Below are 113622 nucleotides of genomic sequence, written 5' to 3'. Positions count from 1 at the left end.
TTTGCTGGGCATCCTGCGCGCGCCCTTGTATGCTACGCCGCACATTCAGCCCCGACCGGCGCAAGCCGCGGTCCAGAGGGCTCGGCGATATCCCACACGGGCATCTGCCATCTCTTTCAGGCCCTTGATGGCCACACAGTTAAGGCGATTGCGGCTTACCATAAATTAGTCGGAAGCGTCCCCGAGAAGCCGGCCACAAGCCGGCTTTTTAATGCCCGCCATTCCCATCCTCTGAAACTTTCTGCAGCCTTCCCATGGCCAGGGAATCGCCGCTGCGTGAGCGAAAAAAATCTCATTCGCCATTTATCTGACACTATACTAACGCTCATCCGAAAATCGTCGGATAAATGACGTTTCGCGTGGAGCTTTCACCCTCCTGATCTAGGCTCAAGCCATATGGGAGGAGGTGTAGTCCATGCGCAAATTATTGATTGGCTCGTCGATCCTGGCTTGTCTCGTGGTGCTGGGCGGCTGGTTGAGCCGACCACAGCCATTGCCGGTCAGGCTGCTGGAAGTTGAGCGGGGGCCGGTTGAGACGGTGGTGGCCAACACGCGCGCGGGTACGCTGAAGTCCTGTCGACGCTCGCACCTGTCCTTCAATGTCGGCGGCCAGGTTGCCGAGTTGCTGGTCAGCGAGGGCCAGCGGGTCCAGCCGGGTCAGGTGCTCATGCGCCTGCGGCAGGACGAGCAACAGGCCAGGCTACAGGAAGCCGAGGCGCGGCTGGAGGCCCAGCGCAACAGCCGCGAACAGCGCTGCCAGCAAGCTCTGCTGGACCGGCGCGACCTTGATCGCCTCGGCCAGTTGGCCGACCGCAAGTTGATTGCCGCCGACCGCCTCGATCAGGCCACGACCAAGGCCAACCTGGCGAAGTTGATGTGCAGTGCCAGTGCCGTGCTGATCCGCGAGGCCGACGCCAGCCTGCAGTTGCAGCGTTCACTGCTGGAACAGACAACTCTGCGTGCACCATTCGCCGGCATCGTCGCAGAAATCAACGGCGAACTCGGCGAGTTCGTCACCCCGTCGCCGCCAGGTATTCCCACGCCGCCGGCAGTCGACCTGATCGACGACAGCTGCCTGTTTGTAGAGGCACCGATCGATGAGGTGGACGCTGCCCGGGTTCACCCCGGAACCGCCGTACGGATCAGCCTGGATGCCTTCCGTGGTCAGCATTTCACCGGCCGCGTCAGCCGCATCGCGCCCTATGTGCGCGAACTGGAGAAGCAGGCGCGCACCGTCGATGTCGAGGTGCGCTTCGACCAGCCGCCGGCAGACCTGGCCCTACTCACCGGCTATAGCGCCGATGTCGAGATCCTCCTGGAGCAGCACGCGGGTGCCTTGCGCATCCCCACCGAGACCCTGCTGGAGGGGCAACGCGTGCTGCGATACGACCCGAGCGCCCGGGTGTTGCGCGAGGTGCAGGTGCAAACCGGGCTGAGCAACTGGCGCTGGACCGAGGTGCTTGCAGGGCTGGACGAGGACGCACGCATAGTCGCCAGCCACGAGCAGGAAGGGCTCAAGGATACCGTGGCGGTGATCCCGGCGGATGCCGCGGAGACCGAGAAATGATCCGCCTGCGCGGCGGTAGCCGCAGCTTCCAGTTGGGCGAACAGCAGGTGATGGGACTGGATGGCCTGGACCTGGACATCGCCGCCGGTGACTACATGGCGGTGATGGGCCCGTCGGGCTCGGGCAAGTCGACCTTGCTGAACATCCTCGGCCTGCTCGACGCGCCGAGCGCCGGCGAATACTGGCTGCAGGGCGAGGCCACGGCGGCCCTGAGCGAGGCGCGCCGCGCCCAGTTGCGCAGCCGGCTGATAGGTTTCGTGTTCCAGTCCTACCACCTGATCGCACGGCTGACGGTGCTGGAAAACATCGAGCTGCCGATGGTCCTCGCCGGCATTGGTGCGGCACAACGGCGCAAGCGCAGCAGCCAATTGGTGGCACGCCTGGGGCTGGGCGAGCGCATTGCCCACCGCCCGGCCGAGCTGTCCGGTGGCCAGCGCCAGCGCGTGGCGATCGCCCGGGCGATGGTCATGCAACCGGCGCTGCTGTTGGCCGACGAACCCACCGGCAATCTCGATAGCCAAGCCGGCGCCGAGGTCTTCAGCCTGCTGGAGGAGCTCAACGGCGAGGGGCTGACCCTGATAGTGGTGACCCACGATGCCAACCTGGGCGCCCGCGCACAGCGCCAGCTGCACATGCGTGACGGGCGGATCCACAGTATTGCGACGCAGTGGGCGCTGGCCTGATGCGCGCTGCCGATGCCCTGGGCTTCTGGCTAGGTGCCTTGCGCGGGCATCGCTCACGCAGCCTGATGCTACTGCTGGCCATCGCTATCGGGGTGGTCGCGGTCAATCTGCTCACCGGTCTTGGCGCGGGGGCGCGGGCCTTCGTCCTGAACGAATTCTCGCTGCTCGGGCGCGACATCCTCATCGTTTTCCCGGGGCGCAAGGAAACCACCGGGCGAATGCCGCCGCTCACCGGCCTGACGCCACACGAGTTGACCTTGCAGGATGTCCAGGCCATCACCCGGTTGCCGGGCATCCGCCGGGTCGCGCCGCAGCAGGCCGGGCAGATGGAGGTGATAGTCGGCAACCGCAATCGTGAGGTGCTGACGCTGGGCACCACCCGGGACTTCTTCGCCATTCGCCAACTGACGGTCGTCCAGGGCCAACCCCTGCCGACGCTGGACCCTGAGCAGGCCGAAGCCGTCTGCGTGATCGGCGGCAAACTCCGGCGCGAGCTGTTCGGGGCTCGCCCGGCCCTGGGTGAATGGTTGCGCGCTGGCGACCGGCGCTTCCGGGTGGTTGGCATTCTCGGCGAGCGGGGCGAATCGCTGGGGATGGATTTCGCCGAGATGTTGATCATCCCGGTGGCCAGCGCCCAGGCCTTGTTCAATAGCGAGGGGTTGTCGCGGGTATTTGTCGAGGTGCATGGTCCGAGCTTTCTCGACCGTAGCAAGCAGCTGATACTCGCCGCGCTCAAGGAGCGCCACGAGGGTGAGGAGGACGTCACCCTCGTCAGCCAGGACAGCCTGCTCAGCGCCTTCGACCAGATACTCGCGGTGCTGACCCTGGCGGTGGCTGGCATTGCCGCGATCAGCCTGCTGGTGGCAGGCATCCTGATCATGAACGTGACCTGGATTGCAGTAAGCCAGCGCAGCGCCGAGATCGGCCTGCTCAAAGCCATAGGCGTGACGGCGGCGCAGCTGCGCCTGCTGTTCCTCGGCGAGGCGGCGCTGTTGGCCCTGACAGGGGCACTGGCAGGGCTGCTGCTGGCCGAAACCTTGCTCTGGCTGGGGCGCCTGGCGTTCGATCTGCCGCTCTATGCCCCTTGGTGGGCGCGGGCTGGCGCAGTGCTGCTGGCACTCGGCACGGCGCTGCTGTTCGCCTGGCTGCCGGCCGCTCGGGCCTCGGCGCTGGAGCCGGTGGCAGCGCTACGCCCGCCAGGGGCGCACTGATGCGCTGGCAAGATGGTTTCCGGCTGACCAGCTCGGCGCTGACCTGCCGCCCGCTGCGCAGCCTGCTGACCCTGCTCGGGGTAGCGATCGGCATAGCCGCCGTGGCGCTGCTCACGGCCATAGGCGAAGGCGTGCGCGGCTATGTGCTGGAGAACTTCTCGCAGTTTGGTACGCGGATCATCACCGTGCGCCCGGGCAAGACCCAGACCAGCGGCCTCGGCGGCCTGCTTGGCAGCGTGCGGCCACTGACCATCAGTGACACCGACGCCCTGCGGCGCTTGCCGCATGTCGAGGCGGCGGTGCCGATCATTCAGGGCAGCGGGAATATCCAGTTCGGTCAACTGAGCCGGCGCAGCGACATTCTCGGTGGCGGCCATCAGATGGCGCAGGCCTGGCGCATGCAACTGAGCCTGGGCGAGTTCCTGCCCCCGGCCCGTGACGGCCGTTCGCCGCCCTATGTGGTGCTCGGCCATCAGCTGCGTACCGAACTGTTCGGGACGCGCAACCCGCTGGGTGAGCTGATCCGCGTCGGCGGCGTACGTTTCCGGGTGATCGGCGTGATGGCGGAGAAAGGCCAGTTGCTCGGTTTCAACCTCGACGATATCGCCTACATCCCGGTGGACTGGGCGGAAAGCCTGTTCAACCGCACCGGGGTGGTCAAAGCCCATGTGGTGTTTGGTGCAGGTACCACTTCACGGGCGTTGAGCCGGCAGATTCGCGAGGTGCTCGGCGAACGACACGGTGCGGAGGACTTCAGCCTGACCACCCAGGACGACATGCTGCGCAGCTTCAACCGCGTTCTCGGCACCCTGAGCCTGGCCATTGGTGCCTTGGGGGGCATTTCGCTGTTGGTCGGCGCCGTCGGCATTCTCACCATCATGACGACCACTGTGGGCGAGCGCACGGCAGAAATCGGCCTGTTGCGGGCGATTGGCGCCAGTCCGCGGCAGGTACTTGGGTTGTTTCTGGCCGAAGCGACGCTGCTGTCCCTGGCCGGTGGCCTGCTTGGCCTGCTGTTGATGGGCCTGCTGCTGGGGCTACTGCACCTGGCCATGCCGAGCCTGCCCTTGGCGCTGCAACCGCTGTTTCTGCTGCTGGCGCTGCTGCTGGCGGCGGTGCTCGGCATTCTCGCCGGCCTGGCCCCGGCCGTGCGGGCGGCCCGCTTGCATCCGGTCGCGGCGCTGCGCATCGAGTAGCGGCCAGGCCAAAGACCCCCTTGATGGGGCTGCTTTGCAGCCCTTCGCGGGCACGCCCGCTCCCACAGAATACATAACCCAAAGATTTCGCAGGGCCTTGTGGGAGCGGGTTTACCCGCGAACACCGGCAAAGCCGGTGCCATACACCGTGTCGCATTCTTCGCGGGTGAACCCGCTCCCACAGGGCGGCGGCGCGCTTACTGAATTTGATCCACCACAAGCTGACAGAAAAGTAATCTGAAGCTCAGCCAGCTGACAGCGCAGGTCCGCTAGCGTTAAGGAAGATTGTGGGGGGCTTCTAGCCCCACGGGCTGGGGCGTTCAACCGCCTGAACACCAGCAACTTTTCGACTGACTGGACGCAACGGCATGCAAAGCAAAACCACCAGACGCTCCTTCGTCAAAGGCCTTGCCGCTACCGGACTGCTTGGCGGGCTGGGCATGTGGCGCGCGCCGGTCTGGGCCGTGACCAGCCCGGGCCAACCGAGTGTGCTGAGCGGCACCGACTTCGACCTCTACATCGGTGAGCTGCCGGTCAACATTACCGGCGCTTCGCGTACAGCGATGGCCATCAACGGCTCCATTCCCGGGCCCATCCTGCGCTGGCGCGAAGGCGATACCGTCACGCTGCGTGTGCGCAACCGCTTGCAGCAGGACACCTCCATCCACTGGCACGGCATCATCCTGCCGGCGAACATGGACGGCGTGCCGGGCCTGAGCTTCCATGGCATCGCCCCCGACGGCATGTATGAGTACAAGTTCAAGGTCCAGCAGAACGGCACCTACTGGTACCACAGCCACTCCGGTTTCCAGGAGCAGGTCGGGGTGTATGGCGCCCTGGTCATCGACGCGAAAGAGCCTGAGCCGTTCACCTATGACCGGGACTACGTGGTCATGCTCAGCGACTGGACGGATGAAGACCCTGCACGGGTGCTGTCCAAGCTCAAGAAGCAGTCCGACTACTACAACTACCACAAGCGCACGGTGGGCGATTTCGTCAACGATGTGAGCGAAATGGGCTGGTCCGCCGCGGTAGCCGACCGCAGGATGTGGGCCGAGATGAAAATGAGCCCCACCGATCTCGCTGACGTGAGCGGCTACACCTACACCTACCTGATGAACGGCCAGGCCCCCGACGGTAACTGGACGGGCGTGTTCAAGCCGGGCGAGAAAATCCGCCTGCGCTTCATCAACGGCTCGGCCATGACGTATTTCGATGTGCGAATTCCCGGCCTGAAGATGACGGTTGTCGCGGCGGATGGGCAGCATGTCAAACCCGTTGCGGTCGACGAGTTCCGCATTGCCGTTGCCGAAACCTACGATGTCATCGTCGAACCCGAAAGCGAGCAGGCTTACACCATTTTCGCCCAATCCATGGACCGTACCGGGTATTCCAGGGGCACCCTGGCGGTTCGCGAGGGCTTGCAGGCCCCTGTTCCCGCTGTCGATCCACGGCCGACCATTTCCATGAGCGATATGGGCATGGACCATGGCGGCATGGACGACGGTGACATGGCTGGCATGGACCACGGCAGCATGGCCGGCATGGACCATGGCGAAATGGCTGGCACCAGCGCGCCCATGCAGAGCCACCCAGAGTCCGAGACCAACAACCCCCTGGTCGACATGCAAACGATGACCCCGACGCCAAAACTGGGCGATCCGGGCATCGGCCTGCGTGACAACGGACGCCGTGTGCTGACCTATGCCGACCTGCGCAGCACCTTCCCGGACCCGGACGGCCGCGCGCCTGGTCGCACAATCGAGTTGCACCTAACCGGCCACATGGAAAAGTTCGCCTGGTCCTTCGACGGCATCAAGTTTTCCGATGCCGAGCCACTGCGCCTCAAGTATGGAGAGCGCCTGCGCATCACCCTGGTCAACGACACCATGATGACTCACCCCATCCACCTGCATGGCATGTGGAGCGACCTGGAGGATGAGAACGGCAACTTCATGGTGCGCAAACACACGATCGACATGCCGCCTGGCTCAAAACGAAGCTATCGCGTCACGGCAGATGCCTTGGGGCGTTGGGCCTATCACTGTCACCTGCTGTTCCACATGAAAATGGGCATGTTCCGCGAAGTCCGTGTGGACGAATGAACTGGAGATCCGAGATGAGCAAACCAATGAAACGAAGCGCGTTTTTTCTCTCTGCTGCGATAGCCGGCCTGTTTGCAGTTTATGCCCCGTCATCCTGGTCCGACGGCAACGATCAGCAGTCTGCCGATGCCAAGGAAGCCAGGAGTGCTCAAGGCATGGACCATGGTGCGATGAAGGGCATGGACCATGGCGCCATGAAAGGGATGGATCACAGCTCGATGAAAGGTATGAACCATGACGCCATGAAGGGTATGGACCATGGTTCGATGCAGGGCATGGACCACGGCAAGATGATGGAATCCCATGGCAGTAACAAAGCCAAGGCAGGGAAAGATGCTCAATAGCCTGGCACGACCATCGCTGCTGGCACTGACCGTTACGCTGGGGGCGCTGGGCGCTGCGCCCAGCTTCGCCGCTGAAGAAATGGACCATTCGATGATGGACCACGGCGAGATGGATCATGGCAGCATGCAGGGCATGGACCATGGCGCGATGAATCATGGAGCTATGAATCATGAGGCTATGGACCATTCGACAATGAACCAAGGCTCGGCGGATACATCGACAACAAGCCGTACCCCGATCCCGGTCCTGACCGACGCCGACCGCCAGGCAGCCTTCCCCCCATTGGGTGGGCATCAGATGCACGACAGTGCTATCAACAGCTTCTTCCTGCTGGATCAGCTCGAGTACCAAGATGCGGATGAAGGCAGCACGCTGGCCTGGGATGCTTCTGGCTGGGTAGGCGGCGATATCAACCGGCTGTGGATCCGCTCCGAAGGTGAACGTACCAACGGTGTCACCGAGGATGCCGAATTGCAGCTGCTGTACGGCCGCTCGATCAGCCCATGGTGGGATGTGGTTGCCGGGGTGCGCCAGGACTTCAAGCCTGAATCTCCCCAGACCTGGGCGGCGTTCGGTATCCAGGGCATGGCGCTTTACGACTTCGAAGCCGAAGCCACCGCGTTCATTGGCGAGAACGGCCAGACTGCCGCTCGCCTGGAAGGCGACTATGACATTCTGCTGACCAACCGCCTGATCCTGCAGCCGACCGCTGAAGCCAATTTCTATGGCAAGAACGACCCTGGGCGCGGTGTGGGTTCCGGCCTGGCCAATACCGAAGTCGGGCTGCGCCTGCGCTATGAAATTGTCCGCCAGTTCGCCCCCTACATCGGCATCACCTGGAGCCGCTCCTACGGCAAAACCGCCGATTTCGTCCGCGACGACGGTGGTGATGTGGATGAAGCGCGTTTCGTGGCCGGTATCCGCATGTGGTTTTGAGAACCAGACATGAAAAGAACAATAACAACGCTTGTTGCAGCAGGCGCAGTGGCCAGCGTGGCCGTGCTGGGTGCTGCGTACTCCGGCCTGGTCAACGTGGGGGCCGATGATCCCCATTTCCCCGCCGTGCATGCGTTTCTGGCCATGGCCCGGGACCGCTCGATCGCAGTACGGGCCAGGGACATCGAGGTGCCAGACCTGAAAGATGAAGCGCTGATTCGTACCGGCGCCGGTAACTACAATGCCATGTGCATCGGTTGCCACCTTGCCCCTGGCGTCGAGAATACCGAGCTCAGCCAGGCTCTGTATCCATCGCCTCCCGACCTGACCAAAAGCGGTATCGGTGGCGACCCTGCTGCGGCGTTCTGGATCATCAAGCACGGCATCAAGGCCTCCGGCATGCCGGCCTGGGGCAAGAGCATGGGCGATGAATACATCTGGGGCATCGTCGCCTTCCTGGATCAGCTACCCCAGTTAAACGCCCAGCAGTACAAAACGATGGTCGCGGCCAGTGGCGGCCACCAGCATGGTGGTGGCGAAAGTGAAATGCACAACCATGAAGGCCAGCACCGCGGCAACGTGCCTGGCCACCATGGTGAGCAGGCCTCGGGCGCAAGCCAGCATGATGAGGGGCATTCAAAGGCCCATACTCATCGCGATGGCAAGCAGCACATGCATAAAGACTGAAGGCAGCTTGGCACTGCCCTCACTTGTCACGCAGGGTATGCAGCACGCGATCCGCCAATGCCAGGCAACTGGTCAACCCCGGTGACTCGATGCCAAACAGGTTCACCAACCCTGGCACACCATGCTCGGCGGGCGTACTGATGACGAAGTCTGCCGCCGGGTCCTGCGGGCCGCTGATCTTCGGGCGGATGCCGCTGTAGGCCGGTTGCAGGCTGGCGTCTGGCAGGTCGGGCCAATAGCGCCGTACTGCAGCGTAGAAGCTGTCGCCGCGTCGGGGGTCTACCGGGTAGTCGATATTTTCCACCCACTCCACATCCGGGCCGAAGCGCGCCTGGCCGCCCAGGTCGAGGGTCATGTGCACGCCCAGGCCGGCGTGCTCCGGTGCGGGGTACACCAGGTGCCGAAATGGCGCACGACCGCTCAGGCTGAAATAGCTGCCTTTGCATAGATAGGCCTTGGGCACATGAGCCGGATCGAGGCCGGTGATGTGCCCAGCGACTTCAACTGCCGATAACCCAGCGCAGTTGACCAGCCGCTGGCAGGTCAGGCTCATCGGCTCGGCACCGCCCATGTCCAGGCTGAAACCGGCCTCGATCACCCGCGCGGCAAGCAGTGGGGTATGCAGTACCAAGGTGGCGCCTGCGGCCTCGGCGTCACCCAGCAGGGCGAGCATCAAACCGTGGGAGTCGATGATGCCGGTGGACGGCGACCACAGCGCGGCGACACATGACAGCGCCGGCTCCAACTCACGCGCTTGGTCGGCGTCGAGCCATTGCAGGTCATCGACACCATTGCGCCGGCCCTGCTCCAGCAGGCGCTGCAAGCCTTCGACCTGGGCCGCATCGGTGGCGACGATCAGTTTGCCGAGGCGTTGGTATTCAACGCCCCGACTGTCGCAATAGGCATACAGGCGTTGCTTGCCCTCGACACACAACTGCGCCTTCAGGCTGCCATCGGGGTAATACAGGCCGGCGTGGATCACCTCGGAGTTGCGCGAGCTGACCCCGACGCCAATGCCCTCGCCCGCCTCCACCACCAGCACTTCATGGCCAGCCTGGGCCAGGGCGCGCGCCACCGCCAGGCCGACCACGCCGGCCCCGACCACCACACACTCGATATCAACGCTCACCTGCACCTCGCTTGTCGAAAGGCTTGACTGGCCTGTATCACCCCAGGCGCCACTCTAATCAAGCGGGCCATCAGGTGTATACCGACAGGTTTGCAGCGCCTGTGAGACCGAGCGCCGCCCGCGCGGCGCTTCGTAGCACAAGGCTGCTCCTACATTTGTTTCGGGCCAATATCGCCTGTGCCAGGGGCGTGCGGTCGCCTTGTTTGTGCGACGCGATATCACGGCATGCGCCAAGGCGTTCGCGCGCGAATTACACAGGAAGGACTGGCCCGAAACAGATGTAGGAGCAGCCTTGTGCTGCGAAGCGCCGCGCGGGCGGCGCTCGGTCTGACAGGCGCTGAAACTGCCGCGGCGAACACCTTGCGGCCCTCATGCGACCTAAAGGCAAACGCTCACTGCCCCATGCCCAATTCAGCATCATCCATCAGCGCCTTGGCCATCGCACTCAGGTAGTGCGCAGCCCAGATCATCATCGGCTTCTCATCCATCAGGCCGGTGATGGTCAGTTCGCGGACATAGCCCATCAACTCTGAGGACTGCTCGCGGGCATCGCGGCAGGGGATGCCGGGCTCGATGCGGAACAGTGGATGGGTGCCGTGTTCGCCTTGGTAGAAGGTGGTTTTGCCGACGGTGAACTGGGTGTCTTCTGTGGTCATTGTTGAATCCCCCTGAAATTTCTCGACTGCTTGCTCTGGCCCATTCGCGGGTGAACCCGCTCCTACATGGACCACCGATCGTTGTAGGAGCGGGTTTACCCGCGAAAAGGCCGGCCCAGACAACACATCACTCAAGCCTCAGTGCAAAGTCCGAGGCTGAGCGGGCAGCAGCATGGCCTGATGCACAACGGTCGCCGCGCACAGAGCGTAGTCCGTGGCCCGGATCAGGGTGTCTTCAAGGGAATGAATATCGTGGGGTGGATCGGGGACAATCTTAAGCATGGTGAGGTTCTCAGTTGATTGGCTAGAACCGCCACTCATTACTTGCAGTGTGATGGGTGGCGGCCACGTACAGGTCTGCAAGACCGGCAGAGAACGAAACCGGCAGGTTCGAAAACCTCCCGTACGCAGCCACCAACAAGCGCGCGCAATGGCATGCCATTGGCTATTGGTGATCGGTAATCGTTCTCTGAGCGGGCTTGCAGGCCCGGTCGCTGATTTGGCAACGACAGGCCCACACTAGGCCGCCAGGAACACCACCGCAATGGCTCAAGGGCGCTAGGAAGCTATTTCAGAAATGGCCTACGCGCAACGGGAAAAATCTGATTATCAGAAGTCATACCGCGGCTCGAATGAAGGGATATCTCGGTAAACCCGTCAGCCCTTCACACACACCACCTGCTGCAAGGTGTGCACCACCTCCACCAAGTCCTGCTGCGCGCGCATCACCGCATCGATGTCCTTGTAGGCCATGGGGATCTCGTCGATCACCTCCTTGTCCTTGCGGCATTCCACATGCGCCGTGGCCCGCCGCTGGTCTTCCACGGTGAAGCGGCTCTTGGCCTTGGTCCGGCTCATCACCCGGCCGGCACCATGGCTGCAGGAACAGAAAGACTCCTCGTTGCCCAGCCCTTGCACGATGAAGCTCTTGGCCCCCATCGAGCCGGGAATGATGCCCAACTGCCCTTTCTGCGCCGACACCGCCCCCTTGCGCGTCACCAGCACCTCTCGGCCAAAATGCTGCTCGCGCTGCACATAGTTGTGGTGGCAGTTCACCGCTTCCAGGCTGGCCTCGAACGGTTTGCCGAGCGCCTTGCGAGCCGCACCGACCACCGCCAGCATCATCAGCTCGCGGTTCTGCCTGGCGTAGTCCTGCGCCCACTCCACCGCTTCCACGTAGTCGGCGAAATGGCGGCTGCCTTCCTCGAAATACGCCAGGTCCTTGTCCGGCAGGTTGGCCAGGTGCTGGCGCATGTCGGCCTGGGCCAGTTCGATGAACAGGTTGCCGATGGCATTGCCCACGCCCCGGGAGCCGCTGTGCAGCATGAACCAGACGCGGTCGGCCTCGTCCAGGCACACCTCGATGAAGTGGTTGCCGCCGCCCAGCGTCCCCAGGTGATGGCGGTTATTGGTCTTCTCCAGCCGCGGGTACTTGTCGGTGATGGCCTTGAAGCGCCCGGCCAACCGCCCCCAAGCCTTGTCAGCCTGGGCCGGCACATCGGCCCAGGCGCCCTGGTCGCGTTTGCCGAAGGTCTTGCCATGCGGCACGGCGTGCTCGATGGCATTGCGCAGGCCATGCAAGTTGTCCGGCAAGTCGCGGGCGTGCAGCGACGTGCGCGCGGCGATCATTCCGCAGCCGATATCCACACCCACCGCGGCGGGAATGATCGCGCCAACCGTGGGGATCACACTGCCGATGGTCGAGCCCTTGCCCAGATGCACGTCCGGCATCACAGCCAGGTGCTTGAAGATGAACGGCATCCTCGCCGTGTTGAGCAGTTGCTTGCGGGCGTCGTCTTCCACCGGTACGCCGTCGGTCCACAACTTGACCGGCTTGCCGCCGGCGACCTGAAGAATGTCCATGGGGCTGTTCCTCGAATGCATAGCCGAATGATACCGCCAAAGGTCGTAGAGCCGTCGGTTGCCAGCGAGGTGGCAATGTGCTGTATGCTTGGCGGGTCTTCAGGGCGGGGTGAAAGTCCCCACCGGCGGTAAATCGAAAGATGAGCCCGCGAGCGCCCCGGCCATGTCGGGGGTCAGCAGATCTGGTGAGACTCCAGAGCCGACGGTCATAGTCCGGATGAAAGAAGGCGTCAGGCAGGGGCCATCCGGGCGCCCCTGCGCGCGCATTTTGTTCGCCCCGAGACGTTCATCGATCATTCACGAGGAGCGTTTCATGTCCACCACGCACCACCCGCAATTCCCCAATGTCAGCGCCGCCATCGCCGCCTTCCGGGCCGGGCGCCCTGTGCTGCTGCTCGACGACGACGACCGCGAGGACGAAGCGGACATCATCGCCGCCGCCGAGAACATCTCGCTGCAGACCATGGCCATGATGATTCGCGATTGCAGCGGCATCGTCTGCCTGTGCCTGGACGAGGCCACCGTCGACGAACTGCAACTGGCACCCATGGTGCAGAACAACCAGGCACGCCATGGCACCGGCTTCACCGTCACCATCGAGGCGGCGGAAGGCATCACCACCGGGGTGTCCGCCCAGGACCGCATCACCACCATTGGCGCGGCATTGCGCTCTACTGCGGACCAGCGCCATATCGTCAGCCCGGGGCATGTATTCCCGCTGCGCGCCCGCAATGGCGGGGTGCTGACCCGCCGTGGCCACACCGAAGGCTCGGTAGACCTGGCACGCCTGGCCGGGTTGCGCCCGGCGGCAGTGCTGTGCGAACTGATGAACCCCGATGGCACGATGGCCCGTGGCGAGCAGGTGGCGGTGTATGCGCGGCAATACAATCTGCCGGTGCTGACCATCGAGGAACTGGCGCGGTACCGTGAGGCCATGCTGGAGCTCGAGGCAGAGCCAGCCTGATCCACCGCACGGGGCCGCTTTGCGGCCCATTCGCGGGTAAACCCGCTCCCACAGGGACCGCGCAGACTCGGAACCGGTGCAGTACCTGTGGGAGCGGGTTTACCCGCGAAGAGGCCGGCAAGTGCAACCTCAGGCTGCCGGAAGTTTGCTCCCCCCGCCCCGCTCTGCTAGTGTCGCGCCGTTCTGAATGCCACCGAGACAGTCGCCATGGCCCGCAAAAAAGCCTCCCTCGATTTCGAGCAATCCCTCGCAGACCTGCAAGCACTGGTCGAGCGCCTGGAGAACGGCGAGTTGTCGCTGGAAGAGTCGCTGGCCGCCTTCGAGCAAGGCATCGCCCTGACCCGCGATTGCCAGGGTGCCCTGGCCCAGGCCGAACAGAAGGTGCAGATCCTGCTGGAACGCGATGGCGAACTGGCTGCCCAGCCCTTCGACGCGGAGCCGGAAGCATGATCGGCACCTACCAGGCCAGCTGCCAGGCGCGAGTCGACGCCGCCCTCGAACCGTTGTTCGTCGCCCCGACCAAGGAACTCGAACGCCTTTACGCCGCCATGCGCTACAGCGTGATGAACGGTGGCAAACGCGTTCGTCCGCTGCTGGCCTACGCGGCCTGCGAAGCCTTGGGCGCCCCGGCCGAACAGGCCAACGGCGCAGCCTGTGCGGTGGAACTGATCCACGCGTACTCGCTGGTGCATGACGACCTGCCGGCCATGGATGACGACGACCTGCGCCGCGGCCAGCCGACCACCCACAAAGCCTTCGATGAAGCCTGCGCGATCCTCGCCGGCGACGGTTTGCAGAGCCTGGCCTTCAGCGCTCTGCTCGACCCGCGCCTGAGCCCGCAAGACGACAGCATTCGCCTGGCCATGGTCCAGGCCCTGGCCAAGGCTGCCGGCCCGGCAGGCATGGTCGGTGGCCAGGCCATCGACCTGGGCTCGGTTGGCCTGAAGCTGGACCAGCAGGCGCTGGAGTTCATGCACCGGCACAAGACCGGCGCGCTGATCGAAGCCAGCGTGCGCCTCGGCGCCCTGGCCAGCGCCCGCGCCGAACAGGCGCAACTGGATGCCTTGCAGACCTATGCACAGGCCATCGGCCTGGCGTTCCAGGTGCAGGACGACATCCTCGACGTGGAAAGCGACACCGCCACCCTGGGCAAACGCCAGGGGGCCGATATCGCCCGTGACAAACCGACCTACCCGGCGCTGCTGGGCCTGGAAGCGGCCAAGGCCTATGCGATCGAACTGCGCGACCAGGCGCTGGTCGCACTGCAAGGGTTCGGCGAAAAGGCCGAACCGCTGCGGGCGTTGGCGCGTTACATCGTCGAACGCCGCAATTAAGCAACGACACCAATCCCTGTGGGAGCGGGTTTACCCGCGAATGCGATGTTGAGTTTACCGCCGCATTCGCGGGTGAACTCGCTCCCACAGGGGCCGCGTAACCCGTGGTTGAATGGGCAGTATTTCCTACAATGGGGTAAACTGCCGCGTCTTCACACACCTATAACGACTCGCCTGATGCCCACGACGTTTCAAGAGATCCCCCGCGAACGCCCGGTCACGCCGTTGCTCGACCGCGCTGACACGCCTGCCGGCCTGCGCCGGCTGGCCGAAGCCGACCTGGAGACCCTGGCCGACGAACTGCGCCAGGAACTGCTCTACACCGTGGGTCAGACCGGTGGGCATTTTGGTGCCGGCCTGGGCGTCATCGAGCTGACCATCGCCCTGCACTATGTCTTCGACACCCCCGACGACCGGCTGGTGTGGGACGTGGGGCACCAGGCCTACCCGCACAAGATCCTCACCGGGCGCCGTAACCGCATGCTCAGCCTGCGCCAGAAGGACGGCATCGCCGCCTTCCCGCGCCGCAGCGAGAGCGAGTACGACACCTTCGGCGTCGGCCACTCCAGCACCTCGATCAGCGCCGCACTGGGCATGGCCATTGCCGCCCGCCTGCAGAACAGCGACCGCAAGTCGATCGCGGTGATCGGTGACGGCGCGCTGACCGCCGGCATGGCCTTCGAGGCGTTGAACCACGCCCAGGAAGTCAACGCCGACATGCTGGTGATCCTCAACGACAACGACATGTCGATTTCGCGCAATGTCGGCGGCCTGTCCAACTACCTGGCCAAGATCCTCTCCAGCCGCACCTACGCGAGCATGCGCGAAGGCAGCAAGAAAGTGCTGTCGCGCCTGCCAGGCGCCTGGGAGATCGCCCGCCGCACCGAGGAGTACGCCAAGGGCATGCTGGTGCCGGGCACGCTGTTCGAAGAACTGGGCTGGAACTACATCGGCCCGATCGACGGCCACGACCTGCCGACCATGATCGCCACCTTGCGGAATATGCGTGACCTCAAGGGCCCGCAGTTCCTGCACGTGGTGACCAAGAAGGGCAAGGGCTTCGCCCCGGCCGAGATCGACCCTATCGGCTACCACGCCATCACCAAGCTGGAGCCGGCCGACAAACCCGCCGCACCGAAGAAAGCCAGCGGCCCGAAATACTCCGCGGTGTTCGGCCAGTGGCTGTGCGACATGGCTGCCGCCGACAACCGCCTGGTGGGCATCACCCCGGCGATGAAGGAAGGCTCCGACCTGGTCGAGTTCAGCGAGCGCTACCCGGAGCGTTACTTCGACGTGGCAATCGCCGAGCAACATGCCGTGACCCTGGCGGCCGGCATGGCCTGCGAGGGCAGCAAGCCGGTGGTGGCGATCTACTCCACCTTCCTGCAGCGCGCCTACGACCAGCTGATCCACGACGTGGCGGTACAGAATCTTGACGTGCTGTTCGCCATCGACCGCGCCGGCCTGGTCGGCGAAGACGGCCCGACCCACGCGGGCAGCTACGACCTGTCGTACCTGCGCTGCATCCCGGGCATGCTGGTGATGACCCCAAGCGACGAAAACGAACTGCGCAAGATGCTCAGCACCGGCCACCTGTACAACGGCCCGGCGGCTGTGCGCTACCCGCGTGGCACCGGCCCGAACGCGCCGATCAGCGGTGACCTGGAGCCGCTGGAAATCGGCAAGGGCGTGGTCCGTCGCCAGGGCGAGAAAGTCGCTTTGCTGGTGTTCGGCGTGCAACTGGCCGAGGCCATGCAGGTTGCCGAGCAGATCAACGCTACCGTTGTGGACATGCGTTTCGTCAAACCGCTGGACGAGGCGCTGGTGCTGGAGCTGGCTGCAAGCCATGAGCTGCTGGTAACCATCGAAGAAAACGCCATCATGGGCGGTGCCGGTGCGGCTGTGGGTGAGTTCCTGGCCAGCCAGGCGATCGTGAAACCGCTGCTGCACCTGGGGTTGCCGGACATCTATGTCGAGCATGCCAAGCCGGCGCAGATGCTGGCTGAGTGCGGGCTGGATGCGGCTGGGATCGAGGCTTCGGTGAAAGCTCGGATGGCCAGGCTCGGGTTGTAATCCCTTGGGGGCCGCTTTGCGGCCCTTTCGCCGGCAAGCCAGCTCCTACCTCGACCGCGCCAGCCTCAAGCCATGCGCTATCCCTGTAGGAGCCTGGCTTGCCAGCGATGGAGGGCGCAGCCCTAGCAGAACCTCACCTGGGCGTTGGTGCTTTAGCCTCGAGCAACGCACACAAACGCGCCGTAGCTTCGATCATCTGCCCACTAGGCCGCTCCAGGCCCTTGTCTGGCACCACCAGTAAACGATCATCGGCAACTGCACGCAGTTGTGGCCAGGCCTTCCAACCCGCCAGCTGCGCCTGATCTCCCGCCAGAATGACCTGCGGGTTGCGCAGCAGCACAGACTCCACATTTACCTGCGGCGCCGCCTGGGTGAGATCGGCGAAGACATTACGCGCGCCGCAAACGGCCAGGGCATCGCTGACCACCTGCCGGCCACCGAGCGTATACAGCGGTCGGTCCCAGACCTGGTAGAACACCTGCAAGGGCTCGTCCCGTCGATACTGCTGGCGCAGCTGACGCAGTCGTTCACGCAGGGCCTGGGCATACCGATGGCCCTGTTCGGCACGGCCGATTCGTTCGGCGATGGCTTCGATCTGCTCGATCAGCTGGTCGATATCATGGGGTTCTGCGCTGTACGTTGCGATACCCAGGCGCTTGAGCTGGTCGCGTTGGGCCGGCGGCACGCTGCCCGGCCACAGCAGCAACAGGTCGGGGCGCAGGCTGAGCAGGCGTTCGAGGTCCAGTTGCCCCTGGCGCCCCACCGAGGGCAACTCGCGCAGCGCCGCCGGCCGTTCGCCACCGTCGAGCACACCGACCAGCAGGTCATCGGCCTGCAGTTCGAGCATGATCTCGCTCATCGACGGGGCCAGGCTGACCACCCGCAGGGGTTCGGCGGCCAGTGTGGAGCAGACGAGCAGCGCCAACAGGCCGGGCAGCAGGCGCATCAGCCGAGCTGGCGTGGAATGCAATAGAGGTACAGCACCACTGCGGTGGACAACGCCAGCAGGATCTGCGGCACCGCCTCGAGGCCGACCAGCACCGACAAGGCGGCGACCCAGGCCGGCAAGCAGGCATACAGCATGGCCACGCGCCGCACCCGCGCCAGTTCGATCCAGGCGGCGGGCTCTTCACCAGTGCCGAGCACCTTGGATGTGGCGATGAGGGCGCGCTTGTAGGCACCGAAGCGCGGCAGGCTGAGGAACATGGTCGCCGCGCCGGCAATGAACAGTGGCATGGCCAACACCGAGGCCAGCGCATCACCGCCACCGAAGGCCCAGGCCATCACTGGCAGCGGCACCAGGCCCACCGCCAGGTACTGCCACCAGGCCAGCGCCAGGCGCCGCTTGACCTCGGCGCGGGTCACGCCTGAGGCACCTCGCCCTGGTGCTCGTTACCCAGCATGTGGCCCAGCTTGCCGGCCTTGGTTGCCAGGTAGTAGCGGTTGTGCGGGTTGTGCCCGGTGTGCAGCGGTACGCGCTCGGCGACGACGATGTTCATGTCGGTCAGGGCTTTGACCTTGCGCGGGTTGTTGGTCATCAGGCGCAGCGACTTCACGCCCAGGTGCTCCAGCATCGGCAGGCAGATGGCGTAGTCGCGCTGGTCGGCGGCGAAGCCCAGGCGCTCGTTGGCCTCGACGGTATCGGCGCCACCGTCCTGCAGCTCGTAGGCGCGAATCTTGTTAAGCAGGCCGATGCCACGGCCTTCCTGGCGCAGGTACAGCAGCACGCCACGGCCTTCACGGGCGATGGCCTGCAGCGCGGCTTCCAGCTGCGAGCCGCAGTCGCAGCGCTGGCTGAACAGGGCATCGCCGGTCAGGCACTCGGAGTGCAGGCGCCCCAGCACCGGCTGGCCGTCCGCGATGTCACCCAGGCTGAGCACCACGTGCTCACGGCCAGTGGCTTCGTCGAGGAAGCCATGCATGGTGAAGGTCGCGAAGGGAGTCGGGAGTTTAGAGGCGGCAACAAAGACGACGGGCACGTTGTGCTCCTGGAATAAGTTTAAATTTCTCGTGGGCCGATTGTATCAGCAGGTTGGGGGATGTGGGCTGGCTGAATACCGTGGGGTAAGATCGAAAAGTTCGATGCTTATTAGGCCATCGATCAACCCTGCCCCCTACGCGGGCTTCTGTGGGAGCGGGTTTACCCGCGAAGAAGGTAACGCGGTGCCTGGCACCGGCTTCGCCGGTGTTCGCGGGTAAACCCGCTCCCACAGGGACCGCACAGGCCTTGGTGCTCTGCGCCTCAATGCGGTTTGCTATCCGGGCTGAACGGATACGGCTGTTGCCAGTGCTCGAAGATCGGCTTCAGCTCACCACTGCGCACCAGCTCGGCCATGCGCTTGTCGAACAGGTCGCGCAGGGCCTTGGCCTGGTCGCTGCGGGCAAAGGCCAGGTACAGAGGCAGTTCGGCCACATGGGTGCGGCGGAAGCGCTCGGGCTGGGAGGTCTGGCCGAGCACGTAGTCGATCTCGGTCAGCGCATCGATGTAGAAGTCCACGCGGTCATGCTCAAGCATCGGCAGGATGCCTTCGCGGCGCTGGACTTCGCGGAAGTCATGCACATCGGGCAGATAGCTACCGAAGTCGTAGCCACGCACCCAGGCCAAGCGGTAGCGGCCTATGGTCTGCCGAGTAGGCACTGGCTTGCTGACCAACCCTAGCGCATAGATGTGGTCCATGTCGAAGTGCCAGCGCGGGTACAGGTTGTCGTCGTTCTCTTCCTTGTACGAGCCTACCCAGGCGTCAGCCTCGCCACGCTTCACCAGCCCGACCGCACGGCTGTAGGGCGCGCTCTGGGTCACTACCTTGAACCCGGCCGGCTCGAACACCTTGCGCAGCACGTCCCAGGCTACCCCGGTACCGTCGGCGTTGGTGTAGTCGAGCCACTCTTCACTGACCAGGTGGATCTGTTTCGGCACACCCTCGGCAGCCGCCGCCCACGGGGCAAGGCTCAGCAGCATTGCCAGCAGCACGGTCCTCATGGCCATTCACACGCTCCCTGTATCAGGCAACCGCCCAAACCAGAACCTGCATCCCCAGCCAGGCAAACACGCCAGCCAGGATATCGTCGAGCATGATGCCAACGCCCCCATGCACATGGCGGTCGACCCAGCGGATCGGCCACGGCTTGAGAATGTCGAAGAAGCGGAACATCAGGAACCCCGCCAGCAGCCACTGCCAGCCTTCCGGCACCAGCCAGAGGGTTATCCACATGCCGACGATCTCGTCCCAGACAATGCCTTCATGATCGTGCACGCGCAAGTCATTGGCGACCTTGCCGCATAGCCAGAAGCCGAACAGCATGCTCACGCCCAGCAACAGCCAGTAGCCCCAGTCGGGCAGCATCTGCCACAGCGGGATGAACGGTATGGCCACCAGCGAGCCCCAGGTGCCCGGCGCCTTTGGCAAGGTGCCAGAACCGAAACCGAAGGCGATGAAGTGCCACGGGTTGCGCCAGACCGAAGGCGGAACAAACTCCGCAGGCACCTGGTTGGGGTGATCGGTCACGGTGTCTCCCTAAAATGTTGATAGCCGCGTTGCCGCGGGGTGATGTCCTGGCCCTGCCGGTCGCGCAGGCTCACACCCTGCCCTTCGAGCACCCGCCCGATGACATGGAATGCCGCCAGGCCTTGTGCCTGCAGGGATGAAAGCTCGGCTGGCGGCAAGGTGAACGCCAGCACATAGTCGTCGCCACCGGTCAGCGCCGCGTGTACGGCCGCCTCGGCGCCGAGCAAGCCCTGCAAAGCGGATGACACTGGCACCTGCTCCAGGTTCACTTCGAGCGCCACGCGGGAGCCCTTGGCGATATGCCCGCAGTCGGCCAGCAGGCCGTCGGAAATATCCAGTGCCGAAGTTGCACGCCCGCGCAGCAACTGGCCCAGGGCGAACTGCGGCGACGGCGACCAGTAATGGTCGAGCAACGGTTGCGCCAGCGCGGCATCGGCCTGGCGCTGGCCCAGCACCAGCGGCAAAGCCCCTGCCGCGTTACCCAACTCGCCCCCGACGCAAAGCAGGTCGCCCGGGCGAGCGCCATCACGGCGCAACGCCTGCCCCACCGGAACCCGGCCGAACACGGTCATGGTGATACTCAGGGGGCCGCGAGTGGTGTCGCCACCGATAAGGCTTAGCTGGCAGTGGCCGGCCATGCGGTTGAGGCCGCTGGCGTAGGCTTGCAGCCAGTCGGCGCTGACCTCGGGCAAGGTCAGGGCAAGGGTGAAGCCGATGGGGGTGGCGCCCATGGCAGCCAGGTCGCTGGCCGCCACGGCCAGCGAGCGCTGGCCGAGCAACCAAGGGTCACACAGAGCCGGAAAATGCACCCCGGCAACCAGGGTGTCGGTGGACACCGCCAGTTGCTCGCCGACAGGAAGGCCCAGCAAGGCGCAGTCGTCACCAATGCCAAGGGCCACGCCTTCACCGCCTTGCGCACAGGGCGCGGCGGCGAAGTAATGGCTGATCAGCTCGAACTCACCCATGGTCCGCAAGCGCCAGGATCAGCGCTTGTTCGCCTTGACTTCTGCTTCGCGCAGGTTCGGGGCCAGCTTGTCCAGCACACCGTTGACGAACTTGTGGCCGTCGGTGGCACCGAAGACCTTGGCCAGCTCGACACCTTCGTTGATCACCACGCGGTACGGTACGTCGACGCGTTTGATGAACTCCCAGGTAGACAGACGCAGCACGGCCAGCTCTACCGGGTCGAGCTCTTCCAGTGCCAGGTCCAGGCATGGCTTCAGGGCGCTGTCGATTTCGCTCTTGATCGCCGGGACCCCATGCAGGATCTCGCGGAAATAAGCGCCGTCGACATCGGAGAAATCGTTATCGACCCGGAACTGCGCTTCGATCTCGTTCAGCGAATGCTGCGCCATGTGCCACTGGTACAGCGCCTGGGTCGCGAGCTTGCGGGCTTCGCGGCGCTTGGCACTCTTCGATGGCTTGCCGGCATCCGCAGGTTTTGGATCGCGCGGGTTGAAACGATCGCTTTCGTCGCTAATCACTTGGCCTCCAACTGCGCCAGCAGGCTGACCATTTCCAGAGCGGACAGGGCAGCTTCAGCACCTTTGTTGCCGGCCTTGGTGCCGGAACGCTCGATGGCCTGCTCGATGGAATCGACGGTCAGTACGCCGAAGGCCACCGGAACACCGAACTCCATGGACACCTGGGCCAGGCCCTTGGTGCATTCGCCCGCCACGTATTCGAAGTGCGGGGTACCACCACGGATCACTGCGCCCAGGGCGATGATCGCGTCGTAGGCGCCTTGCTGGGCGACCTTCTGTGCCACCAGCGGGATTTCGAATGCACCCGGGGCACGGATGATGGTGATGTCGCTTTCGCTGACACCGTGGCGTACCAGGGCGTCAACGGCACCGCTTACCAGGCTTTCGACGACGAAGCTGTTGAAGCGGCCAACCACCAAAGCATAGCGACCTTTGGGGGCGATGAAGGTACCTTCGATGGTCTTCAGGGTCATTCCGATATTCTCATCTTCAAGAGCGAGGCCGCATGCTGGCGGCCTCGACAGGGGTATGGACTCGAGCTGGAGGGCGTCACTGCCGCCTCAAGTCACTCGGAGGGCACGTATTCTACAACTTCCAGATCGAATCCGGATATCGCGTTGAACTTCATCGGCGAACTCATCAGGCGCATCTTGCGCACACCGAGGTCGCGCAGGATCTGCGAACCTGCACCCACGGTGCTGTAGGTAGTCGGTGCCTTGACTGGTGCATCGCCAGCGCTTTCGCGGATGTGCGCCAGCAACACGTCGCCGTCCAGCGGGTGCCCCAGCAGCAATACCACGCCGCTGCCGGCCTCGGCCACGGCAGCCATGGCGGCGCGCAGGCTCCAGCGGCCCGGTTGCTTGACCAGCAGCAGGTCGCGCAGCGGGTCCATGTTGTGTACGCGGACCAGGGTCGGCTCTTCGGCGCAGATCTTGCCCAGGGTCAAGGCCATGTGCACGTCGCCTTCCACCGCGTCGCGGTAGGTGACCAGGTTGAACTCACCAAGCTCGCTCTCGACCGGTTGCTCGGAGACGCGCTGCACGGTGCGCTCGTGGATCATGCGGTAGTGAATCAGGTCGGCGATGGTGCCGATCTTCAGGCCGTGCTCGGCGGCAAACACTTCCAGCTCGGCGCGGCGCGACATGGTGCCGTCGTCGTTCATCACTTCGCAGATCACGCCACTCGGCTCGAAACCGGCCATGCGTGCCAGGTCGCATGCGGCCTCGGTGTGGCCGGCACGGGCCAAGGTACCGCCAGGCTGGGCCATCAGCGGGAAGATGTGGCCGGGGCTGACGATGTCTTCGGCCTTGGCGTCCTTGGCGGCTGCCGCCTGCACGGTGCGTGCGCGGTCAGCGGCGGAGATGCCGGTGGTGACACCTTCGGCGGCTTCGATCGACACGGTGAACTTGGTGCCGAAGCCCGAGCCGTTGCGCGGTGCCATCAGCGGCAGCTTCAGCGTTTCGCAACGCTCGCGGGTCATCGGCATGCAGATCAGACCACGGGCGTGCTTGGCCATGAAGTTGATGTGCTCGGGCAGGCAGCACTCGGCTGCCATGATGATGTCGCCCTCGTTTTCGCGGTCTTCGTCATCCATGAGGATGACCATTTTGCCCTGGCGGATGTCTTCGACCAGTTCTTCGATGCTGTTGAGCGCCACGCGGCACCCCCTTCTCAATCAGGATTTCAAGAAGCCGTTGGCGGCCAGGAAGCTTTCGGTAATGCCACTGCCCTTGCTCGGTTCGGCGGCCTTGTCACCCAGCAGCAGACGCTCCAGGTAACGGGCCAGCAGGTCGACCTCAAGGTTTACCCGACGCCCTGCACGGTAGTCGGCCATGATGGTTTCGGACAGGGTGTGCGGGACAATGGTCAGCTCGAACTCGGCGCCATTGACCTCGTTGACCGTCAGGCTGGTGCCGTCGACGGTGATCGAACCCTTGTGGGCGATGTACTTGGCCAGTTCCTTCGGTGCACGCACGCGGAACTGGATGGCGCGGGCGTTATCGCTGCGCGAGATGATTTCGCCGACCCCGTCGACGTGGCCGCTGACCAGATGCCCGCCCAGCCGGGTAGTGGGAGTCAGGGCTTTTTCCAGGTTGACCTTGCTGCCGCTCTTGAGGTCGATGAAGGCGGTGCGCTTGAGGGTTTCGACGCTGACGTCGGCCCAGAAGCCGTCGCCCGGCAGTTCGACGGCGGTCAGGCACACGCCGTTGACGGCGATGCTGTCGCCGAGCTTGACGTCACCCAGGTCGAGCTTGCCGGTTTCGACGTAGACGCGCACGTCGCCACCCTTGGGAGTCAGGCTGCGGATGGTGCCGATGGATTCGATGATGCCGGTGAACATTGGGTCTTCCTCAAAAACGTTTTGCGCAGGGCAAGCCAGGCATTATACGCGGGGTGCCGGCAGGGGGATGGCCGTGACCCGCCAGTCATCGCCCACTGCGCGCATTTCGGTAATTTTCAGCCGCGGCGCTTCGCTCATCTTGTCCAGTGGCCAGTCCAACAGCGGACGGGCCTGGGAACCAAGGAACGTGCCGGCGACGAAAAGCTGGTACTCGTCGATCAGGCCTAGCCGAGCGAAGGCGCCGACCAGGCCGGCACCGGCTTCCAGCAGGACTTCGTTGATGCCGCGGGCCGCCAGGGCCTGCAGCAACGCCGACAGGTCTACCTGGCCATTGTCACCCGGCAAGCTGAGCAGTTCGTGGCCGGCAGCGGCATAGCGCGGGTCATCTGCGACAGCGGTCACCACCAGCGCCGGGCCAGCCTGGAAGAACGGCGCATCCAGCGGCAGGCGCAGGTGGCCATCGATCAGCACGCGCAGCGGTGTGCGGCTGAGAGCCAGGGCAGTGGTTTCGGCATCCAGGCCCAGCTCGGCGCCGCGCACGGTCATCCGCGCGTTGTCGGCCAACACGCTGGTGGCGCTGGTCAGTACCACGCTGGAGCGGGCGCGCAGGCGCTGCACCGCCGAGCGGGCGGCCGGGCCGGTGATCCACTGGCTTTCGCCACTGGCCATGGCGGTGCGGCCATCCAGGCTCATGGCCAGCTTGGCGCGAACGAACGGCAAGCCGTGCTCCATGCGTTTGAGGAAACCGGGGTTGAGTGCGCGGGCCTCGGCCTCGAGCACGCCGCTGGCCACTTCGATACCGGCTTCGGCCAGGCGCCGCAGGCCCTGCCCCGCCACTTGCGGGTTGGGGTCCTGCATGGCGGCTACCACCCGTGCCACGCCTGCCTTGACCAGCGCTTCGGCGCACGGCGGCGTGCGGCCATGGTGGCTGCACGGCTCGAGGGTGACATAGGCACAGGCGCCACGGGCACGCTCACCGGCCTGTCGCAGGGCATGCACTTCGGCATGCGGCTCGCCGGCGCGTACATGCCAGCCTTCGCCGACCACCTCGCCATCGCGCACGATCACGCAGCCTACGCGCGGGTTCGGGTGGGTGGTGTACAGGCCCTTGCGCGCCAGCTCCAGCGCGCGGGCCATGTAGTGGGCGTCGAGGATGGCAGCTTGGCTGGGCATGATCACTCTTTAGCCGGCTCGCGAGCCAGGCGGTCGATTTCTTCGCGGAACTCGTCGAGGTCCTGGAAGCGCCGGTAAACCGAGGCAAAACGGATATAGGCCACTTCGTCGAGCTTGCGCAGCTCGGCCATGACCATCTCACCCACTACCAGCGATTTGACTTCACGCTCGCCGGTGGCACGCAGGCGGCTCTTGATATGCGCCAGCGCAGCTTCCAGGCGCTCGACGCTGACCGGGCGCTTTTCCAGTGCCCGTTGCATGCCGGCGCGCAGTTTTTCTTCGTCGAAGGGTTGGCGCGTGCCGTCCTGCTTGATCAGCCGGGGCAGCACCAGCTCCGCGGTTTCGAAGGTGGTGAAGCGCTCGCCGCAGGCGACGCATTCACGGCGGCGGCGCACCTGCTCGCCCTCGGCGACGAGACGAGAGTCGATTACCTTGGTGTCGTTGGCACCGCAAAAGGGACAGTGCATGGTGGCAGGCAACAAAAAAAGGGAGGGCCATGGTAGCGCATCCCACTGGCAAGACAAGCCAAAGGGGTTAACATCCATGGGAAATCTGCCCGTGAAGGACTACCCCATGCACTACCGAGCGCTCGTCGTGCTGTGCTGCGCCGCCCTGCTCGCCGCCTGCGGCAGCGACAGGCCGAAGCCCGACACCCCTCCGGCACCCACGCCAGCCCGCACGGCCAAGCCGGCCGCAGTACTGGGCCCGCTGCCGGCCTACCAGCGCGAGCTGAGCGGCACCTTGCTGGAAATCCCCGCCGGTGCCGACGTGGAGCTGGCCTTGCTGGTCATCGACGAACGCGACCGCCCACAACGCTTGCTGGCCAGCAGCAACCTGACTGGCACCGGCCAGGCCCTGCCCTACCAACTGCGCTTCAACCCCGAGGCCTTCCCCGCTGGTGCCCGGGTCGAGCTGCGCGGCCGCGCCAGCAGCTCTGGCCAGCTGATCATGCACCTGCCGCCGGTGCGCATTACCCAGGCCCAGACCCAGGCCACCGGCCCGCTGCGTTTCGAGAAGGCGCCGTAAGTGGCGCCAGTCTCCCTACAACAGCCCCTGCAACAGGCCCTCAGCGGCCTGATCGGCGAAGCGCGTCTTGTCGTCAGCGAGCTGCCCGGCTGCGACCTCAAGCTGTGGCTGATCGACGACCAGAACATGGACCGCGCCTTCAGTAGCGAGGAGACTCGGCGCATTCTTGAAGATCCGCCCTACTGGAGCTTCTGTTGGGCCAGCGGCCTGGCCATGGCCCGTTATCTGGCCGAGCACCCGGAATGGGTAGCCGGCAAGCGCGTGCTGGATTTTGGCGCCGGCTCCGGTATCGCCGGTATTGCCGCCGCCCGCGCCGGTGCGCTGGAAGTGGTGGCCTGCGACCTCGACCCGCTGGCACTCGATGCCTGCCGCGCGAATGCCGCGCTGAACGGGGTGGAACTGGGTTACAGCAGCGATTTCTTCGCCGAAGACGACCGCTTCGATCTGATCCTGGTTGCCGACGTGCTGTACGACCGCGCCAACCTGCCGCTGCTGGATGCCTTCCTCGGCCGCGGGCGCCAGGCGCTGGTGGCCGACTCGCGGGTACGCGACTTCAGCCACCCGCTGTATCAGCAGCTGGGCGTGCTGGAAGCGCTTACCCTGCCAGACCTGGCCGAGCCGCACGAATTCCGCCGGGTCAGCCTGTACCACGCCAGCCGCGACACCTTATAGTGGTGTTATCCACGAGTTTGCGAGAGTCGCGATGACCCAAGACACGCCTTACATTTTCGACGCTACCGATGCCACCTTCCAGCAACTGGTTATCGAGAACTCCTTCCACAAACCGGTGCTGGTGGATTTCTGGGCCGAGTGGTGCGCGCCGTGCAAGGCACTGATGCCACTGCTGGCGAAGATCACCGAGAGTTACCAGGGCGAGTTGCTGCTGGCCAAGATCAACTGCGACGTGGAGCAACAGGTAGTTGCCCAGTTCGGCATCCGCAGCCTGCCGACCGTGGTGCTGTTCAAGGACGGCCAGCCGGTGGACGGTTTTGCCGGTGCGCAGCCGGAATCGGCGATTCGCGCCATGCTCGAGCCGCACGTGCAACTGCCTGCCGCGCCCACCGCCTCGCCGCTGGAGCAGGCCAAGACGCTGTTTGCCGAAAGCCGTTTTGCCGAGGCCGAAGCGCTGTTGCAGGCGCTGCTGGGTGAGGACAACAGCAATGCCGAGGCGCTGATCCTGTATGCCCGTTGCCTGGCCGAGCGCGGGGAGTTGGGTGAAGCCCAAGTGGTACTGGATGCGGTCAAGACCGACGAGCACAAGGCCGCCCTGGCCGGCGCCAAGGCCCAGCTGACCTTCCTGCGCCAGGCCGCCAGCCTGCCGGAAGTGGCCGACCTGAAAAGCCGCCTGGCACAGAACCCGCAGGATGACGAGGCGGCCTATCAGCTGAGCATCCAGCAGCTGGCGCGCCAGCAATATGAAGCGGCGCTGGAAGGGTTGCTGAAGCTGTTCCAGCGTAACCGTGGTTATGAGAGCGGGCTGCCGCAGAAGGCGTTGCTGCAGGTGTTCGAGCTGCTGGGCGGTGATCACCCGCTGGTCGGCGTGTATCGTCGAAAGTTGTCGGCGGCGATGTTCTGACAATGCCGGGGCCGCTTTGCGGCCCATTCGCAGCACGAGGCTGCTCCTACACCACGTGTTGCGCAGTCCCTGTAGGAGCAGCCTTGTGCTGCGAATGGGCTGCAAAGCAGCCCCCAAAGTCCTGAAAGCCTTCACCCAACCCAGTGATACACCGGCGCGTCCACGCCACTTTCCACCTTGACTTCACTGCTATGCCGCAAGCGCACCAGCAGCCGCTTACCCGCCGCCGTACTTCCCGCCAGCCCTTCGAGCCGGTCCAGCAATTCCGGCCCGCTCATCTGCCCCGCCAGGCGCAACACCTCACACGCCGCAATCCATTGCCCGTCATCCTGACGCGTCGTCGTCACGGTTTCGGTTGCTGCGGTCTGCGCCACCGCGGGCAATTCGATCTGCCGCCCTAGTTGTGCCCACTCTTCAGGCGCCAGCTCGATGGTCAGGTCCACAGGCCAATCACCAATCTGTCCACGAATTCTCATGCTGCATTCCCTGAACCCAAGTCAATGCCGCCATCCTACCCCAACATGAAACCTGCGCCACGCAGGCTGGCAGCACGGGGAAAAGCTGTTATAACATAACCCAATCTTCTTGCCCGCTCCGGAGTCGTCCATGCGTCGCCTGTTGCTTGCCCTGCCCTTCGCCTTGCTGCCTCTGGCCGTGGCCCATGCCCACGATGATGATCACGATCACGACCACGCCCACGGCACCCTCGGCGCCCACGAGCATGGCGTGGCCAAGCTCAATGCCGTGCTCGATGGCAACACCCTGGAGCTGGAGCTGGACAGCCCGGCAATGAACCTGGTCGGCTTCGAACACGCCGCCAACAGCGACGCCGACAAGGCCAAGGTCGCGGCGGTGCGCCAGCAGCTGGAGCAACCACTGAAGCTGTTCGGCCTGCCCGCCGCTGCCGGTTGCAAGGAAGACCAGCAGGAACTGGAAAGCCCGCTGTTCGGTGATGCCCCGAAAGCCGACGACGATGGTGACGACCACGAGCACAGCCACCAGCACAGCGACATCGGCGCCCATTACCAGCTGACTTGCGCCAACCCCGACAAACTGGCGCAGGTGGACCTCGCTCCGCTGTTCAAGGCGTTCCCGGCTACCCAGAAAATCACCGTTCAACTGATCGGCCCCAATGGCCAGAAAGGCGCGGAAGCCACGCCAGCCAAGGCTGCGGTCGCGTTCTGAATGCGCCAGCCGTTGATCGAACTGCATGACCTGGTCTTCGCCTGGCCCGGCCAGCCGGCGCTGCTGGATATTCCGGCATTCCGCCTGGAGGCTGGCGAAGCCCTGTTTCTCAAGGGCCCCAGCGGCAGTGGCAAGACCACATTGCTGGGCCTGCTGGGCGGCGTAAACGTACCGGGCCAAGGCCGCATCCAGTTGCTCGGCCAGGACCTCGGCCGCCTGGGCCAAGGCGCCCGTGACCGCTTCCGAGTCGACCACACCGGTTATATCTTCCAGCAGTTCAACCTGCTGCCGTTCCTTTCGGTGCGCGAAAATGTCGAGCTGCCCTGCCGCTTCTCGCGCAGCCGCAAGGCCCGCGCCGAGCAACGCCATGACAGTGTCGACCAGGCAGCCAGCACCTTGCTGGCCCACCTGGGCCTGGACGACCCCGCCCTGCTCGCCCGCCGCGCCGACAGCCTGTCGATCGGCCAGCAGCAACGGGTCGCTGCCGCCCGCGCACTGATCGGCCAACCCGAACTGGTAATCGCCGACGAACCCACCTCGGCGCTGGATGCCGACACCCGCGAAGCGTTCATCCGCCTGCTGTTCGATGAATGCCGCGCCGCCGGTGCCAGCCTGCTGTTCGTCAGCCACGACCAGAGCCTGGCGCCGCTGTTCGACCGCCACCTGTCGCTAGCCGAACTCAACCGCGCCGCCAAGCCCCGGGAGGCCTGATGTACCTGCTCCGCCTTGCCTTGGCCAGCCTGGCCAACCGCCGCTTCACCGCATTCCTCACCGCCTTCGCCATCGCCCTGTCGGTGTGCCTGCTGCTTGCCGTGGAGCGGGTCCGTACCGAGGCCCGGGCCAGCTTCGCCAGCACCATAAGCGGTACCGACCTGATCGTCGGCGCCCGCTCCGGCTCGGTGAACCTGCTGTTGTACTCGGTGTTCCGCATCGGCAACGCCACCAACAACATCCGTTGGGACAGCTATGAGCACTACGCCAAGGACCCGCGGGTGAAATGGGCCATCCCCATCTCGCTGGGCGACTCGCACCGTGGTTATCGAGTGATGGGCACTACCGGCGACTACTTCAGCCATTACCAGTACGGCCGCCGCCAGCACCTGGAATTGAGCCATGGCCGCGCGTTTGCCGATGATCCGTTCGAGGTGGTGCTGGGTGCCGAAGTGGCCGAGGCATTGCACTACAAGCTGGGCGACAAGCTGGTGCTTGCCCACGGCGTGGCCGCGATCAGCCTGGTCAAGCACGACGACAAGCCGTTCACCGTAGTCGGAGTGCTCAAGCGCACCGGCACACCGGTCGACCGCACGCTGCATATCAGCCTGGGCGGCATGGAAGCCATCCACATCGACTGGCACAACGGGGTGCCGGCCCGTGGCGCCGGGCGTATCAGCGCCGAGCAGGCACGGACCATGGACCTGCAGCCTGCCGCCATCACTGCGTTCATGCTCGGCCTGAACAGCAAGATCGCGACATTCAGCCTGCAGCGGGAGATCAATGAATACCGCAGCGAGCCGTTGCTGGCGATCCTGCCCGGGGTAGCCCTGCAGGAGCTGTGGAGCCTGATGGGCACCGCGGAGCAGGCGTTGTTCGTGGTGTCGCTGTTCGTGGTGCTGACCGGCCTGATCGGCATGCTTACGGCGATTCTCACCAGCCTCAATGAACGCCGCAGGGAGATGGCGATATTGCGCTCGGTTGGTGCCAGGCCGTGGCATATCGCAGGGCTGCTGGTGCTGGAGGCACTGTCGCTGGCGGCGGTCGGGATTGCTGCAGGGCTTGGCTTGCTGTATGCGGGAATCGCCCTGGCACAAGGGTATGTGCAGGCCAACTATGGTTTGTACTTGCCGCTGGCCATGCCCAGTGCTCATGAATGGACGTTGCTGGCTATCATCCTGGGAGCTGCGCTGTTGATGGGCAGCGTGCCGGCGTGGCGGGCCTATCGGCAGTCGCTGGCCGACGGCTTGTCCATTCACCTCTGAGGGCGTGCAATGATCCAATACCTCACTGCCTTCTTCGCGGGCACGCCCGCTCCCACAAGGTCCACCACAAGCTTCAAAGCCTATGCAGGACCTGTGGGAGCGGGTTCACCCGCGAAGAGGCCAGTACAGGCAGTACAACTGCTACTGGTCATGCTGCTTTCGCTGGCATCGCCCACCTGGGCCTCGGAACCCCGCGAACTTGACTGGCCCGCCCTCATCCCCGAAGGCGCCCCGGTCATCCCGCCCCAACTCGCGCCGTTGCACGACATGTCGCAGCTCAGCAACGCCCTGTCCGCCGAGTCCGCCCCGCCGGCGCGCCAGCAGGCGCCCGATGCACCAGTGGTAAAAAGCCTCGACGGCCAGCAGATCAAACTGCCCGGCTACATCGTACCGCTGGAGGTGAGCGAAGAAGGCCGCACCACCGAATTCCTGCTGGTCCCCTACTACGGCGCGTGCATCCACGTGCCACCGCCACCGTCGAACCAGATTGTGCACATCTTCAGTGAAATGGGCGTTCGCATAGAAGACCTCTACCAGCCCTACTGGATCGAGGGAAAGCTGCAAGTTAGAGGCTCCAGCAGCGAACTGGCCGATGCCGGCTACCAGATGGAAGCCGAGAAAATATATGCTTATGAGCTGCGATGAGAACTGTTTCGAATTCGTGACGACGCTTCGTTGAGCTGGGTCAAGCTTTCCGTTCAGACGCATCCGTACCATTGGACTACTCGATTACTCACGTCCTCTGGGAGCTTCCATGAACAAGTCCTTGCTCAGCGCCGCCCTCGCGGCCCTGGCGCTCGCTACCCCTGTTGCCAACGCCCACCAGGCAGGCGATGTCATCGTCCGTGCCGGCGCGATCACCACCGCGCCCAACGAGAGCAGCGGCGACCTGAAATTCGACGGCAACAAAGTCTCGGGCACCAAGGCAACCCTGGACAGCGACACCCAGCTGGGCCTGACCTTCGCCTATATGCTCACCGACCATGTCGGCCTGGAGCTGCTGGCGGCCACCCCGTTCAAGCATACCGTTGGCGTCAAGGGCCTGGGCGGCGGCCTGGACGGCAAGCTGGCCGACATCAAGCAGCTGCCACCGACCCTGTCGCTGCAGTACTACCCGATGGAACCGACCTCCAAGTTCCAGCCGTACGCCGGTGTCGGCATCAACTACACCCTGTTCTTCGATGAAGACCTCAGCAGCGCCCGCAAGCAGCAAGGCTTCAGCAACCTGAAGCTGCAGGACTCGGTCGGTTTCGCCGGCCAGCTGGGCATGGACTACATGATCACCGACAACCTGCTGGTCAACGCCGCGGTCTGGTACGTCGACATCGACACCAAGGCCAGCGTCGACGGCCCGTCCGCACTGGGCTACAGCAAGACCAAAGTCGACGTCGATGTCGACCCATGGGTGTACATGGTCGGCCTTGGCTACAAGTTCTGACCTGAACACTGCAGGGCGGCTTCGGCCGCCCTCGCGCGTTGCAGCCATAACCAGTACCCCAGCGCGACCGCGCTGATGCCCATCCCGAGCCCACACACCGCTGCCCAACCCCAATGGGCATACACCCAGCTCGCCAGCACTGCCCCCACTCCACTGCCAAGCGAATAGCAGCACATGTAGGCGCCGATCAAACGGCTGGCCATTGCGCCACGCCCGGCCAGCAGCAGGCTCTGGTTGGTGACATGCACCGCCTGCACGGCAAAGTCCAGCATCAGCACACCCAACCCGAAGGCCATCAGTGAATGCCCGACGAAGGCCGTGGGCAGCCATGACAGCACAAGCAGAATCAGCGCTACCCCGGTGGTGCGCTCCCCCAGCCCCTGGTCGGCCAGGCGACCGGCGCGCGCTGCCGCCAATGTGCCGGCAACACCCGCCAGGCCGAATAGACCGATCGCGGTATGGCTCAGCTCCAGTGGCTCGGCACTCAGGGGCATGACCATGGCACTCCAGAGCACGCTGAACGCAGCGAAGATCAACACGCCGAACAACCCGCGCTGACGCAGCAGCCGGTCGTGCCGGTACAGCCTGAACTGGGCAACGATCAGCGCCCGGTAGCCAGACTGCAGCGACACCGGTTGCCCCACGGGCAGGCTGCGCCACAGCACCAGGGCCAGCAGCATCAACAACCCGGCGGTAATCAGGTACACGCTGCGCCAGCCAGCCAGGTCGGCAAGCCCGCCCGAGACCAGCCGCGCCAGCAAAATGCCCAGCACTATGCCGCTGGTGACGGTGCCCACGGCCTGCCCTTGCTGGCCGGGGGCGGCAAGGCTCGCTGCATGCGCCACCATCAACTGCACCATGACCGCCATCAGCCCGGTGATAGCCAGGGCCAGCAGCAATAGCGCCCAGTTGGGCGCCATGCCTACCCCAACCAGCGCCAGGGCCGAGAACAGCAACTGCCCGAGCAGCAGGCGCTTGCGGTCGATCAGGTCACCCAGCGGCACGATCAGCAACAACCCCAGGGCGTAGCCCGCCTGGGTCGCGCCAACTACCCACCCGATCTGCTGCTGCGCCACGCCAAGGTCAGCGGCCATCGACTCGAGCAGAGGCTGGGCGAAATACACTGTCGCCACAGCCATGGCACTGGTAATGGCCAGCAGCAGGGTTATCCAGCGTGTCAGTGCAGGGTTCATCGGGCTGTTCTCGTCAATCTGGTTTCGAATTGAAACCACATGCTGGCTATTTAGCAAATGTGGTTTTAATCTGCAACCAGATGATCACGAAAGGCCCCGTCCATGCTCGATGAAAACAATGCGCAATGCCCCGTAGCCCGGGCGCTGGAGGTACTGGGAGACCGCTGGGCGCTGATGATCCTGCGCGACGCATTCGATGGGCTGCGGCGCTTCAGTGAATTCCAGAAGAACCTGGGGCTGGCGAAGAACATCCTCGCCTCACGGCTGAAGTGGCTGGTGGAGAGTGGGCTGCTGACGCTGCAGCCGGCGTCGGATGGCAGTGCCTACAAGGAGTATGTGCTGACCGAGAAAGGGCGATCGGTGTTCCCGGTGGTGGTTGGCTTGAGGCAGTGGGGGGAGCGGTTTCTGTTCGAGGCGGGCGAGGTGCGTTCGGAGTTGGTGGATAGTGATACGGGGCAGGCGCTGGAAACACTGCAGGTGCGGGCCCGGGATGGGCGGGTGCTGGCGGCAGGGGATTGCCTGCGAAAAGTGGTGCGGCATGAGTGATTCTGGGGCTGCTGCGCAGCCCATCGCGACACAAGGCCGCTCCTACAGCGATCGCGCCAGGCCGAGGTTGCGCGATCGCTGTAGGAGCGGCCTTGTGTCGCGATAGGGGCGCAAAGCGCCCCCAAGAATTTCAGCCCTTGCCCAGAAGCCGCGACAAGCCCTCGACCATCGGCGTCGCCTGCGGAAACTCGAACCGCGCCAACAAGCGCTGGTTATCCGCCCGCGAATGGCGAATGTCACCCGAACGTGCCGCCACATAGCTGACCGCCGGCAAGCTACCCACCACCTTCTCAAGCGCTGCCAGCAACTGGTTGAGCGAAGTGGCCTGGTTGAGGCCGATATTCACCGCGCCCTCCTCGACCTGCGGCTGCTCCAGCGCCTGCACCATCACCTGCACCAGGTCGCCCACGTAAAGGAAGTCCCGGGTCTGCTCACCATCACCGAACACGGTAATCGGCAAACCCTGCACAGCACGTTGGGAGAAGATGCTGATCACCCCGGAATACGGCGAGGACGGGTCCTGGCGCGGCCCGAAGATATTGAAGAAGCGGAACACCACCGGCTCCAGGCCATGCTGGCGACGGTAGAAGTCCAGGTACTGCTCACTGGCCAGCTTGTCCACGGCATACGGGGTCAGCGGCGCCTTGGGGGTGTCTTCGGCAATCGACTCGCCTTCACCATTGTTGCCATACACCGCCGCACTGGAGGCGAACAGCACCCGGCGCAGCCCATGCACGCGCATGGCTTCGCACACGTTGAGGGTACCGATGAAATTGCTCTGGTGGGTCCGCACCGGGTCCTCGACCGAGGCCTGCACCGAGGCCACCGCTGCCAGGTGCACCACGGCACTGCAGCCAGCCGTAACCTGCGTGACCAGCTTGGCATCGGCGACATCACCTTCAACCAGTTCCAGCCGAGGGTGGTCAACCTGCAGGTTGCCCCGCTGGCCAGTGGAGAAATCGTCGAGAATGCGTACGGCGTAGCCTTTCTCCAACAACGCATCGCACAGGTGGGAGCCAATAAAGCCGGCACCGCCGGTGATCAGGATGGGGGCGTCAGCCATGGCGGTAGAACCGGTCCAGTAGAGGCGGCAAGCCGGCGCGCCAGGCGCGCGGCTTGATGCCGAAGGTATGAAGGATTTTCTTGCAGGCCAGTACCGCGTGCTGCGGCTCTTCGCTGGCATCCGGCCGTGCGGCATGTGCCTGCGGCGTCGGCGCCTGCACGGCCAGCTGCCGGTACTGGCCTGCCTCGGCGAGGATCGCCTGGCCCAGCGCCAGCGGCGTGGTCGCTTCGTTGCCGGCGTAATGGTAGGTGCCCCACAGCGGCGCACTGCAATCGAGTTGTTTGAGCACCGACAGGATCACCCGGGCGGCGTCGTCGACTGGCGTAGGGTTGCCACGCCGGTCATCGGCCAGCAGCAGCTCCTGGGGTTGCTCGGCGCGGGTCAGGAAGCGGCCCAACGCCCCGTCGATGCTTTCGTCGAGCAGCCAACCAAAGCGCAACAGCACGTGTTGCGGGCAAGCCGCGCGAACGCTCTGCTCGATGCGCCACAGGGCCTGGCCACGCAGGCCCAGCGGTACCGGCTCGTCCTTTTCGCTGTAGGCCGTGGCCCGAGAACCATCGAACACCCGGTAGCTGGATGGCTGAACCAGGGTGATCTGGTGGTGCTGGCACAGCTCTGCCAACCGCTCCACAGCCCGCTCCTGCTGGGCCAGGCGCTGCTCACTGACCGACTCGGCCTGGAACCAGTCGAAGTAATAGGCCAGGTTGACCAGTGCATCGGGACGATGATCGTCGAGCAGCTGGGTGAGGCTGGCCGGCGTCCAGCCGTTCTCGGGCGGGCGCGGAGCCAGGAATGCGATGTCCTCCTCGGCCCCAAGACGAATCAGCGCTTGCCCGAGGGCATTGCCACCACCCAACAGCATTAGGCGCATACGCATAGAGTCAGCAGATCCGGAGAGGTTGATTGAAGGAAAGGGGTCATTTTGCGGTTTCCGGGCGGGGAAGTCCAACACCGGACCCGTTCGATGCCACAGGCGGTACTGAATTCAAAGTTCCACCGTTCAATACCGCAACACGCAGAAATCTCCTACGACATACCAGGAACGAGCTGACTTCCGCGCAACAGCACAACCGCATTGAATAGTTGACTCCCCCACTTGCCAACCGGGGAGCTTCACAAAAACAAGTACAAGGAACGTTCAATGCCTCACTCGGAAGCTGCATACCTGGATTTCAGCCCGGAGCAAAGCAAAGCCATAGCCTTTGCAAGCCAGACAATTGCTGACCTGGGTGGCCCAGAGGCCAAAGGAGTAGCACTTCAGGCTCGTATATTCGCCGATCAACTCGAGCAAGCCTTGAGCGTGGAACAGCGTGGGTTGCTACAACGCTTCAGTGAAGGCAAGCTATCTGCCTTGATGTACAGGCATATGCCTTGTGCCGACGAGCCAATACCAGAATATCTGCCCCACATTTCCGCCCTGGCGCAAAACCCACACTGCCAATACCTTGCCTCACGCAATCAACTACTGCTGGAGCTCGTGCGCCACCGCAGTTTCGCCTTCGATATAGATAACGAGGGTAAGCAGGTTCGCCTGGTAGGCAACTTCAAGGGCGGTGGCCGCATTCCGCGACTCGACGAAGATCCCTGCCTGAAAGTTGAAACCAGCTCGCATGCGGGCTTGCGCTTGGGGCCGCACACTGAAGCGCCCTACAACTGCTCGACAATTTCCAGCAACGCTCACTCCCCTGCTCCCTCTGCACTGATTCTGACTGCGCGCTGGAACCCCGCCAATGAACCTACGCATGTCTTCCCGCTCCGGGGAATCATTGAACGCTTGGGTAGCATGGGCACACTTGCACTGACTTCAGCGTCTTTCGACTTCACCCGCAGTGACTGCTTCGGTCACGGACAAGGCAATGCAGGCAAAGCAGTTTCAATACTGCAATTCGAGCCAAATGGTGGTTTCTCTGTTCGTTACAATAGCTATCGCTTCAGTCTGAATGAACGCGCCTGCAGCGCTGCTGCGCGCGCTTTCGACTCCTTTCAAAAAATACTGGATACCACACAACCGTTGGCGTTTGTCCTGCAGCCTGACACCGCACTACTGATCAACAACAGCCGAGCCTTGCACGGCCGCGACATGGTTCAGGACAACCGGCGCCTGCTTATCCGTCAATTCGGATATTCCCCCTTCGCCGAACCGCTGGTGCTCGCTGAAGACCCGCTGCTGGTGCGTGGCTGATCATAGGAAAACACGCAATGATCGAATTAGATTTAACGCTTGTTCTGACCCTCGCACTGGTGGCACTGATGGCCGGCTTTTTCGATGCTATCGCCGGTGGCGGGGGCCTGATCACGCTCCCGGTGTTGTTCATTGCCGGTATCGAACCCTTGGCGGCAATTGCCACCAACAAGTTCCAGGCGGCTTCGGCTACGGTTTCGGCTACGTGCGCCTTCGCCCGCAAAGGCATGATCGACTGGAGACAAGGCAGTCCAATGGCTGTCATGTCGTTTATCGGAGGGGCGTTGGGTGCCTTGTCGATAACTTACGTGCCCAAAAGCGTTCTGCAGGCGTGCGTTCCACCTCTGCTGATCCTGATAGCCGCCTACTTTGCCTTCAGTCCAAAGCCGAATGAACAAGCGCGCAAGGCAAAGATATCGACCAGCCTGTTCTGCATTACGGTTGCACCAATCATTGGCTTTTATGACGGGATCTTCGGCCCTGGCGTCGGCTCGTTCTTCATGCTGGCCTGCGTGATCCTCTTGGGCCAGCACTTGATACAAGCCGTGTGCACCAGCAAGCTATTGAACGCAGCCTGTAATCTGGGCGCGTTGTCAGTCTTTTCACTGAGCGGGGCGATCATCTGGCCGCTGGCACTGGCAATGGCATTCGCTGCTTTTGTGGGGGCTCAACTGGGCGCACGCTGCGCAGTACACTTTGGCCCCCGTCTGATCAAGCCGTTGCTGGTCTGTGTCTGCTGCATCATGGCAATCAAGTTGCTGCTCGACCCAGGCAACCCTGTTGGCGAGTGGTTACATCAACTTGTTCTCTGAAAAAAGCATCACTCGATTTCGAACAGACTGTTACGCAACGGCCCCACGCTAAGGCGCTCACGCACATCGTCATCTATGCGTGGATCATCCGGCTGGTACAGTTTTACCTGCCGGTAGACATTGATGCGATTGATCTCCTCTCCCAGGTAGTCCCACACAACCCGAGTGCAGGCCGGGTTTCGCCGGTCTCCGCTGGATACGCCGGCCTTCAGGCCGTTGAGCCGGGTAATGCGGCTTTTGAAACTGGGGATGAGGATAGTCTGGCTCATCTCGTTGAACGTCAGCGACTCGTAATCGACCAGGAACATCCGGTCCTGCAGCTGGAACGCCGCTCCCAGATAGCGACAACGCACCTCGGCATGGGGGTTGGTGGCGCTGGAACGCTCCTGGCGTTCCTGGCGTTCGAAAAGGAACTGCCCGCGCTCCTCCCACAGGTGCACCAATGACACCAGGACCGTACCCGGAACCGACATGCAGTTGGAATATTCCAGGTAGTAACCGCAATAGCGCGACAGGTTCCCCGCATGGGCGTGCAACGGGCGGAACAGATCACTGATCGGGTCGCCAGGCTGCTCGGCCGGGGTCGACACGCGGGCACCTATCAGGCGGCTGAACTGCTCGGGTGGCAAATTCAATTCGTAATCTTCGACCCCGAAGAAATCGCCGATGCGCTTGAGGTTGTAGGCCGTCGGGCGGCTTTGCCCACTCAGGTACTTGTTGAACTGCGCGCGGTTGATCGACAGCTGGCGGCAAACTTCGGAGATAGAGCGGTAGTGGCTGCAGGCCAGTTTAAGGTTGGTAGCGAAATGATCGCTCATGACTCGGGACTCAGGTGACGCGAATGGCGCAATTGTAGCATCAAGTTGCACCAAATCAGAGCAACCCGCGAAATTGTAACCGCTCTTGTCATAGCCAACCATGCGCCCCACGAATAGCGGTGCGCCTGCCGTCCGCTGATCTTTCCACACGAACAATAAGAATCGAGGTCATTTTCCAATGCTCGAAGTACTCAACGATTTCCTCTCGGGGAAACTTCTCATTGTGCTGATCGTAGGGCTGGGTAGCTACTTCACTATCCGCTCCCGGTTCGTCCAGTTCCGCCACTTCGGCCACATGTTCGGTGTGTTCAAGGAATCGCTGCGTGGCCAGGCAGGCCAGCTGAGCTCCTTCCAGGCCCTGATGCTGAGCCTGGCTGGCCGCGTTGGTGCCGGTAACATCGCCGGTGTCGGCATTGCCGTGACCCTGGGTGGCCCAGGCGCCGTGTTCTGGATGTGGGTCACCGCACTGGTGGGTATGTCCAGCAGCTTCTTCGAATGCACCCTGGCCCAGGTCTACAAGCGCGCCGATGGCGACGGCCTGTACCGTGGTGGCCCGGCGTACTACATCCAGCACGGCCTGAAGCTGAAAAGCATGGCCATCGTGTTCTCGGTCCTGCTGCTGGTCACCTACGGCTTCGCCTTCATCGGCCTGCAGTCGTACACCGTGACTCACTCGCTGCAGAACGCCTTCGCCTTCGACCCCAAGCACACCGGCATCGTCCTCGCCGTGCTGCTGGCCATCACCTTCATCGGCGGCATCAAGCGCATCGCCGCGGTGTCGGACCTGCTGGTACCGGTCAAGACCCTGGCGTACATCGGCGTGACCCTGTACGTGATCGGCACCCAGATCGAGCACGTGCCAGCCATGCTGGAAACCATCTTCAAGAGTGCCTTCGGCCTCGACCCGGCGTTCGGCGGCCTGCTCGGCAGCGCCATCGTCATGGGCGTGAAGCGTGGCGTGTTCGCCAACGAAGCGGGCCTGGGCAGTGCGCCAAACGTCGCAGCCGTGGCCGCCGTGAAACACCCGGGTGCGCAGGGCGTTGTCCAGGCATTCAGCGTGTTCCTCGACACCTTCGTGATCTGCACCTGCACCGCGCTGCTGATCCTGCTGTCGGGCTTCTACACCCCGGGCTTCGAAGGTGACGGCATCGTCCTGACCCAGAACTCGCTGGCCGCCGTGGTTGGTGACTGGGGCCGCGTGTTCGTCAGCGTGGCACTGTCGCTGTTCGTGTTCACCTGCATCCTCTACAACTACTACCTGGGCGAGAACAGCCTGCAGTTCCTCAGCCGCAATCGTGTGGTACTGATGGTATTCCGTGGCCTGGTACTGGCGCTGGTTGTATGGGGCTCGTTGCAGGACCTGTCGACTGTGTTCGCCTTTGCCGATATCACCATGACCTGCCTGGCCTTCGTCAACCTGGTGGCCCTGGCCCTGCTGTTCAAGGTCGGCCTGCGGGTGATGCGCGACTACGACGACCAGCGCAAGGCGGGCGTCGACCAACCGGTGTTCGACTCGGCCAAGTTTGCCGACCTGGACCTGGATCGCAATGCCTGGCCTGCCAATCCGCAGGTGGAAACAGCCACTGACAAAGCAGTCGGCGAAGTCCAGACTCAACGCTGATATTCTCCCCTGCCAGCCGCCCCGTCCGTGGGCGGCTTACCTTCTTCCGCTCACCGCTACGGATACTTCCCATGCGAGCAGTAAAGAATCTCCTCGTGCTCTATACCGGGGGCACCATCGGCATGCTCGAAACCCCCGAAGGCCTGGCGCCCGCCGGTGGCTTCGAAGCACGCATGCGCGAACACTTTGCCCAGTTGGCCGATGCCCCCCACGTGCAATGGACCTTGCAGGAACTGAACCCGCTGCTCGACAGCGCCAACATGCAACAGCACAACTGGCTGGCGATGCGCGATGCAATCGTCGCAGCGGTAGAGGTGGCTGGCCATGATGGCGTGCTCGTGCTGCATGGCACCGACAGCCTGGCCTACAGCGCCGCGGCGTTGTCGTTCCTGCTGCTGGGCCTGCCGGTGCCAGTGCTGCTGACCGGCTCGATGCTGCCGGCAGGTAGCGCGGACAGCGACGCCTGGGGCAACTTGTGCGGCGCACTGCGCCAGTTCGAACAAGGGCTGGAAGATGGCGTGCAACTGTACTTCCATGGGCAGCTGCTGCATGGCTGCCGGGCGTCGAAGCTGCGCAGCGAGGCGTTCGATGCCTTTGCCGCGCTGCCGCGCCATCGTGACAGTGAGCGCGCAACGGCGATCCCTGCCGAGCTTGGCTACAAGCACCCGCGCCAGCCGGTCAACCTGGCGGTAGTGCCGGTGTTCCCGGGCCTGCAGGCCGGGCATTTGCAGGCACTGCTGGGCAGCGGCGTGCAGGGTTTGCTGCTGGAATGCTACGGCAGCGGAACCGGGCCGTCGGATGACCAGGCGTTACTGGATGTGCTGAGCGCCGCACGCCAGCGGGGTGTGATGCTGGCAGCTATCAGCCAGTGCCCTGAGGGGTCGGTGGTGTTCGATACCTATGCGGCGGGTAACCGCTTGCGCGGGGCCGGGCTGGTCAGTGGCGGGGGCATGACCCGGGAGGCGGCGCTGGCCAAGATGGTTGCGTTGCTGGGGGCCGGGCTGGATGTCGAAACGGCAGAGCGGTGGTTTGCCCTGGACCTGTGTGGGGAACGGGCCTGAGTGTTGCCGGCGATAGGGCCCTGACAGGCAAAAGAAAATGGCGGAAGGCAGCGGGAGTCGAACCTGCCCGGGAACGGCTGCCGTCCCCAACCGGGTTTGAAGCCCGGCCGCGCCACCGGGCGCGATTGCCTTCCTTGAACTCAGTGCCTGGCCTGCTGCTGGGCCAGGGCGCTGTCGGCGCGAATGTGACGCTGATCGGCCACCCTCCGGGTCAGGCCGATGCGGTCGAAGTACTCCAGAATCTGCACGCTGCGCTTGCGACCGATGCCCAACATATCGCGAAACGCGGCAACCTGCACTATCGGCGTTTCACTGGCCTGCCCCAGCAGCAGCTCTGCCATGCGCTGTAGCGTCGCCTCGGGGTAGAACAGGTCGCGCACCACCTGGTGCACCAGGCCCAACCGGGCCAGCTTGCGCAGCAACAGGCGCACATCGGCTTCGGCACAATTTTCCTCGCTCGCCAGCGTCCGGACCCAGGGCGGATCGTATTGCCCCGCCAGCAACTTCGGTTGCAGACTCGCCCATAATGCACTGTCGGCTTCGCTCAACTGCACCTTGTGATCGGGCAGGTGCAGCCAAGGCCCGCTGCTGGCAATGGCGCCGTCTTCGAGCAACTCATCCAGCAGGCTGACAAAAGCGGGCCGCTCCAGCGGCAAGGCAGCAAAGCGGCGCAGGCGGTCGCGGTCCGGGCCGAGCTGGTCGGGCTCCTGTTCATGGAACCGCGCCAGCTGCTCCAGCACCTGGCGCTTGAGCGACTGCCACCGGGCACTGGCAAACAGCAGTTGGCCCTGCCGCGTGGCCACCACCAGCACATCTTCCGGCAACTGCCAGGTTTCGCGCAGGCGATTGAACTGCCGTTCCAGACGTTGCGGGTCGATACCCCCGGGTGCGCTGGCAAGCAGTGCCGGCAAGGCCTGCTCCAGGTCCTCGGCATCACGCAGCACCTGCAATTGGCGCAGGCGCTCATCACTGCGACGCTGACGGCTTGGCGCGAACGGATCGAGTACCTTGCCGCCCCCCAGTGTGCGCTGGGCACGCTGATCGCGCAGCACCAAGCGGTCGCCGTGTACCGCCTGCAGCGGCGCATTGAGCAGCAACTGGGCGAACATGCGCTGGCCTGCCACCAAGGTTTCACCCTCAAGCAAGGCTACCCGGGCCGTTACATCCTGGGTGCCCAGGTGCACGTGCACAGCGCTGAAATGCTCGAAGGTACGGGTCTCGCCAGGCAACAGGTTCAACTCGATATCCACCCGCACGCTAGGCGCATGCAGCCACTCGGGCACCAGCCAGTCTCCCCGGCGCACCTGCTCCACCGCCAGGCGTTCGGCAGCAATGTTCAGTGCCACCCGCTGGCCCGCTTCGGCCACCAGTGCGGCCTGGTTCTGCGCATGCAGGCCACGCACCCGCACCGGTTTGCCGGCCTTGCCCAGTAACAAGGTGTCACCGGCACTGACCCGCCCGGCCAGCGCCGTGCCCGTGACCACCACACCCGCACCGGTAACGGCAAAGGCGCGGTCGACGGCCAGGCGGAAACCGCCGCGCACGCTGCGCTGGCACACGCGCTGTTGCGCGGCCAGCAAGGCCTGGCGCAAGGCATCGATACCTTCACCGGTCACACTGGACAACGGAAACTGCCGCGCACCGGCATATGGGCCCGGCGTCAGAAGTTCGCTGACCTGTGCCTGCACTTCGGCCAGGCGGGCCGGCTCTACACGGTCGCATTTGCTGATCGCCACCAGGGCTTGTGGGATGCCCAGCAACTCGACGATCGCCAGGTGCTCACGGGTTTGAGGCATCACCCCGTCGTCGGCCGCGACTACCAGCAGCACCAGATCGATGCCATGGGCGCCGGCCAGCATGTTGTGGATAAAGCGCTCGTGACCGGGCACGTCGATGAAGCCGGTCAGCGCTGCGCCCTCGGTCAACGCCGCATAGCGATAGCCAAGGTCGATGGTCATGCCACGGGCGCGCTCCTCCTGGCGCTGGTCACCGGCCTGGCCGGTCAGGGCCTGGAGCAGTGCGGTCTTGCCGTGGTCGATGTGGCCGGCGGTACCAACGATCACTGTACCGGCCCCAATTGCAGGGCGGGCAACTGAGCCAGCCACTGGGCCTCGTCATCCAGTTGGCGCAGGTCCAGCCACAGGGCGTCATCGTCGATTCGGCCGAGCACTGGCACGGGCAGCCCGCGCAAGGCACGCTCCAGTACATGCAGGCTGCGCCCGCGCAACTTCTTCGACACCTGCGGGCGCAGGCACAATGCCGCGCTTGGCAGGCGGGCCACCGGTTGGCTGCCACTGCCAATCATGCCCAACGCCGGCTCCACACTGACCGCCCATTGCTCGCCGAGGCGGGCTTTGATTTCAGGGGCCAGGCGCTCGGCCTGGGCCTGGATTTCTGCCTGGCTGCGGGTCAGCAGGCGCAGGCTGGGCAGGCGCTCGGCCAGGCGGTCGGGGTTGCGGTACAACGCCAGCACCGCTTCGAGTGCGGCAAGGGTGATCTTGTCGACCCGCAGCGCGCGCTTGAGCGGGTTCTTCTTGATTCTGGCGATCAGCTCCTTGCGCCCGACGATGATTCCGGCTTGCGGCCCGCCCAGCAGTTTGTCGCCGCTGAAGGTGACGATATCGGCGCCGTCAGCCAGGGCTTGGCGCACGGTCGGCTCGGAGGGCAGGCCCCAGCGGGTAAGGTCAAGCAGGCTGCCGCTGCCAAGGTCTTCAAGCAACGGCAAGTCATGTTGGTGGGCGATACGCGCCAGCTCGGCGGTGGGCACCTGGGTAGTGAAGCCCTGAATGCTGTAGTTGCTGCAATGCACCCGCATCAGCAGGCCCGTACGCGGGCTGATGGCGGCCTCGTAGTCACGGGCGTGGGTGCGGTTGGTGGTGCCGACTTCGTGCAGCTTCACGCCGGCGCGGGCCATGATGTCGGGGATGCGGAAGGCACCGCCGATCTCGATCAGTTCACCGCGGGAGATGATCCCCTCCTTGCGCGCACCCAGGCTGTTGAGCGCCAGCAGCACGGCGGCGGCGTTGTTGTTGACCACGGTGACGGCTTCGGCGCCTGTCAGCTCACGGATCAGGCCCTCGATCAGGTCGTCACGGTCGCCGCGCTTGCCGGTGGCCAGGTCGAACTCCAGGTTGAGCGGGTAGCGGGCGGCGGTCTGCATGGCTTCGATGGCCTCCTCTGGCAACAGGGCGCGGCCGAGGTTGGTGTGCAACACGGTGCCGGTGAGGTTGAACACTCGGCGGACCTGGCTGCGTTGCTGGGTGGCCAAGCGTTCGCCAGTGCGGCCCAACAGGACTTCAGCGGCCAGTTCGGCGGCGCTGAGCTGGCCGGTGCGGGCGGGGTCGCGCAGGTCGTCGAGCAGTTGCCGCAGGGTGGCGAGGACCGCGTCGCGACCGTGGCGGTCGATCAGCGGGAGGCAGGCTGGGTGGCGCAAAAGGGTGTCGATGGAGGGCAGGCGTGGGGTGTCGCTGGCTAGGCTGGAGGACATGCGGTACTACCTTGGACTGATCCGTTGTCTGTACTGGCCTCTTCGCGGGTAAACCCGCTCCTACAAGGGCCGCGCAAGCCTAAAAAGCTGCGCGGGCCCTGTGGGAGCGGGTTTACCCGCGAAGAAGCGACTCGGTCTTACAGTGTAGACACTCTCCATTACCCGGGTGCGAGCATCAGGTTCGGTGCCAACCGATGGAAGCCCTCCTCGTCCAGGCGGATGTCCAGTGCCAGGCTGGCCAGGTCATCGGCCAGCGGCTCGGCCGCCGCATCGTTTTCCAGGTAGTTCTGCTTCAGGTAGCTCTCGCACTCCGGGCAGCACTCCGCCCGTAGCGGCGCCTTGCCCGGCGCATGGCGGTCATCGTCAAGGCTGGTATAGCGCAGGTCCTTGCTCGACTCGCAGTACACGCATTTGACCCGCACCACATGCCATTCGCAGGCACACAGCGAACAAGCCAGGTAGCGCAGGCCATTGTGCTTGCCGCGGTTGCGCACCACCCCGGCCATCGCCGGCGAACCGCAGGCCGGGCACTGGGCCAGGCTGTCGGCGGGCTTGAGCTCTGGTGCGGGCAGCGCCAGCAACCAGCTGGACCAGGCCGCCTGCAAGGCCGCACCAATGAACGGCACCAGCGCCGCAGGCACGGCATCGTACTGACCGGCAAGCAAGGCGATGCCCCAACCCTTGCGTTGACAGTCGTCACTGCTGCGCAGAACTTGCAGCGCCTCCCCTAATGGACCGCTGGCCTGCGGATTGAAGTGCTCGAGCAAGGCCTGCAACCAGACCAGCCACGGCCCTTCACGCACCAGGCTGTCCGCCGCCAGTGGCGGCAAACCATGACTTATGCACAGGCGCTGACGCTCCTCTGCCACCGGCATGCCAGCGGGCGGGTTATCCACAAGCTGCTGCTGGATACGGCACAAACGAGCCACCAGCTTCAGGTATTCGCCAAGGGCATTGCCCTCGGCCAGCTGCTCCAGGCGCGCGGCGCGCAGTTCGAACAGGTTGGCAGGGGGCAGGTGCAGAAACGGCGGCATCACTGCCGACGCTTCGATCTGCCCAGGTTCGAGTATCGTGCTCAAGCGCTCATCCTTCTTTTCGTCCGTGATTGCCCGGCGTCTTGTCACCAGTCACTTCGCGGTACCACAACTCATGGTGCTTGCGCGCCCAGGCGCGGCTGACCCAGCCATGCAGCATGGCGCCGATCGAGCCCTTGATCCAGATACCGGCGTAGATGTGCACGATGATGCTGAGGATCAGCACGAACGCCGCCAGGGCGTGGAGCAGCGCAGACAGGCGAATGACCTCGATGCCGAACAAATGGCTGAAGTATGCGCGCCAGATCACCACGCCGCTGACCAGCAGAACCAGCATGCACACCAGCAGGGTCCAGAACAACAGCTTCTGCCCGGCGTTGTACTTGCCGATCGGTGGCACACCCTCCTCCTTGTTGAGCATCACCCGGTCCACCCGGCGCAGCCACAGTCGGTCATTGGCAGTGATGAAATTGGCGCGCCAGAAACGCAGCACCAGGCCGAGGAAGAACACGAACATCGCCACCCCGAGGAAGGGGTGCAGGATGCGTGTCCACGGGCCACCGCCGAATAGGTTGCTGAGCCAGAACAGCGCCGGATGGAACAGCGCCAGCCCCGACAGGCCAGCCAGGATGAACAGGATCGCGACGACCCAGTGGTTACTGCGCTCGTTGGCGTTGTAGCGCAGGATGGGTTTGTTGTCGTTCATGGTCGCTGCTCCCCTTGCCCACCGGGCTTGGTCGGATCATAGACATGGACCGACGGGTCCACCTGGTGCACGCTTTCATCCGCGGGTGTCGGGTGTTCGTCCTCCTCCACCCGCTGTGGCCCCACCCGCACATAGTGGAAGAACCCGGCCAGCACCGCAGCCCCCATGGCCAGCAGCGCCAGCGGCTTGGTAAAGCCCTTCCACAGCCCCACCAGCGGGCTGATCACCGGCTGGTCCGGCAGGCCGGCGTACAGCTTCGGCGTGTCGGCATGGTGCAGCACATACATCACGTGGGTGCCACCGACGCCGTCCGGGTCGTACAGCCCCGCCTTGTCGTAACCTCGCGACTTGAGATCGACGATGCGCTCGGCAGCATGCACCTTCATCTCATCCTTGGTGCCGAACACGATCGCCCCGGTCGGGCAGGTTTTCACGCAGGCCGGCTCCAGGCCCACGGTCACGCGGTCGGAACACAGGGTGCACTTGTACGCCTTGTGGTCCTTCTGCGAAATACGCGGGATATTGAACGGGCAACCGGTGATGCAGTACCCACAACCGATGCAGTGGTCCTGGTTGAAGTCGACGATGCCGTTGGCGTGCTTGATGATCGCTCCCGGGCTCGGGCACGCCTTCAGGCAACCTGGCTCGGCGCAGTGCATGCAGCCATCCTTGCGAATCAGCCACTCCAGGTTGCCGTCGTCGCGCTCGTGCTCGGTGAAGCGCATCAGGGTCCAGGTCTCGGCGGTGAGGTCCTGGGGGTTGTCGTAGGTGCCGTAGTTGTGGCCGACCTCGTCACGCAGTTCGTTCCACTCCGAACACGCCACCTGGCAAGCCTTGCAGCCGATGCACTTGGTGGTGTCGATCAGCTTGGCGACTTCCTGCTGCTGGCGTACCGAAGGCGGTACGGTGGTGGTGGCCGAGCGGGCGATGATGTCTTGGCTGGCCATCAGAGTTTCTCCACTTTGACGAGGAACGACTTGGACTCTGGCGTCTGGGTATTGCCGTCACCCAGGAAAGGCACCAGGGTGTTGGTCAGGTAGCCATGCCGCGTAGCCCCGGTGAAGCCCCAGTGCAGCGGGATGCCGATCTGGTGCACGGTCTGGTTGTTGACCTGGAGCGGGCGAATCCGCTTGGTCACTACCGCCACCGCATCGATATGCCCGCGCTTGCTCGATACCCGCACCCGGTCACCGGCCTTGATACCTTTCTCGTTGGCCAGCACCTCGCCGATTTCGACGAACTGCTCGGGCTGGGCAATGGCGTTGAGCCGGCAATGCTTGCTCCAGAAGTGGAAGTGCTCGGTCAGCCTGTACGTGGTCGCCGCGTACGGGAACTCGTCGTGCTTGCCGAGGGTGTCCCACACCGAGTCGAACACCCGCCCGGCCGGGTTGCTGGTGGCCTTCTTGTTCTGCGGGTGCAGCGGGTTGATGCCAATCGGCGTCTCGAACGGCTCGTAGTGCTCGGGGAACGGGCCTTCGGCCATCTTGTCGATGGCAAAGAACCGCGCCACGCCTTCGGGGTTCATGATGAACGGGTTCATCCCCGCCTCGGGCGGCGAGTCGACCTTGAAGTCGGGCACGTCGGTGCCGGTCCAGGCCTTGCCGTTCCACCACACCAGGCGCTTCTTCTCCGGGTCCCACGGCTTGCCTTGCGGGTCGCTGGAGGCACGGTTGTAGAGGATGCGGCGGTTGGCCGGCCAGGCCCAGGCCCAGTTCTGCACCTGGTGCATGCCGTACGGGTCGCTGTTGTCACGGCGAGCCATCTGGTTACCCTGCTCGGTCCAGCTGCCGGCGAAGATCCAGCAACCGGACGCAGTGCTGCCGTCGTCCTTGAGCTGGCCAAAGCCCGCCAGTTGCTGGCCGGCCTTGAGCACTGCGCCAGTCGGATCGGTGACGTCCGTCACCGCCCAGCCGTTCATTTCCTTGGCCAGCTCCTCCGGGGATGGCTCTTCAGGGACCTTGTATGGCCAGTTGATGTTCATCAGCGCGTCAGGATAGGCGCCGCCTTCGGCCTGGTAGCGTCGGCGCAGGCGCAGGAACAGCTCGCTCATGATGTGAACGTCGGTGCGGGTCTCGCCCGGGCCGTCGGCGCCCTTCCAGTGCCACTGCAGCCAGCGGCTGCTGTTGACCAGCGAGCCGTCTTCCTCGGCGAAGCAGGTGGTGGGCAGGCGGATCACTTCGGTCTGGATGTTGGCCGTGTCGACATCGTTGAACGGCCCGGCGTTGCGCCAGAACTCCGAGGTCTCGGTGGCCAGCGGGTCCATGATCACCAGCCACTTGAGTTTGCTCAGGGCGGCAGTGACACGGTTCTTGTCCGGCAGCGCGGCAATCGGGTTGAAACCTTGGCACATGTAGCCGTTTACCTTGCCCTGGCTCATCATCTCGAACATGCGCAGCACGTCGTAGGCCGGCACATCAAGCTTGGGCAGCCAGTCGTAGCCCCAGTTGTTCTCCGCCGTGGCATTGGCGCCGTACCACGCCTTCATCAGGCTGACATGGAACTTGCCGTAGTTCTGCCAGTACGACAGTTGGCCAGGACGCAGTGGCTTGGAGGCGCGCTTGTCGATATAGGCGGCATAGTCCTGCTCGGCATCGCCGGCAAGGGTCAAGTAACCCGGCAACGAGTTGGACAGCAGGCCGAGGTCGGTCAGGCCCTGGATGTTGGAGTGCCCGCGCAAGGCGTTGACCCCGCCACCCGGCATGCCGACGTTGCCCAGCAGCAACTGCACCATGGCCGCACTGCGGATGATCTGCGCACCGATCGAGTGCTGCGTCCAGCCCAGCGCGTAGAGGATCGTCATGGTCTTGCCCGGTACCGAGCAGGTGGCGATCTCTTCCCAGATCTTCAACATGGCGTCCTGCGGCATGCCACAGGTCATGCTTGCCAGTTCCGGTGTATAGCGGCTGTAGTGCTGCTTCATCAGCTGGAACACGCAGCGCGGGTGCTGCAGCGTCGGGTCAACCTTGGCAAAGCCGTCTGCACCCAGCTCGTAACCCCAGCCGGACTTGTCGGCATACACGCGCTTGGCCTCGTCGTAGCCGCTGAACAGGCCATCCTCGAAGCCATAGTTCTCTTTGACGATGAACGACACGTCGGTGTAGTTGCGCACGTACTCGTGCTGGATCTTGTCGTTGCTCAGCAGGTAATTGATCAGCCCGCCCATGAAGGCGATGTCGGTACCGGTACGGATCGGTGCGTAGTAGTCCGCCACCGAAGCGGTACGGGTAAACCGCGGGTCGACCACGATCAGCCGCGCCTTGTTGTGCGCCTTGGCCTCGGTCACCCACTTGAAGCCGCACGGATGCGCTTCTGCTGCGTTGCCACCCATCACCAGGACCAGATTCGCATTGGCGATATCGGACCAGTGGTTGGTCATGGCGCCACGGCCGTACGTCGGGGCAAGACTTGCCACCGTCGGGCCATGTCAGACACGAGCCTGGTTATCGAACCCCAGCATGCCTGTTGCGCGGATGACCTTGTGGGTCAGGTAGCCGGCCTCGCTGGAGGCGGCGGAAGCAGCAAGAAAACCGGTGGTAAGCCAGCGGTTGACCGTTTGCCCCTGGGCGTTCTTTTCGATGAAGTTGGCGTCGCGGTCCTGCTTCATCAGGTCGGCGACGCGATCGAGCGCCTCGTCCCAGCTGACCCGCACCCACTCCTTGCTGCCCGGCTTGCGTACCTCGGGGTATTGCAGGCGGCTCGGGCTGTGGATGAAGTCCAGCAGGCCGGCACCTTTCGGGCAGAGGGTGCCGCGGTTGACCGGGTGGTCGGCATCACCTTCGATATGGATGATGTTCTGTTTGACGTTCTTGCCCGCATCGCCCTGGCTGTACATGATCAGGCCGCAGCCGACCGAGCAGTAAGGGCAGGTGTTACGGGTTTCTTTGGTATGCGCCAGCTTGAAGTGACGCACCTGCTCGGCAAATGCTGGTGTCGGGGCCATGCCCAACGCCGCAAGGCTCGAGCCTCCAAGGCCGACGGCGGCGACCTTGAAGAACTGCCGACGGTTCAGGTCCATCGTGCACTCCTGATCAGGTGGTGGACGCACGGAACATGGCCGGCGCCTCTTGGTAGTCACGGTGGCGGCCAATTGATGGCCGCCAACAGTTAAGACTAGCCAAGAATCGAGAAGGTGCGATGACATGGGTCAGCTGAAGGCGCTGTGCTGCCTGATTCGCGGGTGAACCCGCTCCCGCAGTTACTGCACATGCCCGAAGCAGGGCGCTATTCCTGTGGGAGCGAGCGTGCCCGCGAACACCGGCAACGCCGGTGCCATCCACCACCGGCCGATCAGCAAAGCGGCAGGTTGCGCACCACGTTCAGCGCCGCACTGCTCTGGGCCACCGGCATGATCTCGATGGTATTGATGTTCACATGCGCCGGCTGCTCGGCAATCCAGGCCACCGTGGCCGCGATGTCCTCGGGCAGGATGGCCTCCACGTCCCGATACAGCGCCTGCACGGCATCCAGATCACCGTTCAGGCGCACCACCGAGAAATCGGTCCCCGAGCACAGCCCAGGCTCGATGTTGCTCACTCGAACGCGGGTGCCCGCCAGATCGGCGCGCAGGTTGAGGCTGAACTGGCGAACGAAGGCCTTGCTGGCGCCATACACGTTACCGCCCGGGTATGGATAGGTGCCGGCGATCGAGCCGATATTGATGATCATGCCGCTGTCAGCTTCCACCATCTGCGGCAGGATCTTGTGGGTGACCATGGCCAGGCCAGTGATGTTGGTGTCGATCATCCGCTGCCAGTTTCCCGCACTACTGGCCTGGGCACGGTCCACGCCCAGCGCCAGCCCGGCATTATTGACCAGCAGGTCGATCTGCAGTGACGCATCAGTAATCTGCTCGACCGCCTTCTCGAGCGACACCGGGTCGGTGACATCCAGCGCCAGCGGAATGAAATTGACGCCCAGCTCGGCAGCCAGCGCTTGCAGCTTGTCCATGCGCCGGGCGCCACCGATCACGCGGTAGCCTTTGCCGATCAAGGTACGGCAGATGGCGCGGCCAAAGCCCGAGGAGGCGCCGGTTACGAATGCGGTTTTCATCAGTTGTCTCCTATGGAAGGGTCAGGCCAGGTACTTCACGCCCAGGCTGGTGAACAGGCAGAGCATCGAGAACACCAGCGCCTTGCGCACCACTTCGTTGCCCTTGCGCAGGGCCAGTGCGCTGCCCAGGTGGTTACCGAGGATGTTGCAGGCCACCAGCGGCAACGCCAGCAGGTAGACGACCTTGCCGGCAATGACGAAGGCCACCAAAGCGCCGATGTTGGATGCGAAGTTGAAGGTTTTTGAATTGGCCGAGCTGGAAACCAGGTCCATGCGCAGCAGGTAGTGGAACGCGATGATGAACATGCTGCCGGTACCCGGGCCGAAGAAGCCGTCGTAGAAGCCGATGGCCAGGCAGGTCAGCGGCACCAAGGTGAAGAGCATGCGCGATGACAGTTCGCGCTCCTCGACCAAGCGGTCCTTGGGGGTGAGGAAGATGAGGATGCCGAAGGGGATCAGCGCCAGGATGATCTTGCCCACAGCTTCCTGGGAGATCGAGACGATCAGGTGCGCTCCCAGGTAGGCACCGAGCAACGAGAATGGCACGCCGACCAGCGCCACCTGCCAGACCATCTTGCTATTGGCCAGGAAGTTGCGAATGGCTGCCAGTGTGCCAAGGGTACTGACCAGTTTTTCCTGGCCGAGGGCAACCTGCGGCGGCATACCGACCAGCAGAAAGCCCGGCACCAGGAACAACCCGCCGCCACCGGCAATGCTGTCTACGAAGCCGGCAACGAAAGCGATAGCCCCAAGCATGAGCACCGCCAGCAACCAGTGTTCCGCCCAGAAAGCGCCCAGAATTTCCATAGCGAAGTCCATCCAGTGGAGTGTCCTGCCAAGCACAACGCAAGTGTGCATGTCCCAATCAGCGCGATGATTGTAATTACAAAAATTGAATCGATACAATATCGAATTAAATCGACTCAATGGCGAAGATTGCCATCATTACCCGCATCTTGGCTTTCATGTTAGGCTGCGCGCAATTGCAGAATCTGGTGCCATTTCCATGTGGGTCCCTCAATACGGCGATCAAACCCAGCCGGTTTACCTGATGATCGCTAATGCCCTTGAACAGGACATCGAAAGTGGTCGGCTTGCAGCAGGCGATCGTTTGCCCACCCTCAAAGACCTTGCCGAGGCACTGAATGTAACCCCCGGCACCGTTGGAAGAGCCTACGACGAAGCCGCCAAGCGCGGCCTGGTGGTTGGAGAGGTAGGCCGTGGCACATTTGTCAGGCAGTTGCGACAGCGGTTATCCGCCCCGTCGGTGCCTACACCAGTTACTGGCGAAAGCAGCCAGATCGATCTCTCGATCATCAAACCCAACGACGCCCACATGAGTGAGTGGCTGGGTACGGCGATCAGCGAGCTGGCCACCTCTGCGGACCTGCGACAGGTACTCGACTATGTGACAGAAGGTGGTCACACCTCCCACAAACAAGCAGGTGCAGACTGGATTCGGCGCTGGCTGCCTGATGCGCGCTGGCAACAGGTTGTACTGACCTCTGGCGCGCAGCATGGACTATTGGTGGCCATCAGCAGCCTGTCGAAGAGCGACGATGTGGTGCTGTGCGAATCGTTCTGCTACCCAGGCATCATCTCCCTGGCCCACAGCATGGGCCGCCGCCTGCGTGGCGTGGCCATGGACGAGCATGGCCTTATTCCCGAGGCATTGCGCGCGGCCTGCCTGGAGCATCGCCCTTCCCTGCTGGTGTGTGTCACCACCCACCAGAACCCCACCAACTCGATCATGCCCCACGCACGGCGCCAGGCCATCGCAGAGATCGCCCGCGAGTTCGACCTGTTCATCGTCGATGACGATATCTACGGCTTCCTTGAACCCGCACCGGATTACCAGCCACTGGCGGCGTATGCGCCAGAACGTTCGGTGTATCTCACCAGCCTGTCCAAAAGTGTGCTGCCGGCGCTGCGTATCGGTTACCTGTACGCCCCACCGCAAACTCTCTCGCGGCTATCGTCGATGGTACGCAGCAGCGTCTGGATGCCATCGCCGTTGATGGCACAACTGGCCAGCAACCTGATCAACAGCGGCATGGCCGACCAGTTGGTTCGAGAACAACAGGAAGAGGCGGCCGCGCGCCAGCAAATGGCCCAGGAGATCCTTGGCAAGTACAAGATCCGCAGCCAGCCCAACAGCTTCCACATCTGGCTGGAGTTGCCCGAGCCGTGGACCAGCGACGAATTCGCCAACCTGGCGCGTAACAACGGCGTCACTGTAGTCAGTGGCAGCCAGTTCCTGCCAGAGCGCAGCCACGCCAGCTGCGGCGTGCGCATCGCCTTGATGGCCCCCAGCCGTCAGGAGTTGGGCTTTGCCCTGACCAAGCTGGTCAGCTTGCTGGACTCGCCGGAGCCGCGGTTGTTCTATTGATCAGGCTCGCTACTGGAGTGGCAGTCGGTACCAATTCATTCTCGGGCAAACCCGCCCACAAAAAGGTACGCGGCACCGCCCATAAAAAAACCCAAGACATCTGCCTTGGGTTTTTGGTTTTTTGCCAGCTGCTTAACGGCTTGGATCAGAACGGTAATGCCGACCTCTTTTCAGTTACCAGCCACTGAGTGAGTGAGTGAATCGACGGACTGACGGGGCCTGGATGGCCATTTAACATGAAGAGATAGATAGAAACGTAAAGAATTTCGTAAGGTTTTTACGTATCAGCGGGGCAAAACCTTACATTTACCCCTTTCAACTGCCGTAGGCACTCATCCGCCCAACGCTTGGTTAGGCAGCCCGTGGAAGGGTCTCAAGAGCGTCTTGAAGCATGGCCTTGAGGCCCACCTGGCGAGAGAACGCACGTGGAGGGAGAGTAATCGCTTCCCTCACTGCTTCGGCATCGCCGATAAATATGACCTGAACCTGGGCCCTGGTCAGCGCGGTGTAGACGAACGTGCGATCCAGCACCTTGGATTTCACGACGGGGATGATTACTCGTCGGAACTGAGAACCTTGGCTCTTGTGAACAGTGATCGCATACGCGTGCTGGATGAGATCTATGTCCGACTCAAACAGGTAATGCCGAGCCCCTTCGAAGTCCGCTTGGGCCAGCGCTAAACGCCAAACGGGCTTTTCCTCGGTACCTGTGTTGACCTTGATCGGCTCATTGAAGACTGTCAACAGCCGGCCTAGCCGACCATTTTGCAAATTCCGCCCCCAATCATTTGCCGTGTAGATGAGCAAGTCCCCTTCACAGAACCCTGTCTGCTCCACTGCGCCCGTATCCTCGCTTGTCGCCAGGAGCGGGCGCGCACTTGCCACATAGCGAAGGTGGCACAGCCGGTTGATAGTCTCGACCCCCGCATAAGGGCTTGAACGAGTAGCAGCCAAGATCTGGGTGTTGTCTTTGTCCATTTCGTAGAGACGCATCGTTTCAGAGATGATTTCGGTCTCTGGGCACGGTAAGAACACCACCTCCGCCCCCTCTGCAGAACTGAAGCCAGGCCACTCTCCCTCTCTGATCGCGCTTGCTGCGGCTGGGATCTCAGAGCCCTTTGCTTGACGCTTCACTTCTGTCAGGCGAGTTACAGGGATGGCCGCGAGCTGGCAAAGCACGTGGAAGACCAAGCCCGCACCAATCGGCGGGAGCTGGAATGGGTCACCAACGAGCACTAGGTGGGTTCCGCTTGGTAGCTTCTGCGTGAGCTTGTAGAACGTCACGACATCCAGCATCGAAGCTTCGTCAATGATGACGACCGGGGACTCGCCCATGTCATCTTCTGTCGCGTTTCGAAGGAAGCCAGCAATGGTTGTCGCTGACTCTTGTGTCGCCTCGGTCATACGAGCAGCCGCACGCCCCGACAGAGCCATTTGAAACCTAGGTTTGCCAAGCCTATCCAACGCCTTATACAGAGCTTTGAGGACAGTTGTTTTGCCAACGCCGGCACCACCAGTGATGATGCTGAACCGATTGGTGAATGATGTATTCACGGCTACACGCTGAGCGTCGTTCAGTGCAAAAGTGTTGAGCTTCAGATGATCGCGCTCTGACCGCTCAAAGTCAGCGATTACGCTGGCTACATCAGTCGGGAACAGGGGCTGCTGTAATACCGGCTCTCGCAGTAACGACAAGATGAATTCAGCACAGCTTCGCTCCATGATGTACGTACCCGGCGCATGGAGCATCACGTCGCCGCTTGCGGTATTACGTACGATGAACTGACCAGTCGACTTGCCTTGCAGCAAAGCCTTAGCTAATGCAGCGGTAGGTGCAGGATGTGGTGCCAGCAGCCTGCTGACTGTCTGATGGAGATCAGAGATGGTCGCGCAGGTGTGCCCCTTCTCGGCAGCACGATAGAGTGCTTCCTCCATGGCCGCTCTCAAGCGTCGAGGGTCATCAAGTCGAACGGAGAAACGCTCGCGCGCGATCCTGTCGACCTCCCCCCAACTACCGCAAAAACTCAGCAAACGGTATGGGTCGTCTTGCAAAGCGGAGATGGTGTTGCCCTTGTGGAACTTGATGGCCTTGCGGGCCAGATCAAGGGGAATGCCCTTGTCCTGAACAAAGCGCAGTGTCTTGGCATCGCCATTCTCGAGCCAGGCAGCAAACAGGTCAGTACGAACGCTATCAGATGGGATGATCTTGCTGATTGCATCATGGTTCGAGTTATCCAGGATGTCGTACAAAGCTTCCTGGAGGGCGTCCCAAAGCTTGGTCGCTTTGACTTCACCAACACCTGGCGCATTGTCCGCGAGCCATTGGATTAGCTGGCTACCACTCGGCCGAACCAGTCGAATGTCTTGAGCGTCGACCTGAATTTCCGAAACTTTGAAGCCGGAGTGTTCACGGTGCACAACACTACTTTCACCGTAGACTTCGTAGATCCCCCCAACCTCGACCAGCGAGCTTGGGGCCGTGCTAGCAGGAACCGCAATGACGATGGCTGTCGACCTATCGTTGAGGCCTGACTCAACATCTACCCGGTGCCCAAAGGCGATGCAGCCCTTACGATTTGCAGAACGAATACGGGTTACCCGCACAGTGATGCTGAGCAACGAAGGGGGCTGAATATTCATCTCGGCATCCGTCCTGTCTCGTCGAGAAATGCGGCCATTAGCTTGCAGCTCTCCAGCATCGATTTGGCCTTGCCAAGTTCGGCTCGTAGGGCAGCGTTTTCTTGCTCGAGGCTATTGAGACGTTGGCCGTCCTGCCTTCGCTGCTTTGATTGGGTATCTCTTGTGGCCAGTTTTTCTGCCCCGGTACCGGCCCCTACGCCAGCGGCTGGAAGAACGCCACGCTTACGCAAAGCGTCCTCCAACTCTTCCAACTCGGCTCTGATAGCCGGATTCTGGGCCAAAGCACTGCGACCAAATCCGCATTCCGCAAATATCTCAGCGCGCTTAAGCTGACCTCGATACACGTACTCTCGAAAATCATCATCTGACTTCGACTGGGCCCATGCCCTGAACGCCACGAGGTTTTCCCCTGCCCTCTGCTGCCCATTCGCCATCAGCGCTTCTTCTCCGAGGAGTCACGGTCGATTACAGGAAGGTGTTCGTCGAGCATGGCCTTCGATACACCCCGTTTTTGAGCGTTGTACTGCCAGCGAATGAACTGTTCGATCAGTTGTTCATTCTCAAATTTGTAGCGTTCAACCTCTCCTTCAAGCTTCCGAATTCTTTGCTCAGCCATGGAAAGACTGACCGGGCGCTTGGAAGGCAACACTCCGGTTTTCAAGTGCTTCTTTTTCGCGAGAAACGCCGACTTAATCGCCTGGTGAGTGTTCAGCGTCTGCCTCGTCGGGCGAAAACCAAATACTTCACGCGCTGCGTCGCATAGCCCATCCCATGTGAGCTTTCCTTCCCAGGCATCGATGAAGTCAATCAGTACGCGAGTGTCGTGTTCCGTAAGGTGTCTGGCCATCGTTAGAAATCATCCATCACAAAGTCCAGAAGAGGCATTTCAGGAGGAGGCTCTGGCAGCTGAATCGTCGATTGGCGAGCTGCGAGCTCGCGCTTTAATGGGCTGTACTCCTGGTCATTGTTGAGCATGATGACGCTCCCATCTCGCACGTCTGGGTTTTCCATAATGTCGATGAGTTGCTCAAGACGCTCCAAGGTTTTGAGTTGATGCTGGCTCCACCGATCAGCACCGAAATATCCAGCGTCATCTGCAGCCTTCGCCTTCTCCAGTTGCGTTCGGGTCAAGCGGCGCTCCTCCTTGAGTCGCCCCAGCTTTTCCGCATCTCCCTTGATGCAGGCATGCTCGGTGCAGTTCAAGCAATCCCGATGCTTTTGGCATGGCAGCATCGTGTAATCGTGAACGCAGAAGCCGTAGATAGTGACGTGAGCGATGGCATCACCCTCAGCGTCCAGGTCTGCCAAAGTAACCGGGGCGTTTGTCTTCACTTTGTCCAAAACGCCGTCAGGCAGAGCATTCTCGGAAAGCTTGACGTACTCCTCCTCAGACATGTGGTTGTAGACAGCATTCTGATGGATGTTCGCCCGCCCAGACCATTTAGCAATATCAAGCTGGCCTAAGTTTCCTCGCTGTGCCGCCGTGTTCAGCAGGTGCCGCACCTGGTGGGATGTCATGGTTATTTCCGACCCATCTGGATTTTTGTAACCATGACGCGTCCAGATGCTTCGCTCCTGACCATCGATGTAATTCAGGTCGGTTGTGAAAAGGCTCTTGCCCGGAGCCCAGAGCCTCACACGGCTGGTATGCAGATCCGATCTAAATTCATGCGCTCGATAGCAACACAATGCTTCCGAAAACTTAAGCCCCCTTTCGTTATCAATGTAGGGGAAGTCATCTGGCAACACCGAGTGACAGTATGCGTTCAGGAATGCCAGAGTGAGCGGCTTCTTGGATTTTTTGTACTCTTCGTAAGGAGAGTAATTTTTGAAATATTGATGGATAAGGCTCTTATTACCATTCCACCCCAACCCTAGCGCCAAGCATACCTGTTCGTCTGATAGCGGCGCATGCTCTCCAACGCTTGGACATTCTTCATGACGATAGAACTTGGATGGGTTCTCTTCGTACCACCGTGCCAATCTCCGTCCTTCAGCAGATAGATCGGTAAGCCGACGAACCGCTTCCTTTGCGACGTCCACAAAACAGGTGGGAATATACTTGATATCCCAGCCACCGTTTTTACCAGCGAAGAAACGAAGCCCCAGACGGTCAATCCCTTGGGAGTCTACATCATCATGGAAAACAGCTAGAGGCAGCTTTTGAACTTCACTGATCCTTGACGGAGCCGACATCAGCAATCCAAAAATCGATGTCGTGAACCGGTCACGAGCAAATTGGAGATCATTCGCGAACATCTCGGCCATGAAATCAAGGTGCAGGTCTTCCGGAAGCTTGTCGGCGCGCTTACCCTGAGTCTCTTGATCCGTACGATTGATCTCTTTCGGTTTAGAGATAGGATTTCGCCACTCTATACGTTTAGGAACTAACTTAGCTTCATTCAGAAACTTGACCATTATCGCTAGGGCCGAGCCCGCTTGGTAGGCCGTAGCGCCATACTCCCTAGCGAACTGAGCAGCAATATCCATCACCGTCGTGTCAGTCAACGTGATGTCCGCTTTGCCTTTCACGGAGATAAGCGCGGGTTCAATGCAGCGGATGGCCTTGAATTCATTTATTAGCTTAGCAGGCTTAAGCCCTTGCTGATAACGGACATACGCTTTTGCAAATGGCAAGATATCAGCATTCAGGATTTGATCTTCAAGATACCCTCTAGATGGGGCTCCCTTGACGGTGAAGTTACCCACCTTCGGCCAGGCATTAGAGTACCAGTCTAGATGTTCACCAAAAACAGTGAGCCTGTCCCGACACATCTCAATGAAGTCCTCGAGATTACCTCTCGCGTCACGCTCTGCTTTGGGAGTAAATAGCAAGACCTCAGCCATTATTCGAGGCCTCCTTTCGCCACTCGGCAACGATGAATGACATCGCTTACTGCGTAGATCAGCCGATCATTGGCAGAGGCGACCTTTAGATCTCCAGTAAGCTCGACTACCCGATCACGCTCTTGGATCAAACCATCCAAGACCTCTTCATGTGGCCCATCTAACCAAGGTTGGAAGTGTGCGCAGGTGTAGCACGCAAGCGGCGCGAGAGCACCACAGAAGCCATGGCTTCCGCAGCTACCAACATTGCCGTTTCCATTGGAGATACGACTCGCCGGGTCATTGCCACGTCGTGCCTGTTTCTCAGACGGTATCAAAACGCCCCTGAAGGCCTGGGCATAAGGGGCTAGCTCCAGAGCCACAGCCTTGTCGATCCGACTCACGATGTCTGGGATGTTCTTGACGTACACACCGGCGTTCTGGGTATCGGAGTGGTCAAGTGCTTCTGCGATGACGTAAACGCCTTTGCCTTCAGACGCCAAATTCGTGCCAAGCGTATATCGGAAGCGATTTGGGTTTAGGTGAATTGGCCGTCCAGAGCGTTCACTTATTATGTTCATCGTGATACCGGCAGCTTTAACGATGACGTAAACCTCATACGAGGGAATATGAAGACGATCAGACTCAAGTACCGACCGATCCTTCAACAGCGATATGTCAAACGGGGTACTTGGGAACAGAGGGAGCTCACCTACCCACTCCGCCGAGTCGAGGCAACCTGAGAACTGCATCCTCACATAGTCCGCCTGCTGTTTCAGCAGCAACCATAGATCTTCAACTATCGCAAACTTCTTGAACGAAGAGCGCCATCCCATATGGCGCTGCTTAGCTCGAGGAAAATTGATAAAGTACTTACCCCCTCTAGGAATCAGGTCTTTGAGCTTTAAAGCCGACACTTGGCCTGGTCTACGCCCAGTCATGGCAAGGATCATGATCAGAGAGGTCTCGGTGAGACTCAAAATATTTGTTGCAAAACAGTGAATCGTAGACTCGACGATCCCCTGCATTTCAACATCAGTTAATGGCCCTTCTTCAGGACATTGGGACTGAACAGCACGCCCCTTCTCGTTACCCTTGATTCGGAGATTATCAAGCAGCGTGAGAGTTTCATCAGGTATGCCAGGATAACCTAGCCGAGCCCATTGACGAATGAGCACACGAACAGACGACAGATACCATTTCTGCAGCTTATCCAAACTGGCGTGATAAGAAAGAATAGACTCAACGGAAAACAGTTTCGCGCCATTTAGAGCTCTGACGTAATGAGCAAGCCGCTCATACATATTTTTTACATGGGAAGGCGAGCTGTGCCTGGCATAAAATGCCAAAACCTGACGGAAGACATAGGTATCCCCCGGAAAAAGGGTGCAGAGAACGCCAATCGGTATCTCAACGTCTTTGCTCAGCTTCCAACGTTCCCCGAGAAGGTTAACTAGGTATCCGTCGCGAGACAGGAATTCCTCATCGCTTGGCTGCCGTAGACCATATGCCCCTGTCAGCTCTACTGCATCCATTCTCATTTACTCTCCCGACCAGATTGGTAATAACGCTCTTGAAGCTCAAGACCTGCTTGTTGAGCTTGTTCCTTCGTGCGCCTACGATTGTAGGTACCGGCTGTGCCGGAAGTTTCATCCCAACCCATCCAGTAAGATCGAGTCTTTTCTTCTTCTTCAGGGCTAAACCCCTTCTCCTCAGCCATTTTTGAGAAAATGTAGTTCCAGTTATGGCGAAGAGCATGGGCATGAAAGCCAGCCCCCTCTACAATTTCCGAGATTTGCCCCATCCACTTGCTGAAAGCTCCAATAGACATTGGAGCTCCTTGAGTTGGGCCTGCTTTATGAGTTACGAAGAGGTAGTCATGTCTCTTAGCGCCCGGAACCTTGCTCCGTACGTCTTTGACGTATTGCCTAATTTTATCTAATAGTGCCGGGGTGATCCGCAGACGCCGAGGGCGTGTCTTGGCCGTAGGCTGATACCTCCGGACATCAAAATCGGAGTCTGGCCGACGCACCACGGCCATCGTGCCTTTACCGAAGTCAAAATCCCCGACTCTCAGATTAAGCAGCTCTCCACGACGGATGCCTGTGAGCTTCAGAATGAAATACATCAGGGCGTTGCGAAGCTGAACGCCGCTGTCTTTAGCTGGATTGTTAGCCGCGTCTGGCCTCAGAGCAGCCTCAATTGCCTGCACCACTTCGTCCGTGAGGTGTATCTCATCTCTATCCGGATCAGATTTTTTAGGTTTGCCTGGTCGATGCGCTTTGATCGTACTGACCATCTTGCTGACCACAGCATCCTCCAAGTGAGGGGCTACCCGGTGTGCCAGGAACTTAAGGTACTGAGCTGCGGTGCTGATCCGAAAGTAGTGGGTACTGGAGTCAACCACTTTGGGTTTCTGCCGAATCGGGGTGATCTTCGTGACCGGAACGACATCCAGAGAACGCTGAAGAAAATCGCACAGATCTCTTATCTGGTTGTTATCCAGTAGCTCGCCTTGCGAGAAGGTCGACTCCAGCCGTATGCCCACATGGGCTTCCCAGGCCGAGAGTGCTTTCAATGCATTCAGAGCGTTGGTGATCGAATTGGCCGCCTGGGACTGCGCCCGAAGCACCCAAGTGGAGAACAAGGTCTGATAGAACAGAGGCATCCCCTGCTCATCCACCAGGACGGAAAAACGCTCTCCGTCTGACCCCCTGAACCTGCGTAGTGAAATGTCCATGCGATCACCAAAACCTTACGTTTTTGCATGGTTGCAGAACACCAAAAAACTGTCAAACGAAATTTTACACTTCCAAAAACGCGAAACCCCCGCAGTGCGGGGGCTCCAGACGTAAACTTTACAAAAAAGTCTAAGGTAGACTCTAGAACGGAATATCGTCATCGAAGCTGTCGAAGTCAGCTGCCGGCTGCGGGGCTGGCTGCTGCGGGGCCGGGCGCTGAGGAGCCTGTTGCGGGCGCGGGGCCTGCTGGCGTGGGGCCTGGTTGTACTGCTGCGGCTGGCCGCCACCGTAGTTGCCGCCACCCTGGTTGTACGGATCACCGCCCTGCTGCTGGTTCTGCGGACGACCGCCGAGCAGCTGCATGGTGCCGTTGATGTCGACGATGATCTCGGTGGTGTAGCGCTTGATGCCGTCTTTTTCCCACTCGCGGGTCTGCAGCTTCCCTTCGATGTAGCACTGCGAACCTTTGCGCAGATATTCGCCGGCGATTTCGGCAACCTTGCCGAACAGCGACACACGGTGCCACTCGGTACGCTCGACCTTCTGGCCCGACTGCTTGTCGGTCCACTGCTCGCTGGTAGCCAGGCTCAGGTTGGTCACGGCGTTACCGTTGGGCAGGTAGCGGACTTCGGGATCCTGGCCACAGGTGCCGACCAGAATGACTTTGTTAACCCCACGGGCCATAACGTTCTCCTAGGCTTCGCACGCCGAAGAGGCCGGGTTCACCAGGCGCTCGAGGGTCGTACGGTCCAAAATTTTCGTATCCAGTTTGATATAGATGGCGGCTTCTTCCGCCACCACGACGGCGTCGGTCACACCCGGTACAGCCATCAGGCGCTCGGTCAGGCCGGCTTCCCGGACTGCCTCTGGCGTCAGCGGCATGCGCAGGCTGGTCACATAGGGCGGCTCGTTCATGCGCAAGGCGACGACCAACCAGATGGCACACAGTACCGCACAACCGAGGAACACCATGTTCAGCCCGCCGTGCTGGAACAACCAGCCACCGAGGATTCCTCCCAGGGCAGCGCCGAGGAACTGGCTGGTGGAGTAGACCCCCATTGCCGTCCCCTTGCCACCTGCAGGCGACACCTTGCTCACCAGTGAAGGCAGCGATGCCTCCAGCAGGTTGAATGCAGTAAAGAATACCACGGTGCCGATCACCAGTCCGCGCAAACCGTCAGCCCACTGCCAGAAGAACACCTCCACCAGCAGCAACACACTGACCGCCCCGGCCAGCACGCGTTTCATCTTGCGCTTTTTTTCGCCATAGATGATGAACGGGACCATTGCAAAAAATGAGATGAACAACGCGGTCAGGTATACCCACCAGTGCTGCTCCTTCGGCAGGCCGCCGCGCTCGACAAAGGCCAGTGGCAATGCGACGAAGCTGGCCATGAGGATGGCGTGGAGGATGAAGATGCCCACATCCAGGCGCAGAAGGTCCGGATGGCGCAGGGTCGGGCCGATGGCCTGGCGCGCCACACCCGACTCACGGTGCTGCAGGATGCTGTGGGTATTGGGCACCACAACGGCGATCAGCAGGATGCCGACCAGGGCAAGTCCTGCCGTGGCGAGGAACAATCCTGACAAGCCAAAGGCACGAGTCAGCAATGGGCCGACGACCATGGCGACAGCAAACGAAAGGCCGATGCTCATGCCGATCATGGCCATGGCCTTGGTCCGATGCTGCTCGCGGGTGAGGTCGGACAGCAGCGCCATGACCGCAGCGGAAATCGCCCCGGCACCCTGCAGGATACGCCCGGCAATCACACCCCAGATGGAGTCGGCCTGGGCCGCCAATAAACTGCCCAGGGCAAAGATGACCAGCCCCAGGTAAATCACAGGCCGGCGGCCGATGCGATCGGAAATCATCCCGAACGGGATCTGCAATACGGCCTGGGTCAGGCCATAGGCACCAATGGCCAGGCCGATCAGCGCAGGCGTGGCACCGGCCAGGTCCATGCCGTAGGTGGCCAGCACCGGCAAGACCATGAACATGCCCAGCATACGAAAGGCAAAGACCAGGGCCAGGCCGCCAGCGGCGCGGGTTTCGCCGCCACTCATACGCTCGTTGTGGGTGTCGTGCATGGATTAACCTCGTGTGAACCGGCGGCGATTCTATCAGTCCGACAGCTTGACGGCATCTACGCGACGCTTTGCCGCGTACTGGCAGCGCGCCGTATACTTCCTTGTTTATGCCCGCCGAGCGAGGCCGCAGTGGACAAGATCCTGATTCGTGGGGCACGTACCCACAACCTGAAGAACATCGACCTGACCCTGCCCCGGGACAAGCTGATCGTGATCACCGGCCTATCCGGTTCCGGCAAGTCGTCCCTGGCGTTCGACACTCTGTACGCCGAAGGCCAGCGCCGCTATGTGGAATCGCTGTCGGCCTACGCCCGGCAGTTCCTGTCGATGATGGAAAAGCCCGACGTCGACACCATCGAAGGCCTGTCGCCGGCCATTTCCATCGAGCAGAAGTCGACCTCGCACAACCCCCGCTCCACGGTCGGCACCATCACCGAAATCTACGACTATCTGCGCCTGCTGTACGCTCGCGTGGGTACCCCACGCTGCCCGGATCACGATATCCCGCTGGAAGCGCAAACGATCAGCCAGATGGTCGACCTGGTGCTGGAGCGACCGGAAGGCAGCAAGCTGATGCTGCTGGCGCCGGTGGTGCGCGAGCGCAAGGGCGAGCACCTGGCGGTGTTCGACGAGCTGCGCGCCCAGGGCTTCGTGCGCGCCCGGGTAAACGGCAAGCTCTACGAACTCGACGAACTGCCCAAGCTGGACAAGCAGAAAAAACACAGCATCGATGTGGTGGTGGACCGTTTCAAGGTCCGCGCCGACCTGCAACAGCGCCTGGCCGAGTCGTTCGAGACCGCGCTCAAGCTGGCCGACGGCATAGCCCTGGTCGCGCCGATGGATGACGAGCCCGGCGAAGAGACGATCTTCTCCGCGCGTTTCGCCTGCCCGGTCTGTGGTCATGCCATCAGCGAGCTGGAGCCGAAGCTGTTCTCCTTCAACAACCCCGCCGGCGCCTGCCCGACCTGCGATGGCCTGGGGGTGAAGCAGTTCTTCGACACCAAGCGCCTGGTCAATGCCGAGCTCACCTTGGCCGAAGGCGCGATCCGCGGCTGGGACCGGCGCAACGTGTACTACTTCCAGATGCTCGGCTCGCTGGCCGCGCATTACGGCTTCAGCCTGGAGGAACCATTCGGCCAGCTTTCGGCCGAGCACCAGAAGGTGATCCTGCAGGGCAGCGGCAAGCAGAGCGTCGACTTCAAGTACCTCAACGACCGTGGCGACATCGTCAAGCGCTCGCACCCGTTCGAAGGCATCGTGCCGAACCTGGAGCGTCGCTACCGCGAAACCGAGTCGGCCACCGTGCGCGAAGAACTGGCCAAGTTCCTCGGCACCCAGCCGTGCCCCGATTGCCGCGGCACCCGCCTGCGCCGTGAGGCAAGGCATGTGTGGGTGGGCGAAAAAACGCTACCGGCAGTGACCAACCTGCCGATCGGTGAAGCCAGCAACTACTTCGGCGAGCTGACTCTGACCGGACGCCGTGGCGAGATTGCGGCGAAGATCCTCAAGGAAATCTGCGAGCGCCTGCAGTTCCTGGTGAACGTCGGTCTCGACTATCTCACCCTGGACCGCAGCGCCGATACCCTGTCCGGTGGCGAAGCGCAGCGTATCCGCCTGGCCAGCCAGATCGGTGCTGGCCTGGTGGGAGTGATGTACATCCTCGATGAGCCGTCCATCGGCCTTCATCAGCGTGACAATGACCGCCTGCTGGCCACCCTCAACCACCTGCGCGACCTGGGCAACACGGTGATCGTGGTGGAACACGACGAGGACGCCATCCGCCTGGCCGACTACGTTGTGGACATCGGCCCTGGGGCGGGCGTGCACGGCGGTCAGATCGTCGCCGAGGGGTCGCCGCAGGAGGTCATGGAGCACCCCGACTCGCTGACCGGCAAGTACCTGTCAGGGCGCAAGAAGATCGTAGTGCCGGCCAAGCGCACGCCGCGCAACAAGAAGCTGCAACTCAAGCTCAAGGGCGCGCGTGGCAACAACCTGCAAAACGTCGACCTTGAAATCCCGATCGGCCTGCTGACCTGCGTGACCGGGGTGTCGGGTTCGGGCAAGTCGACACTGATCAACAACACCCTGTTCCCACTGGCCGCGACCGCCCTGAATGGCTCAAGCAGCCTGGAAGCGGCGCCGCATGCCAGCATGGATGGCCTGCAGCACCTGGACAAGGTAGTGGACATCGACCAGAGCCCGATCGGCCGCACCCCTCGCTCGAACCCGGCGACCTACACCGGCATCTTCACGCCGATCCGCGAGCTGTTCTCCGGTGTGCCGGAATCGCGTTCGCGCGGCTATGGTCCGGGGCGTTTCTCGTTCAACGTCAAGGGAGGCCGTTGCGAGGCCTGCCAGGGCGATGGCCTGATCAAGGTGGAGATGCACTTCCTGCCGGATATCTACGTGCCGTGCGACGTGTGCAAGAGCAAGCGCTACAACCGCGAAACCCTGGAGATCAAGTACAAGGGCAAGAACATCCACGAGGTGCTGGAAATGACCATCGAGGATGCCCGCGAGTTCTTCGACGCAGTGCCGGCGCTGGCGCGCAAGCTGCAGACGTTGATGGATGTGGGGCTGTCGTACATCAAGCTGGGCCAGTCGGCGACCACGCTGTCGGGCGGTGAGGCACAGCGAGTGAAGCTGTCGCGCGAACTGTCCAAGCGTGACACCGGCAAGACACTGTACATCCTCGACGAGCCGACCACGGGCCTGCACTTTGCCGATATCCAGCAGTTGCTGGACGTGCTGCATCGCCTGCGCGACCACGGTAATACCGTGGTGGTGATCGAACACAACCTGGATGTGATCAAGACCGCGGATTGGCTGGTGGATCTGGGGCCGGAGGGTGGTTCGAAAGGCGGGCAGATCATTGCCTGCGGTACGCCGGAAGAACTGAGTACGATGAAGCAGTCGTATACCGGGCACTACCTGAAACCGTTGCTGGAGCGGGATCGGGCGTAAGGCCTCGGGGGGCGCTTTGCGCCCATTTCGCGACAAAAGGCCGCTCCACAGGAGGAATGCATTTCCCTGTGGGAGCGGCCTTGTGTCGCGATATGGCTGCAGAGCAGCCCCAGCCTTTTACATCTGCGACTGCAGGTAATTCTCGAGGCCAATGGCCTTGATCAGCCCTTGCTGCTTCTCAAGCCAGTAGGTGTGATCTTCTTCGGTATCAGCCAACTGAGCGCGCAGGATGTCGCGGCTGATGTAGTCCTTGTGCAATTCGCACAGTTCGATGCCTTTGCACAGCGCGCCGCGTACCTTGTACTCGAGCTTGAGGTCGGCCTCGATCATTTCCGGCACGGTACTGCCCACTTCCAGGTCATCCGCGCGCATGTCAGGGGTGCCTTCGAGCATGAGGATGCGACGCATCAGGGCATCGGCGTGCTGCGTCTCTTCTTCCATTTCGTGGTTGATGCGCTCGTAGAGCTTGGACAGGCCCCAGTCTTCGTACATACGCGAATGAATGAAGTACTGGTCGCGAGCCGCCAGTTCGCCCTTCAGCAGCGTAACGAGGTAGTTGATTACGTCCGGGTGACCTTGCATCGCCCTGCTTCTCCATGTGAAAACGTCTATGCCATATAGTGTGAACCAGCTTTTGCCTGCGGTCACTGAAAACCGCGCAATTAGAAGCAAAAAATCGGTTAAACAGTAGTGATATTCATTGAAAAACCGCCCAAATGAGGGCGGTTCTTCTTATCACTTCGACTTAGGCGAGATTGATGCCCAAGGCCTTGGCAACCCCTTCGCCATAGGCCGGATCGGCCTTGAAGAAGTATTGCAGCTGACGCTGGATCACGTCTTCGCTGACGCCTGCCATGGTGCCGGCAATGTTGTTTATCAGCAGGGCTTTCTGCTCATCGTTCATCAGGCGGAACAGCGCGCCGGCGTGGCTGTAGTAGTCGGTGTCCTCGCGGTGGTCGTAGCGGTCTGCCGAACCATTCAGGGCAAGTGCAGGCTCGGCGTGGGCTGGTGACTGCTTCGGTGCATCGCTGTAGCTGTTGGGCTCATAGTTCGGCGCGCTGCCATAAGTGGCAGTGGCCATGGAACCATCACGCTGGTAGCTGTGAACAGGGCAACGTGGTGCGTTCACCGGCAGTTGCTGATGGTTGGTGCCCACCCGGTAGCGGTGCGCGTCGGCGTAGGCGAATACCCGCCCTTGCAGCATGCGGTCCGGCGACAGGCCAACACCCGGCACCATGTTGCTCGGGCCAAACGCAGCCTGCTCGACCTCGGCAAAGTAGTTGAGCGGGTTACGGTTGAGCTCCAGCACGCCCACTTCAATCAGCGGGTAGTCCTTCTGCGACCAGGTCTTGGTCACGTCGAAGGGGTTTTCGTCGCGGCTGGCAGCCTCGGCTTCGCTCATCACCTGGATGCATACGGTCCAGCGTGGGTAATCGCCCCGCTCGATGGCTTCGAACAGGTCGCGCTGGGCGTAGTCCGGGTCAGTACCTGCCAGGCGCGCGGCATCTGCCGGTGCGAGGTTCTTGATGCCTTGCTGGGTCTTGAAGTGCCATTTGACCCAGGTGCGTTCACCCTTGGCATTGATCAGGCTATAGGTATGGCTACCGAAGCCGTGCATGTGGCGGTAGCCGTCCGGAATGCCGCGATCGGAGAACAGAATGGTGACCTGATGCAGCGCCTCGGGAGAGTGTGACCAGAAGTCCCACATCATCTGAGCGTTCTTCAGGTTGGATTGTGGGTGACGCTTCTGGGTGTGGATAAAGTCCGGGAACTTCAGTGGGTCGCGGATGAAGAACACCGGCGTGTTGTTGCCGACGATGTCCCAGTTGCCTTCCTCGGTGTAGAACTTGACGGCAAAACCACGGGGATCGCGCTCGGTATCAGCGGAGCCACGCTCACCACCAACGGTCGAGAAGCGCAGGAAGGTTTCGGTCTGCTTGCCAACCTGTTCAAACAACTTGGCACTGGTGTAATCGGTGATATCGCGGGTGACGGTAAAGGTGCCGTAAGCTCCCGAGCCTTTTGCGTGTACGCGGCGCTCAGGAATGTTCTCGCGGTTGAAGTGAGCGAGCTTCTCGATCAGGTGGAAGTCGTCGAGCAGCAGCGGGCCGCGCGGGCCGGCGGAACGGGAATTCTGGTTGTCTGCTACAGGTGCACCGCTGGCGGTGGTGAGAATCTTGCTCATGGGCTCTCCTTATCGGTCTTCAAGCGCCGGCTAATCGGCTCTGGAGAGAGTATTGACGAGCAAGGTTACAAGAACAAATGCATTACATGACTTGAATCAATAGAAATAAACAATACATGTTGAAACAAAAAACCGGGCACTAGGCCCGGTTCTTTGTAGCAGACAGAACGTCTTACTCAGCAGCTTCTACAGCACCGCCGACCGGACGATCAACCAGCTCGACGTACGCCATAGGAGCGTTGTCGCCAGCGCGGAAACCGCACTTCAGGATGCGCAGGTAGCCGCCCTGACGGGTGGCGTAACGCTTGCCCAGGTCGTTGAACAGCTTGCCAACAGCGGACTTCGAACGGGTACGATCGAAGGCCAGACGGCGGTTAGCTACGCTGTCTTCCTTGGCCAGGGTGATCAGCGGCTCGGCAACGCGGCGCAGTTCCTTGGCTTTCGGCAGGGTGGTTTTGATCAGCTCGTGCTCGATCAGCGACACTGCCATGTTCTGGAACATAGCCTTGCGGTGAGAGCTGGTACGGCTCAGGTGACGTCCACTTTTACGATGACGCATGATTCATTCCTTACCAAACACTACGTTCGGTGATTACGACGATCAGGCGGTCGCCTTGTCGTCTTTCTTAAGACTTGCAGGCGGCCAGTTGTCGAGGCGCATGCCGAGAGACAGACCACGAGAGGCCAGGACGTCCTTGATTTCAGTCAGGGACTTCTTGCCCAGGTTAGGAGTCTTCAACAGCTCTACTTCGGTACGCTGAATCAGGTCGCCGATGTAGTAGATGTTCTCCGCCTTGAGGCAGTTGGCCGAACGTACAGTCAGTTCCAGGTCGTCAACCGGACGCAGCAGGATCGGATCGATCTCGTCTTCCTGCTCGACTACGACAGGCTCGCTGTCACCTTTGAGGTCGACGAACGCGGCCAGCTGCTGTTGCAGGATGGTCGCAGCGCGGCGGATAGCCTCTTCAGGATCCAGGGTGCCGTTGGTTTCCAGATCAATGACCAGCTTGTCCAGGTTGGTACGCTGTTCAACACGGGCGTTCTCGACCACATAGGCGATACGACGCACCGGGCTGAACGAAGCGTCCAACTGCAGACGGCCAATGCTACGGCTTTCGTCTTCGTCGGTTTGACGGGAGTCGGCCGGCTCGTAACCACGACCACGAGCTACAGTGAGCTTCATGTTCAGGGCGCCGTTCGACGCCAGGTTCGCGATTACGTGATCGGGGTTGACGATCTCGACATCGTGATCCAGCTGAATATCGGCAGCGGTAACCACCCCCGAACCCTTTTTCGACAAGGTCAGCGTAACTTCGTCACGACCGTGCAGTTTGATAGCCAGGCCTTTCAGGTTCAACAGGATTTCAATGACGTCTTCCTGAACACCTTCGATCGCGGAGTACTCGTGGAGTACGCCGTCGATCTCGGCCTCGACTACTGCACAGCCAGGCATGGAGGACAACAGGATGCGGCGCAGCGCGTTGCCCAGGGTATGGCCGAAACCACGCTCGAGAGGTTCGAGCGTAATCTTGGCGCGGGTCGGACTGACTACCTGCACATCAATGTGGCGGGGAGTCAGGAACTCATTTACCGAAATCTGCATGGATGCACCTATTTTCTAGCCCTTACTTGGAGTAGAGCTCGACAATCAGGTTCTCGTTGATGTCGGCAGACAGGTCACTGCGAGCAGGAACGTTCTTGAAAACGCCCGACTTTTTAGCAGCATCCACGTCAACCCACTCAACGCGGCCACGCTGGGCGCACAGTTCAAGGGCTTGAACAATGCGCAGCTGGTTCAGCGACTTCTCGCGAACCGCGACCACGTCACCCGGACGAACTTGGTAGGATGGAATGTTTACAGTCTTACCGTTGACGCTGATCGCTTTGTGCGAAACCAGCTGACGGGACTCGGAACGAGTCGAGCCGAAGCCCATACGGTAGACGACGTTATCCAGACGGCACTCGAGCAGTTGCAGCAGGTTCTCACCGGTTGCGCCTTTTTTCGAGGCTGCAGCCTGGTAGTAACCGCGGAACTGACGCTCCAGAACACCGTAGATACGACGAACTTTTTGCTTCTCGCGCAGCTGGGTACCGTAGTCGGACTGACGGCCACGGCGCTGGCCGTGGATACCTGGGGCTGCTTCGATGTTGCACTTCGATTCCAGAGCGCGAACGCCGCTCTTCAGGAACAGGTCAGTGCCTTCACGACGAGACAGTTTGCATTTTGGACCAATGTAACGTGCCATTTATCTGTCTCCTGATTACACGCGACGCTTCTTCGGCGGACGGCACCCGTTGTGCGGGATTGGCGTCACGTCGGTGATGCTGGCGATCTTGTAGCCGCAGCTGTTCAGTGCACGAACGGCGGACTCACGACCTGGACCTGGACCCTTGACGTTTACGTCGAGGTTCTTCAGACCGTATTCCAGCGCAGCTTGACCAGCACGCTCAGCAGCGATCTGGGCTGCGAACGGGGTGGATTTGCGCGAACCACGGAAACCCGAACCACCGGAGGTCGCCCAGGACAAAGCGTTGCCCTGACGGTCGGTGATGGTCACGATGGTGTTGTTGAAAGAGGCATGGATGTGGGCGATGCCATCAACCACTGTCTTTTTGACTTTCTTACGAGGACGAGCAGCAGGTTTTGCCATGTCTATATTCCTGGGCGATTACTTGCGGATCGGCTTACGCGGGCCCTTACGGGTGCGTGCGTTGGTCTTGGTGCGCTGACCGCGAACCGGCAGACCTTTACGATGACGCAGGCCGCGGTAGCAACCCAGGTCCATCAAGCGCTTGATCTTCATGTTGATGTCACGACGCAGGTCACCTTCGGTGGTGAACTTCGCGACTTCGCCACGCAGGGTTTCGATTTGCTCGTCGCTCAGATCCTTGATCTTAGCGGCTGGGTTTACACCAGCGTCTGCACAGATCTTCTGTGCAGTAGTGCGACCGACACCATAGATGTAGGTCAGCGAGATAACAGCATGCTTGTTATCTGGAATGTTGACGCCTGCAATACGGGCCATTCAGTGGGACTCCAATTGACAGCTACCTACGCCCCGGAAGCCAAGAAATAGGGCGCGAGATAATATCGCTGTAGAAACGAATAATCAACCCAGCAGCACACTAGCTGCTGGGTTTGAAGCGCAGATCACACTCAGCCTTGGCGCTGTTTGTGACGCGGTTCCGCGCTGCAGATCACTCGTACGACGCCTTCGCGACGGATGATCTTGCAGTTACGGCACAGCTTTTTCACCGATGCACGAACTTTCATTACCGACTCCTCGAACCTTAGGGGCGTATCAGCGCAGCAGACCGCTGCCACCGTAGCCTTTCAGGTTGGCTTTCTTCATCAGGGATTCGTACTGGTGCGAAACGAGGTGCGATTGTACTTGGGACATGAAGTCCATCACAACCACTACCACAATCAGCAACGAGGTCCCGCCAAGGTAGAACGGCACATTTGCTGCCACCACCAGGAACTGGGGCAGAAGGCAGACGGCCATCATGTAAAGAGCACCGAACATGGTCAGACGGGTCAGAACGCCATCAATGTAGCGTGCCGACTGCTCACCAGGACGGATACCCGGAATAAAGGCACCGGACTTCTTCAGGTTTTCCGCTACGTCTTTCGGGTTGAACATCAGCGCTGTGTAGAAGAAGCAGAAGAAAATGATCCCTGCACTAAACAGCAGAATGTTCAACGGCTGACCAGGAGCGATCGACTGCGAGATGTCCTGCAGCCAGCCCATACCTTCGGACTGACCGAACCAGGCACCCAGCGAAGCCGGGAACAGCAGAATGCTGCTCGCGAAAATGGCCGGGATAACCCCCGCCATGTTCACCTTCAGCGGCAAGTGGCTGGTCTGCGCAGCGAAGACCTTGCGGCCCTGCTGACGCTTGGCGTAGTGAACGGCGATACGACGCTGACCACGCTCAATGAACACCACAAAACCGATAATCGCTACTGCCAGCAAACCGATAGCGACCAGGGCGAAAATGTTGATATCGCCTGTGCGCGCAGACTCGAAAGACTGCCCGATTGCTCTCGGAAGACCGGCAACGATACCCGCGAAGATCAACATCGAGATACCGTTGCCCACACCGCGCTCGGTGATCTGCTCGCCCAGCCACATCATGAACATCGCGCCTGCCACGAAGGTGGAGACGGCAACGACATGGAAGCCCAGGCCTACAGAAAACGCCACGCCCTGGTTGGCCAGGCCAATGGACATGCCAATGGCTTGAACCAGTGCCAGGATAACGGTGCCGTAGCGGGTGTACTGGCTGATCTTGCGACGGCCAGCTTCACCTTCCTTCTTCAACTGTTCCAGTTGCGGGCTGACCGCCGTCATCAGTTGCATGATGATCGATGCCGAGATGTACGGCATGATCCCCAGTGCAAAGATGCTCATGCGCTCAAGCGCGCCACCGGAAAACATGTTGAACAAGCTAAGAATGGTCCCCTCATTCTGCCGAAACAGATCCGCCAGACGGTCTGGATTGATGCCAGGAACCGGGATATGCGCACCTATCCGATAGACGATGATCGCCATGAACAGAAAGCGCAGACGAGCCCAGAGTTCCGACATCCCGCCCTTACCGAGCGAAGAGAGAGCACCTTGCTTAGCCATTTATTCCTCGAACTTGCCGCCAGCTGCTTCGATAGCCGCACGCGCACCCTTGGTGGCTGCGATACCCTTGATGGTGACTGCGCGAGTGACTTCGCCAGACAGCATGATTTTCACGCGCTGTACGTTCTGGCCGATCACGTTGGCATCCTTCAGGGATTGCACGGAGATCACGTCGCCTTCCACCTTGGCCAGCTCGGACAGACGCACTTCGGCGCGGTCCATGGCTTTCAGGGAAACGAAGCCGAACTTCGGCAGACGACGGTGCAGCGGCTGTTGACCGCCTTCGAAGCCAGGAGCGATCGAACCACCCGAACGGGAAGTCTGACCTTTGTGGCCACGGCCGCCGGTCTTACCCAGACCGCTACCGATACCACGACCTGGACGATGCTTCTCGCGACGGGAACCCGGCGCTGGACTCAGATCATTGAGTTTCATCGATTAACCCTCGACCTTCAGCATGTAGTAAGCCTTGTTGATCATCCCGCGGTTTTCGGGAGTATCCTGGACTTCTACAGTGTGACCGATGCGACGCAGACCCAGGCCCTTAACGCACAGCTTGTGGTTAGGCAGACGGCCCGAGACGCTCTTGATCAGCGTTACTTTTACGGTTGCCATGATCAGAAGATCTCCTCGACGCTCTTGCCGCGCTTGGCAGCAATGGATTCAGGAGATTGCATGGCTTTCAGACCCTTGAAGGTGGCGTAAACCACGTTCACTGGGTTGGTCGAACCGTAGCACTTGGCCAGAACGTTCTGAACACCAGCAACTTCCAGGACAGCACGCATTGCGCCACCGGCGATGATACCGGTACCTTCCGAGGCAGGCTGCATGTAAACCTTCGAGGCGCCGTGGGCAGCCTTGGTGGCGTACTGCAGGGTGGTGCCCTTCAGGTCAACCTGGATCATGTTGCGGCGAGCAGCTTCCATGGCTTTCTGGATCGCGGCAGGTACTTCGCGCGACTTGCCACGGCCGAAGCCAACACGGCCTTTACCATCACCTACCACGGTCAGCGCGGTGAAGGTGAAGATACGGCCGCCTTTTACGGTTTTGGCAACGCGGTTAACTTGAACCAGCTTCTCGATGTAGCCTTCGTCGCGCTTTTGATCGTTATTTGCCATAACTTAGAACTCCAGCCCGCCTTCACGAGCAGCATCAGCCAGCGCTTTGACGCGGCCGTGGTACTTGAAGCCGGAACGGTCAAAGGCAACTTGAGATACACCGGCGGCTTTCGCACGCTCAGCTACCAGCTTGCCAACCTTAGTGGCCGCGTCGATGTTGCCAGTGGCGCCATCACGCAGTTCTTTGTCCAAGGTCGAGGCGCTTGCCAGAACCTTGCTGCCGTCGGCCGAAATGACCTGGGCGTAGATGTGCTGCGAGGAGCGGAACACGCACAGGCGCACGACTTCGAGTTCGTGCATCTTGAGACGTGCTTTGCGAGCGCGACGCAGTCGAGTAACTTTTTTGTCGGTCATTTGCTAGGCCCTACTTCTTCTTGGCTTCTTTACGACGGACTACTTCGTCCGCGTAACGCACACCCTTGCCTTTGTAAGGCTCTGGCGGACGGAAGTCGCGGATTTCAGCGGCCACCTGACCCACCAGCTGCTTGTCGATACCCTTGATCAGGATGTCGGTCTGGCTTGGGGTTTCAGCGGTGATACCGGCTGGCAGTTCGTAGTCCACTGGGTGCGAGAAGCCCAGGGCCAGGTTCAGGACGGTGCCCTTGGCCTGTGCCTTGTAACCAACACCGACCAGCTGGAGCTTGCGCTCGAAGCCTTGGCTTACGCCCTGGACCATGTTGTTCACCAGAGCGCGGGTGGTACCGGCCATGGCGCGAGCTTGCTGGTCACCGTTACGAGCGACGAAACGCAGCTCGCCAGACTCTTCGGTAACTTCAACAGACGAGTGAACGTTCAGTTCGAGAGTGCCTTTGGCACCCTTCACCGAAAGCTGCTGGCCGGCGAATTTGACTTCGACGCCTGCTGGCAGCTTAACGGGGTTCTTAGCGACGCGAGACATGCCTATCTCCCCTTAGAACACTGTGCACAGAACTTCGCCGCCGACACCGGCAGCGCGCGCAGCGCGATCAGTCATCACACCTTTGTTGGTGGAGACGATAGACACGCCCAGACCGCCACGTACTTTCGGCAGTTCTGCGACGGACTTGTACTGGCGCAGGCCTGGACGGCTGGAGCGCTTCAGCTCCTCGATGACCGGACGGCCTTCGAAGTACTTCAGTTCGATCGACAGGGAAGGCTTGGCCTCACCAGTTACCTGGTAGCCGGCGATGTAACCTTCGTCTTTCAGAACTTTGGCAACCGCGACCTTCAGGGTGGAGGAAGGCATGCTTACGACGGACTTTTCAGCCATCTGGGCATTACGGATGCGAGTTAGCATGTCCGCTAACGGGTCCTGCATACTCATGGGCTAGATGCTCCTGATACAAGAATTATTAGCCTTGCGGCTATCACAACCACCCGAGCGGACAGGGCAAAAAACCCAGGCTCAGGTGAGCCGGTCATTCTAGACACAAGGTAGAAACGAAACAAGCCCCATATAGGGGCTTGTTTGTTGGCGAGGTCACCGGCGGTCGGAAGATTGCTCCCCTTCCGCCGGGATCCAGCCTGCAGCGATTACCAGGAGGCCTTGACCAGACCTGGTACGTCACCGCGCATTGCAGCTTGACGCAGCATGTTACGGCCCAGGCCGAACTTACGGTATACACCGTGAGGACGACCGGTCAGGCGGCAACGGTTGCGCAGACGCGAAGCGCTGGCATCACGTGGCTGCTTCTGCAGGGCGACAACGGCAGCGAAACGCTCTTCAGGAGAGGCGTTCAGGTTGACGATGGTCGCTTTCAGCTCGGCACGCTTTTTGGCGTACTTGGCTACCGTGAGCTGACGCTTCAGCTCGCGGTTTTTCATGCTCTTCTTGGCCATTTTCCTACTCCAATCAGTTGCGGAACGGGAACTTGAAAGCACGCAGCAGAGCGCGGCCTTCGTCGTCCGAACGAGCAGTGGTGGTCAGGGTGATGTCCAAACCGCGCAGAGCATCGATCTTGTCGTAGTCGATTTCCGGGAAGATGATCTGCTCTTTCACGCCCATGCTGTAGTTGCCACGGCCGTCGAAGGACTTGGCATTCAGGCCGCGGAAGTCGCGAACCCGAGGCAGGGAGATCGCCAGCAGGCGGTCCAGGAATTCGTACATCTTGTCGCGACGCAGGGTCACCTTGACACCGATCGGCCAGCCTTCACGGACTTTGAAGCCCGCGATGGATTTACGAGCGAAAGTCACAACCGGCTTTTGACCAGTGATCTTTTCCAGGTCGGCAACAGCGTGCTCGATGACTTTCTTGTCGCCGATCGCTTCGCCCAGACCCATGTTCAGGGTGATCTTGGTAACGCGCGGAACTTCCATCACGTTCGACAGCTTAAGTTCTTCCTTAAGCTTAGGAGCGATTTCGTTCCGGTAAATCTCTTTCAGTCGTGCCATGGTCTTCTACCTAGCAGTGTTCAAGCATCAACCGCTTTTTGGGTCGACTTGAAGACACGAATTTTTTTACCGTCTTCTACTTTGAAACCAACGCGGTCAGCCTTGTTGGTTTCGCCGTTGAAGATGGCAACGTTGGAAGCGTGCAGAGGCGCTTCTTTTTCGACGATACCGCCCTGTACGCCCGCCATCGGGTTAGGCTTGGTATGACGCTTGACCAGGTTCACACCACCAACAACCAGACGGTTGTCAGCCAGAACCTTCAGCACCTTACCGCGCTTACCTTTGTCTTTGCCGGCGATCACGATGATCTCGTCGTCACGACGAATCTTTTGCATGTCGGATCTCCTTACAGCACTTCAGGGGCGAGCGAGACGATCTTCATGAACTTCTCAGTACGAAGTTCACGGGTCACTGGCCCGAAGATGCGAGTGCCGATCGGCTCTTGCTTGTTGTTCAGCAGAACAGCAGCGTTGCCGTCGAAACGAATGATGGAACCGTCAGCGCGACGAACACCGTGACGGGTGCGCACGACAACAGCAGTCATCACTTGGCCTTTCTTGACCTTACCGCGCGGAATTGCTTCCTTGACGGTTACCTTGATGATGTCACCGATGCCGGCGTAACGGCGGTGCGAACCGCCGAGCACCTTGATGCACATGACGCGACGAGCGCCGCTGTTATCGGCCACATCGAGCATGGATTGAGTCTGAATCATAAAATTTCTCCGACCCCTAGCCCTTAGACTTCAACAGCGCGTTCGAGGACTTCAACCAGTGCCCAGGACTTGGTCTTGGCCAGCGGACGGGTTTCACGGATGGAAACCTTGTCGCCGATCTTGCACTGGTTGGCTTCGTCGTGCGCGTGCAGCTTAGTCGAACGCTTAACGTATTTACCGTAGATCGGGTGCTTTACGCGACGCTCGATCAGAACGGTGATGGTCTTGTCCATTTTGTCGCTGACGACACGGCCAGTCAGCGTACGGACGGTTTTTTCAGCTTCAGCCATGATCACTTACCTGCCTGCTGGTTGAGCACAGTTTTCACGCGAGCGATGTCACGCTTAACTTGCGAGAGCAGGTGCGACTGCCCCAACTGGCCAGTTGCTTTCTGCATACGCAGATTGAACTGGTCGCGCAGCAAGCCGAGCAGTTGCTCATTCAGTTGCTGTGCCGATTTTTCACGAAGTTCATTCGCTTTCATCACATCACCGTCCGCTTAACAAAGGAGGTGGCGAGAGGCAGCTTTGCAGCAGCCAGGGCGAAAGCTTCGCGCGCCAGCTCTTCAGAAACACCCTCGATTTCATACAGGACTTTGCCTGGCTGAATCTGGGCAACCCAGTATTCCACGGAACCCTTACCTTTACCCATACGAACCTCGAGAGGCTTCTTGGAGATCGGCTTGTCCGGGAACACACGGATCCAGATCTTACCGCCACGTTTTACGTGACGGGTCAGCGCACGACGTGCGGACTCGATCTGGCGAGCGGTGAGGCGACCGCGAGCAACAGCTTTCAGGGCGAATTCGCCGAAGCTGACTTTGCTACCGCGCAGTGCCAGACCACGGTTGTGGCCAGTCATCTGCTTGCGGAATTTTGTACGCTTTGGTTGCAACATTTGGCGTACCCCTTACTTAGCAGCTTTTTTACGAGGCGCTGGTGCTTGTGGTTTCAGTTCTTCTTGGCGACCACCAATAACTTCGCCTTTGAAGATCCAAACCTTCACACCGATCACACCGTAAGTGGTGTGAGCTTCGTAGGTGTTGTAGTCGATATCGGCACGCAGGGTGTGCAGAGGCACACGACCTTCGCGATACCACTCGGTACGAGCAATCTCAGCACCGCCGAGACGACCGCTCACCTGGATCTTGATGCCCTTGGCACCAATACGCATGGCGTTCTGTACGGCGCGCTTCATGGCGCGACGGAACATTACGCGGCGTTCCAGCTGCTGAGCTACGCTCTGCGCAACCAGCATAGCGTCGAGTTCCGGCTTGCGGATCTCTTCGATGTTGATGTGCACAGGCACACCCATCTGCTTGGTCAGGTCCTGACGCAGCTTCTCGACATCTTCACCTTTCTTACCGATAACGATACCGGGACGAGCGGTGTGGATGGTGATGCGTGCAGTTTGAGCCGGACGATGAATATCGATACGGCTTACGGACGCGCTTTTTAGTTTGTCTTGGAGGTACTCACGCGTTTTCAGATCCTTCAACAGGTAATCTGCGTAAGTAGCACCGTCTGCGTACCAGACGGAGGTGTGCTCCTTGACGATTCCCAGGCGAATGCCAGTGGGATGTACTTTCTGACCCATCTGATCGACTCCGTTACTTGTCCGCAACCTTGACAGTGATATGGCAAGACCGCTTGACGATGCGATCAGCACGGCCTTTGGCACGTGGCATGATGCGCTTCAGCGAACGCCCTTCGTTGACGAAGACGGTGGAGACCTTCAGGTCATCAACGTCTGCGCCTTCGTTGTGTTCGGCGTTGGCAACGGCCGACTCGAGGACTTTCTTCATGATTTCAGCGGCTTTTTTGCTGCTGAAGGCCAACAGGTTGAGCGCTTCGCCCACCTTCTTCCCGCGGATCTGGTCGGCGACCAAGCGGGCTTTCTGGGCGGAGATGCGAGCGCCCGACAACTTAGCGGCTACTTCCATTTCCTTACCCCTTAACGCTTGGCTTTCTTGTCAGCCACGTGCCCGCGATAGGTGCGGGTACCGGCGAACTCGCCCAGTTTGTGGCCGACCATGTCTTCGTTCACCAGAACTGGGACATGTTGACGACCGTTGTGTACCGCGATGGTCAGACCGACCATTTGTGGCAGGATCATCGAACGGCGCGACCAGGTTTTAACTGGCTTGCGATCGTTCTTCTCCACCGCCACTTCGACCTTCTTCAGCAGGTGAAGATCGATAAAAGGACCTTTTTTCAGAGAACGTGGCACTGTCGTATCCCTCTAGTTACTTGCGACGACGGACGATCATGTTGTCGGTACGCTTATTACCACGGGTCTTCGCACCCTTGGTTGGGAAGCCCCATGGCGATACCGGATGACGACCACCGGAGGTACGACCTTCACCACCACCATGTGGGTGGTCAACCGGGTTCATGGCAACACCACGAACGGTTGGGCGAACGCCGCGCCAGCGTTTGGCACCAGCTTTACCCAGCGAACGCAGGCTGTGCTCGGAGTTCGAGACTTCGCCCAGGGTCGCACGGCACTCAGCCAGTACTTTACGCATCTCACCGGAACGCAGACGCAGAGTCACGTAGACGCCTTCACGAGCGATCAGCTGAGCCGAAGCACCAGCGGAACGAGCGATCTGAGCACCTTTACCCGGCTTCAGTTCGATGCCGTGAATGGTGCTACCTACTGGGATATTGCGCAGCTGCAGGGAGTTACCGGCCTTGATTGGGGCCAGGGCACCTGCGATCAGCTGGTCACCAGCGCTCACGCCTTTAGGGGCGATGATGTAGCGACGCTCACCGTCTGCGTAGCACAGCAGGGCGATGTGAGCAGTACGGTTCGGGTCGTATTCGATACGCTCGACAGTGGCTGGGATGCCATCTTTGTCGTTGCGACGGAAGTCGACCAGACGGTAATGCTGCTTATGACCACCACCAACGTGACGAGTGGTGATGCGGCCATTGTTGTTACGACCACCAGACTTCGATTTTTTCTCGATCAGCGGTGCGTGAGGAGCGCCTTTGTGCAGCTCCTGGTTGACCACCTTGACCACGAAACGGCGGCCAGGGGAAGTCGGTTTGCATTTAACGATTGCCATGATGCACCCCTTCCTTACTCAGCACTGCTGCTGAAATCGAGATCTTGGCCTGGCTGAAGGGAGACGATCGCCTTCTTCCAGTCATTACGCTTGCCCAGACCACGTGCGGTACGCTTGGTTTTACCCAGAACGTTAACAGTCGACACGTTTTCAACTTTTACGTTGAACAGGCCTTCGACAGCTTTCTTGATTTCCAGCTTGGTTGCATCGGTAGCAACCTTGAATACGAACTGGCCTTTTTTCTCAGCCAGAACGGTAGCCTTCTCGGAAACGTGCGGGCCAAGGAGGACTTTGAATACGCGTTCCTGGTTCATCCCAGCAGCTCCTCGAATTTCTTCACGGCCGAGACAGTGATCAACACTTTCTCGTATGCGATCAGACTGACCGGGTCGGAACCTTGTACGTCACGTACATCGACGTGCGGCAGGTTGCGAGCAGCCAGGTACAGGTTCTGATCAACAGCGTCGGAAACGATCAGTACGTCGTTCAGACCCATGCCGTTCAGCTTGTTCAGCAGATCTTTGGTTTTCGGTGCTTCAACAGCGAAGTCCTGAACCACGACCAGACGGTCGCTACGCACCAGCTCAGCGAGGATGGAGCGCAGGGCTGCGCGGTACATCTTCTTGTTGAGCTTCTGCGAGTGATCTTGAGGGCGAGCTGCGAAGGTTACACCACCGCCACGCCAGATCGGACCACGAGTGGTACCAGCACGAGCACGGCCAGTACCCTTCTGACGCCATGGGCGCTTACCGCCACCAGCCACGTCGGAACGGGTCTTCTGCTGCTTGGTGCCCTGACGGCCGCCGGCCATGTAGGCCACGACTGCTTGGTGTACCAGCGTCTCGTTGAATTCGCCACCGAAAGTCAGTTCGGAAACTTCGATCGCCTGAGCGTCATTTACATTGAGTTGCATGTCAGTTTCCCCTTAACCGCGAGCCTTGACAGCTGGACGTACAACCACGTCGCCGCCAGTAGCGCCTGGAACGGCACCCTTGACCAGCAGCAGGTTGCGTTCAGCGTCTACGCGAACTACTTCCAGGGACTGAACAGTCACGCGCTCGGCGCCCATGTGACCGGACATTTTCTTGCCCTTGAACACACGACCAGGAGTCTGGCACTGGCCGATGGAACCTGGGACACGGTGCGACACGGAGTTACCGTGGGTGTTGTCCTGGCCACGGAAGTTCCAGCGCTTGATGGTACCGGCGAAGCCTTTACCTTTGGACTGACCAGTAACGTCTACCAGCTGGCCTGCAGTGAAGAGTTCAGCTTTGATCAGATCGCCAGCCTGGAAATCGCCTTCTTCAAGACGGAACTCCCAGACACCGCGACCAGCGGCAACGTTGGCCTTGGCGAAGTGGCCTGCCTGAGCGGCAGTCACGCGCGAAGCACGACGCTCGCCGACAGTGACTTGCACTGCACGGTAGCCATCGGTTTCTTCAGTTTTGAACTGGGTGACGCGATTCGGCTCGATCTCGATGACCGTGACCGGAATGGAGACACCTTCTTCGGTGAAAATGCGGGTCATACCGCACTTGCGACCGATTACACCAATAGTCATGTTGTAAACCTCATGAGTGTACGGGGCTTTCACCCGCTATGGCCGCCCATTTCAGAGCGTTACACGACCAGACCGAAGTCTTAGCCGAGGCTGATCTGTACTTCCACACCTGCCGCCAGATCAAGCTTCATCAGCGCATCAACGGTTTTATCCGTTGGCTGGACGATGTCCAGAACACGCTTATGAGTGCGGATCTCGTACTGGTCACGCGCGTCTTTGTTGACGTGCGGGGAAACCAGAACGGTGAAACGCTCTTTGCGGGTAGGCAGTGGAATTGGACCACGCACTTGTGCACCAGTACGTTTCGCGGTTTCCACGATTTCCTGGGTGGATTGGTCGATCAGGCGATGGTCGAAAGCCTTCAACCTGATACGGATTTGCTGATTTTGCATTGGATTTCAGACTCCAGGCTGTTCCCAACGGACGCACTACGCCCGCTAAAAGGAGGCGTGATTCTATAGACGCCCCCATTTAGTGTCAACCCAATAAAAAAAACCCCCGCTGAGCGGGGGTTTTTTCAATCGGTCGAGTGATTACTCGATGATTTTTGCCACAACGCCGGCGCCGACGGTACGACCGCCTTCACGGATAGCGAAGCGCAGACCGTCTTCCATTGCGATGGTCTTGATCAGGGTAACAGTCATCTGAATGTTGTCACCTGGCATTACCATTTCAACGCCTTCCGGCAGTTCGCAGTTACCGGTCACGTCAGTGGTACGGAAGTAGAACTGAGGACGGTAGCCTTTGAAGAACGGAGTGTGACGACCGCCTTCTTCCTTCGACAGAACGTAGACTTCTGCGGTGAACTTGGTGTGCGGCTTGACCGAACCTGGCTTGACCAGAACCTGGCCACGCTCAACGTCGTCACGCTTGGTACCACGCAGCAGAACGCCGCAGTTCTCGCCAGCACGGCCTTCGTCCAGCAGCTTGCGGAACATCTCAACACCGGTGCAGGTGGTGGTGGTGGTGTCACGCAGACCAACGATTTCCAGCGGATCCTGAACGCGGACGATACCACGCTCGATACGACCGGTAACAACGGTACCACGACCCGAGATCGAGAATACGTCTTCGATCGGCATCAGGAACGGCTGGTCAACGGCACGAACTGGCTCAGGGATGTAGGCATCCAGAGTTTCTACCAGCTTCTTGACAGCGGTAGTACCCATTTCGTTGTCGTCTTTGCCTTCCAGGGCCATACGAGCCGAACCGATGATGATCGGGGTGTCGTCGCCTGGGAAGTCGTAGGTGGACAGCAGGTCGCGAACTTCCATCTCGACCAGTTCCAGCAGCTCGGCGTCGTCTACCAGGTCAGCCTTGTTCAGGAAGACCACGATGTAAGGTACGCCTACCTGACGGGACAGCAGGATGTGCTCACGGGTTTGTGGCATCGGACCATCGGCGGCCGAGCAAACCAGGATCGCGCCGTCCATCTGGGCAGCACCGGTGATCATGTTCTTCACGTAGTCAGCGTGACCTGGGCAGTCAACGTGAGCGTAGTGACGAATGTTCGAGTTGTACTCGACGTGAGCGGTGTTGATGGTGATACCGCGCGCTTTTTCTTCCGGAGCCGAGTCGATCTTGTCGAACTCAACGACTGCCGAACCGAAAACTTCGGAGCAGACGCGAGTCAGAGCTGCGGTCAGAGTGGTCTTACCGTGGTCAACGTGGCCGATGGTGCCGACGTTAACGTGGGGAAGGGAACGATCAAATTTTTCTTTAGCCACGACAGTGAACCTCTTGCCTAAAGGGGATTAGCCTTGTTTTTTAACGAGTGCTTCGACGATGTTCGACGGAGCTTCGGCGTATTTGGAGAATTCCATGGAGTAGCTTGCGCGACCCTGAGACATGGAACGAACGTCGGTTGCGTAACCGAACATCTCTCCGAGCGGAACTTCAGCGCGGACGACACGGCCAGAGACCGATTCATCCATACCCTGGACCAGACCACGACGACGGTTCAGGTCACCCATCACGTCACCCAGGTAGTCTTCCGGGGTTACAACTTCGACCTTCATGATCGGCTCGAGAACCACGCCACCGCCCTTCTGGGCCAGTTGCTTGGTTGCCATCGAAGCGGCGATCTTGAACGCCATTTCGTTGGAGTCGACGTCGTGGTACGAACCGTCGAATACCGCGGCCTTCAGGCCGATCAGAGGATAGCCGGCAACAACGCCGTTCTTCATCTGCTCTTCGATACCCTTCTGGATCGCAGGGATGTATTCCTTAGGAATCACACCACCAACGACTTCGTTGGCAAACACCAGACCTTCGGTGATGTTGCCCTTGTCGTCCTGATCCGGCTCCGAGAAACGGATCCAGCAGTGACCGAACTGACCACGACCGCCCGACTGACGAACGAACTTGCCTTCGATCTCGACGTTGGACTTGGTGATCTTCTCGCGGTACGAAACCTGCGGCTTGCCGATGTTGGCTTCGACGTTGAACTCGCGCTTCATGCGGTCAACGAGGATGTCCAGGTGCAGCTCACCCATACCGGAGATGATGGTCTGACCAGTTTCTTCGTCGGTCTTGACGCGGAACGACGGGTCTTCCTGGGCCAGCTTGCCCAGTGCGATACCCATCTTCTCCTGGTCAGCCTTGGTTTTCGGCTCTACGGAGAGCGAAATCACAGGCTCCGGGAAGTCCATACGCTCGAGGATGATCGGCTTGTCGGCGTTGCACAGGGTGTCACCAGTGGTGACGTCCTTCATGCCGATCAGAGCGGCGATATCGCCCGCACGCACTTCCTTGATCTCTTCACGCTGGTTGGCGTGCATCTGCACCATACGACCAACGCGCTCTTTCTTGCCCTTGACCGAGTTGATGACGGAGTCACCGGAGGTCAGGAAGCCCGAGTAAACGCGAACGAAGGTCAGAGTACCAACGAACGGGTCGGTGGCAATCTTGAACGCCAGAGCCGAGAACGGCTCATCGTCGTCAGCATGACGCTCGTCGTACTGCTCTGGGGTAACTTCATCCTTCGGCACTTCGGCCAGATCAGGGTGGATACCCTTGATCGCAGGAATTTCGGTCGGAGCAGGCAGGAAGTCGATAACGGCGTCGAGAACCAGGGGAACGCCCTTGTTCTTGAACGACGAACCGCAGACAGCCGGAACGATCTCGCTGGCCAGGGTGCGCGCGCGCAGGCCTGCCTTGATTTCTTCGACGGTCAGCTCACCTTCTTCAAGGTACTTGTTCATCAGCTCTTCGCTGGCTTCGGCGGCGGCTTCAACCATGTTGTTGCGCCATTCGTTAGCCAGTTCGACCATGTCCGCTGGAATTTCTTCTTCGCGGTAGGTGGTGCCCTTGTCGTCTTCGTTCCAGTAGATGGCTTTCATCTTGATCAGGTCGACCTGACCCTGGAAGTCATCTTCTGCACCGATAGCCAGCTGAACCGGAACCGGGGTGTGACCCAGGCGGTTCTTGATCTGACCGACAACGCGCAGGAAGTTGGCACCAGCACGGTCCATCTTGTTCACGTAGACAACACGTGGAACGCCGTACTTGTTGGCCTGACGCCATACGGTTTCGGACTGCGGCTCAACGCCGGAGGTACCGCAGAACACAACAACCGCGCCGTCGAGTACGCGCAGCGAACGCTCTACTTCAATGGTGAAGTCAACGTGGCCGGGGGTATCGATGACGTTTACGCGGTAGTTGTCGTACTGACCACGGGAACCTTTCCAGAAGGTGGTAACGGCAGCGGAGGTAATGGTGATACCGCGCTCCTGCTCCTGCACCATCCAGTCGGTGGTCGCGGCGCCGTCGTGCACCTCGCCCATTTTGTGGCTCAGACCTGTGTAGAACAGGATCCGCTCGGTAGTGGTAGTCTTGCCCGCGTCAACGTGGGCGCAGATACCGATGTTACGGTAGCGGTTAATTGCTGTAGTACGAGCCATAAAGCCCTCGCAAAATGATTGATGCTTGAATTAGAAGCGGTAGTGCGAGAACGCTTTGTTGGCCTCGGCCATACGGTGCACGTCTTCACGCTTCTTGACTGCAGCACCCTTGCCTTCAGCAGCATCCAGCAGTTCGCCGGCCAGGCGCAGGGCCATCGACTTCTCGCCGCGCTTGCGGGCGTAGTCTACGAGCCAGCGCATTGCCAGAGCGTTACGACGGGACGGACGAACTTCAACCGGAACCTGGTAAGTGGCACCGCCAACACGGCGGGACTTAACTTCGACCAGCGGAGCGATGGCGTCGAGAGCTTTCTCGAAGATTTCCAGGGGGTCGCTGTTCTTGCGTGCTTTGACGGTATCCAGGGCACCGTAAACGATGCGCTCGGCTACGGCCTTCTTGCCGCTTTCCATCACGTGGTTCATGAACTTGGCGAGAATCTGGGATCCGTACTTCGGATCGTCAAGGATCTCACGTTTTGCTGCTACACGACGTCTTGGCATGATAAGCCCTCAAACGGTCTTCAGGTTAGCCCGGGACCAGGTCTTTCGACCCCTGCCCGACCTTACTCTTATCGACTCAAATAAATGGATGTCTGCAAACGGCCGATTACTTCGGACGCTTGGTACCGTACTTCGAACGACCCTGGTTACGGCCTTTAACGCCCGAAGTATCCAGAGAGCCGCGAACGGTGTGGTAACGAACACCTGGCAAGTCTTTTACACGGCCGCCACGGATCAGGACGACGCTGTGCTCTTGCAGGTTGTGGCCTTCACCACCGATGTACGAGGAAACCTCGAAACCGTTGGTCAGACGCACACGGCATACTTTACGCAGTGCCGAGTTTGGTTTTTTCGGCGTGGTGGTGTACACGCGGGTGCACACGCCACGACGCTGCGGGCAGTTCTGCAGCGCAGGTACGTCGGATTTCTCGACGGTACGCTTACGCGGCTGACGTACCAGCTGGTTGATAGTTGCCATCTACTAGCTCCACTGATTGTCTTGCGACGCTATTGTCTTGCAAGAAAGCCAAAAATTGGCGAGACGGAGCCTCACCAAATTTAAGGGTACAAAAGTCTAAAGAGGATCTTGCACCCAGTCAAGACGAGGCCCCGGCCCTCCCCGCCCGGTCATCGGCAACAATTGATGTCACCGATTCCCTTGCGAGGCTTGCCGGGGCCCTGCCCTGTACTTAGTTACCGCTGGAGTTCAGCGCTTCGGTCAGTGCGGCTTCCACCTCACTGGCGCTCACACGCAGCGGCTTGTCGGCATCACGGCGACGCTTGCGCTCGCTGTGGTAGGCCAGACCGGTACCAGCCGGGATCAGACGACCCACGACCACGTTCTCTTTCAGGCCGCGCAGGTAGTCGCGCTTGCCGGTTACCGCCGCTTCGGTCAGTACGCGGGTGGTTTCCTGGAAGGAAGCCGCGGAGATGAACGACTCGGTCGACAGCGAGGCCTTGGTGATACCCAGCAGCACGCGGGAGAACTTGGAGATGAACTTGTCCTCGCTGGCGAGACGCTCGTTCTCTACCAGTACCTGGGTCAGTTCCATCTGGTCGCCCTTGATGAAGCTGGAGTCACCCGACTCGGTGATCTCGACCTTGCGCAGCATCTGACGCAGGATGGTCTCGATGTGCTTGTCGTTGATCTTAACGCCTTGCAGACGGTAAACGTCCTGGATCTCGTTGACGATGTACTTAGCCAGCGCGCTTACACCCAGCAGACGCAGAATGTCGTGCGGATCGCTCGGGCCGTCGGAGATAACTTCGCCGCGGTTTACCTGTTCGCCTTCGAAGACGTTCAGGTGGCGCCACTTCGGAATCAGCTCTTCGTACGGATCGCTACCGTCGGTCGGGGTGATGACCAGACGACGCTTGCCCTTGGTCTCCTTGCCGAACGCGATGGTGCCGCTGACTTCAGCCAGAATCGAGGCCTCTTTCGGACGGCGCGCTTCGAACAGGTCGGCAACGCGCGGCAGACCACCGGTGATGTCACGGGTCTTCGACGTTTCTTGCGGGATACGCGCGATAACGTCACCAACACCGATCTGAGCACCGTCAGCCACGCCGACGAGGGCGTTGGCCGGCAGGAAGTACTGGGCAGGTACGTCGGTACCTGGCAGGTACAGGTCCTTGCCAGCGGCGTCGACCATCTTGATTGCCGGACGGATTTCCTTGCCTGCGGCAGGGCGATCCTTGACGTCCAGTACTTCAATGTTGGTCAAGCCGGTCAGCTCATCGGTCTGACGCTTGATGGTGATGTTTTCTTCCATGCCCACGAAGGTCACGGTACCTTTCAGCTCGGTAACGATCGGGTGGGTGTGCGGGTCCCACTTGGCGACGATGGCGCCAGCTTCGACCTTGTCACCTTCCTTGACCGAAATCACCGCACCGTAAGGCAGCTTGTAACGCTCACGCTCACGACCGAACTCGTCGGCAATGGCCAACTCGCCCGAACGCGATACGGCAACCAGGTTGCCATCGGCACGTTCTACCTGCTTCAGGTTGTGCAGACGCACCATACCGCCGTTCTTCACCTGGACGCTGTCGGCAGCCGAGGTACGGCTTGCAGCACCACCGATGTGGAACGTACGCATGGTCAGCTGGGTACCCGGTTCACCGATCGACTGCGCAGCGATAACGCCGACAGCTTCACCGATGTTCACCTGGTGACCGCGAGCCAGGTCACGACCGTAGCACTTGGCGCAGATGCCGTAGCGGGTTTCGCAGTTGATCGGCGAACGCACGACCACTTCGTCGATGCTGTTCAGCTCGATGAATTCGACCCACTTCTCGTCGACCAGGGTACCGGCCGGAACGATGACGTCCTCGGTGCCTGGCTTGAACACGTCACGGGCGATAACACGACCCAGTACACGCTCACCCAGCGGCTCTACAACGTCGCCGCCTTCGATGTGCGGAGTCATCAGCAGACCCTGGTCGGTACCGCAGTCGATCTCGGTAACCACCAGATCCTGGGCAACGTCCACCAGACGACGAGTCAGGTAACCCGAGTTCGCAGTCTTCAGTGCGGTATCCGCCAGACCCTTTCGAGCACCGTGGGTCGAAATGAAGTACTGCAGAACGCTCAGACCTTCACGGAAGTTCGCAGTGATCGGCGTCTCGATGATGGAGCCATCCGGCTTGGCCATCAGGCCACGCATACCGGCCAGCTGACGGATCTGGGCTGCGGAACCCCGCGCACCGGAGTCAGCCATCATGTACATCGAGTTGAAGGACTCTTGCTCGACTTCCTTGCCTTCGCGGTCGATGACCTTCTCTTTCGAGAGGTTGGCCATCATCGCCTTGGACACTTCGTCGTTCGCCTTCGACCAAAGGTCGATGACCTTGTTGTACTTCTCGCCCTGGGTTACCAGGCCGGAGGCGTACTGGCTCTCGATTTCCTTCACTTCGTCGGTAGCAGTACCGATGATGCGTGCTTTTTCGTCCGGGATAACGAAGTCGTTAACACCGATCGAAACGCCGGAAATGGTCGAGTAAGCGAAACCGGTGTACATCAGCTGGTCAGCGAAGATTACGGTCTCTTTCAGACCAACCACGCGGTAGCACTGGTTGATCAGCTTGGAGATCGCCTTCTTCTTCATCGGCTGGTTGACCACGTCGTACGGCAGGCCTGCCGGTACAACCTGGAACAGCAGCGCACGGCCGACGGTGGTGTCGACGATGCGGGTGTTCTTGACCACGGAACCGTCACGCTCTTTCACGGTTTCGTTGATACGAACCTTGATTTTCGCGTGCAGGGCAGCTTCGCCGGCGCGGAATACGCGGTCGACTTCCTGCAGGTCGGCGAACACGCGACCTTCGCCCTTGGCGTTGATGGCCTCACGGGTCATGTAGTACAGACCCAGTACCACGTCCTGCGACGGAACGATGATTGGCTCACCGTTGGCTGGCGACAGGATGTTGTTGGTCGACATCATCAGCGCGCGCGCTTCGAGCTGGGCTTCCAGGGTCAGCGGCACGTGAACGGCCATCTGGTCACCGTCGAAGTCGGCGTTGTACGCGGCACAGACCAGCGGGTGCAGCTGGATAGCCTTACCTTCGATCAGAACCGGTTCAAATGCCTGGATACCCAGACGGTGCAGGGTCGGTGCACGGTTGAGCAGCACGGGGTGTTCGCGGATCACCTCGGCGAGTACGTCCCACACCTCTGGCAGCTCACGCTCGACCATCTTCTTGGCAGCCTTGATGGTGGTCGCCAGACCACGCATTTCCAGCTTGCCGAAAATGAACGGCTTGAACAGCTCGAGGGCCATCTTCTTCGGCAGACCGCACTGGTGCAGACGCAGGGTCGGGCCTACGGTAATTACCGAACGGCCGGAGTAGTCCACACGCTTACCGAGCAGGTTCTGACGGAAGCGACCTTGCTTACCTTTGATCATGTCGGCCAGGGACTTCAGCGGACGCTTGTTCGAGCCAGTGATGGCGCGACCGCGACGGCCGTTGTCCAGCAGGGCGTCGACCGCCTCCTGCAGCATACGCTTTTCGTTGCGCACGATGATGTCGGGCGCCGACAGATCCAGCAGGCGCTTCAGACGGTTGTTACGGTTGATCACCCGACGATACAGGTCGTTCAGGTCGGAGGTCGCGAAGCGGCCGCCATCCAGCGGTACCAGCGGACGCAGGTCCGGCGGCAGCACAGGCAGGACGGTCAGGACCATCCACTCAGGCAGGTTGCCCGAACCCTGGAACGCTTCCATCAGCTTCAGGCGCTTGGACAGCTTCTTGATCTTGGTTTCCGAGTTGGTCTGCGGAATCTCTTCGCGCAGGCGACCGATCTCGTGTTCCAGGTCGATAGCGTGCAGCAGTTCGCGGACAGCCTCGGCACCCATGCGGGCGTCGAAGTCATCACCGAACTCTTCCAGCGCTTCGAAGTACTGCTCGTCGTTCAGCAGCTGGCCTTTTTCCAGGGTGGTCATGCCCGGGTCGATAACGACGTAGCTCTCGAAGTAGAGCACGCGCTCGATGTCACGCAGGGTCATGTCCATCAGCAGGCCGATACGGGACGGCAGCGACTTCAGGAACCAGATGTGGGCAACCGGCGAGGCCAGTTCGATGTGCGCCATGCGCTCACGACGAACTTTTGCCAGGGCAACTTCAACGCCGCACTTCTCGCAGATCACGCCGCGGTGCTTGAGGCGCTTGTACTTGCCGCACAGGCACTCGTAGTCCTTGACTGGGCCAAAGATCTTGGCGCAGAACAGGCCGTCACGCTCAGGCTTGAACGTACGGTAGTTGATGGTTTCCGGCTTCTTAACTTCACCGAACGACCACGAACGGATCATTTCAGGCGACGCCAGACCGATGCGGATGGCGTCGAACTCTTCGACTTGACCCTGGTTTTTCAGCAAATTCAGTAGGTCTTTCAAGGCCTTTCCTCCTGGCGGAGCAGGGAGCGGGCATTACCTGCCCCACTCCCCTTCGCGTCACGTGTTATTCGGTTTCCAGATCGATATCGATACCGAGCGAACGGATCTCTTTGATCAACACGTTGAAGGACTCGGGCATGCCCGGCTCCATACGGTGATCGCCATCCACGATGTTCTTGTACATCTTGGTACGGCCGTTCACGTCGTCCGACTTCACTGTGAGCATTTCTTGCAGGGTGTATGCCGCGCCGTATGCTTCCAGCGCCCACACTTCCATCTCCCCGAAACGCTGACCACCGAACTGCGCCTTACCACCCAGCGGCTGCTGGGTAACCAGGCTGTAGGAACCAGTGGAACGCGCGTGCATCTTGTCGTCCACCAAGTGGTTCAGCTTGAGCATGTACATGTAACCAACGGTCACAGGACGCTCGAACTTGTTGCCGGTACGGCCATCGAACAGCACCATCTGGCCGCTCTCTGGCAGGTCGGCCAGCTTCAGCATGGCCTTGATCTCGCGCTCCTTGGCACCGTCGAAGACCGGGGTAGCCATCGGCACGCCCTTCTTCAGGTTGTGGGCCAGGGCCAGGATCTCTTCGTCGGTGAACTCGTCCAGGTTTTCCTGACGACCGCCGATCTCGTTGTAGACCTCGGTCAGGAACACGCGCAGTTCAGCGGCCTTGCGCTGCTCTTCGATCATGCGGTCGATCTTCTCGCCCAGACCCTTGGCCGCCAGGCCCAGGTGGGTTTCGAGGATCTGACCGACGTTCATACGCGAAGGTACACCCAGCGGGTTCAGTACGACATCGACCGGAGTACCGTTGGCGTCGTGCGGCATGTCTTCGACCGGCATGATTACCGAGACGACACCCTTGTTACCGTGACGACCGGCCATCTTGTCACCCGGCTGGATGCGACGGCGGATTGCCAGGTAAACCTTGACGATCTTCAGTACGCCCGGTGCCAGGTCATCACCCTGCTGCAGCTTGCGCTTCTTGTCTTCGAACTTGTCGTCCAGCAGACGGCGACGATCGACGATGTACTGCTGAGCCTTTTCCAGCTGCTCGTTCAGTGCATCTTCGGCCATGCGCAGTTTGAACCACTGCCCGTGCTCCAGACCATCCAGCACTTCGTCAGTGATCACGGTGCCTTTCTTCAGGCCCGCGCCACCGTCGACCACCTGGCCGTTCAGAGCAGAACGCAGACGCTCGAAGGTTGCACCTTCGACGATGCGGAACTCTTCGTTGAGGTCCTTGCGGATCTCGTCCAGCTGCATCTTCTCGATGGCCAGGGCGCGGCTGTCGCGCTCGACGCCATCACGGGTGAAGACCTGTACGTCGATGACGGTACCCTTGGTGCCGGTTGGCACGCGCAGGGAGGTGTCCTTAACGTCGCTGGCCTTCTCACCGAAGATTGCGCGCAGCAGCTTTTCTTCCGGAGTCAGCTGGGTTTCGCCTTTTGGCGTTACCTTGCCGACCAGGATGTCGCCAGCGCCGACTTCGGCACCCACGTAGACGATACCGGCTTCGTCCAGCTTGTTCAGTGCGGCTTCACCCACGTTCGGGATGTCCGCAGTGATTTCCTCTGGGCCAAGCTTGGTGTCACGCGCCACACAGGTCAGTTCCTGGATGTGGATGGTGGTGAAGCGGTCTTCCTGAACCACACGCTCGGAAAGGCAGATGGAGTCTTCGAAGTTGAAGCCGTTCCACGCCATGAACGCGATGCGCATGTTCTGACCCAGTGCCAGTTCACCCATGTCGGTGGACGGGCCGTCGGCCATGATGTCGCCACGCTGAACCTTGTCACCCTTGCTCACCAGCGGACGCTGGTTGATGCAGGTGTTCTGGTTCGAACGGGTGTACTTGGTCAGGTTGTAGATATCCACACCTGCTTCGCCGGTTTCCACTTCGTCGTCGGCAACGCGAACAACGATACGGCTGGCGTCGACCGAGTCGATCACACCACCGCGGCGAGCAACCACGCATACACCGGAGTCACGGGCAACGTTGCGCTCCATGCCGGTACCTACCAGCGGCTTGTCGGCGCGCAGGGTCGGTACAGCCTGACGCTGCATGTTGGAACCCATCAATGCACGGTTGGCGTCGTCGTGCTCGAGGAACGGAATCAGCGACGCAGCGACGGAAACAACCTGCTTCGGCGAAACGTCCATCAGGGTGACGTCTTCCGGCGCCTTGACGGTGAATTCGTTCAGGTGACGAACAGCTACCAGCTCATCGATCAGCTGCTTCTTCTCGTTCATCGCGGCCGAAGCCTGGGCGATGACGTGATCCGCTTCTTCAATGGCCGACAGGAACACGATCTCGTCGCTGACCACGCCTTCCTTCACCACGCGGTACGGGCTTTCCAGGAAGCCGTACTGGTTGGTGCGGGCATAGGCTGCCAGGGAGTTGATCAGACCGATGTTCGGACCTTCTGGGGTCTCGATCGGGCACACACGGCCGTAGTGGGTCGGGTGTACGTCACGGACTTCGAAGCCGGCACGCTCACGGGTCAGACCGCCTGGGCCGAGTGCGGAGACGCGGCGCTTGTGGGTGATCTCGGAGAGCGGGTTGTTCTGGTCCATGAACTGGGACAGCTGGCTGGAACCGAAGAACTCTTTCACCGCCGCCGCAACCGGCTTGGCGTTGATCAGGTCTTGCGGCATCAGGCCTTCGCTTTCCGCCATCGACAGGCGTTCCTTGACCGCGCGCTCGACACGCACCAGGCCAACGCGGAACTGGTTCTCGGCCATCTCGCCGACGCAACGTACACGACGGTTACCCAGGTGGTCGATGTCGTCGACGATGCCTTTGCCGTTACGGATGTCGACCAAGGTCTTCAGAACCTCGACGATATCTTCCTTGCTCAGCACGCCCGAACCTTCGATCTCGGTACGACCGATACGACGGTTGAACTTCATGCGGCCAACGGCGGACAGGTCGTAACGCTCGGCGCTGAAGAACAGGTTGTTGAACAGGGTCTCGGCAGCATCCTTGGTTGGCGGCTCGCCAGGACGCATCATGCGGTAGATCTCGACCAGGGCTTCCAGCTGGTTGCTGGTGGTGTCGATCTTCAGGGTGTCGGAGATGAACGGACCGCAATCGATGTCGTTGGTGTACAGGGTCTCGATACGGACAACCTGTGCCTTGGCGACCTTGATCAGCAGTTCGGTGGTCATCTCGGTGTTGCATTCGGCCAGGATCTCGCCGGTAGCCGGATGCACGATGGCCTTGGCGGTAGTGCGGCCCAGGACGTATTCCATAGGAACGTCCAGCTGCTTGACGCCGGCCTTCTCGAGCTGGTTGATGTGGCGCGCGGTAATACGGCGACCCTGCTCGACGATGACTTTGCCGGTTTCGTCATGGATATCCATGACTGCAACCTCACCACGCAGACGCTGCGGTACCAGCTCCAGGCTGAGTTTCTCGCCGGAAATATGGAACACGTTGGTGGTGTAGAAGGTATTCAGCACTTCTTCAGTGCTGTAACCCAGGGCACGCAGCAGCACCGAGGCCGGCAGCTTGCGGCGACGGTCGATACGTACGAACACGCAGTCCTTCGGGTCGAACTCGAAGTCCAGCCAGGAGCCGCGGTAAGGGATGATGCGAGCGGAGTACAGCAGCTTGCCGGAGCTGTGAGTCTTGCCACGGTCGTGGTCGAAGAACACACCAGGCGAACGGTGCAGCTGGGAAACGATCACACGCTCGGTACCGTTGATAACGAAGGTACCGTTCTCAGTCATCAGGGGGATTTCACCCATGTAGACTTCTTGCTCTTTGATGTCCTTGATCGCTTTGTTCGACGATTCCTTGTCGAAGATGATCAGGCGCACCTTGACCCGCAGTGGGACCGCGAAGGTCACGCCACGCAGGACACATTCCTTCACATCGAAGGCGGGTTCGCCCAGGCGATAGCCTACGTACTCCAGGGCAGCATTGCCGGAGTAGCTGATGATCGGGAATACCGATTTGAAGGCCGCGTGCAGGCCGACGTCGCGGAACTGATCCTTGGATGCTCCCGCTTGCAGGAATTCGCGATACGAATCCAGCTGGATGGCCAGGAGGTAAGGCACATCCATGACGTCCGGCAACTTGCTAAAGTCCTTGCGGATACGTTTTTTCTCAGTGTATGAGTAAGCCATCAGCGTTCCCCAGCTTGGTCACCTGCTTGTTTGGCTTCTCCCGGCGGGAGCAGCCAGAAAATCGTGCAAACCCCTTGGTTTGCGCCACCCACATGGGTGTCTTGCAGCTTGTTATCGGGGCCGGCCTGACCGGCCACCAATAACGGAAAAAGGCCGGTGGCATAAGCCACCAGCCATCAGCCCTTCGCTCAACGCTCGGACTGGAGTCGCAAGGTCGAGATTACTTCAGCTCGACTTTAGCGCCAGCTTCTTCCAGCTTCTTCTTCGCGTCTTCAGCGGCTTCTTTCGAAACGCCTTCAGCGATAACCTGAGGAGCGCCGTCGACTTTCTCTTTGGCTTCTTTCAGGCCCAGACCGGTCAGTTCACGAACGGCCTTGATCACGTTTACTTTCTTGTCGCCAGCTTCGGTCAGAACGACGTTGAACTCGGTCTGCTCTTCAACAGCGGCAGCAGCGCCAGCAGCTGGGCCAGCAGCAACAGCGGCAGCAGCGGTAACGCCGAAGGTTTCTTCCATCGCTTTGATCAGTTCAACAATTTCCAGAACAGTTTTCTGGCCGATCGCTTCGATGATTTGTTCGTTAGTCAGAGACATGACTTAAATCCTGTATTGGGGTGACAGCCTACGCAGCCATCAAATTAAACGTATGATTTTGAAAGAGTTGCGCGTGCCTTAGGCAGCAGCAGCTTCTTTCTGGTCGCGCAGAGCTGCCAGGGTACGAGCCAGCTTGCTGGTTGCACCTTGGATTACGCTCATCAGCTGTGCGATAGCCTCGTCGCGAGTTGGCAGGGTTGCCAGCACGTCGATCTGGTTAGCGGCAAGGAACTTGCCGTCGAACGCAGCTGCCTTGATCTCGAACTTGTCCTGACCCTTGGCGAACTCTTTGAACAGACGAGCAGCAGCGCCCGGGTGTTCGTTGGAGAAAGCAATCAGGGTCGGGCCTTTGAACGCGTCGTTGAGGATCGAGAATTCGGTGCCTTCAACAGCGCGCTTCAGCAGGGTGTTACGTACGACACGTACGTATACGCCAGCTTCGCGGGCCTCTTTACGGAGTCCGGTCATTGCGCCTACAGTCACACCACGGGCATCAGCCACGACAGCGGACAGAGCGACTTTGGCAGCCTCGTTGACTTCAGCGACGATGGCCTTCTTGTCTTCGAGTTTAATTGCCACGGGTTTACTCCTGGTTTTTACCGTTTCATCTGGCCGAAGCCGGATGTCGTTTTGGTGTCTGATTCGGTAACGAATCGGGAGCACCATCTGCGTGGGCTGGTATTTTAAGGCTTGCGCCGCCTACGGTCTTGGATAGCCCCCGCCAGGCAGGGACCCCAATTTTTGCTGGTGGCGCGACAGGTCGCGCCACCATGTTCTTACACGTTCAGCGAGCTCTGATCGATGACCAGACCTGGGCCCATGGTGGTGCTCAGGGTAACGCGCTTGACGTAGATACCTTTCGAGGAAGCTGGCTTGATACGCTTCAGATCAGCGATCAGGGCTTCAACGTTTTCCTTCAGCTTGCCAGCTTCGAAGCCGACCTTGCCAACGGAGGTGTGGATGATACCGTTCTTGTCGGTACGGTAGCGAACCTGACCAGCCTTGGCGTTCTTGACGGCGCCGGCTACGTCTGGGGTCACGGTACCAACTTTCGGGTTAGGCATCAGGCCGCGAGGACCCAGAACCTGACCCAGCTGACCTACAACGCGCATGGCATCAGGCGATGCGATAACGACGTCATAGTTCAGGTCGCCGCCTTTCATTTCGGCAGCCAGATCGTCCATACCTACGCGGTCAGCGCCAGCAGCCAGAGCGGCTTCAGCAGCTGGACCCTGGGTGAAGACAGCAACGCGAACGGTCTTGCCAGTGCCGTGCGGCAGCACGGTAGCGCTACGTACGACCTGGTCGGATTTACGCGGGTCAACACCGAGGTTAACGGCGATGTCGTAGGATTCTACGAACTTGGCAGCCGGCAGCGAAGCCAGCAGAGTGGCCGCTTCTTCGAAGTTGTAGGCCTTGCCTGCTTCGATTTTCTCGGCGATTGCCTTTTGGCGTTTGGTCAGCTTAGCCATTACACACCCTCCACGTTCAGGCCCATGCTGCGGGCAGAGCCAGCGATGGTGCGTACAGCAGCGTCCAGGTCAGCGGCAGTCAGATCAGCCTGTTTAGCCTTGGCGATGTCTTCCAGCTGAGCACGGGTAACGGTACCGACTTTAACGGTGTTCGGGCGAGCCGAACCACTGGTCAGGCCAGCAGCTTTCTTCAGCAGAACCGAGGCAGGGGTGCTCTTGGTCTCGAAGGTGAAGCTACGGTCGCTGTAGACAGTGATGATCACAGGAGTCGGCAGGCCGGCTTCTTGACCCTGGGTACGGGCGTTGAAGGCCTTGCAGAATTCCATGATGTTCACACCGTGTTGACCCAGTGCTGGACCAACGGGTGGGCTTGGGTTGGCCTGGCCGGCCTTAACTTGCAGCTTGATGTAAGCCTGAATCTTCTTAGCCATGAGCTACTCCAAAATCGGGTACGAACGCCTGCTGGCTCCCCGGATGACTTGCGTTTTATCCCAGTGACGACAAAACCCCGCAGCACACAGGGCTGCGGGGTATGGGATGCTTCGTCCGCCTAGACCTTTTCGACCTGGCTGAACTCGAGCTCCACCGGAGTAGAGCGACCGAAAATGAGCACCGCTACCTGCAGGCGACTCTTTTCGTAGTTAACCTCTTCGACACTACCATTGAAGTCAGCGAACGGACCGTCAATGACTCGAACCACTTCACCCGGCTCGAACAGCGTCTTCGGCTTCGGCTTGTCGCTACCGTCGGCAACGCGACGCAGGATAGCCTCCGCTTCTTTATCGGTGATCGGCGCAGGCTTGTCTGCAGTGCCACCAATAAAGCCCATCACACGAGGGGTATCCTTGACCAAGTGCCAAGTCCCTTCGTTCATCTCCATCTGGACCAGTACATAGCCAGGGAAGAATTTACGCTCACTCTTGCGCTTCTGGCCGTTGCGCATTTCGACGACTTCTTCGGTCGGAACCAGGATCTCGCCGAAACCGTCTTCCATGCCAGCCAGCTTGACGCGCTCGATCAGGGAGCGCATTACATGCTTCTCGTAACCCGAGTAAGCATGCACAACATACCAACGCTTAGCCACGGGACACCTTTAGCCAACGATCAAGGAGACCGCCCAGCCGAGCAGGGAATCAAGACCCCACAGCAGCAGTGCCATAACCAGCACGACAGCCACGACAATCAGCGTGGTCTGGGTGGTTTCCTGGCGGGTCGGCCACACGACTTTACGAATCTCGGTACGAGCTTCCTTCGCCAGCGCAAAGAACGACTTGCCCTTCGCAGTCTGCAGAGCTACAAAGCCCGCGACAGCAGCCAGGACGAGAAGTGCAAGGACGCGATACAGGATCGGAGAGGCGGAGTAATACTGGTTACCCACTACACCAACAACCACCAAAGCCACTACAGCCAGCCACTTGAACAGATCAAAACGCGATTCTTGGGCTTCAGTTTTGGGAGTCATCGAGGAGGATCCTGTGAGAAGAAAGCCATCACACCGAGGTGAAATGGCAGGTCAGGAGGGAATCGAACCCCCAACCTACGGTTTTGGAGACCGTCGCTCTGCCAATTGAGCTACTGACCTGTAACGCTGTATCAGGCCGGCCATTATACCGGCCTGATCAAGTAAATCAACTACTTATTCAATAATTTTTGCTACGACGCCGGCACCGACGGTACGACCGCCTTCACGGATAGCGAAGCGCAGACCGTCTTCCATTGCGATGGTCTTGATCAGGGTGACAGTCATCTGAATGTTGTCACCTGGCATTACCATTTCAACGCCTTCCGGCAGTTCGCAGTTACCGGTCACGTCAGTGGTACGGAAGTAGAACTGAGGACGGTAGCCTTTGAAGAACGGAGTGTGACGACCGCCTTCTTCCTTCGACAGAACGTAGACTTCTGCGGTGAACTTGGTGTGCGGCTTGACCGAACCTGGCTTGACCAGAACCTGGCCACGCTCAACGTCGTCACGCTTGGTACCACGCAGCAGAACGCCGCAGTTCTCGCCAGCACGGCCTTCGTCCAGCAGCTTGCGGAACATCTCAACACCGGTGCAGGTGGTGGTGGTGGTGTCACGCAGACCAACGATTTCCAGCGGATCCTGAACGCGGACGATACCACGCTCGATACGACCGGTAACAACGGTACCACGACCCGAGATCGAGAATACGTCTTCGATCGGCATCAGGAACGGCTGGTCAACGGCACGAACTGGCTCAGGGATGTAGGCATCCAGAGTTTCTACCAGCTTCTTGACAGCGGTAGTACCCATTTCGTTGTCGTCTTTGCCTTCCAGGGCCATACGAGCCGAACCGATGATGATCGGGGTGTCGTCGCCTGGGAAGTCGTAGGTGGACAGCAGGTCGCGAACTTCCATCTCGACCAGTTCCAGCAGCTCGGCGTCGTCTACCAGGTCAGCCTTGTTCAGGAAGACCACGATGTAAGGTACGCCTACCTGACGGGACAGCAGGATGTGCTCACGGGTTTGTGGCATCGGACCATCGGCGGCCGAGCAAACCAGGATCGCGCCGTCCATCTGGGCAGCACCGGTGATCATGTTCTTCACGTAGTCAGCGTGACCTGGGCAGTCAACGTGAGCGTAGTGACGAATGTTCGAGTTGTACTCGACGTGAGCGGTGTTGATGGTGATACCGCGCGCTTTTTCTTCCGGAGCCGAGTCGATCTTGTCGAACTCAACGACTGCCGAACCGAAAACTTCGGAGCAGACGCGAGTCAGAGCTGCGGTCAGAGTGGTCTTACCGTGGTCAACGTGGCCGATAGTGCCGACGTTAACGTGGGGAAGGGAACGATCAAACTTTTCCTTAGCCATCGATACAATCCTCCGCAGAAGAAATAGTCTTGCGCTGATAAAACAAAGGCAGATATTTTCATATCTGCCTTGTTTATATGGAGCTCTTGAGCGGACTTGAACCGCTGACCTCACCCTTACCAAGGGTGTGCTCTACCAACTGAGCTACAAGAGCGAAACACTTTGTGCAAAATCCAGCAAACTTGGAGCGGGTAGCGGGAATCGAACCCGCATCATCAGCTTGGAAGGCTGAGGTTCTACCACTAAACTATACCCGCGGAGCTTGCGGCTCTCGCTAAAACTGGTGGAGGGAGAAGGATTCGAACCTTCGAAGCTCTCGCAACGGATTTACAGTCCGTCCCCTTTGACCGCTCGGGAATCCCTCCAGATGTGGCCGGCATTCTATTTGTCTGCCGTCCTAGTGTCAAGCTTTTTTTCAAATTTTTTCAATCAAATCTGAAACTTAGCTACTTTGACACTGCTTCCAGTTCTGCCACCTGAGTGGTGTTCCCTGTGAAGCGGGCGCCATTCTATCAAGCTATTCGCCAGTTGCAATACCCTGGCAGAAAATAATTTTGTGTTTTAAGTCTTTGAAATCGTTGGAAAGAGTTGCAAGGACGGTTTGGTCCAGCAAACGCTCGCTTTCCGGGGCAACCTTGAGCCAACGACCGTCCGCCCCTGGCAGCTGCCCCACCACCGGCAGCGTGGAAATATCCAAGGTCACCAGGCGCTGACGCAGCGCATCGAGCTGACCCTGCCCCATCACACCACCGACCACCAGGCACTCATCCCGGCGCTTGGGCGGCGCCGACACCCCTGTTTCGCGCAACAGGCGGATTTCTTGCTGATTGCCCTTGTACAGCGACAAGGGCGCGACTTCCTTGACCTTCAGCGGGGCTTCCTGCTGGTGCCACACGTAATAGAAGACGTTAAGCACCAGTAACAGCAGAAACAACCAACGCATAGGCACCTCAATCCAATGGGCAGGCCATGGCCAGGCCTACGAAAACCAGGTCAGGCACGACACGCGCCTGGGGGACGGCCTCCCTTACCAGCGGCGCATCACCTCCTGTGAGAAACACTGTGAAATCCTGCCCCCACAACGCACGCGCCTGTTCGAGCTGGGTACGCGCAAAACCCTGAAGCATCAACACGCAACCGCGCTCGACCGCCTCGACCGTCGAACGGCCCGGCTCCAGACTGGCCAACGCCCGCTCTGCGGAGGCATCGTCATAACGGATACGCCGGGTGTGCGTACGCAACTGGCTACGCATCAATGGCATCCCCGGGCAGATGTAGCCACCCAGATGCTCGCCATCCGCCGCAACGAAATCCGCTTTTGCAGCGGTCCCCAGATCAATGACCAGGCAGGCACCCCTGGCCAAGTGAAAGGCTCCCAGCACCGCCAACCAACGGTCCATGCCCAGGCGCTGGTAGTCGTCATAGCCATTGCGCACACCCGCCATTTCCCGGGCCGGGTGCGCCACCCGAGCTTGCACGGCAAACGCCTGGGCAATCAGCGCGCAAAGCGCATCTGTTTCTTCCTCACTGCGCACACTGACAATGCGGCAACCGCTGAGACGCACCGAAGCCAGTGCAGCCACTTCGGCCACCAGCGCCTGATCGGAGTCGACGATACCGCCGCTTTCAATCACTGCATCAGCGACATGGATTACCCGCCACTTGATGAAGCTGTTACCGCAATCGAGCTCAAGAATCATCACGCAACCTCAAACTGAGCTCACCACCACTGAAGCTCTTCTCCACCCCGTCCACCTCAAGGCGTAAACCGCCCTGCCCATCGACGCCAAGAACCACGCCATCAATACGCGTGCTACCGGCAACCAGAGAAACCTTGCGCCCCTGCCAGAGGTGCGCCTGCTCCCATTCTTCCTGGAATGCGGCAAACCCATAGCGACGATGCCGTGCCAATTCGTGCTGCAACTGCTGACTGAGCAACGCTACCAGCCGGTTACGGTCTATTGCCGCACCTATTTCGCGACGCATCGAGGTCCACATTTGGTCGACCTGATCGTTGGTCTGCATGTTCACATTGATGCCAATACCCAGTACCACGTGACAAACATCTGCCGGGTCGCCCACTAACTCCAGGAGGATACCGGTGATCTTTTGCCCGCGAACGAGGACATCGTTGGGCCATTTGAGCCCCACATCCTTTACGCCAAAAGCCTGCAGGGTACGCATTACCGCCAATCCAACCACCAGGCTCAAGCCCTCGAGCTGGCGCATGCCACCATCAACGCGGAGAACCAGGCTGTAATAGAGGTTTTCGGCAAACGGGCTGACCCACTGCCGACCGCGCCGACCACGGCCGGCGCTCTGGCGCTCGGCCAGGACCAGGAATGGAGCGATCTGCCCTTCCCCGGCGAGCCGCAAGCCTTCGGCATTGGTCGAGTCGATGGTTTCGTGGATGAAAACGGGCCACTGCTCGCCGTCGGCAAACCCGGCAATCGCTTGTGCATCGAGCAAAGCCAGTGGCGCCGCCAGCTGATAGCCGCGCCCACGAACCTTGTGAATGGTGAGGTTCAGTTCGCTCTCCAGGTGCTGCAGCTGCTTCCAAACGGCGCTGCGACTTACCCCGAGGGCCGACCCCAGAGCTTCTCCGGAATGGAACCGACCATCCTTGAGGAGATTCAACAACTTCAGCATGCCAGTCTCGACTTGGAATAAGGCAGGCATGATAGCTATGGGCTGTTGGCTTGCATAGGAAAAGGGCTGCCGGCGGCAGCGAACGGCCGCTCCCACAGGGATCGCGCAAGCCTGAAGAATGCCATCAGGCTGATGTGATCGGTGTGGGAGCGGGCGAAGCCGGTGCCGTACACCGCGTCGCCTGCTTCGCGGCGGTTCGACGCCTCGACGCGCCCGCTCCCACAGAGGAGGGTTGTGCAGGCTTGGGAGTTATTGGCCAGAAAGACAAAACCCCTACCTGCATGCGCAGATAGGGGTTTTGCGAAATGAATCTTGACGATGACCTACTCTCACATGGGGAAACCCCACACTACCATCGGCGATGCATCGTTTCACTACTGAGTTCGGGATGGGATCAGGTGGTTCCAATGCTCTATGGTCGTCAAGAAATTCTGTTGCCAGAATGTCCAAATGGACAGCCCAGCGAATTCGGATATGCGATATTTGTGATGTTGCGAACTTTCGGTTGCTTCGTCTTCACCACCGCAATCTGCGCTAGCAAATTGCTTGGGTGTTATATGGTCAAGCCTCACGGGCAATTAGTATTGGTTAGCTCAACGCCTCACAGCGCTTACACACCCAACCTATCAACGTCGTAGTCTTCGACGGCCCTTTAGGGGATTCAAGATCCCAGTGAGATCTCATCTTGAGGCAAGTTTCCCGCTTAGATGCTTTCAGCGGTTATCTCTTCCGAACATAGCTACCCGGCAATGCCACTGGCGTGACAACCGGAACACCAGAGGTTCGTCCACTCCGGTCCTCTCGTACTAGGAGCAGCCCCTCTCAAATCTCAAACGTCCACGGCAGATAGGGACCGAACTGTCTCACGACGTTCTAAACCCAGCTCGCGTACCACTTTAAATGGCGAACAGCCATACCCTTGGGACCGGCTTCAGCCCCAGGATGTGATGAGCCGACATCGAGGTGCCAAACACCGCCGTCGATATGAACTCTTGGGCGGTATCAGCCTGTTATCCCCGGAGTACCTTTTATCCGTTGAGCGATGGCCCTTCCATACAGAACCACCGGATCACTAAGACCTACTTTCGTACCTGCTCGACGTGTTTGTCTCGCAGTCAAGCGCGCTTTTGCCTTTATACTCTACGACCGATTTCCGACCGGTCTGAGCGCACCTTCGTACTCCTCCGTTACTCTTTGGGAGGAGACCGCCCCAGTCAAACTACCCACCATACACTGTCCTCGATCCGGATAACGGACCTGAGTTAGAACCTCAAAGTTGCCAGGGTGGTATTTCAAGGATGGCTCCATGAGAACTGGCGTCCCCACTTCAAAGCCTCCCACCTATCCTACACAAGCAAATTCAAAGTCCAGTGCAAAGCTATAGTAAAGGTTCACGGGGTCTTTCCGTCTAGCCGCGGATACACTGCATCTTCACAGCGATTTCAATTTCACTGAGTCTCGGGTGGAGACAGCGCCGCCATCGTTACGCCATTCGTGCAGGTCGGAACTTACCCGACAAGGAATTTCGCTACCTTAGGACCGTTATAGTTACGGCCGCCGTTTACCGGGGCTTCGATCAAGAGCTTCGCTTGCGCTAACCCCATCAATTAACCTTCCGGCACCGGGCAGGCGTCACACCCTATACGTCCACTTTCGTGTTTGCAGAGTGCTGTGTTTTTAATAAACAGTCGCAGCGGCCTGGTATCTTCGACCGGCATGGGCTTACGGAGCAAGTCCTTCACCCTCGCCGGCGCACCTTCTCCCGAAGTTACGGTGCCATTTTGCCTAGTTCCTTCACCCGAGTTCTCTCAAGCGCCTTGGTATTCTCTACCTAACCACCTGTGTCGGTTTGGGGTACGGTTCCCAGTTATCTGAAGCTTAGGAGCTTTTCTTGGAAGCATGGTATCAACCACTTCGTCGCCTGAAGGCAACTCGTCATCAGCTCTCGGCCTTGAAATCCCGGATTTGCCTAAGATTTCAGCCTACCACCTTAAACCTGGACAACCAACGCCAGGCTGGCCTAACCTTCTCCGTCCCTCCATCGCAATAACTGGAAGTACAGGAATATTAACCTGTTTTCCATCGACTACGCTTTTCAGCCTCGCCTTAGGGACCGACTAACCCTGCGTCGATTAACGTTGCGCAGGAAACCTTGGTCTTTCGGCGTGCGAGTTTTTCACTCGCATTGTCGTTACTCATGTCAGCATTCGCACTTCTGATACCTCCAGCAAGCTTCTCAACTCACCTTCACAGGCTTACAGAACGCTCCTCTACCGCGTCATCAAAGATGACACCCGTAGCTTCGGTGCATGGTTTGAGCCCCGTTACATCTTCCGCGCAGGCCGACTCGACTAGTGAGCTATTACGCTTTCTTTAAAGGGTGGCTGCTTCTAAGCCAACCTCCTAGCTGTCTAAGCCTTCCCACATCGTTTCCCACTTAACCATGACTTTGGGACCTTAGCTGACGGTCTGGGTTGTTTCCCTTTTCACGACGGACGTTAGCACCCGCCGTGTGTCTCCCATGCTCGGCACTTCCAGGTATTCGGAGTTTGCATCGGTTTGGTAAGTCGGGATGACCCCCTAGCCGAAACAGTGCTCTACCCCCTGGAGTGATACATGAGGCGCTACCTAAATAGCTTTCGAGGAGAACCAGCTATCTCCGAGCTTGATTAGCCTTTCACTCCGATCCACAGGTCATCCGCTAACTTTTCAACGGTAGTCGGTTCGGTCCTCCAGTCAGTGTTACCTAACCTTCAACCTGCCCATGGATAGATCGCCCGGTTTCGGGTCTATACCCAGCGACTAAACGCCCTATTAAGACTCGCTTTCGCTACGCCTCCCCTATTCGGTTAAGCTCGCCACTGAATATAAGTCGCTGACCCATTATACAAAAGGTACGCAGTCACCTAACAAAGTAGGCTCCCACTGCTTGTACGCATACGGTTTCAGGTTCTATTTCACTCCCCTCTCCGGGGTTCTTTTCGCCTTTCCCTCACGGTACTGGTTCACTATCGGTCAGTCAGTAGTATTTAGCCTTGGAGGATGGTCCCCCCATATTCAGACAAAGTTTCTCGTGCTCCGTCCTACTCGATTTCATTGACAAGAGATTTTCGTGTACGGGGCTATCACCCACTATGGCCGCACTTTCCAGAGCGTTCCACTAATCTCAAATCAACTTAAGGGCTGGTCCCCGTTCGCTCGCCACTACTAAGGGAATCTCGGTTGATTTCTTTTCCTCAGGGTACTTAGATGTTTCAGTTCCCCTGGTTCGCCTCTTGCACCTATGTATTCAGTACAAGATACTCAGCTTATGCTGAGTGGGTTCCCCCATTCAGAGATCTCTGGATCACAGTCTGTTTGCCGACTCCCCAAAGCTTATCGCAGGCTACCACGTCTTTCATCGCCTCTGACTGCCAAGGCATCCACCGTATGCGCTTCTTCACTTGACCATATAACCCCAAGCAATCTGGTTATACTGTGAAGACGACATTCGCCGAAAATTCGCATGTTGCTCTTTCGAGCAGAACTCACAAATTTTACCTTAGCCTGATTAACCAGCAGTGAAACTGGTCATCAGTCTATATCTATCACATATCCGAATTTTTAAAGAACGATCTGACAAAAGTCAGAAATCAACATTCGAAACGAATGCTCATTTCCAAGTTCTGACCAGGAACAACACAAGACCCATACAGGATCTTGATCGTCTTCAACCATGAATCAAGCAATTCGTGTGGGAGCTCATCAGCAGGCTGATGTCGTCGATTAAGGAGGTGATCCAGCCGCAGGTTCCCCTACGGCTACCTTGTTACGACTTCACCCCAGTCATGAATCACACCGTGGTAACCGTCCCCCCGAAGGTTAGACTAGCTACTTCTGGTGCAACCCACTCCCATGGTGTGACGGGCGGTGTGTACAAGGCCCGGGAACGTATTCACCGCGACATTCTGATTCGCGATTACTAGCGATTCCGACTTCACGCAGTCGAGTTGCAGACTGCGATCCGGACTACGATCGGTTTTGTGAGATTAGCTCCACCTCGCGGCTTGGCAACCCTCTGTACCGACCATTGTAGCACGTGTGTAGCCCAGGCCGTAAGGGCCATGATGACTTGACGTCATCCCCACCTTCCTCCGGTTTGTCACCGGCAGTCTCCTTAGAGTGCCCACCATAACGTGCTGGTAACTAAGGACAAGGGTTGCGCTCGTTACGGGACTTAACCCAACATCTCACGACACGAGCTGACGACAGCCATGCAGCACCTGTGTCAGAGTTCCCGAAGGCACCAATCCATCTCTGGAAAGTTCTCTGCATGTCAAGGCCTGGTAAGGTTCTTCGCGTTGCTTCGAATTAAACCACATGCTCCACCGCTTGTGCGGGCCCCCGTCAATTCATTTGAGTTTTAACCTTGCGGCCGTACTCCCCAGGCGGTCAACTTAATGCGTTAGCTGCGCCACTAAAATCTCAAGGATTCCAACGGCTAGTTGACATCGTTTACGGCGTGGACTACCAGGGTATCTAATCCTGTTTGCTCCCCACGCTTTCGCACCTCAGTGTCAGTATCAGTCCAGGTGGTCGCCTTCGCCACTGGTGTTCCTTCCTATATCTACGCATTTCACCGCTACACAGGAAATTCCACCACCCTCTACCGTACTCTAGCTCGCCAGTTTTGGATGCAGTTCCCAGGTTGAGCCCGGGGCTTTCACATCCAACTTAACGAACCACCTACGCGCGCTTTACGCCCAGTAATTCCGATTAACGCTTGCACCCTCTGTATTACCGCGGCTGCTGGCACAGAGTTAGCCGGTGCTTATTCTGTCGGTAACGTCAAAACAGCAAGGTATTAACTTACTGCCCTTCCTCCCAACTTAAAGTGCTTTACAATCCGAAGACCTTCTTCACACACGCGGCATGGCTGGATCAGGCTTTCGCCCATTGTCCAATATTCCCCACTGCTGCCTCCCGTAGGAGTCTGGACCGTGTCTCAGTTCCAGTGTGACTGATCATCCTCTCAGACCAGTTACGGATCGTCGCCTTGGTGAGCCATTACCTCACCAACTAGCTAATCCGACCTAGGCTCATCTGATAGCGCAAGGCCCGAAGGTCCCCTGCTTTCTCCCGTAGGACGTATGCGGTATTAGCGTTCCTTTCGAAACGTTGTCCCCCACTACCAGGCAGATTCCTAGGCATTACTCACCCGTCCGCCGCTGAATCAAGGAGCAAGCTCCCGTCATCCGCTCGACTTGCATGTGTTAGGCCTGCCGCCAGCGTTCAATCTGAGCCATGATCAAACTCTTCAGTTCAATACTGCTTGGGTTTTTAAGAAACCCTAAACTTGGCTCAGCAATCTCAAATGACTATGTGATTTCTCGCATGGCCACTTGTGATGCTGATAATCTTTGTGACTATCAGTCCGTACTCACAAGCACCCACACGAATTGCTTGATTCGATTTGTTAAAGAGCGTTTGGTTAAGAGCGTTTCGTCTCAACCGAGGCGCGCATTCTACGCTTTCCTCATTTGCTGTCAAGCGTTTATTTTGAAGTTTTTGCGAGAAACTCGTTTAGCTTCAAACACTTGACTCGCTGCGATCTCTCGTAGCGGGAGGCGAATCATACAGCGTTTAGAAGCGCTGTCAACCATCATCTCAACCGCCGGCGATCATTTGATCGTAGCCCTTTCAACTTCGCCTCAACTATCTAACTCTTTGAAAATCAAGGAGTTTGTCGTTCCGGCGTCGCTGGAAGTGGGGCGCATTATAAGGGGATTCAGAAGGCGGTCAAGGGTTAATTTCATTTATTTGAAATGTTCCAGGCGAAGACCTTATCAAGGCTACCAAGTGCTCGCCACAACACCTTCTGCGCCTATGAGATCGAGCGCCGCCCGCGCGGCGCTTCGCAGCACAAGGCTGCTCCTACATCTGTTTCGGGCCAGTCACGCCTGTGCCTGCGCACGCGACCGCCTTGTTTGCCCGACGCGACATCGAGGTGGACGCCAAGGCGGTCGCGTGCCGTTCTCACAGGAATAATTGGCCCGAAACAAACGGTAGGAGCAGCCTTGTGCTGCGAAGCGCCGCGCGGGCGGCGCTCGATCTCACAGGCGCCAGAAAACCCAAGACAGGCACCTCTCAAAGCCAATGCCATCTCAAGACAGGCACCCGGCAGCCCTGACACAACCAACAACCAACAACCAACAACCCAAAACCCAAAAACAAAGCGGGGAGGCCTGTCGACCTCCCCGCTTCTATATAGCTACACCAGCAGACAATCACTCGGCCTTGAGGGTAACCCGAGCAAACGACTTCTTGCCCGCCTGGCACACATGGGTTGCACCCAGCGCAAACACGAAGTCACGATCCACCACTGCGCCATCAACCTTCACAGCACCACCGCTAAGCAAATCACGCGCCTGAGCCGAGTTCTTCACCAGGCCAGCCCGGTTCAGCACGGCGGCAATTGGCAGGCTTTCAGCCGCAGCGACTTCGACCTCCGGCAGATCTTCCGGCAACTCGCCCTCCTTCATGCGGTTACCCGCGGCACGGTGAGCATTGGCCGCAGCCTCTTCGCCATGGAAGCGTGCAACGATCTCTTCCGCCAGTTTGATCTTGATGTCGCGCGGATTTGCGCCATTGGCGACGTCGGTACGGAACTGCTCGATCTCTTCCATGGAACGGAAGCTCAGCAGCTCGAAGTAGCGCCACATCAGGGTATCCGGGATCGACACCAATTTGCTGTACATCACCCCCGGCGCTTCCTGGATACCCACATAGTTACCCAGCGACTTGGACATCTTCTTCACGCCGTCAAGCCCTTCGAGCAGCGGCATGGTCACGATGTTCTGCGCCTCCTGGCCATAGGCGCGCTGCAGCTCACGCCCCATCAGCAGGTTGAACTTCTGGTCGGTACCACCCAGCTCGACATCCGCCTTCAGCGCCACCGAGTCATAACCCTGCACCAGCGGGTACAGGAACTCATGGATGGCAATAGGCTGGTTGGAGGTGTAGCGCTTGTCGAAGTCATCGCGCTCGAGCATGCGCGCCACGGTGTACTGCGATGCCAGGCGAATGAAGTCGGCCGGGGTCAGCTTGTCCATCCATGTGGAGTTGAATGCAACCTCGGTCTTGGCCGGATCAAGGATCTTGAACACCTGCTGCTTGTACGTCTCGGCGTTTTCCAGCACCTGCTCGCGGGTCAGCGGCGGGCGCGTGGCGCTCTTGCCGCTCGGGTCGCCGATCATGCCGGTGAAGTCACCGATCAGGAAGATGACCTGATGCCCCAGATCCTGGAACTGGCGCAGCTTGTTGATCAGCACCGTGTGCCCAAGGTGCAGGTCAGGCGCGGTCGGGTCGAAGCCGGCCTTGATGCGCAGAGGTTGGCCGCGCTTGAGCTTCTCCACCAGTTCCGACTCGACCAGTACTTCTTCCGCGCCGCGCTTGATAAGCGCCAGCTGCTCTTCAACCGACTTCATAGACAAACCCGCAAGGCTCAGATTCAGGGGGAGCCAACCATACAAGATCGGCCGTCAATTACAAGTTTCGCAAAGGAATGTGACCCGAGCCCGGGCTTGCGGCGTCTACGCGCCCTTGCGTGAAAATGGTTTTGGTTATATTTTATACAGTTATTTCATCTTCATCATGTCATTCATCTTTTCCATTTCACCTTTTTCAAAGTCACCTTGCCCATGACCAACGAACCGCCTAAAGCGCCCCCGCTTTATCCAAAAAGCCATCTGTTGGCCGCCAGCGGCATAGCCGCCCTGCTCAGCCTGGCCCTGCTGGTGTTTCCTTCCAGCGAAGTGGAAGCCAAGAAAACCACCCTCAACCTCGAGCTGGAGAGCCCTGCCGAGCAGTTGAAGGACGAATCCCGCGCTGCGCCGCTGGTGCAGGCAGAAGGTGAGCAAGGCTCACCATTCGCCCAAATCGAAGAGACCACCCCCGAGACCCAGAACGCCGAGCAGGAAGCCCCTGCCGCCGAACCGGTCGTCGAAGCCGCCAAGCAACCCAGCCACCGCGAAGTCACTGTGGCCCGGGGCGATACCCTGTCCACCCTGTTCGCCAAGGTCGGCCTGCCGAGCAACGCGGTGCACGACCTGCTGGCCAGCAACAAGCAGGCCAAGCAGTTCAGCCAGCTCAAGCACGGCCAGGTGCTGCAGTTCGAGCTCGACAAGGACGGCCAGCTGGCCAGCCTGCACAGCAAGGTCAGCAACCTCGAAACCATTCGCCTGACCAAGACCGACAAGGGCTATACCTTCAACCGCGAAATCAGCAAGCCGGTAGTGCGTACCGCCTATGCCCACGGCGTGATCAAAAGCTCGCTGTCGGCCTCGGCCCAGCGCGCCGGCCTGTCCCACAGCATGACCATGGACATGGCCCGCGTGCTGGGTTACGACATCGATTTCGCCCAGGACATTCGCCCGGGCGATGAATTCGACGTGGTCTACGAGCAGAAGGTAATGGACGGCAAGGTCGTCGGCACCGGTAACATCCTGTCCGCGCGCTTTACCAACCGCGGCAAGACCTACACCGCGGTGCGCTATACCAACAAGCAGGGCAACACCAGCTACTACACCGCCGATGGCAACAGCCTGCGCAAGGCCTTCATCCGCACCCCGGTCGACTTCGCCCGCATCAGCTCGCGCTTCTCCGCCGGCCGCAAGCACCCGATCCTGAACAAGATCCGTGCCCACAAAGGCGTCGACTACGCCGCCCCACGCGGCACTCCGATCAAGGCAGCCGGTGACGGCCGCATCGAACTGGCCGGGCGCCGCGGTGGTTACGGCAATACCGTGATCATCCAGCACGGCAACCGCTACAAGACGCTGTACGGCCACATGCAGGGCTTTGCCAAGGGCATCAAGACCGGCAGCTCGGTCAAGCAGGGCCAGATCATCGGCTACATCGGCACCACCGGCTTGTCCACCGGACCGCATCTGCACTACGAGTTCCAGGTCAACGGTGTGCACGTTGACCCGCTGAGCCAGAAAGTGCCGATGGCCGACCCGATTGCCAGGAACGAACGCCAGCGTTTCCTGCAGCAGAGCCAGCCCTTGATCGCCCGCATGGATCAGGAAAAGGCCACCCTGCTCGCAGCGAACAAGCGCTAAGCACATGGCGCTATACCTGGGGGTGATGTCCGGCACCAGCCTTGATGGCCTGGACATTGCCTTGATCGAACAAGGCGAGCAGCTCGAACTGCTCGCCACCCACTACCTGCCCATGCCCGGCGACCTGCGCCAGGAACTGCTGGGCCTTTGCAGCAGCGGCCCTGACGAGATCGCCCGCGCTGCACTGGCGGAAAACCGCTGGGCCAGCCTGGCAGGCGAA

112 protein-coding genes, 5 tRNA genes, 3 rRNA genes and 1 riboswitch (1 of these 121 only partly in view) are annotated in these 113622 nt (G+C 60.3%); of the genes, 29 read left to right on the top strand and 91 right to left on the bottom strand.

Going from position 1 to position 113622, the window contains the following annotated elements:
• Positions 1–415: 415 nt before the first annotated feature.
• From M1D87_RS02925 to M1D87_RS02890, 8 genes are all read left to right on the top strand, one after another.
• Positions 416–1567, top strand: coding sequence for an efflux RND transporter periplasmic adaptor subunit (locus tag M1D87_RS02925; RefSeq protein ID WP_232881190.1), 1152 nt, complete (start codon positions 416–418; stop codon positions 1565–1567).
• Positions 1564–2250, top strand: coding sequence for an ABC transporter ATP-binding protein (locus M1D87_RS02920; RefSeq protein ID WP_123085267.1), 687 nt, complete (start codon positions 1564–1566; stop codon positions 2248–2250). Before M1D87_RS02925 ends, M1D87_RS02920 begins: the two co-directional genes overlap by 4 nt.
• Complete coding sequence (locus tag M1D87_RS02915; RefSeq protein ID WP_043936052.1) at positions 2250–3461, top strand: ABC transporter permease; 1212 nt, start codon at positions 2250–2252, stop codon at positions 3459–3461. Before M1D87_RS02920 ends, M1D87_RS02915 begins: the two co-directional genes overlap by 1 nt.
• Positions 3461–4657, top strand: coding sequence for an ABC transporter permease (locus M1D87_RS02910; protein ID WP_123085268.1), 1197 nt, complete (start codon positions 3461–3463; stop codon positions 4655–4657). The genes M1D87_RS02915 and M1D87_RS02910 overlap by 1 nt, the downstream gene beginning before the upstream one ends.
• Positions 4658–5025: 368 nt before the next feature.
• A complete protein-coding gene (locus tag M1D87_RS02905) occupies positions 5026–6762 on the top strand; it encodes a copper resistance system multicopper oxidase (protein WP_421091690.1) in 1737 nt (578 codons plus the stop codon).
• The gene (locus M1D87_RS02900) at positions 6759–7106 is read left to right on the top strand and encodes a hypothetical protein (RefSeq protein WP_039614636.1); all 348 of its coding nucleotides are present in this window, start codon (positions 6759–6761) and stop codon (positions 7104–7106) included. Before M1D87_RS02905 ends, M1D87_RS02900 begins: the two co-directional genes overlap by 4 nt.
• The gene (locus M1D87_RS02895; protein ID WP_123085270.1) at positions 7096–8043 is read left to right on the top strand and encodes a copper resistance protein B; all 948 of its coding nucleotides are present in this window, start codon (positions 7096–7098) and stop codon (positions 8041–8043) included. Before M1D87_RS02900 ends, M1D87_RS02895 begins: the two co-directional genes overlap by 11 nt.
• A 9-nt stretch (positions 8044–8052) precedes the next feature.
• The gene (locus tag M1D87_RS02890; protein ID WP_123085271.1) at positions 8053–8730 is read left to right on the top strand and encodes a c-type cytochrome; all 678 of its coding nucleotides are present in this window, start codon (positions 8053–8055) and stop codon (positions 8728–8730) included.
• A gap of 19 nt (positions 8731–8749) precedes the next feature.
• On the opposite strand, the gene M1D87_RS02885 is transcribed toward M1D87_RS02890, so the two are convergent.
• The 3 genes from M1D87_RS02885 to M1D87_RS02875 all read right to left on the bottom strand — a co-directional run bounded on the left by M1D87_RS02885 (position 8750) and on the right by M1D87_RS02875 (position 12378).
• On the bottom strand, positions 8750–9859 hold the full coding sequence (locus tag M1D87_RS02885) for an NAD(P)/FAD-dependent oxidoreductase (protein WP_123085272.1): 1110 nt from the start codon (positions 9857–9859) through the stop codon (positions 8750–8752).
• Positions 9860–10251: 392 nt separating this feature from the next.
• Positions 10252–10515, bottom strand: a complete 264-nt coding sequence (locus M1D87_RS02880; protein ID WP_015268787.1) for a DUF3077 domain-containing protein — start codon at positions 10513–10515, stop codon at positions 10252–10254.
• 657 nt (positions 10516–11172) lie between these two features.
• The gene (locus M1D87_RS02875) at positions 11173–12378 is read right to left on the bottom strand and encodes an RtcB family protein (RefSeq protein ID WP_123085273.1); all 1206 of its coding nucleotides are present in this window, start codon (positions 12376–12378) and stop codon (positions 11173–11175) included.
• Positions 12379–12469: 91 nt separating this feature from the next.
• Positions 12470–12611, top strand: a riboswitch (FMN riboswitch).
• A gap of 80 nt (positions 12612–12691) precedes the next feature.
• Here M1D87_RS02875 and ribB point away from each other — a divergent pair.
• From ribB to dxs, 4 genes are all read left to right on the top strand, one after another.
• Positions 12692–13342, top strand: coding sequence for a 3,4-dihydroxy-2-butanone-4-phosphate synthase (ribB, locus tag M1D87_RS02870; RefSeq protein ID WP_039614625.1), 651 nt, complete (start codon positions 12692–12694; stop codon positions 13340–13342).
• Between the two features lie 207 nt (positions 13343–13549).
• Positions 13550–13792 carry an exodeoxyribonuclease VII small subunit gene (locus M1D87_RS02865; RefSeq protein WP_003255380.1) on the top strand — a complete coding sequence of 81 codons (243 nt, stop codon included), beginning with the start codon at positions 13550–13552 and terminating at the stop codon, positions 13790–13792.
• A complete protein-coding gene (gene ispA, locus M1D87_RS02860; protein WP_123085274.1) occupies positions 13789–14676 on the top strand; it encodes a (2E,6E)-farnesyl diphosphate synthase in 888 nt (295 codons plus the stop codon). The genes M1D87_RS02865 and ispA overlap by 4 nt, the downstream gene beginning before the upstream one ends.
• A 177-nt stretch (positions 14677–14853) precedes the next feature.
• Positions 14854–16749 (top strand): 1-deoxy-D-xylulose-5-phosphate synthase, encoded by a 1896-nt coding sequence (gene dxs, locus M1D87_RS02855; RefSeq protein WP_024086183.1) that lies wholly within the window; start codon positions 14854–14856, stop codon positions 16747–16749.
• A 133-nt stretch (positions 16750–16882) separates the two neighbouring features.
• Here dxs and M1D87_RS02850 read toward each other — a convergent pair whose 3' ends face one another.
• From M1D87_RS02850 to nrdR, 12 genes are all read right to left on the bottom strand, one after another.
• Positions 16883–17695 (bottom strand): cobalamin-binding protein, encoded by an 813-nt coding sequence (locus M1D87_RS02850; RefSeq protein ID WP_123085275.1) that lies wholly within the window; start codon positions 17693–17695, stop codon positions 16883–16885.
• Positions 17695–18114 (bottom strand): MFS transporter, encoded by a 420-nt coding sequence (locus M1D87_RS02845; RefSeq protein ID WP_123085276.1) that lies wholly within the window; start codon positions 18112–18114, stop codon positions 17695–17697. The genes M1D87_RS02850 and M1D87_RS02845 overlap by 1 nt, the downstream gene beginning before the upstream one ends.
• Positions 18111–18728 carry a GTP cyclohydrolase II gene (gene ribA, locus M1D87_RS02840; protein ID WP_003255389.1) on the bottom strand — a complete coding sequence of 206 codons (618 nt, stop codon included), beginning with the start codon at positions 18726–18728 and terminating at the stop codon, positions 18111–18113. Before ribA ends, M1D87_RS02845 begins: the two co-directional genes overlap by 4 nt.
• Positions 18729–18991: 263 nt before the next feature.
• Complete coding sequence (locus M1D87_RS02835; protein ID WP_421091691.1) at positions 18992–19735, bottom strand: substrate-binding periplasmic protein; 744 nt, start codon at positions 19733–19735, stop codon at positions 18992–18994.
• 16 nt (positions 19736–19751) lie between these two features.
• Positions 19752–20255, bottom strand: coding sequence for a phosphatidylglycerophosphatase A family protein (locus tag M1D87_RS02830; protein ID WP_004376077.1), 504 nt, complete (start codon positions 20253–20255; stop codon positions 19752–19754).
• Positions 20252–21220 (bottom strand): thiamine-phosphate kinase, encoded by a 969-nt coding sequence (gene thiL / locus M1D87_RS02825; protein WP_061303927.1) that lies wholly within the window; start codon positions 21218–21220, stop codon positions 20252–20254. The genes M1D87_RS02830 and thiL overlap by 4 nt, the downstream gene beginning before the upstream one ends.
• A gap of 18 nt (positions 21221–21238) precedes the next feature.
• Positions 21239–21739, bottom strand: coding sequence for a transcription antitermination factor NusB (nusB, locus tag M1D87_RS02820; RefSeq protein ID WP_013970674.1), 501 nt, complete (start codon positions 21737–21739; stop codon positions 21239–21241).
• On the bottom strand, positions 21736–22212 hold the full coding sequence (gene ribH / locus M1D87_RS02815; RefSeq protein WP_003255395.1) for a 6,7-dimethyl-8-ribityllumazine synthase: 477 nt from the start codon (positions 22210–22212) through the stop codon (positions 21736–21738). Before ribH ends, nusB begins: the two co-directional genes overlap by 4 nt.
• A 92-nt stretch (positions 22213–22304) precedes the next feature.
• On the bottom strand, positions 22305–23396 hold the full coding sequence (ribBA, locus tag M1D87_RS02810) for a bifunctional 3,4-dihydroxy-2-butanone-4-phosphate synthase/GTP cyclohydrolase II (protein WP_003259341.1): 1092 nt from the start codon (positions 23394–23396) through the stop codon (positions 22305–22307).
• An 18-nt stretch (positions 23397–23414) separates the two neighbouring features.
• The gene (locus M1D87_RS02805) at positions 23415–24080 is read right to left on the bottom strand and encodes a riboflavin synthase (protein ID WP_003255399.1); all 666 of its coding nucleotides are present in this window, start codon (positions 24078–24080) and stop codon (positions 23415–23417) included.
• Between the two features lie 42 nt (positions 24081–24122).
• Positions 24123–25253: a bifunctional diaminohydroxyphosphoribosylaminopyrimidine deaminase/5-amino-6-(5-phosphoribosylamino)uracil reductase RibD gene (gene ribD, locus M1D87_RS02800; RefSeq protein WP_061551353.1), complete on the bottom strand. Its 1131-nt coding sequence runs from the start codon at positions 25251–25253 to the stop codon at positions 24123–24125.
• Between the two features lie 2 nt (positions 25254–25255).
• A complete protein-coding gene (gene nrdR, locus M1D87_RS02795; protein WP_003255402.1) occupies positions 25256–25720 on the bottom strand; it encodes a transcriptional regulator NrdR in 465 nt (154 codons plus the stop codon).
• A gap of 106 nt (positions 25721–25826) precedes the next feature.
• Between nrdR and M1D87_RS02790 the strand changes: the two genes are divergently transcribed.
• The 3 genes from M1D87_RS02790 to trxA are packed head-to-tail and all read left to right on the top strand — an operon-like array spanning position 25827 to position 27855.
• Positions 25827–26279, top strand: coding sequence for a YbaY family lipoprotein (locus tag M1D87_RS02790; protein WP_039614618.1), 453 nt, complete (start codon positions 25827–25829; stop codon positions 26277–26279).
• Positions 26280–26951, top strand: a complete 672-nt coding sequence (locus M1D87_RS02785) for a class I SAM-dependent methyltransferase (protein WP_003259339.1) — start codon at positions 26280–26282, stop codon at positions 26949–26951.
• A gap of 31 nt (positions 26952–26982) precedes the next feature.
• Positions 26983–27855: a thioredoxin gene (gene trxA, locus M1D87_RS02780; RefSeq protein ID WP_123085278.1), complete on the top strand. Its 873-nt coding sequence runs from the start codon at positions 26983–26985 to the stop codon at positions 27853–27855.
• Positions 27856–27986: 131 nt separating this feature from the next.
• Here trxA and M1D87_RS02775 read toward each other — a convergent pair whose 3' ends face one another.
• Positions 27987–28331: a hypothetical protein gene (locus M1D87_RS02775; protein WP_123085279.1), complete on the bottom strand. Its 345-nt coding sequence runs from the start codon at positions 28329–28331 to the stop codon at positions 27987–27989.
• A 130-nt stretch (positions 28332–28461) separates the two neighbouring features.
• On the opposite strand from M1D87_RS02775, the gene M1D87_RS02770 reads away from it, so the two are divergent.
• The 5 genes from M1D87_RS02770 to M1D87_RS02750 all read left to right on the top strand — a co-directional run bounded on the left by M1D87_RS02770 (position 28462) and on the right by M1D87_RS02750 (position 32454).
• Positions 28462–29040, top strand: coding sequence for a DUF2796 domain-containing protein (locus M1D87_RS02770; protein WP_123085280.1), 579 nt, complete (start codon positions 28462–28464; stop codon positions 29038–29040).
• A complete protein-coding gene (locus M1D87_RS02765) occupies positions 29041–29751 on the top strand; it encodes an ABC transporter ATP-binding protein (protein ID WP_123085281.1) in 711 nt (236 codons plus the stop codon).
• A complete protein-coding gene (locus M1D87_RS02760) occupies positions 29751–31016 on the top strand; it encodes an ABC transporter permease (RefSeq protein ID WP_039614614.1) in 1266 nt (421 codons plus the stop codon). Before M1D87_RS02765 ends, M1D87_RS02760 begins: the two co-directional genes overlap by 1 nt.
• A 150-nt stretch (positions 31017–31166) precedes the next feature.
• Positions 31167–31661, top strand: coding sequence for a DUF3299 domain-containing protein (locus tag M1D87_RS02755; RefSeq protein ID WP_123085283.1), 495 nt, complete (start codon positions 31167–31169; stop codon positions 31659–31661).
• Between the two features lie 109 nt (positions 31662–31770).
• Positions 31771–32454, top strand: a complete 684-nt coding sequence (locus M1D87_RS02750) for an OmpW/AlkL family protein (protein WP_013970664.1) — start codon at positions 31771–31773, stop codon at positions 32452–32454.
• Here the strand turns inward: M1D87_RS02750 and M1D87_RS02745 are convergent.
• A complete protein-coding gene (locus tag M1D87_RS02745) occupies positions 32442–33647 on the bottom strand; it encodes an MFS transporter (RefSeq protein ID WP_123085284.1) in 1206 nt (401 codons plus the stop codon). The genes M1D87_RS02750 and M1D87_RS02745 overlap by 13 nt on opposite strands.
• A 102-nt stretch (positions 33648–33749) precedes the next feature.
• On the opposite strand from M1D87_RS02745, the gene M1D87_RS02740 reads away from it, so the two are divergent.
• A complete protein-coding gene (locus tag M1D87_RS02740; protein ID WP_013970662.1) occupies positions 33750–34193 on the top strand; it encodes a winged helix-turn-helix transcriptional regulator in 444 nt (147 codons plus the stop codon).
• Positions 34194–34323: 130 nt separating this feature from the next.
• Here M1D87_RS02740 and M1D87_RS02735 read toward each other — a convergent pair whose 3' ends face one another.
• Positions 34324–35256, bottom strand: a complete 933-nt coding sequence (locus tag M1D87_RS02735; protein WP_013970661.1) for an NAD-dependent epimerase/dehydratase family protein — start codon at positions 35254–35256, stop codon at positions 34324–34326.
• Entirely contained in the window at positions 35249–36133 is an 885-nt protein-coding gene (locus M1D87_RS02730; protein WP_024086179.1) for a sugar nucleotide-binding protein, read from the bottom strand. Before M1D87_RS02730 ends, M1D87_RS02735 begins: the two co-directional genes overlap by 8 nt.
• 264 nt (positions 36134–36397) lie before the next feature.
• On the opposite strand from M1D87_RS02730, the gene M1D87_RS02725 reads away from it, so the two are divergent.
• Both M1D87_RS02725 and M1D87_RS02720 read left to right on the top strand, forming a co-directional pair.
• The gene (locus M1D87_RS02725; protein WP_123085663.1) at positions 36398–37438 is read left to right on the top strand and encodes a Fe(II)-2OG oxygenase family protein; all 1041 of its coding nucleotides are present in this window, start codon (positions 36398–36400) and stop codon (positions 37436–37438) included.
• A gap of 17 nt (positions 37439–37455) precedes the next feature.
• Entirely contained in the window at positions 37456–38250 is a 795-nt protein-coding gene (locus tag M1D87_RS02720; RefSeq protein WP_013970658.1) for a TSUP family transporter, read from the top strand.
• An 8-nt stretch (positions 38251–38258) separates the two neighbouring features.
• Here the strand turns inward: M1D87_RS02720 and M1D87_RS02715 are convergent, their stop codons facing one another.
• Entirely contained in the window at positions 38259–39068 is an 810-nt protein-coding gene (locus tag M1D87_RS02715; protein WP_015268762.1) for a helix-turn-helix domain-containing protein, read from the bottom strand.
• A 178-nt stretch (positions 39069–39246) separates the two neighbouring features.
• Between M1D87_RS02715 and M1D87_RS02710 the strand changes: the two genes are divergently transcribed.
• Entirely contained in the window at positions 39247–40689 is a 1443-nt protein-coding gene (locus M1D87_RS02710) for an alanine/glycine:cation symporter family protein (RefSeq protein ID WP_102083500.1), read from the top strand.
• Between the two features lie 71 nt (positions 40690–40760).
• Positions 40761–41750 (top strand): asparaginase, encoded by a 990-nt coding sequence (locus M1D87_RS02705; protein ID WP_123085664.1) that lies wholly within the window; start codon positions 40761–40763, stop codon positions 41748–41750.
• 38 nt (positions 41751–41788) lie between these two features.
• Here the strand turns inward: M1D87_RS02705 and M1D87_RS02700 are convergent.
• From M1D87_RS02700 to M1D87_RS02660, 9 genes are all read right to left on the bottom strand, one after another.
• Positions 41789–41884: transfer RNA gene (locus tag M1D87_RS02700), tRNA-Sec, on the bottom strand.
• Positions 41885–41890: 6 nt separating this feature from the next.
• Complete coding sequence (selB, locus tag M1D87_RS02695; RefSeq protein WP_123085665.1) at positions 41891–43813, bottom strand: selenocysteine-specific translation elongation factor; 1923 nt, start codon at positions 43811–43813, stop codon at positions 41891–41893.
• Entirely contained in the window at positions 43810–45237 is a 1428-nt protein-coding gene (gene selA, locus M1D87_RS02690) for an L-seryl-tRNA(Sec) selenium transferase (protein ID WP_102083502.1), read from the bottom strand. The genes selB and selA overlap by 4 nt, the downstream gene beginning before the upstream one ends.
• Before the next feature lie 158 nt (positions 45238–45395).
• The gene (gene fdhE, locus M1D87_RS02685; RefSeq protein ID WP_102083503.1) at positions 45396–46316 is read right to left on the bottom strand and encodes a formate dehydrogenase accessory protein FdhE; all 921 of its coding nucleotides are present in this window, start codon (positions 46314–46316) and stop codon (positions 45396–45398) included.
• Positions 46317–46320: 4 nt separating this feature from the next.
• Positions 46321–46977 carry a formate dehydrogenase subunit gamma gene (locus M1D87_RS02680; RefSeq protein WP_013970651.1) on the bottom strand — a complete coding sequence of 219 codons (657 nt, stop codon included), beginning with the start codon at positions 46975–46977 and terminating at the stop codon, positions 46321–46323.
• The gene (gene fdxH / locus M1D87_RS02675) at positions 46974–47924 is read right to left on the bottom strand and encodes a formate dehydrogenase subunit beta (RefSeq protein WP_061551342.1); all 951 of its coding nucleotides are present in this window, start codon (positions 47922–47924) and stop codon (positions 46974–46976) included. The genes M1D87_RS02680 and fdxH overlap by 4 nt, the downstream gene beginning before the upstream one ends.
• Positions 47924–50992 (bottom strand): formate dehydrogenase-N subunit alpha, encoded by a 3069-nt coding sequence (fdnG, locus tag M1D87_RS02670; RefSeq protein WP_148043881.1) that lies wholly within the window; start codon positions 50990–50992, stop codon positions 47924–47926. Before fdnG ends, fdxH begins: the two co-directional genes overlap by 1 nt.
• A 272-nt stretch (positions 50993–51264) precedes the next feature.
• Positions 51265–52026 (bottom strand): SDR family NAD(P)-dependent oxidoreductase, encoded by a 762-nt coding sequence (locus tag M1D87_RS02665; protein ID WP_102083506.1) that lies wholly within the window; start codon positions 52024–52026, stop codon positions 51265–51267.
• A gap of 21 nt (positions 52027–52047) precedes the next feature.
• Entirely contained in the window at positions 52048–52833 is a 786-nt protein-coding gene (locus M1D87_RS02660; protein WP_102083516.1) for a TSUP family transporter, read from the bottom strand.
• 199 nt (positions 52834–53032) lie between these two features.
• On the opposite strand from M1D87_RS02660, the gene M1D87_RS02655 reads away from it, so the two are divergent.
• A complete protein-coding gene (locus M1D87_RS02655) occupies positions 53033–54415 on the top strand; it encodes an aminotransferase-like domain-containing protein (protein ID WP_123085764.1) in 1383 nt (460 codons plus the stop codon).
• A gap of 351 nt (positions 54416–54766) precedes the next feature.
• Here M1D87_RS02655 and M1D87_RS02650 read toward each other — a convergent pair whose 3' ends face one another.
• The 8 genes from M1D87_RS02650 to M1D87_RS02615 all read right to left on the bottom strand — a co-directional run bounded on the left by M1D87_RS02650 (position 54767) and on the right by M1D87_RS02615 (position 64710).
• Positions 54767–57055, bottom strand: a complete 2289-nt coding sequence (locus M1D87_RS02650) for an ATP-dependent DNA helicase (RefSeq protein ID WP_236166300.1) — start codon at positions 57053–57055, stop codon at positions 54767–54769.
• Entirely contained in the window at positions 57052–57489 is a 438-nt protein-coding gene (locus M1D87_RS02645) for a VPA1267 family protein (RefSeq protein WP_236166301.1), read from the bottom strand. The genes M1D87_RS02650 and M1D87_RS02645 overlap by 4 nt, the downstream gene beginning before the upstream one ends.
• On the bottom strand, positions 57489–57902 hold the full coding sequence (locus tag M1D87_RS02640) for a hypothetical protein (protein ID WP_236166302.1): 414 nt from the start codon (positions 57900–57902) through the stop codon (positions 57489–57491). The genes M1D87_RS02645 and M1D87_RS02640 overlap by 1 nt, the downstream gene beginning before the upstream one ends.
• Before the next feature lie 2 nt (positions 57903–57904).
• On the bottom strand, positions 57905–59902 hold the full coding sequence (locus M1D87_RS02635) for an integrase (RefSeq protein ID WP_421091692.1): 1998 nt from the start codon (positions 59900–59902) through the stop codon (positions 57905–57907).
• Positions 59902–61416, bottom strand: coding sequence for a site-specific integrase (locus M1D87_RS02630; protein ID WP_421091693.1), 1515 nt, complete (start codon positions 61414–61416; stop codon positions 59902–59904). The genes M1D87_RS02635 and M1D87_RS02630 overlap by 1 nt, the downstream gene beginning before the upstream one ends.
• A gap of 2 nt (positions 61417–61418) precedes the next feature.
• Complete coding sequence (locus tag M1D87_RS02625) at positions 61419–62549, bottom strand: tyrosine-type recombinase/integrase (protein ID WP_236166304.1); 1131 nt, start codon at positions 62547–62549, stop codon at positions 61419–61421.
• Between the two features lie 214 nt (positions 62550–62763).
• Positions 62764–63306 carry a single-stranded DNA-binding protein gene (locus tag M1D87_RS02620; protein WP_013970644.1) on the bottom strand — a complete coding sequence of 181 codons (543 nt, stop codon included), beginning with the start codon at positions 63304–63306 and terminating at the stop codon, positions 62764–62766.
• 9 nt (positions 63307–63315) lie between these two features.
• Positions 63316–64710 (bottom strand): MFS transporter, encoded by a 1395-nt coding sequence (locus tag M1D87_RS02615; protein WP_123085763.1) that lies wholly within the window; start codon positions 64708–64710, stop codon positions 63316–63318.
• A 129-nt stretch (positions 64711–64839) separates the two neighbouring features.
• On the opposite strand from M1D87_RS02615, the gene uvrA reads away from it, so the two are divergent.
• Positions 64840–67674 (top strand): excinuclease ABC subunit UvrA, encoded by a 2835-nt coding sequence (gene uvrA, locus M1D87_RS02610; RefSeq protein ID WP_013970642.1) that lies wholly within the window; start codon positions 64840–64842, stop codon positions 67672–67674.
• 117 nt (positions 67675–67791) lie between these two features.
• On the opposite strand, the gene bfr is transcribed toward uvrA, so the two are convergent.
• The 54 genes from bfr to tyrS form a co-directional block, all read right to left on the bottom strand.
• Positions 67792–68256: a bacterioferritin gene (gene bfr / locus M1D87_RS02605; RefSeq protein WP_003257116.1), complete on the bottom strand. Its 465-nt coding sequence runs from the start codon at positions 68254–68256 to the stop codon at positions 67792–67794.
• A gap of 163 nt (positions 68257–68419) precedes the next feature.
• Positions 68420–69859, bottom strand: a complete 1440-nt coding sequence (locus tag M1D87_RS02600; protein ID WP_123085762.1) for a catalase — start codon at positions 69857–69859, stop codon at positions 68420–68422.
• Between the two features lie 172 nt (positions 69860–70031).
• Positions 70032–70418 carry a 50S ribosomal protein L17 gene (gene rplQ, locus M1D87_RS02595; protein ID WP_003255451.1) on the bottom strand — a complete coding sequence of 129 codons (387 nt, stop codon included), beginning with the start codon at positions 70416–70418 and terminating at the stop codon, positions 70032–70034.
• Positions 70419–70460: 42 nt separating this feature from the next.
• Complete coding sequence (locus M1D87_RS02590; protein ID WP_003255452.1) at positions 70461–71462, bottom strand: DNA-directed RNA polymerase subunit alpha; 1002 nt, start codon at positions 71460–71462, stop codon at positions 70461–70463.
• A 22-nt stretch (positions 71463–71484) separates the two neighbouring features.
• Entirely contained in the window at positions 71485–72105 is a 621-nt protein-coding gene (gene rpsD / locus M1D87_RS02585) for a 30S ribosomal protein S4 (RefSeq protein WP_003257114.1), read from the bottom strand.
• A gap of 15 nt (positions 72106–72120) precedes the next feature.
• Positions 72121–72510, bottom strand: a complete 390-nt coding sequence (rpsK, locus tag M1D87_RS02580; protein WP_003255454.1) for a 30S ribosomal protein S11 — start codon at positions 72508–72510, stop codon at positions 72121–72123.
• Positions 72511–72528: 18 nt separating this feature from the next.
• The gene (gene rpsM / locus M1D87_RS02575) at positions 72529–72885 is read right to left on the bottom strand and encodes a 30S ribosomal protein S13 (RefSeq protein ID WP_003257112.1); all 357 of its coding nucleotides are present in this window, start codon (positions 72883–72885) and stop codon (positions 72529–72531) included.
• Positions 72886–73016: 131 nt separating this feature from the next.
• Complete coding sequence (gene rpmJ, locus M1D87_RS02570; protein ID WP_002555468.1) at positions 73017–73133, bottom strand: 50S ribosomal protein L36; 117 nt, start codon at positions 73131–73133, stop codon at positions 73017–73019.
• A 28-nt stretch (positions 73134–73161) separates the two neighbouring features.
• Positions 73162–74493: a preprotein translocase subunit SecY gene (gene secY, locus M1D87_RS02565; protein WP_003257108.1), complete on the bottom strand. Its 1332-nt coding sequence runs from the start codon at positions 74491–74493 to the stop codon at positions 73162–73164.
• Positions 74494–74928, bottom strand: coding sequence for a 50S ribosomal protein L15 (gene rplO / locus M1D87_RS02560; RefSeq protein ID WP_003257107.1), 435 nt, complete (start codon positions 74926–74928; stop codon positions 74494–74496).
• Positions 74929–74931: 3 nt separating this feature from the next.
• Entirely contained in the window at positions 74932–75108 is a 177-nt protein-coding gene (gene rpmD / locus M1D87_RS02555) for a 50S ribosomal protein L30 (RefSeq protein WP_003255463.1), read from the bottom strand.
• Positions 75109–75110: 2 nt separating this feature from the next.
• Entirely contained in the window at positions 75111–75611 is a 501-nt protein-coding gene (rpsE, locus tag M1D87_RS02550) for a 30S ribosomal protein S5 (protein WP_003255465.1), read from the bottom strand.
• 3 nt (positions 75612–75614) lie between these two features.
• Positions 75615–75965: a 50S ribosomal protein L18 gene (rplR, locus tag M1D87_RS02545; RefSeq protein ID WP_009397496.1), complete on the bottom strand. Its 351-nt coding sequence runs from the start codon at positions 75963–75965 to the stop codon at positions 75615–75617.
• A gap of 10 nt (positions 75966–75975) precedes the next feature.
• A complete protein-coding gene (gene rplF, locus M1D87_RS02540) occupies positions 75976–76509 on the bottom strand; it encodes a 50S ribosomal protein L6 (RefSeq protein ID WP_009681972.1) in 534 nt (177 codons plus the stop codon).
• Positions 76510–76521: 12 nt separating this feature from the next.
• The gene (gene rpsH / locus M1D87_RS02535; RefSeq protein ID WP_009681971.1) at positions 76522–76914 is read right to left on the bottom strand and encodes a 30S ribosomal protein S8; all 393 of its coding nucleotides are present in this window, start codon (positions 76912–76914) and stop codon (positions 76522–76524) included.
• A gap of 209 nt (positions 76915–77123) precedes the next feature.
• Positions 77124–77429 carry a 30S ribosomal protein S14 gene (gene rpsN, locus M1D87_RS02530; protein ID WP_013970638.1) on the bottom strand — a complete coding sequence of 102 codons (306 nt, stop codon included), beginning with the start codon at positions 77427–77429 and terminating at the stop codon, positions 77124–77126.
• Positions 77430–77442: 13 nt separating this feature from the next.
• On the bottom strand, positions 77443–77982 hold the full coding sequence (gene rplE / locus M1D87_RS02525) for a 50S ribosomal protein L5 (protein WP_003257095.1): 540 nt from the start codon (positions 77980–77982) through the stop codon (positions 77443–77445).
• A gap of 20 nt (positions 77983–78002) precedes the next feature.
• Positions 78003–78317: a 50S ribosomal protein L24 gene (gene rplX / locus M1D87_RS02520; protein ID WP_013970637.1), complete on the bottom strand. Its 315-nt coding sequence runs from the start codon at positions 78315–78317 to the stop codon at positions 78003–78005.
• An 11-nt stretch (positions 78318–78328) separates the two neighbouring features.
• The gene (gene rplN / locus M1D87_RS02515) at positions 78329–78697 is read right to left on the bottom strand and encodes a 50S ribosomal protein L14 (protein ID WP_002555479.1); all 369 of its coding nucleotides are present in this window, start codon (positions 78695–78697) and stop codon (positions 78329–78331) included.
• A gap of 23 nt (positions 78698–78720) precedes the next feature.
• Positions 78721–78987, bottom strand: a complete 267-nt coding sequence (gene rpsQ / locus M1D87_RS02510; RefSeq protein WP_003255478.1) for a 30S ribosomal protein S17 — start codon at positions 78985–78987, stop codon at positions 78721–78723.
• Positions 78988–78989: 2 nt separating this feature from the next.
• The gene (gene rpmC / locus M1D87_RS02505; protein ID WP_002555481.1) at positions 78990–79181 is read right to left on the bottom strand and encodes a 50S ribosomal protein L29; all 192 of its coding nucleotides are present in this window, start codon (positions 79179–79181) and stop codon (positions 78990–78992) included.
• Positions 79181–79594 carry a 50S ribosomal protein L16 gene (rplP, locus tag M1D87_RS02500; RefSeq protein ID WP_003255479.1) on the bottom strand — a complete coding sequence of 138 codons (414 nt, stop codon included), beginning with the start codon at positions 79592–79594 and terminating at the stop codon, positions 79181–79183. Before rplP ends, rpmC begins: the two co-directional genes overlap by 1 nt.
• Positions 79595–79606: 12 nt before the next feature.
• Positions 79607–80293: a 30S ribosomal protein S3 gene (gene rpsC, locus M1D87_RS02495; RefSeq protein ID WP_003255481.1), complete on the bottom strand. Its 687-nt coding sequence runs from the start codon at positions 80291–80293 to the stop codon at positions 79607–79609.
• 13 nt (positions 80294–80306) lie between these two features.
• Positions 80307–80639: a 50S ribosomal protein L22 gene (rplV, locus tag M1D87_RS02490; protein ID WP_003103908.1), complete on the bottom strand. Its 333-nt coding sequence runs from the start codon at positions 80637–80639 to the stop codon at positions 80307–80309.
• Positions 80640–80650: 11 nt separating this feature from the next.
• On the bottom strand, positions 80651–80926 hold the full coding sequence (rpsS, locus tag M1D87_RS02485) for a 30S ribosomal protein S19 (protein WP_003255482.1): 276 nt from the start codon (positions 80924–80926) through the stop codon (positions 80651–80653).
• Between the two features lie 16 nt (positions 80927–80942).
• The gene (gene rplB, locus M1D87_RS02480) at positions 80943–81767 is read right to left on the bottom strand and encodes a 50S ribosomal protein L2 (RefSeq protein WP_015268750.1); all 825 of its coding nucleotides are present in this window, start codon (positions 81765–81767) and stop codon (positions 80943–80945) included.
• 14 nt (positions 81768–81781) lie between these two features.
• Complete coding sequence (gene rplW, locus M1D87_RS02475; protein ID WP_003255484.1) at positions 81782–82081, bottom strand: 50S ribosomal protein L23; 300 nt, start codon at positions 82079–82081, stop codon at positions 81782–81784.
• The gene (rplD, locus tag M1D87_RS02470; protein ID WP_008089819.1) at positions 82078–82680 is read right to left on the bottom strand and encodes a 50S ribosomal protein L4; all 603 of its coding nucleotides are present in this window, start codon (positions 82678–82680) and stop codon (positions 82078–82080) included. The genes rplW and rplD overlap by 4 nt, the downstream gene beginning before the upstream one ends.
• A gap of 12 nt (positions 82681–82692) precedes the next feature.
• Positions 82693–83328, bottom strand: coding sequence for a 50S ribosomal protein L3 (gene rplC / locus M1D87_RS02465; protein WP_003257089.1), 636 nt, complete (start codon positions 83326–83328; stop codon positions 82693–82695).
• Positions 83329–83408: 80 nt separating this feature from the next.
• Positions 83409–83720, bottom strand: a complete 312-nt coding sequence (gene rpsJ / locus M1D87_RS02460) for a 30S ribosomal protein S10 (protein ID WP_003186070.1) — start codon at positions 83718–83720, stop codon at positions 83409–83411.
• A gap of 141 nt (positions 83721–83861) precedes the next feature.
• Positions 83862–85055 carry an elongation factor Tu gene (tuf, locus tag M1D87_RS02455; protein WP_013970626.1) on the bottom strand — a complete coding sequence of 398 codons (1194 nt, stop codon included), beginning with the start codon at positions 85053–85055 and terminating at the stop codon, positions 83862–83864.
• A 27-nt stretch (positions 85056–85082) separates the two neighbouring features.
• Positions 85083–87230: an elongation factor G gene (gene fusA, locus M1D87_RS02450; RefSeq protein WP_123085789.1), complete on the bottom strand. Its 2148-nt coding sequence runs from the start codon at positions 87228–87230 to the stop codon at positions 85083–85085.
• Positions 87231–87260: 30 nt separating this feature from the next.
• Positions 87261–87731: a 30S ribosomal protein S7 gene (gene rpsG / locus M1D87_RS02445; protein ID WP_003246741.1), complete on the bottom strand. Its 471-nt coding sequence runs from the start codon at positions 87729–87731 to the stop codon at positions 87261–87263.
• A gap of 106 nt (positions 87732–87837) precedes the next feature.
• Positions 87838–88209 carry a 30S ribosomal protein S12 gene (gene rpsL, locus M1D87_RS02440; RefSeq protein ID WP_003257088.1) on the bottom strand — a complete coding sequence of 124 codons (372 nt, stop codon included), beginning with the start codon at positions 88207–88209 and terminating at the stop codon, positions 87838–87840.
• A gap of 211 nt (positions 88210–88420) precedes the next feature.
• Positions 88421–92620, bottom strand: a complete 4200-nt coding sequence (gene rpoC / locus M1D87_RS02435; protein WP_232881187.1) for a DNA-directed RNA polymerase subunit beta' — start codon at positions 92618–92620, stop codon at positions 88421–88423.
• Positions 92621–92684: 64 nt separating this feature from the next.
• Entirely contained in the window at positions 92685–96758 is a 4074-nt protein-coding gene (rpoB, locus tag M1D87_RS02430) for a DNA-directed RNA polymerase subunit beta (protein ID WP_046617162.1), read from the bottom strand.
• 220 nt (positions 96759–96978) lie between these two features.
• Positions 96979–97350, bottom strand: a complete 372-nt coding sequence (gene rplL / locus M1D87_RS02425) for a 50S ribosomal protein L7/L12 (RefSeq protein ID WP_013970630.1) — start codon at positions 97348–97350, stop codon at positions 96979–96981.
• A gap of 78 nt (positions 97351–97428) precedes the next feature.
• Positions 97429–97929 (bottom strand): 50S ribosomal protein L10, encoded by a 501-nt coding sequence (gene rplJ, locus M1D87_RS02420; protein WP_003257082.1) that lies wholly within the window; start codon positions 97927–97929, stop codon positions 97429–97431.
• A gap of 197 nt (positions 97930–98126) precedes the next feature.
• Positions 98127–98822 (bottom strand): 50S ribosomal protein L1, encoded by a 696-nt coding sequence (gene rplA, locus M1D87_RS02415; protein WP_013970629.1) that lies wholly within the window; start codon positions 98820–98822, stop codon positions 98127–98129.
• On the bottom strand, positions 98822–99253 hold the full coding sequence (gene rplK, locus M1D87_RS02410; RefSeq protein WP_003255500.1) for a 50S ribosomal protein L11: 432 nt from the start codon (positions 99251–99253) through the stop codon (positions 98822–98824). The genes rplA and rplK overlap by 1 nt, the downstream gene beginning before the upstream one ends.
• Positions 99254–99372: 119 nt before the next feature.
• Positions 99373–99906, bottom strand: coding sequence for a transcription termination/antitermination protein NusG (nusG, locus tag M1D87_RS02405; RefSeq protein WP_003255501.1), 534 nt, complete (start codon positions 99904–99906; stop codon positions 99373–99375).
• Between the two features lie 9 nt (positions 99907–99915).
• Positions 99916–100284 carry a preprotein translocase subunit SecE gene (gene secE, locus M1D87_RS02400; RefSeq protein WP_003257081.1) on the bottom strand — a complete coding sequence of 123 codons (369 nt, stop codon included), beginning with the start codon at positions 100282–100284 and terminating at the stop codon, positions 99916–99918.
• A 44-nt stretch (positions 100285–100328) separates the two neighbouring features.
• Positions 100329–100404: transfer RNA gene (locus tag M1D87_RS02395), tRNA-Trp, on the bottom strand.
• 54 nt (positions 100405–100458) lie between these two features.
• Positions 100459–101652: an elongation factor Tu gene (tuf, locus tag M1D87_RS02390; protein WP_013970626.1), complete on the bottom strand. Its 1194-nt coding sequence runs from the start codon at positions 101650–101652 to the stop codon at positions 100459–100461.
• Positions 101653–101730: 78 nt separating this feature from the next.
• Positions 101731–101806: transfer RNA gene (locus M1D87_RS02385), tRNA-Thr, on the bottom strand.
• A 29-nt stretch (positions 101807–101835) separates the two neighbouring features.
• Positions 101836–101909 (bottom strand) — tRNA-Gly (locus M1D87_RS02380).
• A gap of 24 nt (positions 101910–101933) precedes the next feature.
• Positions 101934–102017 (bottom strand) — tRNA-Tyr (locus M1D87_RS02375).
• A 152-nt stretch (positions 102018–102169) separates the two neighbouring features.
• Complete coding sequence (locus M1D87_RS02370; RefSeq protein ID WP_039614594.1) at positions 102170–102595, bottom strand: hypothetical protein; 426 nt, start codon at positions 102593–102595, stop codon at positions 102170–102172.
• 7 nt (positions 102596–102602) lie between these two features.
• Positions 102603–103352: a pantothenate kinase gene (locus M1D87_RS02365; protein ID WP_039614593.1), complete on the bottom strand. Its 750-nt coding sequence runs from the start codon at positions 103350–103352 to the stop codon at positions 102603–102605.
• Positions 103342–104301 (bottom strand): bifunctional biotin--[acetyl-CoA-carboxylase] ligase/biotin operon repressor BirA, encoded by a 960-nt coding sequence (gene birA, locus M1D87_RS02360; RefSeq protein WP_003257078.1) that lies wholly within the window; start codon positions 104299–104301, stop codon positions 103342–103344. Before birA ends, M1D87_RS02365 begins: the two co-directional genes overlap by 11 nt.
• A 310-nt stretch (positions 104302–104611) precedes the next feature.
• Positions 104612–104727, bottom strand: a 5S ribosomal RNA gene (rrf, locus tag M1D87_RS02355).
• 131 nt (positions 104728–104858) lie between these two features.
• Positions 104859–107750, bottom strand: a 23S ribosomal RNA gene (locus M1D87_RS02350).
• Positions 107751–108067: 317 nt separating this feature from the next.
• Positions 108068–109604, bottom strand: a 16S ribosomal RNA gene (locus tag M1D87_RS02345).
• The 16S, 23S and 5S rRNA genes sit together here, the layout of an rRNA operon.
• Before the next feature lie 963 nt (positions 109605–110567).
• Complete coding sequence (tyrS, locus tag M1D87_RS02340) at positions 110568–111767, bottom strand: tyrosine--tRNA ligase (RefSeq protein ID WP_123084586.1); 1200 nt, start codon at positions 111765–111767, stop codon at positions 110568–110570.
• 213 nt (positions 111768–111980) lie between these two features.
• Between tyrS and M1D87_RS02335 the strand changes: the two genes are divergently transcribed.
• Positions 111981–113402 (top strand): peptidoglycan DD-metalloendopeptidase family protein, encoded by a 1422-nt coding sequence (locus M1D87_RS02335; protein ID WP_123084587.1) that lies wholly within the window; start codon positions 111981–111983, stop codon positions 113400–113402.
• A 4-nt stretch (positions 113403–113406) separates the two neighbouring features.
• Positions 113407–113622: the 5' portion of an anhydro-N-acetylmuramic acid kinase gene (locus M1D87_RS02330; protein WP_123084588.1), read on the top strand. It continues 876 nt past the right edge of the window; only the first 216 of its 1092 coding nucleotides appear in the window; it begins with the start codon at positions 113407–113409; its stop codon lies off the right edge, out of view.

This window comes from Pseudomonas sp. SA233 (assembly GCF_054792385.1).
The sequence above is the reverse complement of the archived record's forward strand: the minus strand, read 5'-3'. Positions and strand labels throughout refer to the sequence as shown.

Excerpts from the sequence above, each read along its gene's own strand:
- M1D87_RS02925 (WP_232881190.1), top strand. The coding sequence starts at position 416 with ATGCGCAAATTATTGATTGGCTCGTCGATCCTGGCTTGTCTCGTGGTG.
- M1D87_RS02920 (WP_123085267.1), top strand. The coding sequence starts at position 1,564 with ATGATCCGCCTGCGCGGCGGTAGCCGCAGCTTCCAGTTGGGCGAACAG.
- M1D87_RS02915 (WP_043936052.1), top strand. The coding sequence starts at position 2,250 with ATGCGCGCTGCCGATGCCCTGGGCTTCTGGCTAGGTGCCTTGCGCGGG.
- M1D87_RS02910 (WP_123085268.1), top strand. The coding sequence starts at position 3,461 with ATGCGCTGGCAAGATGGTTTCCGGCTGACCAGCTCGGCGCTGACCTGC.
- M1D87_RS02905 (WP_421091690.1), top strand. The coding sequence starts at position 5,026 with ATGCAAAGCAAAACCACCAGACGCTCCTTCGTCAAAGGCCTTGCCGCT.
- M1D87_RS02900 (WP_039614636.1), top strand. The coding sequence starts at position 6,759 with ATGAACTGGAGATCCGAGATGAGCAAACCAATGAAACGAAGCGCGTTT.
- M1D87_RS02895 (WP_123085270.1), top strand. The coding sequence starts at position 7,096 with ATGCTCAATAGCCTGGCACGACCATCGCTGCTGGCACTGACCGTTACG.
- M1D87_RS02890 (WP_123085271.1), top strand. The coding sequence starts at position 8,053 with ATGAAAAGAACAATAACAACGCTTGTTGCAGCAGGCGCAGTGGCCAGC.
- M1D87_RS02880 (WP_015268787.1), bottom strand. The coding sequence starts at position 10,515 with ATGACCACAGAAGACACCCAGTTCACCGTCGGCAAAACCACCTTCTAC.
- M1D87_RS02875 (WP_123085273.1), bottom strand. The coding sequence starts at position 12,378 with ATGGACATTCTTCAGGTCGCCGGCGGCAAGCCGGTCAAGTTGTGGACC.
- ribB (WP_039614625.1), top strand. The coding sequence starts at position 12,692 with ATGTCCACCACGCACCACCCGCAATTCCCCAATGTCAGCGCCGCCATC.
- M1D87_RS02865 (WP_003255380.1), top strand. The coding sequence starts at position 13,550 with ATGGCCCGCAAAAAAGCCTCCCTCGATTTCGAGCAATCCCTCGCAGAC.
- ispA (WP_123085274.1), top strand. The coding sequence starts at position 13,789 with ATGATCGGCACCTACCAGGCCAGCTGCCAGGCGCGAGTCGACGCCGCC.
- dxs (WP_024086183.1), top strand. The coding sequence starts at position 14,854 with ATGCCCACGACGTTTCAAGAGATCCCCCGCGAACGCCCGGTCACGCCG.
- M1D87_RS02850 (WP_123085275.1), bottom strand. The coding sequence starts at position 17,695 with ATGCGCCTGCTGCCCGGCCTGTTGGCGCTGCTCGTCTGCTCCACACTG.
- M1D87_RS02835 (WP_421091691.1), bottom strand. The coding sequence starts at position 19,735 with ATGGCCATGAGGACCGTGCTGCTGGCAATGCTGCTGAGCCTTGCCCCG.
- thiL (WP_061303927.1), bottom strand. The coding sequence starts at position 21,220 with ATGGGTGAGTTCGAGCTGATCAGCCATTACTTCGCCGCCGCGCCCTGT.
- ribH (WP_003255395.1), bottom strand. The coding sequence starts at position 22,212 with ATGACCCTGAAGACCATCGAAGGTACCTTCATCGCCCCCAAAGGTCGC.
- M1D87_RS02805 (WP_003255399.1), bottom strand. The coding sequence starts at position 24,080 with ATGTTCACCGGCATCATCGAATCCATCGGCACCATCCGCAGCCTGACT.
- ribD (WP_061551353.1), bottom strand. The coding sequence starts at position 25,253 with ATGCCCAGCCAAGCTGCCATCCTCGACGCCCACTACATGGCCCGCGCG.
- nrdR (WP_003255402.1), bottom strand. The coding sequence starts at position 25,720 with ATGCACTGTCCCTTTTGCGGTGCCAACGACACCAAGGTAATCGACTCT.
- M1D87_RS02790 (WP_039614618.1), top strand. The coding sequence starts at position 25,827 with ATGCACTACCGAGCGCTCGTCGTGCTGTGCTGCGCCGCCCTGCTCGCC.
- trxA (WP_123085278.1), top strand. The coding sequence starts at position 26,983 with ATGACCCAAGACACGCCTTACATTTTCGACGCTACCGATGCCACCTTC.
- M1D87_RS02775 (WP_123085279.1), bottom strand. The coding sequence starts at position 28,331 with ATGAGAATTCGTGGACAGATTGGTGATTGGCCTGTGGACCTGACCATC.
- M1D87_RS02770 (WP_123085280.1), top strand. The coding sequence starts at position 28,462 with ATGCGTCGCCTGTTGCTTGCCCTGCCCTTCGCCTTGCTGCCTCTGGCC.
- M1D87_RS02765 (WP_123085281.1), top strand. The coding sequence starts at position 29,041 with ATGCGCCAGCCGTTGATCGAACTGCATGACCTGGTCTTCGCCTGGCCC.
- M1D87_RS02760 (WP_039614614.1), top strand. The coding sequence starts at position 29,751 with ATGTACCTGCTCCGCCTTGCCTTGGCCAGCCTGGCCAACCGCCGCTTC.
- M1D87_RS02755 (WP_123085283.1), top strand. The coding sequence starts at position 31,167 with ATGCTGCTTTCGCTGGCATCGCCCACCTGGGCCTCGGAACCCCGCGAA.
- M1D87_RS02750 (WP_013970664.1), top strand. The coding sequence starts at position 31,771 with ATGAACAAGTCCTTGCTCAGCGCCGCCCTCGCGGCCCTGGCGCTCGCT.
- M1D87_RS02745 (WP_123085284.1), bottom strand. The coding sequence starts at position 33,647 with ATGAACCCTGCACTGACACGCTGGATAACCCTGCTGCTGGCCATTACC.
- M1D87_RS02740 (WP_013970662.1), top strand. The coding sequence starts at position 33,750 with ATGCTCGATGAAAACAATGCGCAATGCCCCGTAGCCCGGGCGCTGGAG.
- M1D87_RS02735 (WP_013970661.1), bottom strand. The coding sequence starts at position 35,256 with ATGGCTGACGCCCCCATCCTGATCACCGGCGGTGCCGGCTTTATTGGC.
- M1D87_RS02730 (WP_024086179.1), bottom strand. The coding sequence starts at position 36,133 with ATGCGTATGCGCCTAATGCTGTTGGGTGGTGGCAATGCCCTCGGGCAA.
- M1D87_RS02725 (WP_123085663.1), top strand. The coding sequence starts at position 36,398 with ATGCCTCACTCGGAAGCTGCATACCTGGATTTCAGCCCGGAGCAAAGC.
- M1D87_RS02720 (WP_013970658.1), top strand. The coding sequence starts at position 37,456 with ATGATCGAATTAGATTTAACGCTTGTTCTGACCCTCGCACTGGTGGCA.
- M1D87_RS02715 (WP_015268762.1), bottom strand. The coding sequence starts at position 39,068 with ATGAGCGATCATTTCGCTACCAACCTTAAACTGGCCTGCAGCCACTAC.
- M1D87_RS02710 (WP_102083500.1), top strand. The coding sequence starts at position 39,247 with ATGCTCGAAGTACTCAACGATTTCCTCTCGGGGAAACTTCTCATTGTG.
- M1D87_RS02705 (WP_123085664.1), top strand. The coding sequence starts at position 40,761 with ATGCGAGCAGTAAAGAATCTCCTCGTGCTCTATACCGGGGGCACCATC.
- selA (WP_102083502.1), bottom strand. The coding sequence starts at position 45,237 with ATGTCCTCCAGCCTAGCCAGCGACACCCCACGCCTGCCCTCCATCGAC.
- M1D87_RS02680 (WP_013970651.1), bottom strand. The coding sequence starts at position 46,977 with ATGAACGACAACAAACCCATCCTGCGCTACAACGCCAACGAGCGCAGT.
- fdxH (WP_061551342.1), bottom strand. The coding sequence starts at position 47,924 with ATGGCCAGCCAAGACATCATCGCCCGCTCGGCCACCACCACCGTACCG.
- M1D87_RS02665 (WP_102083506.1), bottom strand. The coding sequence starts at position 52,026 with ATGAAAACCGCATTCGTAACCGGCGCCTCCTCGGGCTTTGGCCGCGCC.
- M1D87_RS02660 (WP_102083516.1), bottom strand. The coding sequence starts at position 52,833 with ATGGAAATTCTGGGCGCTTTCTGGGCGGAACACTGGTTGCTGGCGGTG.
- M1D87_RS02655 (WP_123085764.1), top strand. The coding sequence starts at position 53,033 with ATGTGGGTCCCTCAATACGGCGATCAAACCCAGCCGGTTTACCTGATG.
- M1D87_RS02650 (WP_236166300.1), bottom strand. The coding sequence starts at position 57,055 with ATGAATATTCAGCCCCCTTCGTTGCTCAGCATCACTGTGCGGGTAACC.
- M1D87_RS02645 (WP_236166301.1), bottom strand. The coding sequence starts at position 57,489 with ATGGCGAATGGGCAGCAGAGGGCAGGGGAAAACCTCGTGGCGTTCAGG.
- M1D87_RS02640 (WP_236166302.1), bottom strand. The coding sequence starts at position 57,902 with ATGGCCAGACACCTTACGGAACACGACACTCGCGTACTGATTGACTTC.
- M1D87_RS02635 (WP_421091692.1), bottom strand. The coding sequence starts at position 59,902 with ATGGCTGAGGTCTTGCTATTTACTCCCAAAGCAGAGCGTGACGCGAGA.
- M1D87_RS02630 (WP_421091693.1), bottom strand. The coding sequence starts at position 61,416 with ATGGATGCAGTAGAGCTGACAGGGGCATATGGTCTACGGCAGCCAAGC.
- M1D87_RS02625 (WP_236166304.1), bottom strand. The coding sequence starts at position 62,549 with ATGCCTCTGTTCTATCAGACCTTGTTCTCCACTTGGGTGCTTCGGGCG.
- M1D87_RS02620 (WP_013970644.1), bottom strand. The coding sequence starts at position 63,306 with ATGGCCCGTGGGGTTAACAAAGTCATTCTGGTCGGCACCTGTGGCCAG.
- M1D87_RS02615 (WP_123085763.1), bottom strand. The coding sequence starts at position 64,710 with ATGCACGACACCCACAACGAGCGTATGAGTGGCGGCGAAACCCGCGCC.
- bfr (WP_003257116.1), bottom strand. The coding sequence starts at position 68,256 with ATGCAAGGTCACCCGGACGTAATCAACTACCTCGTTACGCTGCTGAAG.
- M1D87_RS02600 (WP_123085762.1), bottom strand. The coding sequence starts at position 69,859 with ATGAGCAAGATTCTCACCACCGCCAGCGGTGCACCTGTAGCAGACAAC.
- rplQ (WP_003255451.1), bottom strand. The coding sequence starts at position 70,418 with ATGCGTCATCGTAAAAGTGGACGTCACCTGAGCCGTACCAGCTCTCAC.
- M1D87_RS02590 (WP_003255452.1), bottom strand. The coding sequence starts at position 71,462 with ATGCAGATTTCGGTAAATGAGTTCCTGACTCCCCGCCACATTGATGTG.
- rpsD (WP_003257114.1), bottom strand. The coding sequence starts at position 72,105 with ATGGCACGTTACATTGGTCCAAAATGCAAACTGTCTCGTCGTGAAGGC.
- rpsK (WP_003255454.1), bottom strand. The coding sequence starts at position 72,510 with ATGGCAAAACCTGCTGCTCGTCCTCGTAAGAAAGTCAAAAAGACAGTG.
- rpsM (WP_003257112.1), bottom strand. The coding sequence starts at position 72,885 with ATGGCCCGTATTGCAGGCGTCAACATTCCAGATAACAAGCATGCTGTT.
- rpmJ (WP_002555468.1), bottom strand. The coding sequence starts at position 73,133 with ATGAAAGTTCGTGCATCGGTGAAAAAGCTGTGCCGTAACTGCAAGATC.
- secY (WP_003257108.1), bottom strand. The coding sequence starts at position 74,493 with ATGGCTAAGCAAGGTGCTCTCTCTTCGCTCGGTAAGGGCGGGATGTCG.
- rplO (WP_003257107.1), bottom strand. The coding sequence starts at position 74,928 with ATGAAACTCAATGATCTGAGTCCAGCGCCGGGTTCCCGTCGCGAGAAG.
- rpmD (WP_003255463.1), bottom strand. The coding sequence starts at position 75,108 with ATGGCAACCGTAAAAGTAACGCTGATCAAGAGCGTCTCGGGCCGTCTG.
- rpsE (WP_003255465.1), bottom strand. The coding sequence starts at position 75,611 with ATGGCAAATAACGATCAAAAGCGCGACGAAGGCTACATCGAGAAGCTG.
- rplR (WP_009397496.1), bottom strand. The coding sequence starts at position 75,965 with ATGACCGACAAAAAAGTTACTCGACTGCGTCGCGCTCGCAAAGCACGT.
- rplF (WP_009681972.1), bottom strand. The coding sequence starts at position 76,509 with ATGTCTCGCGTCGCTAAGAACCCCGTTAAGCTGCCAGCAGGCGTCGAA.
- rpsH (WP_009681971.1), bottom strand. The coding sequence starts at position 76,914 with ATGAGTATGCAGGACCCGTTAGCGGACATGCTAACTCGCATCCGTAAT.
- rpsN (WP_013970638.1), bottom strand. The coding sequence starts at position 77,429 with ATGGCCAAGAAGAGCATGAAAAACCGCGAGCTGAAGCGTCAGCTCACG.
- rplE (WP_003257095.1), bottom strand. The coding sequence starts at position 77,982 with ATGGCACGACTGAAAGAGATTTACCGGAACGAAATCGCTCCTAAGCTT.
- rplX (WP_013970637.1), bottom strand. The coding sequence starts at position 78,317 with ATGCAAAAGATTCGTCGTGACGACGAGATCATCGTGATCGCCGGCAAA.
- rplN (WP_002555479.1), bottom strand. The coding sequence starts at position 78,697 with ATGATTCAGACTCAATCCATGCTCGATGTGGCCGATAACAGCGGCGCT.
- rpsQ (WP_003255478.1), bottom strand. The coding sequence starts at position 78,987 with ATGGCTGAAGCTGAAAAAACCGTCCGTACGCTGACTGGCCGTGTCGTC.
- rpmC (WP_002555481.1), bottom strand. The coding sequence starts at position 79,181 with ATGAAAGCGAATGAACTTCGTGAAAAATCGGCACAGCAACTGAATGAG.
- rplP (WP_003255479.1), bottom strand. The coding sequence starts at position 79,594 with ATGTTGCAACCAAAGCGTACAAAATTCCGCAAGCAGATGACTGGCCAC.
- rpsC (WP_003255481.1), bottom strand. The coding sequence starts at position 80,293 with ATGGGTCAGAAAGTACATCCCACTGGCATTCGCCTGGGAATCGTCAAG.
- rplV (WP_003103908.1), bottom strand. The coding sequence starts at position 80,639 with ATGGAAGTAGCCGCTAAGTTGTCGGGCGCTCGCATCTCCGCCCAGAAA.
- rplB (WP_015268750.1), bottom strand. The coding sequence starts at position 81,767 with ATGGCAATCGTTAAATGCAAACCGACTTCCCCTGGCCGCCGTTTCGTG.
- rplW (WP_003255484.1), bottom strand. The coding sequence starts at position 82,081 with ATGAACCAGGAACGCGTATTCAAAGTCCTCCTTGGCCCGCACGTTTCC.
- rplD (WP_008089819.1), bottom strand. The coding sequence starts at position 82,680 with ATGCAACTCAATGTAAATGACGCTCAGGCGATCGAAGTTTCCGAACTG.
- rplC (WP_003257089.1), bottom strand. The coding sequence starts at position 83,328 with ATGACTATTGGTGTAATCGGTCGCAAGTGCGGTATGACCCGCATTTTC.
- rpsJ (WP_003186070.1), bottom strand. The coding sequence starts at position 83,720 with ATGCAAAATCAGCAAATCCGTATCAGGTTGAAGGCTTTCGACCATCGC.
- fusA (WP_123085789.1), bottom strand. The coding sequence starts at position 87,230 with ATGGCTCGTACTACAGCAATTAACCGCTACCGTAACATCGGTATCTGC.
- rpsG (WP_003246741.1), bottom strand. The coding sequence starts at position 87,731 with ATGCCAAGACGTCGTGTAGCAGCAAAACGTGAGATCCTTGACGATCCG.
- rpsL (WP_003257088.1), bottom strand. The coding sequence starts at position 88,209 with ATGGCAACTATCAACCAGCTGGTACGTCAGCCGCGTAAGCGTACCGTC.
- rpoB (WP_046617162.1), bottom strand. The coding sequence starts at position 96,758 with ATGGCTTACTCATACACTGAGAAAAAACGTATCCGCAAGGACTTTAGC.
- rplL (WP_013970630.1), bottom strand. The coding sequence starts at position 97,350 with ATGTCTCTGACTAACGAACAAATCATCGAAGCGATCGGCCAGAAAACT.
- rplA (WP_013970629.1), bottom strand. The coding sequence starts at position 98,822 with ATGGCTAAGCTGACCAAACGCCAAAAGGCAATCGCCGAGAAAATCGAA.
- rplK (WP_003255500.1), bottom strand. The coding sequence starts at position 99,253 with ATGGCTAAGAAGATTCAGGCTTACATCAAGCTGCAAGTTAAGGCCGGC.
- secE (WP_003257081.1), bottom strand. The coding sequence starts at position 100,284 with ATGACTCCCAAAACTGAAGCCCAAGAATCGCGTTTTGATCTGTTCAAG.
- tuf (WP_013970626.1), bottom strand. The coding sequence starts at position 101,652 with ATGGCTAAGGAAAAGTTTGATCGTTCCCTTCCCCACGTTAACGTCGGC.
- M1D87_RS02370 (WP_039614594.1), bottom strand. The coding sequence starts at position 102,595 with ATGCGTTGGTTGTTTCTGCTGTTACTGGTGCTTAACGTCTTCTATTAC.
- M1D87_RS02365 (WP_039614593.1), bottom strand. The coding sequence starts at position 103,352 with ATGATTCTTGAGCTCGATTGCGGTAACAGCTTCATCAAGTGGCGGGTA.
- birA (WP_003257078.1), bottom strand. The coding sequence starts at position 104,301 with ATGCTGAAGTTGTTGAATCTCCTCAAGGATGGTCGGTTCCATTCCGGA.
- tyrS (WP_123084586.1), bottom strand. The coding sequence starts at position 111,767 with ATGAAGTCGGTTGAAGAGCAGCTGGCGCTTATCAAGCGCGGCGCGGAA.
- M1D87_RS02335 (WP_123084587.1), top strand. The coding sequence starts at position 111,981 with ATGACCAACGAACCGCCTAAAGCGCCCCCGCTTTATCCAAAAAGCCAT.